Below are 99,617 nucleotides of genomic sequence, written 5' to 3' on the forward strand. Positions count from 1 at the left end.
TCCGGCGCGGCAACCGGGACCAGATCACGGCCGTGTTCGTCGCCGGGCGCCTGCGCGTGTGGCGCGGACTTCCCACCGACTGGGACGGGCCCGCGCTGGTACGGCGGGCGGCCGACCTGGCCCGTGCCACCGTGGGGAGGGCGCCCATCACCCGGGTGCACCCCACCTCCACAGCGGCACGCGAGCTGAGCCGTTCGCGGAGGCCGGGTCCGGCGGGCGAGCGAAGCCCGATGGGCGAGCCGTCAGCCCGGGACGGGATTCCGGCGATCGGGAACCCCTCGGCCCGGGAGCGCCCGGCCCGGGACGGGAGCCCGGCTCAGTGAGTACCGAGACGCTGGCGGTTCTCGCCGTCACGGTGGCCGTCGCCGCGTTCGTCCAGGGCAGCAGTGGGCTCGGGTTCGCCCTGATCGTCGCGCCCGTGGCCGGGATCCTCGATCCCGGCCTGCTCCCGGTCTTCGTCCTCGCGTCGATGATCCCGCTCAACGCGTACGTGGCCTGGCGCGAACGGGCGTCGCTCGACCTCCGCGGCGCGGGCTGGATCACCGGCGCACGGCTCGCGGCCACCCCCGCAGGGCTGGCGCTGCTCTGGCTGGTCCCGGAACGCAGCCTCGGCCTGCTCGTGGGGATCGCCACGGTGCTGGCGGCGGTCGTGAGCCTGGCCGCCCCCGCCTTCACTCCGGGCCGGGCCGCCTATGTCGGTGCCGGTGCGGTGACCGGGCTGACGGAGACCGCGACCGGTGTCGGCGGGCCGCCGCTCGCGCTGGTCTACCAGCACCGGCCGCCGGCCGAACTGCGCTCCACGGTCGCCGTGTGCTTCCTCATAGGCGAAGTGGCCTCGCTCGCCCTGCTGTTCGCGGCGGGCAAGGCGCAGGGCACGGACCTCGGGCAGGCGGCCGCGCTGCTGCCGGCGATCGCCGCCGGTGCGTGGCTGAGCCGCCTGGTGCACCACCGGCTGGACGCGCGCAGGATGCGGCTGTTCGTGCTCGTCTTCGCGCTGGTCTCCGGGCTGGTTCTGATGCTCGGCCTCTGACCGGCGGGCAGGGGGTGCTCCCGGGCCGGTCCCTGCCGTGCGCGGCCCGGGCCGGGGTCAGGCTGTGCGCGGCCGTGGCGGGTCCACGCCGTGTGCGGCCCTGCCGCGTTCATCACGTGCGCGGTTCTGCTGGGCCCCCGCCGTGGGCGGTCCCGGGCCGGTTCTTGCCGTGCGCGGTCCTGGCGGTCGCACGCCGTGCGCGGCCCCCCTGCCGCGTTCACGCCGGGCGTGGGGCCCGCATCGACGACGCCCGCGCGATCACCCGGGGTTCGGGTGACACCGCCACCGCCGCGGTGGCGGTGTCACCGCGCAGCCGTCCCAGCAGCAGTTCCACCGCGTCGGACGCCGCCCGGTCCAGATGCAGGTCGACCGCCGTCAGCGGCGGCTCGCAGGTGCGGGCGCGCAGGCCGTCGTAGCGGGTGACGACCATGACGTCGTCCGGCACGGCACGTCCGCTGTCCCGGATCGCCCGGACCGCGCCCACCGCGAAGGCGTCCACCAGGGCGCAGACCGCGTCCACCTCGGGATGCTCGGCGAGCAGGGCGGCGCACTGCTCGTACCCGGCCTGCTCGCCGCCCGACTCGGGAGCCCTCGCCACGACCGGCGTCCAGCCGCGCTCCTCGGCGACTCGCTCGTACGCGGCGAGCGCGTCCACGGACGAGTGCCGGGAGCCGGAACCGATGATCAGGGCCGGCCGTGCGGCGCCCTGTTCGTGAAGGTGGGTCAGCAGCAGCTCCGCCACACGACCGCCGCGCAGGTCCACGTACGGCGCGTCGTCGTCGGGCGACACCGGCCGGCCGAGCGCCACGTACGGCAGCCCCCGCTCCCGCAGTTGCGCCGCCGCCGCGTCGTCGGCGTCCGGCTCGACGACGATCGCCCCGTCGATGTCGACGGAGTAGAGCGCGGAGCCGGACCGCACCGGCGGTACGAGTACCAGCGCGTAGCCGTGCAGCAGGGCGCTCTCCGCGGCCGCCGCCGCGACCTCCATGTAGAAACCGAGCCGTGACGGGCCGCCCGCCACCGCGAACGGCATCGAGGAGGCGAGCGCGATGGCTTTCGCCTGCCCGCGCCGCAGCCGCTGCGCCCGCAGATTGGGGCGGTAGCCGAGCTCTTGGGCCACCTGCTTGATGCGCTCCCGCGTCCGGGGGTCGACCTTGCCGAGCCCGTTCAGGGCGTGGGAGACCGTCGTGCGCGACACGCCGGCGAGGCGTGCCACGTCGGCGATCGTCGGCGGTCTCGAGCCGGAACCGGAAGTGGGCATCTGCGCTGACGCTCCTCGCATACGGGGACGGGGACACGACCATCTTCGCCGACCTGCCGCACCGTGGTGGCGGCCGGGCCGCCCCGCACAGCGCCGAGAAGGGCGCACAGCGCTTCTGAACCCCCTCATCATGCTTGTTCTTGTTCGGAACGGCGGCCTTATGAACAACTATTGACATGCCTGCGCCGATCCCGCCAGAGTCTTCCCCGCCAGTGATGCCGAATCACGGACCGAGGAGCGTGCCCTCATGCCCGAAATTCCCGCAGTCTCACGCCGATTGCTTCTGGGAGGAGCTGTGGCCACCGGGGCGCTGGCCGCCGGCGCCGGCTTCGCGCAGGCCGCACCCCTCGCCCGGGACACGGCGGCGCCGGCACCGACACCCCGGCGCGGGCCGGGCCAGAAGTCCATGATCGACGTGCCCTACGACGTCCACCGGACCGTCCGCGTCGGCGTGATCGGGCTCGGCAACCGGGGCTCCGGGATGAGCCGGGGCTGGTCCGCCGTCCCCGGCTGCACCGTGACCGCCGTCTGCGACATCCGCGCGGACCGGGCCAGGCGCACCGCCGACCGGCTGGCCGCCGACGGAAAGCCGCGCCCCGCCGAGTACGGCGGCTCCGACGAGTCGTACGCGCAGCTGCTGCGGCGCGACGACATCGACCTCGTCTACATCGCGACGCCCTGGGAGTTCCACTACCACCAGGGCAAGGACGCGCTGCTGGCCGGCAAGCACGTCATCGTGGAACTGCCCGTCGCCACCGAGCTGGACGAGCTGTGGGACCTCGTCGACACCTCCGAGCGCACCCGCCGCCATCTGATGCTCGCGGAGAACTGCTCCTACGGGCGCAACGAGCTGGCGATGCTGAAGATGGCGCACGAGGGCCTGTTCGGCGACGTCACCAACGGCCACGGCGGCTATCTGCACGACCTGCGCGCCCTGCTCTTCTCCGACACGTACTACACCGACGCCTGGCGGCGCCTGTGGCACACCCGCAGCACCGCCTCCTTCTACGCGATGCACGGTCTCGCGCCGGTCGCCGCCGCCATGGACATCAACCGCGGCGACCGTATGACGGTGCTGCGGGCCACCGCGACCGAGCCCAAGGGGCTGGCCGACTACCGCGAGCGGTTCGTCCCGAGGTCCCACCCCTCGTGGAACGAGACCTACATCAACGGCGACCTCGTCACCTGCCTGATCGACACCGCGAAGGGCCGGGTCATCAGGGCCGAGCACGACGTCAGCTCGCCCCGCCCGTACAGCCGGATCAACAGCCTGGCCGGCAGCCGCGGCATCTTCGAGGACTACGCGGGCGTCATGGCGACCGGCGGCGGCCGCATCTACGTCGAGCCCGACCACAGCGGCCACGCGTGGAGGTCGTTCGACGCGTACCGCAAGGAGTTCGACCACTGGCTCTGGAAGAAGATCGGCGACGACGCCGCGAACAACGGCGGCCACGGCGGCATGGACTACGTGCTGCAGTGGCGCACCGTCCAGCTGATGCGGGCCGGACTCGTCCCCGACATCGACGTCTACGACTCCGCCGCCTGGTGCGCGCCGGTGCCGCTGAGCGTCAAGTCCCTCGCGGCGGGCGGCCGTCCCGTCCAGGTCCCCGACTTCACCCGGGGCTCCTGGGTGAATCTGCGCATGGGCCTGGACTCCCGCACCTCCGAGATGCCCCCCGTCGCCTGAGTGCCCCCACCCGCCCCCCGACCGAAGGAGCAGTCAGTGAGACCAGCCGGACTGATCATCTCTCTCAGAGCCATGGCGGTGGCGGCGGCAGCGACGCTGCCAGTCCCCGCGGTCGCCGCCGAACCGGAACCCGTCCCGGCCGCCGCGGCGACCGAGGTGACGATCTCCCCGGTCGACCTGGACGGACCGGCCGTCTCTTCGGTGACGGTGACGGTCAAGAACGCCGGACCCGACCGGATGCGGTCCCTGGAGGTGTCGTTCAAGGGCCCCGCCGGCTGGGCCGTACAGCCGGCGGCGCGCAGCTTCGCCGGTACGTTCGCCGCCGGCGCCACCGCCGCCGCCGAGTTCCGGATCCAGGTGCCGGAGCAGCGGTCCGGATTCACCGTACGGACCTTCACCGCCAGAGCCACTTACCAGGGCGGGGACGGCGCCGGTTCCGCGACGGGCGCCCGCACCCGGACGAGCGGCACCCCGCTGGCGAACCTCGCCGCCGCCTACAACAACGTGGGCGTCACCGACGAGAGCGACACCGCGCCGGGCGACTACGACGGTGACGGCAACAGCTTCTCCGCGCAGAGGCTCGCCGACGTGGGCCTCACGCCGGGTGCCCCGGTGAAGGCACTGGGCGCCGAACTGACCTGGCCCGACGCGGCGCCGGGCACCAAGGGCAACGTGTCCGGCACCGGCCAGGCGATCACCATGACCGGCCAGGGGAGCAAGCTGGTCTTCCTCGGCTCCGGCGTCACCGGCGGAGCGGTGGGCAGCGCCACCGTGTACTACACGGACGGCACCAGCGGCACCGGCTCGTTCGGCTTCCCCAACTGGTCGTTCGACCCCGCGAACGCCCATGGCGCGACCCTGGTCGCCTCGTCCGACGGCCGCAACCGGCCGAACGGGTACGGGAACGCGGGCATCGCGTACCGGATCTTCGCCCACTCGATCCCGCTGGACCCCGCGAAGCAGGTGGAGTTCGTGGTCCTGCCGAGCAACGGGAACATCCACGTCTTCGACATGGCGATCGCTCCCTGACCTGTCCGGGTGTCCCCGCCTCACGGCCGCCGGCGGCCCGTCGCACTCGTGCGGGGGGCCGCCGGCGTCGTCCGCGGTCCGCGCTGACCGTGTCAGACGGCGTGGACCTTGATGCCGGCCTCGGCGAGCCGGGCCGCCATGTCGGCGGACAGCGCCGAGTCGGTCACCAGGACGTCGACGCGGTCCAGCCCGCAGATCCTGGCGAAGGCGCGCCTGCCCATCTTCGACGAGTCGGTGACCACGATGACGCGGCGCGCCCGCTCGGCGAAGAGCCGGCTGATGCTGGCCTCGTCCTCCTGGTGGGTCATCAGGCCCAGCCGGGGGTCGACGCCGTCGACGCCGAGGACGGCGACGTCCAGGACGACCTCGTTCAACACCCCCACGGTCAGGGGGCCGACGAGTTCGTACGTCTGGGGCCGGGCCACACCGCCGGTGACCACGATCTTGATCTGGGGGCGCACGGCGAGCTCGCCCGCGATGTTGAGCGCGTTGGTGACGACGGTGAGCGAGGGGCCGGACGCGTCCGGCGAGTCCCGCCGGCCCGCTCCGGCGCGCAGTGCCAGCGCCCTCGCCACCTCGGTCGTGGTGGTGCCCCCGTTGAGACCCACCACGTCGCCCTCGCCGATGAGCTCGGCGACGGCCGCGGCGATGCGCTGCTTCTCGGAGGCTTGCCGGGAGGACTTGTAGCGCAGGGGCAGTTCGTAGGAGACGCCGTGCGCGACGGCTCCGCCCCGGGTGCGGACCAGCATCTGCTGCTCGGCGAGCTCGTCCAGATCCCGCCGGATGGTCGCGGGCGACACCTCCAGGGCCGTCGCGGCGTCCTCGACGTCCAGCCTGCCCTCGGCGGCCAGCAACTCCAGCAGTCTGCTCCACCGCTCGTGTTTGGACATGTGTCGGACTCCTTCGGGCATCGGTCCCTGCGCTCTCGACACGCTAAGGGACGCGGAGCGAGCAGGTGGAGCGAGGGCATCACGGCAACGTTCGCACAACGCTCCGCCGACGGGACGGGGGCAGGCTGCTCGTAATTGCTCGAAAGGGACGCGTATTGCGCAGCTTCATGCAGATGAGGCATGGTGTCCCTGCCGACAGGCGCGTGTTCGCCTTCACCGAACGCCAGGTGGCGTCCGGGCCCACCGCCGGTTCGGTGCAGTAGACCGGTCCTGGCCCCAGCCGTAGCCGACACCGCCCCGCCCTTCCCCGAAGGAGTACGCCACTGTGTCCGCCCAGACCTCCTCCCGCACCTCGGCCGAGATCGCCACCCAGCCCGCCGTATGGCGGCAGGCCGCCCAGTCGCTGCCCCGGCACACCGCGGCCCTGCCCCGCCGCGGGGAGCGCGTCGCCGTCGTCGGCTGCGGAACCTCCTGGTTCATGGCCCAGTCCTACGCCGCCCTGCGCGAGAGCGGCGGTCACGGCGAGACCGACGCCTTCGCCGCCTCCGAGTTCCCGCACGGCCGCCGCTACGACCGGGTCCTCGCCATCACCAGGTCCGGCACCACCACCGAGGTCCTCGACCTGCTGCACCGGGTGAAGGGCACGGTGCCCACCGGGGCGATCACCGCCGACCCCGCGACCCCCGTCATGCGGGCGGCCGACGCCGTCGCCGTACTGGACTTCGCCGACGAGGAGTCCGTCGTCCAGACCCGGTTCGCCAGCGCCAACCTCGCGCTGCTGCGCGCCCACCTGGAGGCGGAGGACGCCCTGCCCGCCGGCGTACGGACCCTCGACGACGCGATCCGCGACGCCGAACGGGCCGTCGTGGAGCCGCTCGACGCCGCCGTGTGCGGTGCCGAGCAGTTCACCTTCCTCGGTACCGGCTGGACCCACGGCCTGGCACTGGAGGCCGGGCTGAAGATGCGGGAGGCCGCCGGCGCCTGGACCGAGGCGTACCCGGCGATGGAGTACAGGCACGGCCCGATCAGCATCACCGGTCCCGGTCGCGTCGTCTGGGCGTTCGGCCCGCTCCCGCACGGCCTGGCGGACGACGTCGCACGCGTCGGCGGATCCCTCGTCGCCGACTCCACCGGCAGCGGCACCGGCCCGGACCTCGACCCGCTCGCCGACCTCGTCCGCGCCCAGCGGCTCGCGGTCCTCATCGCCGTGTCGCGCGGCCAGGACCCCGACCGGCCCCGCAACCTCACCCGGTCCGTCGTCCTGGAGAACAGCCGTGCCTGACGAGGGCCCTTGTCGCCGCCTTCGTACCGCCGCATTCGTGGAGGAAGCCCATGCCGCTCACGCCCACTGACGACATCGTCCGCTCCGCGACGCGGGACGGCGTGGGCGTCGGCGCGTTCAACGTGGTGCAGCTCGAACACGCCGAGGCCATCGTCCGCGGCGCGGAGGCCGCCGGACGGCCGGTGATCCTGCAGATCAGCGAGAACACCGTCCGCTACCACGGCTCGCTGGCGCCGATCGGGCTCGCGGCGCTCGCCGTCGCCCGCGCGTCGAGCGCCCCCGTCGCCGTCCACCTGGACCACGCCCAGTCCGCGGACCTGGTGCACGACGCCGTCGAACTCGGCTTCACCTCCGTGATGTTCGACGCCTCCAGCCTTCCGTACGCGACGAACGTGGCCCGGACCCGGGAGATCGCGGCGCGCTGCCACGCCGAGCAGGTATGGGTCGAGGCGGAACTCGGCGAGGTCGGGGGCAAGGACGGTGCGCACGCCCCCGGCGTACGCACCGATCCCGGAGAGGCGCGCGACTTCGTCGCCGCCACCGCCGTCGACGCTCTCGCGGTCGCCGTGGGCAGCTCGCACGCCATGCTCACCCGCGACGCCGTCCTCGACTTCGAGCTGATCACCCGGCTGCGGGACGCCGTGAGCGTGCCGCTCGTCCTGCACGGCTCCTCCGGCGTCGGGGACCCGGGCCTCACCAAGGCCGTCGAGGCCGGCATGACCAAGGTGAACATCGCCACCCAGCTGAACAAGGTGTTCACCCGGGCCGCCCGCGACTTCCTCGAAGCCCGTCCCGAGTCCGTCGACCCCCGCAAGTACCTCGGCCCCGCCCGCGACGCCGTCGCCACGGAGGTGGCCCGACTGCTGCGCGTACTGGACGGCGGGCGCGGCCAGGGAGCGGGTCAGTGAGGGAAAAGGGGGAGGGGCAGTGCGGGCCAGGGGGAGGAGCGGCCGGTCAGGGCAGCGGAGTCCCGCCCGTCGCGTTGACGATCTCGGCCGTGATGTAGCTCGCCTGCGGTGACGCGAGGAAGACATAGGCGGGCGCCATCTCCGCGGGCTGCGCGGGCCGGCCGAGCGGCGACTGCTTGCCGAACTCGGCGGTGTCCGGCATGGTCGCGGGAATCAGCGGTGTCCATACGGGCCCGGGCGCCACGGCGTTGACGCGGATCCCGTCCGACGCGACCATCTGCGCCAGCCCCTGGGTGAAGGTGACGATCGCGCCCTTCGTCATGGCGTAGTCGAGCAGATGCGGGCTGGCCTTGTAGGCCTGTACGGACGTGGAGTTGATGATGCAGCCGCCCCGGCGCATGTGCGGCAGCGACATCTTCGACAGCCAGAACATGCCGTACAGATTCGTGCGCATGACCCGGTCGAACTGCTCCGTGGTGATCGCGCTGATCCCGTCCGGCTGCGACATCTGGTAGGCCGCGTTGTTGACCAGGATGTCGATGTGTCCGAACTCGGTCACGGCCCGGTCGACCACCTGCCGGCACTGCTCCTCCTCCCGGATGTCGCAGGCCACGGCGACCGCCTTGCGGCCCGCTTCCTCGACCAGCGCGCGCGTGCGCGCCGCTTCCTTCTCCTCCTCCGGGAGATGCGTGAACAGCACGTCGGCGCCCTCGCGTGCGAAGGCCAGCGCGACCGCACGGCCGATGCCCGAGTCGCCGCCCGTCAGCACCGCCTTGAGGTCGCGGAGGAGACCGCTGCCCCGGTAGCTCTCCTCGCCGTGGTCGGGTGGCGGGTCCATCGGCCCGGTCCAGCCCGGGTGCTGCTGCTCCTGCTGGGGGAAATCCGGCTGCGGGTGCTTCGACACCGGGTTCCTGGCCTCGTCGTTCTGCTCGGGCACGATCGACTCCTCCTCGCTGCGCGTCCCTGCGTCCATGGGCGTCTCCGCCTACCCTCCGGTGCCCGGGAAATGCCCGCAAACGGGGCGGAGGGGGTGGACGGGGAGCCGTCGATCACCGGCAGGGGTTCGCCACAGCCTCCGGGTGTCACTGCGTCGCTGCGTCACTGCGTCGCGGCGGGCGGCTTCGGCCGGACGCCCCGGCCGCCGCGCGACGGCCCTCCGGTACCGGCTTCCGCGCGGCGTGCCGCCCCCGTGCGCCGCTCGTCGGGAACAGCCGCTCCTCGTAGCGGTCCAGCACGACCACCAGTCCCAGGAGCAGCGCCGGGAGCAGCAGAGCGGCCAGCAGAGCGACGGCGCCCGCCGCGCCCGGTATCACGGCTCCGGCTCCGTCCCGGGCAGTGGACACGCCTCCGGCAGGAATCTCGCCGCGTGTCCGGCCCGGCCTTCGGCGCGCACGCCGCACATGTCGGTCCGATGGTGGGGGACGGGCTGCTTCCGCAGCCGGGCAAAGCGCTCCATAGGGCGCGTCTGCCCCCACTTCGCCCACATACGCGGCGCTAGGACAGACCTTCGATCGGCTCCGCCTCCTGGGACCGGGTGCCCGCGCGCATCGAGCGGCCGAGTGCGGGCACCTGAGAGGTCTCGACTGCGGCCGATGGGGAGAACTGATGGGCGTGCGCACCGTGGGTGTGGAAGAGGAACTGCTCCTCGTCGACCCCGACTCCGGGGAGCCGCAGGCGCTGTCCGCGGCGGTGCTCGCCTCGGCCGGCCGCGAGGGGGGCGACGGCCAGGAGGTGTTCGAGGCGGAGCTGCAGCGGGAGCAGCTCGAGTTCGCCACGCACCCGCAGGCCGCGATGGACGCTCTCGCCGACGAGGTCGTCCGCTGGCGCGCGGAGGCCGCCCGCCACGCCGAACGGCTGGGAGCGGCGGTCGCGGCCCTGGCGACGTCGCCGCTGCCCGTCAGCCCGTCGCTGGCGGCCGGTGAGCGGTACGGCTGGATGGCGGAGGAGTTCGGGCTGACCACGCAGGAACAGCTCACCTGCGGCTGTCATGTCCATGTCTCGGTCGGGTCGGACGAGGAGGGCGTCGCGGTCCTCGACCGGATCCGCCCGTGGCTCTCCGTCCTGGTGGCGATCAGCGCGAACTCGCCGTTCTGGCAGGGCAGGGACAGCGGCTACGCGAGCTACCGCAGCAGCGTCTGGGGCCGCTGGCCGTCGGCCGGGCCCACGGAACTCTTCCGCTCGGCGGACCGGTACCACGAGCAGGTGTCCGCGATGGTGAGCACCGGTGCCCTGCGGGACCGGGGGATGATCTACTTCGACGCCCGGCTCTCGGCCACGTACCCGACCGTGGAGATCCGGGTGGCCGACGTCTGCCTGGACCCGGCCGCCACCGTGCTGATCGCCGCGCTCGTCCGCGGCCTGGTCGAGACCGCGGCCCGTGAGTGGCGCGCGGAGGTGCCGCCCGCGCCGCTCGGCGTCGGCCTGCTGCGGCTGGCCTCGTGGCGGGCGGGCCGCTCCGGACTGGAGGAGCGGCTGGTCCATCCGCTCACCATGCGCCCCGAGCCCGCGGCCGACGTGGTCCGGGCGCTGATCGGCCACGTCGGCGAGGCCCTGGAGGACGCGGGCGACGCGCGCCGGGTGCAGGAGGCGGCGGCCGCGCTGCGGGAGACCGGCAACGGGGCCCGCTTCCAGCGCGAGCTGATGAGCCGTACGGGGAATCTGCGGGACGTGGTGGCCGCCTGTGTGCGCAGGACGTCCGGAGGCTGAGCCCGCCTCGCCCGCGGCCGGCCCGCGGAGGGCGGAGTCCCGAGGTGAGCGGCCCTGCGGACGTCGCCGGTACCGCCGCGGGCCCGGATGTGTGCATCGCCGCCATCCGGGCATACGTCCACCGGGCCCCGCCGCGTCTCCCCCGTCGCGGCGGGGTTCCCTCGTCGACGGGGGTCGGGCTCGATCGAGGGTCGACGGGGGTCGGGCTCGATCGAGGGCGCTCACGGGCGCGGGTCGGCCGCGGTCACGCGCTCCGGTGGCCGGTCAGCAGCAGGTACTCCCACTCCATGGTCGAACGCCCCGTGCCGCAGCCGTGCTGCCGGGCGAGTTCCACGAGGGAGCTGTCCAGCTCCGCGATCCGGTCCGGGGAGTCGGCGATGTTCCGGTAGACGGCGATGGTCGGGCCGTAGGCGGTCTTGAAGTAGTCGCGGAAGGCCTCCGGCCGCTCGAAGCGGTCCACCTCCACGGTCGCCCTACGTGTCTCGGCATCGGTCACCCGGTCCCCGAGCAGTGTGCGGACATGGTCCTCGTTCCCCCACAGCGGCGGTGGCTGGGCGCCGGGCGGCGGAGCGGGCGCGTACGGCCGCATCACGGCGAACATCTGGCCGATGAACCCCTCGGCGGTCCAGCTGAGCAGGCCGATGGTGCCGCCGGGGCGGCAGACCCGGACGAGTTCGCCGGCTGCCGCCTCATGGTGCGGGGCGAACATCACCCCGACGCACGACATGACGGTGTCGAACTCGCCGTCGCCGAACGGAAGCGCCTCGGCGTCGGCCTCCTGCCAGACCAGACCGACGCCCTGCTGCTCCGCCAGCCGTCGCCCGGCGTCCAGCAGCTCCGGCGTCAGGTCGCAGGCCACGGCGTCGGCGCCGGCCCGGGCCGCCGGAATCCCCGCGTTGCCCGTACCGGCGGCGACGTCGAGCACGCGGTCGCCCGCCTTCACCCCGCACGCGCGGACCAGGGTGGCGCCCAGGCCGGGGATGAGGTCGCCGGCCACCGCGGGGTAGTCGCCCAGCGCCCACATCTTCCGGTGCTTCTCTTTCAGGGCCTGGTCGGCCTCGGCCGTCTCGATCGCGTCCGCCATGACAGATCTCCTCGGGAGCCCGGTCGAACGGCCTCGGAGGAAGCCCGGTCCGACCCTTGATCACCGCTTGTGCCGATGTGCCCAACAATAGGCGGGTGCAGATCGTTTGCCCCTGCTCAGGCGACTTCGAGCACGATTTTTCCGCGAGTGCGGCCGGCCGCGTTCAGACGGAACGCCTCCGCCGCCTCGGCCAGGGGCAGTGCGGTGTCGATGTGCACGGTGAGAGAGCCCGCGTCGGCGAGGCGCCCCAGTTCCGCCAGATCGGTGCTGCTGGGCCGCACCCAGACATGGTGGCCGCCGCGCTCGGTGACCGAGGCGTCCACGACGGACGCCACCCGGGACGGGTCGGTGAGGAGCTGCTGGGAGACCTCCACCGCGTCCTGGCCGACGTAGTCGACGGCCGCGGTGATGCCGTCGGGCGCCAGGGCGCGTACGCGGTCGGCGAGGCCCTCTCCGTAGACGACCGGCTCCGCGCCGAGCGAGCGCAGGAAGTCGTGGTTGCGTTCGCTCGCCGTGCCGATGACCCGTGCCCCCTGTGCGACGGCGATCTGCACGGCGAAGGCGCCCACACCGCCGGCGGCGGCGTGCACCAGGACCGTGTCGCCGCGTGTGACGCCGATGCGCGCCAGCGACTGGAAGGCCGTGAGGCCGGCGAGCGGGAGGCCGGCGGCCTGCTGCCAGTTCAAGGAGGCCGGCTTGGCCGCCAGCGTGCGGACCGGAGCCGCGACCAACTCGGCGAACGTGCCGTGCTGCACCTCGTCCTTGCGCACATAGCCGCAGACCTCGTCGCCCACGGAGAACTCGGTCGCGTCCAGCCCGACCGCCTCGACGACACCCGACACGTCCCAGCCGGGGATCAGAGGGAAGTGGACGTTCATGATCGGATCGAGATATCCACCGACGATCTTCCAGTCGACGGGGTTCACGCCGGCGGCCCTCACCCGGACGAGGACGGCGTCGGGCGCGACCTTGGGATCGGCGGTCTCGGCGAACTCCAGAACCTCGGGGCCGCCGTAGCGGTTGACTGTGATGGCTCGCATCGCCTCTTTCTACACGTGCGGGTGGCCCGGTCGCGGGAGTGCCGCCGCCCTCGTGTCGGCACGGTCCAGGCGGGTACCCGCGACTTCCGGACGACGCCGCCGACCACGAACCACGCGATGCCGAACGCACGCCGTACCCACGCCACGAGGGAGGCCGCCATGAGCGACGACTACCGCCCGGAGGGTTTCGAGGACAACCACGACCCGCTGCCGCGCGACATGCAGGACCAGCAGGCCGGGGCGCAGAAACAGCCGCAGCGGGAGGAGACCGCGGACCGGCGCGCCGGGCAGGCGGAGGACGTTCCCGAGGTCGACGAGGCGGGGGCCGGGCGCCGCGGGAGCCAGGAAGCCGGCGGTCCCGGAGTGCCGGCACCCGAGGAGTCGCCCGGCTGACCCGGAGACGGCACTGCGACAAGGCACGAGCCCGCCGGCGGCGTCCGGGTGCCGCAGGAGTGCACGGTCGTGGCCTACGGCCGACCGCTCTTCGCAGCACTGATCGATCTGTTGACCTCGTTCCCACCCGTCGCTCAGGATGACCGGTGTCCATGTCGGCCCTGCTCCGCAGCGGTCCGTTCCGACGACACCGCCCAGGAGCGAGATGATCGGCACCGCGGCCGCCCCCGGCCCCGCAGACCGGCGTCCCCGCGCCGCGCTCGCCATGGAGGCCGCCGCGGTGCCCGGCCCCGCCGCCCCGGCCGCCCTCCGGCTGCCCGGCGACGACCGCGCGCGGAGCCCGTACACCGGCTACACCCGCGACCACTGGGAGGCCGCCGCCGACGGGCTGCTGGCCGCCGCCTGGAAGTGGGCCACGCCGCGTGGCGCCCTGCTCCATCTGCCCGGCCGGGCCTCGGTGTCCGGCGTCCGTTCCGACGGCCTCGAGGGGTACGCCCGCACGTTCCTCGCGGCCGCGTTCCGGGTGGCGGGCGCCGGGGGCGAGGACCCGTCCGGCCGGCTCGAGCGGTACGCGGAAGGACTCGCGGCCGGCACCCGCACCCCCGGCCGGGACGACACCGAGTCGTGGCCGCCGGTCCTCGGCCACCACGTCGCGGGCCAGCCGATGGTCGAATCCGCCTCCGTGGCCCTCGGGTTGCGGATGACCCGGCCCTGGCTGTGGGACCGGCTGGACGACGACGCCCGGGACCGGGCGGAGGACTGGCTGCGCGGCGCCCTGCGCCATGTGCCCTCGCCGAACAACTGGTACCTCTTCCCGTACACGGTGGCAGGGTTCCTGGAGTCCGTCGGCCGCGGCGACGCGGAGACCGCCCGTGCCCGGGAACGAGCCCTCGGCCTGCTGGAGAGCTGGTACCGCGGCCAGGGCTGGTACGCCGACGGCGACGGCCGTGCCTTCGACCACTACAACGGCTGGGCCCTGCACCTGTATCCGGTGCTCGACGCCGTGCTCGGCGGCGCCGGGACGGACCCGTACGGGGAGCGGCTGCGCGAACACCTGGAAAGCCTCGGGCTGCTCTTCGGCGGCGACGGCGCACCCGTCCACTTCGGCCGCTCGCTCACCTACCGCTTCGCCGCCGCGTCGGCCGTGGGCCTCGGCGCCCTCACCGGCCACACCCCTTTCCCGCCGGGTGTCTCCCGCAGGCTGATCAGCGGATCGCTGCGGTACTTCCTCGACCGCGGCGCCGTCGGACCGGACGGCCTGCTCGGCCTCGGCTGGCACGGGCCGCACGAGGGGACACTGCAGCGCTACTCCGGCCCGGCTTCGCCCTATTGGGCGTCCAAGGCGTTCGTCTGCCTGCTGGCCCCGGCCGGGCATCCGCTGTGGACCGCCACGGAGGCGGCCGCACCGAGCGAGGGACCCGACCGGGTGCTCGCGCTGCCCGCGCCCGGGCTGCTGATCCAGAGCACCCGCGACGACGGGGTCGTCCGGCTCCACAACCACGGCAGCGACCATGTCCGGCCGCACGAGGGGGAGTCGGCCGACGCCGACGATCCGCTCTACGGCCGCCAGGCGTACTCCACCCGGACCGGCCCGACCGCGACCGCCGACACGGCGGACAACCACCTCGCCGTCGTGGTCGACGACAGGCGCAGCGTCCGCCGCCGTATCCACCCGCTCGGCGCCGGAGGCGGTGACGGCTGGGGCTGGGCGGCCTCGTGGCACCGGCCGGTGTTCCCCGCCGGGCCGCCGATGGTGCCCGGGCTGCGGGTGGAGAGCGTCACCGTCGCACACGGGCGTCTCGAACTGCGCGTCCACCGGGTGATCGGCGCCCCGCCCGGCGCCGGGGTCGAGCAGACGGGCTGGGCGACCGGCCCCGGCGAACCGCTGCACTCGGCGCTGCATCCGCTGCACGGCTGGCGCGCACAGGACGAGGTGCGGGCCCCGCACGGGACGGCGTACACCCCACGGGCGGTGCTGCCCATGCTCACCGCGCCGGCGGAGGGCACGGCGCTCTACGCGGCACTGGCGACGCTCACGACCGCAGGGCCGGACCCCGCGCCGCTCGCCGGTGCCGTCGACGAAGTGACCGTGGACGGCGACCGCGTCGAGGTCCGCTGGGCCGACGACGGCTCACGGACCGGCGTCACGTTCGACCCGGTCACCGTGCACCGCACCGCCGGTCGGGATCCCGCACCCCGCCCTTGACCGCCGGCCGGTTGCCTGACCGCCGGTCGCGCCGGCCGCCCGTGGGCCTGCCTGGGCCGTGAGCGGTCGGCACCGGCGTGTCCTCAGCAGCCGAACTCCGTGGGGGACAGACCCAGCGCGGCGCAGGCCTCCCGGATGACATCCAGCTCCGCCTGCTCGACGTGTCCGTCGGCGCCGGCGATGACGAGGCCCGTCTGGACGACGGCCCTGGCCTCCGTCGGCTTCTTGGCGGCCTTCGCGATCTCCTGCATCACGCCCGCGAGCGCGACGGGACCGCCGCCGGCCCGTTTCGTCGCCAGCACGGCGGTCACCCGGCAGGACGGCACGGAAACGGCCGAACACCCGTACGCCCCAAGACCGTTACGAGGCACACATGGACGACTGGCGTGACGAAGCGGCATGCCGCGACGCGGACCCCGACCTCTTCTTTCCCATCGGCACCAGCGGCCCCGCGCTCATGCAGGAGGCGGAGGCCAAGACGATCTGCGGGCGCTGCCCGGTGCGGGAGCCGTGCCTGCGGTGGGCGATGGAGGCAGGCCAGGACGTCGGCGTGTGGGGAGGCACGAACGAGACCGAACGCCGCAGGCTGAAGCGGCGTGCCATCCGCCGCAGCCGCTGACACACCGGCCGCCGCGGCGCGTGGTCAATGGCGCCCGGTCAGTCGGCGGGCGTGTCCGCGAGGCCGAGCCCGGCGTAGTAGCGGGCCACCTCGGTCAGATAGCCGCTGTCTGTTGTCTGGCTGTCGGTGGTGAACCGGGGAGCGTTCTTGATCTGCTCCTTGGTGGCGATCACGGTGACGCGCCGCTCACTGGCGTTGATCCGCCGGACGAAGCCGGCCGGGACCAGCACGCTCCGCCCGAAGACCCATGCACCGGTGTCGACGACCAGGTGCTGCATCCCCGGCCTGTCGGACCGGCGGTCGACGCGACCCAGCACCCCGTCCGGCGCCTCGACCGTGAAACCCGTCAGATCCCGCGCCGGGGCGTAGCCGCTGTCGGTCGAGTAGACCCACATGTCCTGCACCGTGCAGCCTCCTGATGATCGTCGAGCGCGACCGCGTGCCGGCCGCGACGCTTCCGGACAGGCCCGACCGCCGCGGGGCCGCCCGTCCTGCGGGGACGGCGGCACCGCGCCGGGGCGCGTTCACTCCTGCGGCGCCCAGGCGGGGACCACCGCCCCCGCGCCGTTCCGGACCGCCTGCACCACAGCGTCGTGCAGCGCCCGGCTCGCCTCCTCCGAGGGGCAGGGAGTGGGGCTGCCCGTCATCGTGAACCAGTCGGTCGCGTCGGTGAACTGCAGAGCGACCTGTGCCGTGCCGTCGGCCCACGTGGTGTGCACCGTGAGATTCCCCGTCATGACACCGGTCTCCTCCGTGAGCGCACCGCCACGCCCTGTGTAGACATTGCGAGTTGTCCATGACGCCCAGCTCATGCCTCCAGCGTCACACCACGGCCGCGGAAACGCGACCGACCACCCTGGTGCCTGGTCAGGGGGCCGGCGACGTTTGGGGAGCGTGCCTGCGGACAGTCGAAGAACAAGCCATGACGTCGGATGCAGCTGGGATGTGAGTTTCATGGCCAAGAAGAAGTCCCGCTCGAAGATCGAGCAGGCGAAGGGCAAGGCGAAGGAAGCCGCGGGCCGCACCGTCGGCAACGAGAGGCTCGAGGCCGAGGGACGCACGGAACAGGCGAAGGGCGACGCCCGGCAGGCCAAGGAGAAGGCGAAGGACGTCTTCCGCCACTGACGTGCGTGCATGGCCGGGGCCGGGCCGCCGCGACGACGCGACGGGCCCGGCCCCGCATGCGAGACGGCCCGGGCGCGGTCTTCTGCACGAGGTCGGCGCGGCCGTGCTTCCCTACAGAGGCGGGGCCCAGGGCGCGCCGGCGCCAAGGGAGCGGTCTTTCGGCGGCCGCGCTTCCCTGCCGGGGCGCTCGGTGGCCAGGAGAGGCGCGGTGCTGCGTGCCGGTCAGCGGTCGCGGCGGCCTGCCGCGGCCCGGAAGCGCGGCGCCGCCCAGGAGCGGTTCAGGTGGGCGTCGCCGGCCAGGACAGCACGGCGCGCCCGTCGCGCGCCCGGAGGAGCACGGTCCCGCGACCGATGAACGGCCCCGGCCCCCGAGCCCCGGCCCCCGAGACGGGCCGCGCCGGCCCGGGCGCGGTCTTCTGCTGAGGCCCCGGCCCTCGGGGCGCTCACGGCCCCCGCGCCGCGCCTCGCGCCCCGGGGGCCACAGGCGCCCGTCGCGGGCCCGGCGGCTAGGGGAGCGCCGCGCCCCTGGCGGTGATCCAGAGGCCGTACCACTCCTCGTGGGTGAGTTCGGGTTCGCGCCGGGCGGCGTCGGCGCAGGCGCGAACGCGTTCGGGGCGTGCGCTGCCGATGACCGGCGCGATCCGGGCCGGATGCCGCTGGAGCCACCACAGCAGGATCGTCTCCGGTGTGGTGCCCTTCGCCTCGGCGAGCGCGGCGACCAACTGCGCCGTCGCGTGCTCCGACGCCGTCTCCTGCCGGCCCGTGAAGCGCCCCTGGGCGAGCGCGCCCCACGCCTGCAGCCCGACCCCGTGCGCCCGGCAGTGCTCCAGCGTCCCGAGCGGGAAGCCGTTCGCCGCGGCCTCCGGGATGTTGACCAGGACACCGGCTTCGAGCCAGTCGCGCCGGTGGAGACTCATCTCCAGCTGATTGGCGACCAGGGGCAGATCGAGGCTGCTCTGCAGCAGCGAGATCTGCGCGGCGCTCATGTTGGAGACCCCGAAGCGGCGCACCAGCCCCTGGCGGTGCAGTGACGCCAGGGCCTCCGCGATGTCCTCCGGGTCGGCCAGCGGGTCCGGCCGGTGCAGCAGCAGTACGTCCAGGACGTCGGTGCGCAGACGGCCGAGGCTCTCCTCGACGCGCCGGACGATGCTCGCGCCCCGCAGGTCGTAGATACCCGGGCGCTCGCCGTCGGCGAGCCGGATGCCGCACTTGGTCTGCAGGACGATGCGCTCGCGCAGACCGGGAGCGCGGGTGAGGACCTCACCGAAGACGGCCTCGGCCTTCCCGTGCCGGTAGATGTCGGCATGGTCGAAGACCGTGATCCCGCTGTCGAGGGCCGCCTCGATCGCTGCCTGAGCGGCATCGATGTCCCCGGCGCCGTACGGCGCGGTGTCCCAGCTCCCGCCCAGCCCCATGCAGCCGTAGAGCAGCCGCTCCCCACCAGGTTCCGCGTTCGTCGTCGTCACGCGGTCAGCCTTCCACGGGCGCGCGTGTCCGCCCAAACCCGTATCGCGAGGCGGGCAGGACAGGGCGGCCGTGCGCCGCGCCCTGAGCGGAGTGAGGATGGAAGGGAGGGCGCCGCACGGCAGGCACGTGTTTCCCTGCCGCGCAGAGCGCCCGGGAGGCGGTCATGGAGGATTACCCGGAGACCTACGAACTCATTTTCCAGGCGTCGGCCGTCGACGACGTCGTCGTCGTCCGGCGCACCGACATGTCGGGAGCGGGAGGCAGTCCGATCTACGAGGACGAGACAGGGATCGTGCGCGCGGAGATCAGCGCCCGCGGCGAGGTCCGGATGCTCGCGAGCGGCGGCCACCAGGCGCATGAGCTGCCGGTGACGGCCCGGCGAGCAACGGCCGTCGTCGGCGACGGCATCGACCCCGAGCGTGCGACCGACGGGCGGATGAGCGGGACGTCGCACGCCGGACGCCGTCCTACGCACGCCGGTCGCTGAACCCGCAGATCCAGGCAAGGGCGGAGTGCACGCCCTGGACGTAGCCCCGGGTGGCCGGGTCCGCCACGGCCTCGTCCTCCCGTACGACCGCGGCGTCGATCTCCGCGGTCAGCAGTCCCATGTCCGGCACACCGCCCGTGCCCGCCCCGGTGACGGGCCCGCGGGCGTCGCGCCCCAGGGCCCAGCTGTATCCCGCTGCCACCCCGGCGCGGTACTCGGGCGGCTCGTCACGGTCGGAGAGCAGCGCGGGCAGCTCCCGCTCCGCCGCCTCCGCGTCGGCGTAGGCCCGGACCCCCACGGGTTGTCCTTCGTCCCGCTGTGATCGCGTAGGTGCGGTCACTGATGTCACCTGTCCTTCCGGCCCGCTGCGGGCCGTCTCGGCCGGAGCCACCGGCGGACGGCCGCGGTCGGACGGTTCGTCGGCGGCAGATCACTGCCGAGTACCCGCATCGGGCCCCGAATCCACCGGAATGCCGCGAACCAGGTGTTTCCCCGGCGAAGAACGGCCCGCACGGGACGGCGTACCGCTCACTCGGAGGGCGGTGGCAGGCAGAGAGCGGCCCCGCCTCCGGGGGGACGAGGACGGGGCCGCGACGCCTCGCAGCCGGCCGGGGGGGTGGGCCGGGCGAGCGTTCACCCTTCGGCTGCCCGGTCCGCGACGGGGTATGCGTACGACTTCGCGCGGCGATGCGGGAGCGGTCGTTCCGGTCGTTCCCCAGGACCGGGCTTCGCGCGGCGGACGGGCTGCGCACGGCCGCCGCGCGGCGCATCGTGGAGGCATGCGGCTGCTGCTGACCTCCGACACCCATGTGCCCGCCCGTGCGCGCCGACTGCCCGCGCAGCTGATGGATTCCATGGCCGCGGCCGACGTGGTGATCCATGCCGGCGACTGGATCGACGCCGCGACCCTCGACCTCTTCGAGTCCCGGTCCGCACGCCTCGTCGCGGTGTACGGGAACAACGACGGGTCCGAGCTGCGGACCCGGCTGCCGGAGGTCGCCCGGGCCGAGCTCGGCGGAGTGCGGTTCGGGGTCGTCCACGAGACCGGCCCCGCCCACGGGCGCGAACGCCGCTGCGCGGAGCGGTTTCCCGGCCTCGACGTCCTGGTGTTCGGGCACAGTCACATTCCCTGGGACACGACGGCACCGGCCGGGCTGCGGCTGCTCAACCCGGGCTCGCCGACCGACCGCCGGCGACAGCCCCACTGCACGTACATGACGGCCCGGGTGTCCGACGGCCGGCTGTCGGACGTCGAACTGCACCGCCTGCCCCGCCGCGGCTGACCGGCTCCCTGGCCGACCGCTTCGGTAAGCGCTTTCTCCTGAGCCTGCGGACCTCCCCGGAAAACATGCTCAGGAGCCGTGCACAGGACGCGCCGCCGCGCGACCGGCCGTCACACCGCCGTCAGGCGGCTGTCAGGCAGTCAGCCGCCTCGGCAGCCAGCGCAGCTGGGCGGCCTGCTGGAACGGGCCGCCGCCCTCGTGGTCGTTGAAGTCGTAGACCTCGATCTGCTTGTCCGCGTGGGCGTACGCGTTGAAAGCGGCGAACACCGTCGACGGCGGGCAGGTCTGGTCCTCCAGCGCCACGGAGAACAGCGCCGGCGCACGCCCGCGTGCCGCGAAGTGGACGCCGTCGAAGTAGGCGAGGGTCCGCGCCGTCTGCTCGACCCGCCCCCGGTGGGTCTTGAGGTAGTTGCCCACCTCCCGGTACGGGTCGCGGTCCGTGAGGGCCGTGGCGCGGGGGAAGTCGCACAGGAACGGGACGTCCGGGGCTATGGCGGCGAGGTCCGGTACGAGTCCCGCGGCGGCCAGCGTGATCCCGCCGCCCTGGCTGCCGCCGACCGCGGCGGTGCGGGAGGCGTCGGTCGCGGGGTGGGAGCGGGCGGCCTCGATGGCGCGTACCGCGTCGGTGAACACCCGGCGGTAGTAGAACGCGTACGGGTCCTCGATGCCCCGCGTCAGGAAGCCCGGATACGACGGCGCACTGCCCACGGGGTCGAGTGTGTCCCCGGTCGACCAGCCGCTGCCCTGGCCCCGCGTGTCCATCACGAAGTGCGCGAAGCCGGCCGACGCCCACAGCAGATGCGTGTGCGGCAGGCCGCGGCCGCCGCCGTAGCCGACGAACTCAACGACCAGGGGCAGTGGTTCACGTGCGCCGACGGGGAGTATCAGCCACCCCTTCACCGGGTGGCCACCGAAGCCCGCGAAGGTCACATCGTGCACCTCCACCGAGGTCAGGCCGCACTCCACCCGCTCGAACCGGGCGTCGAGCTCATGGCTGCGCGCCTCGTCGAGGGTCTTCGTCCAGAACGCGTCGAAGTCCTCCGGCTCGGGGGAGAGGCTGCGGTATGCGCGCAGTTCGGCGAGGGGCAGATCGAACAGGGCCATAGGGGGCCGCCTTCCGTACGGGGATCGGTGAGCAGATCAACACGGGCGGCCACGGCGGGGCAAGTGCCGCCCGAAAGGCGGACGCGAGGGCCGGACCCGCTTCCCCCTGCCGCAGCAGGCCCGCCCCACGGTCCTTGCCGCTCTGCGCACCGGAGGACCCGCCCTGGTCGAGCGTCCATCGTGCCCACGGCCGGGAAGGGCGACCGCAGGCGGGTCAGCATCAGATGGTCGCCGGCAGCTCCGGCACCCGGTGGGCTCCCACCGGTGGACTCACGGCGGGTTCAGCCCATGGGCGCAGGGACGAAATTCCTCAGTCTGCCGCTCGCGGCAGCGCCACCCTCGTCACGCGCGATGATGAGCCCACCGCCGGGCGGCGCCGTCACCACGGGCCGCTGCTCGTGGTGGAACGCCCCTTGGCCATCCGTCGTGAGGTCGGCCTTCGTGGTGACAGCGCCCGCGATGAACGACACGACACCGTTCGTCCGCCCGTCTTCTCACCTTCGTTCGGCGGAGTCGGCCGCACGAGACGGGCCGCACGAGACGGGAAGGCCGGGAGGGACGGGACTCTCGGTGCAGCCGACTCGGCGGGGGACGGGCCGGTGTCCGTGGCCGGAAACGGCCACAGCCGTGTCGCCTACAGCGGTGTCAGGTACCAGGACGGTGTCGCGACCAGCGGTGTCACGATGTGCGGTCGAGCCCGTCCGGTGCGGCGGCCGTCGAGCCCTGGGCACTCGAGCCCGGGCCGGCCACTGCGGGGGGCAGGGGCGGCAGGCCCGCGGCGAGGCCCGGCAGCAGGACGGGCTCCAGTCGGACCTGCTCCTGGCGGGCGAGGTACCGAGCCAGCTCCGGCGGCCGGTAGCGGGTGTCCCGGTCGTAGCGCTCCTTGGCCGGTACCGACAGGAATTCGTTCCCGTCGGGCTCGCCCTTGTCGTTCGCGGCCATGCCCAGGGGCCGGTGCAGCGGCTTGGACAGCCGGTACATTCCCGTCCGCGAGGAGTGCGCATCCCCCGAACCGTCCGGCCTCACACGGAAGTCGACGCTCTCCTCCGGCTTCATCACCCTGGGCCCGGCGTCGTTGAGCACGTCGGAGTCGAACTCCAGCCCGTACCTGCGGGCCTGATCGACCATCCACAACAGGGCGATGTCCGACAGTCCCGTCTCCTTGTAGCTGCCGCCGATGTCGCTGTGCACCCCGGCGAACCAGACCTGTTTCAGCTCCTGGCCCTGCTGGGCGGCGCCGGACTGCTGGTGCCACAGCGCCGGTCGGAACGCCGAGCGCTGCTCGTCGATGGCCAGAGCGTGGAAGGCCGCCCTGACCCAGCTGCTCAGCTCGGTGTTGTGGAAGGCCCAGCGGCGGTTGTAGCGGTTCGCCGCCGGCTGGAGCCAGGCGGAGTCCGGGACCGGGATGCCCAGCGCACCGACCGTGTCCCACACTCCGATGAAGTGGATCTCCGTATCGCGCGCGTAGGAGCGGCGGAACAACGTGGTCGCCGCGCCGTTCGGTTGCTCGATCCGGTCGCGGTACAGCGCCCAGGCCTCCGGGATCCGGTCGATGTGGTCCCGGCGCAGGATGCCGCAGTTGCGTACCAGCCCCGCCAGGCTGCGGGCGGTGAACGCGCCCCGGCTGAAACCGAAGAGGAAGAGCTCGTCGTCGGGTTCGTACGTCTCGACGAGAAAGCGGTAGGCATTGACGACGTTCCGGGAGAGGCCCACGCCGAAGGCGCCGCCTCGCAGACGCTCCCGACGGTGGGCGCCGACACCGCTGTGGTAGTAGACGCGCTGCTCCTTCCCGGCAGCGGACCCCGGGCGTACGGAGAGGGCGACTTTGGCGACATTGGTCTTGCTGGGCTGGTCGGCGAAGTTCCACGTGCCGTCGCAGCAGACGACCAGACGCTTGGCCATGACCATCCCTCCTCGCGAGAGAGACCGGGGCGGCGGCAGGCACCACCTCCATGGTGGCACCCCGCACAGGGCCACGCCATGCGGCGGACGTCCGTCGCGCCGCCCTACCGCTACGGTGAAGCGGCCGGCAACTGGCAGGAGGGTCCGGGCGGTCGGGAATGCGGCCGGCGGCGGCCGGGTGCGGCGGAGCCGGCCGGAGTGGGGCCACCCGGGGTGTGGCTCCGCGGCCCGGTCAGGACACCGGGCCGTCCCCCGGCCGGGCTGACCCCCGTCCGATTCCGTCCGAGTCCCGCACCTGTGCGCGTCCACGGCCGGCCGCTGTGCTCCACTTGGACGCGCGGGGGCGCACAGGAACAGGAGCAGCAGTGGCCAGCTATCGGCAGCCGGGAGTCGTCCTCACGGACCACCACTTCACCGTCCCGCTCGACCACGAAGCCCCGGCGGGCGAGCAGATCGAGCTCTACGGCCGCGAGGTCGTCTCCGCGGCGCACGCGGACAAGTTCCGGCCGTGGCTGGTCTACTTGGAAGGCGGGCCCGGCAACGCGGTGCGCCGTTTCGTCGGAAAGCCGGCCTGGCTCGGGCGGGCCGTACAGGACTTCCGCGTACTCCTGCTCGACCAGCGCGGCACCGGACGCTCCACGCCCCAGAGCCGGCAGACGCTTCCGCGGCGGGGCGGACCGGCGGCGCAGGCGGAGCACCTCGCGCTCTTCCGTGCCGACAGCATCGTCCGCGACTGCGAGAGCGTCCGGCAGCGGCTGACCGGTGGAGCGCCGTGGACGGTGCTCGGACAGAGCTTCGGCGGCTTCTGCGCCACGCATTATCTTTCCGTCGCTCCCGAAGGGCTGGACACCGTCCTCATCACCGGCGGCCTGCCCTCCCTCGACGCCCACGCCGACGACGTCTACCGGGCCGTCTACCCCCGTATCCGCCGCAAGGCCCAGGCCCACTACGCCCGCTACCCGCAGGACGTGGAGCGCGCCCGGCGGATCGCCGCCCACCTCGCCGAGCGCCCGGCACGGCTGCCCGGCGGCTACACCCTCACCGTCGAGGCGTTCCAGTCCCTCGGCATCCTGCTCGGCGGCGGGGACGGCAGCCACCAGCTCCACTACCTGCTGGAGAACGCCTTCGTGCGCACGGCATCCGGCCATGAACTCTCCGACGCCTTCCAGGAAGGCGTCCGCCCCGTCCTCTCCTTCGCCGGCCACCCGCTGTACGCGGTGCTCCACGAGGCCATCTACGCCCAGGGCGGCCGGCCGACGAACTGGGCGGCCGAGCGGGTGCGCGCCGAGTTCCCGGAGTTCGACGCGCGTGCGGCGCTCGCGGGCGACGAGCCGCTGCTGTTCACCGGCGAGACCGTCCATCCCTGGCACTTCGAGGTGGACCCGGCCCTGCGTCCGCTGCGCGAGTGCGCGGAACTGCTGGCCGCCCGCACCGACTGGGCGCGGCTCTACGATCCCGCGCGGCTCGCGGCCAACGACGTGCCCGTCGCGGCGGCCGTCTACCACGACGACATGTACGTGGACACCGCCGACTCGCTGCGCACCGCCCGCGCCGTGCGCGGCCTGCGGACCTGGGTCACCGACGAGTACGAGCACGACGGGGTGCGGGCGAGCGGACCGCGAGTGCTGGACCGACTGCTGGGGCTCGCCCGGCAGGAGCTCTGACATGCGGTCAGGGGCTCCGTATCCTGCGGGACATGACTGATCCCAAGACCGAACAGCTGCAGGAGATGCCGGCCGACTGGCGGCGCGCGCTCGCGGTCGTCGCCCACCCCGACGACCTCGAGTACGGCTGCGCGGCCGCCGTCGCGGGATGGACCGACGAGGGGCGTGACGTCGCCTATCTGCTGGCCACGCGCGGCGAGGCCGGGATCGACGGCATCGAACCCGGGGAGTGCGCGCCGCTGCGGGAGGCGGAGCAGCGGGCCAGTGCGGCGGTCGTCGGTGTCTCCACCGTGGAGTTCCTGGACCACCGGGACGGTGTGATCGAGTACGGGACGGCGCTGCGGCGGGACATCGCCGCGGCCGTCCGCCGGCACCGGCCGGAGCTGGTGATCACGCTCAACCACCGCGACACCTGGGGCGGCACCGCCTGGAACACGGCCGATCACCGTGCGGTCGGCCGGGCGACGCTCGACGCGGTCGCCGACGCGGGCAACCGCTGGATCTTTCCCGAGCTGATCTCCGAGCAGGGCCTCGAACCGTGGGGCGGCGTGCGCTGGGTGGCCGTCGCGGGGTCGACGAGCCCCACCCACGCGGTCGACGCGGGCCCCGGCCTCGAGCGGTCCGTGGCCTCGCTGCTGGCGCACCGGCTCTACATCGAGGGGCTGACGGACCAGGACCCCGAGGAGTACTGCCGGACCTTCCTGACCGGCATGGCCGAGATGGCGGCGCCGCGCTTCGGCGGCCGGCCGGCCGTCACGTTCGAACTCTTCCCGCGGTGAGCCCCGGCCGCGCACGTCACGTACTCATTTGACAAAAGGCGTTGCTGTTTCTGCAATGGAAGGATGAGTGACGACCAGCACGACGCACACGACGGACCCGGCCGGCATGACGGACGCGAGGACGCGCGGCTCGACGCCGTGCTGAACGAGGTCGGCCCCCGCCTCCGCCGCATCCGGCGCGAGCGGGGCGCCACCCTCGGCGCGCTTTCCGAGGCGACCGGCATCTCCGTGAGCACCCTCTCCCGCCTGGAGTCCGGCGGCCGGCGGCCCAGCCTGGAACTGCTGCTGCCGATCGCCCGCGCCCACCAGGTCCCACTGGACGAACTGGTCGGCGCGCCGCCGGTCGGCGATCCGCGGGTGCGCGCCAAACCCATCGTCCGCGGCGGCCGGACCATGTACCCGCTCACGGCGCGGCCCGGCGGGCTCCAGGCGTACAAGGTGGTCCACAAGGTCTTCGGCGAGGAGCCGGAGCCCCGCACCCATGAGGGATACGAGTGGATGTACGTCCTCTCCGGCCGGCTGCGGCTGGTGCTCGGCGACCACGACGTGGTGCTCGGCGCGGGGGAGGCGGCCGAGTTCGACACCCGGGTGCCGCACTGGTTCGGCTGCGCCGACGACCAGCCGGTCGAGTTCCTGAGCCTCTTCGGCCCGCAGGGGGAGCGGATGCATGTACGGGCCAGGCCGAAGGGCGCCTGAGGGGGCTTCCCGCCGGGCAAGCGACCGCTTAGTATGCGGGGCACAGCACAGTACTGCCCTACGTGTGGAGGCCCCGAGATGCAGGCATGGCAAGTGCACCGCAACGGCGAGCCGAGTGAGGTGATGCGGCTCGAAGAGGTGGACCGGCCGACGCCCGGCGAAGGACAGCTCCTGCTCAAGGTCCGAGCCGCGAACATCAACTTCCCGGACGCCCTGCTCTGCCGCGGGCAGTACCAGGTGCGGCCGCCGCTGCCGTTCACCCCGGGGGTCGAGGTCTGCGGCGAGACCGAGGACGGCCGCCGCGTCATCGCCAACCCGGTCCTGCCGGGCGGCGGGCTCGCCGAGTACGTGGTCGCCGACGCGGCCGCCGTGCTCCCGGCGCCCGAGTCGCTCGACGACGCCGAGGCCGCCGCGATGCACATCGGCTACCAGACGGGCTGGTTCGGACTGCACCGCAGGGCCGCGCTCAAGGAGGGCGAGACCCTCCTGGTCCACGCCGCCGCCGGCGGGGTCGGCAGCGCCGCCGTACAGCTCGGCAAGGCGGCCGGGGCCCGGGTCATCGGCGTCGCCGGCGGGCCGGAGAAGGCCGCCGTCGCCCGCGAACTGGGCTGCGACGTCGTCATCGACCGCCGCGCCGACGACATCGTCGCCGCCGTGAAGGAGGCGACCGGCGGGCGCGGCGCGGACGTGGTCTACGACCCGGTCGGCGGCGACGCCTACGCCAAGTCCGCCAAGTGCGTGGCCTTCGAGGGCCGTATCGTCGTCGTCGGCTTCGCCAGCGGCGACATCCCGGCCCCCGCGCTCAACCACGCCCTGGTCAAGAACTACTCGATCATGGGCCTGCACTGGGGCCTGTACGCCACCAAGGACCCGGCCTCCATCGGCCGCTGCCACCGGACGCTGACCGAGTACGCGGCCAAGGGCCTGATCAAGCCGCTCATCAGTGAGCGGGTCCCCTTCAAGGACGCCGCAGGCGCCGTGCAGCGTGTCGCCGACGGCACCACCACGGGCCGCCTGGTCGTCGTCCCGGACGGAGCTGCCCGATGACCGACGCCGCCGCACTCCTCGACCTGACCCGGAAGCTGCTGGCCGACCACCCGCCGGCCACCACCGACCGCACCGACTTCCTCAAGGCGCGCTTCGACGCCGGCCTCGCCTGGGTCCACTTCCCGAAGGGCCTCGGCGGGCTCGACGCCCCCCGCGCCCTCCAGGCCGTCGTCGACGCCGAACTCACCGCCGCCGGCGCACCCGACAACGATCCCCGCCGTATCGGCATCGGCCTCGGCATGGCCGCGCCGACGATCCTCAAGTACGGCTCCCAGGAGGTCAAGGAGCGCTTCCTGCGCCCCCTGTGGATCGGCGAGGAGGTGTGGTGCCAGCTGTTCAGCGAGCCCGGCGCCGGCTCCGACCTCGCGGCGCTCGGCACCCGCGCCGTCCGTGACGCGCATGGCGACACCGGCGACTGGATCGTCACCGGCCAGAAGGTGTGGACCTCCAGCGCGCACGTGGCCCGCTGGGCCATCCTCATCGCCCGCACCGACCCCGATCTGCCCAAGCACCGGGGCATCACCTACTTCATCTGCGACATGACCGACCCCGGCGTGGAGGTCCGGCCGCTGCGCCAGATCACCGGCGAGGCCGAGTTCAACGAGGTCTTCCTCACCGAGGTCCGGATCCCCGACGCGCACCGCCTCGGCGAGATCGGCGCGGGCTGGAAGGTCGCCCAGACCACGCTGAACAACGAACGCGTCGCCATCGGCGGCATGCGGCTGCCCCGCGAGGGCGGCATGATCGGCACGATCGCCAGGACCTGGCGCGAACGCCCGGAACTGCGCACCCACGACCTGCACCAGCGGCTGCTCACCCTGTGGGTCGACGCCGAGGTCTCCCGCCTCGCGGGGGAGCGGCTGCGCCAGCAGCTCGTCGCCGGCCAGCCCGGCCCCGAGGGCAGCGCGATGAAACTCGCCTTCGCCCGCCTCAACCAGGAGATCAGCGGCCTGGAGGTAGAACTGCTGGGCGAGGAGGGGCTGCTGTACGACGACTGGACCATGCGCCGGCCCGAGCTGGTGGACTTCACCGGTCGTGACGCCGGGTACCGCTATCTGCGGTCCAAGGGCAACTCGATCGAGGGCGGCACCACCGAGGTGCTGCTGAACATCGTCGCAGAGCGCGTCCTCGGGCTGCCCTCCGAGCCGCGCAACGACAAGGACGTCGCCTGGAAGGACCTCGCGCGATGACGGATCTGCTCTACTCGGAGACCGAGGACGACCTGCGCGCCGCCGTACGGTCCCTCGTCGCCGCCCGCGGCGACACCACCGAACTCGCCGTCCGCGCCGAGGCCGGTACCCCCCACGACCCGCGGCTGTGGACCTCGCTGGCCGCCGAGATGGGCGCCGCCGGTCTGCTGGTGCCCGAGAAGCTCGGCGGCCAGGGCGCGAGCCACCGCGAGGCCGCGGTCGTGCTGGAGGAACTGGGCCGCGGCATCGTCGCCGCGCCGTACCTCACCAGCTCGGTCGTCGCCACCGAGGTGCTGCTGACCCTCGGGACGCGCACGGAGGCGGTGTCCGGACTGCTCGGCGCGCTGGCCGACGGCAGCCGCACGGCCGCCCTCGCGGTGCCGCTCTCCACGGCCCCCGACGGCCCGCTGCCCGACGGCGGCGGCCGCATCACCGGCGTCGCGGACGCGGCGAGCGCCGATGTGCTGCTGGTGCTGCGGGCCGACGGACTGTACGCCGTGGAGGCGGCGGAGGCCGGGATCGAGGCCCTGACCCCGCTCGACCTCACCCGCCCGCTCGCGGCGGTCACCGCGCCGGACGGCGGGACGCTTCTCGCCGACGCGGCGGCGGGCGAGGCGGCGGTGCGCCGCGGTCTGCTCGCCGGTGCCGGACTGCTCGCCTCCGAGCAACTGGGCCTCGCCGAATGGTGCCTTCAGGAGACCGTCCGGCACACCGGCGAACGCCACCAGTTCAACCGTCCGATCGGCTCGTTCCAGGCGCTCAAGCACCGCATGGCGCAGCTGTGGCTCGAGGTGGTCTCCGCCCGGGCGGCGGCCCGCGCCGCCGCGGACGCGCTCGCGACCGGCAGCCCGGACACCCCGCTCCTGGTCGCCGTCGCCCAGGCGTACTGCTCACGGGTCGCGGTCCACGCGGCCGAGGAGTGCGTGCAGTTGCACGGCGGCATCGGCATGACCTGGGAACACCCGGCCCATCTGTACCTCAAGCGCGCCAAGGCCGACGAGGTCGCCCTCGGCTCGCCCGGACGCCACAAGGAGGCGCTCGCCGGGCTCGTGGACCTGCAGGCGCCGTAGGGAGGCCCGTCACCGCGTAACACCCCTGGTTCCGTCGCACCCTTTACATGAGGTTTAATTGCGAGCAGTTTGCAATAACGGGTGATCTTCAACAGGGGTGTACGCGCATGACGGGCCGATCGATACGGACCGCGGCCGCCACGGCCATGGCCGCCGCGCTGACCTTCGGCGCGGCGGCCTGCTCCGCGCCGGGCGGCGGCGCCGGCGGTGCCAGGGCGAAGGACTCGGTGGTCGTCGGCATCGCCTACGAACCCGACAGCCTCAGCCCGCTGCTCGGTTACGGCAAGGACGGCAACTCCAAGATCTTCGACGGCCTGCTCGCCTTCGACCGGCACATGAAGCTGCGGCCCGCGCTCGCCGCCGCACTGCCGAAGGTCAGCGCCGACGGCCTCACCTACACCTACGAACTGCGCCGTGGCGTGAAGTTCAGCGACGGCGAGCCGTTCGGCGCCGAGGACGTCGTCTTCACCTACCGGACCGTCCTCGACGAGAAGACGAACAACCCGTCCCGCACCGAACTCGACGCCGTCAAGGACGTCAGGGCGGTCGGCGACGACACCGTGGTCTTCACCCTCAAGTACCCCTACGCGCCGTTCGCCCAGCGCACCGTCCTGCCCATCGCGCCGAAGCACGTCGCGGGCGGACAGGACGTCAACACCGGCCCGTTCACCACGAAGCCGGTCGGCACCGGCCCGTACGTCCTCACCGGCTGGTCCAGGGGCGAGAAGATCAGCTTCCGGGCCAACCCCGACTACTGGGGCGGCGCCCCGGCGGTCGGGAAGTTCACCATGGCGGTCATCAAGGACGACGACGTCCGCGCCACCCGGCTGCGCGCCGGCGACCTCGACGGCGCCGTCCTGCCGCCCAACCTCGCCCGGGGCTTCAAGAACGAGCAGGGCAGGAAGACGTACCGGGCCACCACCTACGACTACCGCACCGTCACCCTGCCCGCCGGCAACAAGGTCACCGGCGACACCGCGGTGCGCCGCGCGCTCGACATCGCCGTCGACCGCCAAGCCATGGTGGACAGCATCCTCGAAGGCGCGGGCAAGCCCGCCTACGGCCCCGTCCCCACCGGCAGCGACTGGTTCGCCCGGGGCACCGAGCGCCGCCACGACCTCGCCGGGGCGAAGAAGATCCTCGACGAGGCCGGCTGGAAGCCCGGCCAGGACGGCATCCGGGTCAAGAACGGCGTACGCGCCGCCTTCCCGCTCTGGTACCTGACCGGCGACAAGCTCCGCCAGGACCACGCCCTCGCCTACGCCTCCGACGCCAAGAAGGCCGGCATCGACATCACCACCAAGGCAGGCAGCTGGGAGGTCATCGAACCGCGCATGGCGCACGACGCCGTCCTCGCCGGCGGCGGAGCGCCCGGCGACCCCGACTTCGACCAGTACCTGCTGCTCAAGTCCTCCCTGGCCGGCGACGGCTTCAACAACATGGCCCACTACGACAACCCCGCCGTCGACCGGGCCCTCGACGCCGGCCGCCGCAGCGGGAAGAAGGCCGAACGCAAGGCCGCCTACGACACCGTTCAGCGCGAACTGGTCAAGAACCCCGGCTACACCTTCCTCACCCACATCGACCACGTCTACGTCGTCAACGACCGGTGGGACGGCCTCACCACCCAGGTCGAACCGCACGACCACGGCCTCGCCTCCGGGCCCTGGTGGAACGTCGAGGACTGGACGCCGAAGAAGTGAAACGCGCCCTGCCCCTGGGGGCGATGGCGCGGATGACGGGACGGCGGGCCCTGTCCGCCGTCCCCGTGCTCCTCGCCGTGACCTTCGCGGTCTTCGCCGTCGCCGCCGCCTCGCCCTTCGACCCCGTCAAGGCGTACACCGGCACCGCCGGGCTCACCGCCTCGCAGGAGAACCTCGACCAGATCCGGGCCAACCTCGGCGTCGACCAGCCTCTCGTCAGCCGCTGGTGGAACTGGCTGACCGGCGCGCTCACCGGCGACCTCGGCGACTCCAGCCTGATGCGCCGGCCCGTCGCCGACGTCATCACCGAACGCATCGGCTGGTCCGTGCTCCTCGCCGCCACCGCCTTCGCGCCGGCCATCGCGCTCGGCACCGCCCTCGGCGTGCTCGCCGCCCGCCGCCGCGGCGGACACCTCGACCGGTGCGTCAGCTCCCTCGCCTACACCCTGGAGGCGGCGCCCGCCTTCTGGCTCGGACTCCTCGCCATCTGGTTCTTCGCGCTCGAACTCGGCGTGCTGCCGGCCGGCGGCCTCACCGACACCGCGTCCGACACCGTGACCGCCGGACAGGTCGCCACCCACCTGGTGCTCCCCGCCGCCGTCCTCGGCCTCAGCCAACTGCCGTGGTTCTTCCTGTACGTGCGCCAGGGCGTCGGCGACGCCCTCGACGAGGACCCGGTACGCGGCGCCCGCGCCCGCGGCCTGGGCGAGGGCACCGTCCTCGTCGGCCACGCGCTGCGCTCGGGGATGCTGCCGATGCTCACCCTCGTCGGCTCCCGCGTACCCGAACTCATCACCGGAGCACTGCTCGTGGAGACCGTCTTCAGCTGGCCCGGCATCGCCGCCGCCACCGTGCAGGCCGCCACCTCCGTCGACTTCCCGCTGCTCGCCGCGCTCACCGTCCTCGCGACGGCGGCCGTGCTGCTCGGCAACCTGCTGTCCGACCTGCTCTACGGACTGGCCGACCCGAGGGTGGGCTTCGATGGCTGACCTCGCCTGGAAGTCGCACGGCCGCACGCGCCGCTCCACCCGGACCGTACGCGTCACGGTCTCCGCCGCGACCGTGGCCGCGGTGGCGCTGGCGGTGCTGCTCGTACCACCGCTCGCCCAGCTCGACCAGCAGGCCGTCGACCTGTCGATGAAGCTGCGGCCGCCGTCCCTCGCCCACCCGTTCGGCACCGACGACGTCGGCCGCGACCTGCTGCTGCGCTGCGTCTACGGACTGCGCGTCTCGCTGCTCGTGGGGCTGGCCGCGGCCCTGGTGGCCACCGTGATCGGCACGGTGGTGGGCGCGGCGGCCGCCGTCGCCGGCGGCTGGACGGACCGGGTGCTGATGCGGCTGGTCGACGCCTTCTCCTCCGTGCCGCACCTGCTGCTCGGCATCTTCGTCGTGGCCATGTTCCGGCCCGGGGTGTGGCCGGTGATCGCGTCCGTCGCGCTCACGCACTGGCTGTCCACGGCCCGGATCGTCCGCTCCGAAGTGCTGTCGCTGCGCTCACGCCCGTACATCGACGCGGCGATCAGCGGCGGCGCGAGCCGGCGGCGGGTGGCGGTACGGCATCTGCTGCCGGGCGTGCTGCCGCAGGCGGGGCTCGCGGCCGTGCTGATGGTGCCGCACGCCATGTGGCACGAGTCGGCGCTGTCGTTCCTGGGCCTCGGACTGCCCACCCACCAGGCCAGCCTGGGCAATCTCGTGCAGTCCGCGCGGGGTTCGCTGCTCGCGGGCGACTGGTGGCCGACGCTGTTCCCCGGCCTGTTCCTGATCGTCCCCACCCTCGCCGTGGCCGGCCTGGCCGGCGCCTGGCGCGAACGGATCAACCCCCGCCGCCGATCGGAGCTGATGCTGTGAGCCCGCGATCCGACATGAACGGGTTTGCGCCGGCCGGGGCCGCCGGTACGGCGCGCACCGTGCTGGCCGTACGCCGACTGTCGGCGCGCTTCCGGATGCGCGACGGCCGGCATGTGGCCGCCGTCAGCGACGTCTCGTTCGACCTCGCGGCCGGGCAGTGCCTGGCGCTCGTCGGGGAGAGCGGCTGCGGCAAGTCCGTCCTCGCCTCCGCGCTCCTCGGACTGCTGCCCGCCAACGCCCAGACCGCCGGCTCTGCCGTCGTCGGCGGCGTCGAACTGCTCGGCGCCGACGAACGCACCCTCGCCCGCACCGTCCGGGGCCGCCTCGTCGGGCTGGTGCCGCAGAGCCCCGCGGCCCACCTCACCCCTGTGCGCACCGTCGGCGCCCAACTCGCGGAGACCGTACGGGCCCTGACCGGACGGCGCGGCCCAGCGGCACGCGAGGCAGTCGCGGCGGCGGCGGAACGCGCCGCGTTCCCCGCCGACCACCTCGACCGCCACCCGCACGAACTCTCCGGCGGACTCGCACAGCGCGCGGCCACCGCGATCGCGCTCGTCGGCGACGCGCCGCTGCTGCTCGCCGACGAGCCGACCACCGGCCTGGACCGCGCGCTCGTCGACCACACCGCCGACGAACTGCGCCGCCTCGCGGACGAAGGGCGCGCACTGCTGCTGATCACGCACGACCTCGCGGCCGCGGCGCGCGTCGCCGACCGGGTCGCCGTCATGTACGCCGGACGGATCGTCGAACTCACGGCCGCCGGCGACTTCTTCGGCGGTCCCGGCCCGCGCCACCCGTACGCCCGCGGTCTGCTGAACGCCCTGCCGGAGCGGGAGTTCGCCCCGATCCCCGGGCTGCCGCCCGAGCTCGGCGACCTCCCGGACGGCTGTGCCTTCGCGCCGCGCTGCGCGCGGGCCGACGACGCGTGCACCGTGCTTCCCCGCCTCACCGACGGCGCCGCCTGCCATCACGCCGAGGAGCCGCAGCGTGTTCGAACTGTGTGACATCACCGCCGGCTACGACCGCCGCAGGCCCGTCGTACGCGGTGCCTCCCTGACCGTCGCCCCCGGCGAGGCGGTCGGGCTGCTCGGCCCCAGCGGCTGCGGCAAGTCCACCCTCGCCAAGGTCGCGGCCCTGCTGCACCGGCCCGACGCCGGCCGTGTCGTGATGGACGGCGCCCCCGTGGAACCGGGGGACGGCCGGCGTCACCGCGCGCCGCGCGCCCTGCGCACCGCCGTCGGCGTGGTGTTCCAGCAGCCCCGGCTGTCCGCCGACCCGCGGCTCTCGCTGCGCGAGCTGATCGCGGAACCGCTGCGCGCCACGGGCCACCGGCGGTCCGAGGCCGCCGACCGCGCCGAGGGGTCCGCCGCGGCCGTCGGCCTCACCGGCGAACTCCTCGGCCGGCGGCCCCACGAAGTCAGCGACGGCCAGCTCCAACGCGCCTGTCTCGCACGGGCGCTGGTGCTGCGGCCGCGCTGGCTGGTCTGCGACGAGATGACGGCCATGCTCGACGCGTCGACGACCGCCGCGCTGGTGGCCGTCGTCGAGGACTACCGCCGCGAGCACGGCGCCGGGCTCCTCGCCGTCGGCCACGACCACGTCCTGCTGAACCGCTGGTGCGACCGGACCGTCGACTGGTCCGAGATCGCGGAGCGCTGAGCCGCCGCCCTCGCGTACGGCACATGACGGGCGGCCGAAGGCCGTCGCGGATCGGCGTCTACCGGGGCGGGCCGACCGCGCTGTCGTAGACGTTGTGCGGGGTGGCGACCGCTGTGATCGCCCGGGCGAGGAGGGCGGACGGCTCCAGGCCCTGGCTCTGGATGTCCGTGTTGATCATGATGACCAGGTGGCCTTCTGCGAGGGCAGGTAGACGGTCACGGTCTCGTAGCCCGGGATCGAGCCGTTGTGCCCGGTCCAGCCGTTGGTCTCGAGGATGCCGAGGCCGTAGCTGGTACCGGGGAAGCCGGTCGGCAGCGTCCTGAGCCCCTGCGCCTGGGTCTCGGGGCTGAGCAGCCCTCCGGTGGCGACGACCTCGGCCCAGCGGCGCAGGTCGTGCAGGTCCGAGATCATCGCACCGGCGGCCCAGGCCCAACTCGGGTTCCGGTCCGTGGCGTCGGCGACCGAGCCGCTCAGTGTCTGGTCGGTGTAGCCGCGCGGGTGCGGCTCGGGGAACTCGGCTCCCTGCGGGTCGTGGATGAAGTCCGGGTCGGAGGTGTACGGGAACAGGCCGCCGCGCATCCCGGCCGGATGACGCGGCGTGATCCGGTCACCGTTGGGCACGCCGTCGATGTAGGCGGAGATCGGGTCGTCCAGCCCGAGGCGACCGTCGTCCACGAGCTCGAGCAGCGCGGTGACCGTGAAGGTCTTCGTCTCGCTTCCGATCCGGACGTAGGCGTCGGCGGCCATCGGCTCGCGGGTGTCGGCCAGTCGTCCTTGTCGTGCCGGGCGACGCTCCCGGTGTGGACGGCTGTGGCGGGAGCCGCTGCCATCGGTGTGAGAGCAGACGCCACGAGCACTGCTGCGGCGAACAGGCGGCGGTAGGGGGTACGTCTCAGTCGGTCCGGGGTGCACGGGCTCAGGGCGGCAACATCACCACCGGCACCCGTAAGCCAGGTCTCTGTGCAATCCGCGTTCCAGCGAGTCCACCCGTTAGGAGCCGCGCGGGCTGCCTGGGCGGCCAGGACCGGCCCATCGCGGGCCGGGGGACGGACGGCTGCCGCCGGGCCGCCTGCGTACGGACGCCGACCGGAAACGGAAACTTCGCGAGGCACACCCGTTCGGCGGACACGCCAGTCGGCCGTACGAGACCTCCGCTGCGCCAGACTGGCCGCCGAATGCCGCAATTCCGGCGCGGCGAAGGAGGTTGGCGATGGCCATTTCGATCTCGGTGGTGCTGCTCCTGCTGGTGCTCGCAGTGATCTTCCTGCGCAGCGGCGGGCTGAAGCTGAGCCACGCGGTGGTCTGCGCCCTGCTCGGCTTCTTCCTTGCGGGCACCAGCATGGCGCCGACCATCCAGGAGGGCATCGCGGCCACGGCCAACGTCGTGGGCAGCCTCAGGCCCTGATCGGTACGGTGGTGGCGCGGGGGAGCAGCGCGGCCGTGGCCGGTTCCGCGGACGACTTGATGCGACGACGATGGGACGTGTGCGATGCCTCTCGAGGGCGAGTATGAGCCGAGCCCCGAAGCCTGGGTGCGCGAACAGGTGGAGGAGTACGAGAGTTCGGGCGGCCGGCGCGGGACGACGCTGCGCGGGATGCCGGTCGTCGTGCTCACCACCCGCGGGGCCAGGAGCGGCAAGATCCGCAAGACCCCGCTGATGCGGGTCGAGCACGCGGGGGCCTATGCGCTGGTCGCCTCACAGGGGGGTTCGCACCAGCACCCGACCTGGTACCACAACCTGAAGGCCGACCCGCAGATCGAGCTCCAGGACGGCCCGGTCCGCCGGGACATGACGGCGCGTGAGGTGACCGGCGAGGAGAAGGCGCTGTGGTGGGGGCGCGCCGTCGAGGCGTATCCGGACTACGACGACTACCAGAAGAAGACGGACCGGGAGATCCCCGTCTTCGTCGCCGAGGTGCCGGACCGGGACCGCTGAGAGAGCGGGGGACCGGTACGCCGGCGGGCGTACCGGTCCGGATTCGGGGGGCGGGGAACGGGGGTACGGGGAACAGGGGCGGACTAGCGGCCGGGGACCGCGCTGCCGAAGCCGTTGGTGCCGAGCTGTTCGAACCGCTCCTGGACGTTGGCCGCGAACACCCGCTGCTCGGCGGCGGGATAGGACTCGTGGCTGTTCATGGCCACCGTCAGCACTCCGCTGACCGGTGCGCTCGGCGAGGTCCGCACGGGGGTGCAGAGGAAGCTGAAGGCCTGCGGCGAGGGCGAGTCGTAGGTGGTGATCGCCGCGTGGGGGAGGGTGGTGGTCCGGCCGGTGTGGAAGGCCTCGTCCATCGCGTTGAAGACGCCGACGGAATCGAGTCCGGACAGGACCTGCCGCCCCGGGCTGAACTGGGGGACCATGCCGAAGGCCGCGCCCTGCTTGCCGTTGGCGTAGCGCAGCAGATGGTGCGGGCCCTCGGTGAGCATGATGGGGAAGGGCGCGCCGTCGAAGACGGCGAACAGCTCGCTCTGCTGCGCGAGCAGGCTGTCCCGCAGCTTGAACTCGGACAGCAGGGTCTCGGTGAGTTCCTGCATCCCCTCCTTGATCTTGCGGTCCCAGTTGCGGGCCACCACGTCGGCCACGCACACCGTGCCGAGGATCATGCCGGTGTTGTCCCGCAGCGGGGTGCCCAGGTAGGAGCGCACGCCCATGTCGTTGACCAGGGCGTTGCCCCGGAACCGGGGGTAGTCGAAGACGTCGTCCAGGGCCAGTTGCGACCCCTGGGCGACCACGTGGGGGCAGAAGCCGTAGTCGTTCGGGGCCTCACGGGCTATGTCGCTGAGGTCGAAGACGATGCCCCGACTCTCGGTGTCGGTGTCGCCGTCGGGGGAACTCGGCGGCACATACATGCCACGGAACATCTGCCGCTCGTCGTTGATGAAGTTGACCATGGCGAGGGGCGACTGGGTGAAGCTCGCCGCGAGCCGTGCCACTCGGTCGAACGTGGCCTCGGCCTCAACGGTGTTGAGGCCGAGGACCTGCAGCCGGAGCCTGCGCTGCTCGCCAGAGTGCCGGGTCTGATCGGGTGTCAGGGGGTCCATGCGACCAGATGAAACCAGATCAGCGGTACCGCGCACTAACCAAGTTCGTTCTTTTCCGTTTCGCTCGTGATGCGCGCATCGCCGCAGGGGTGGGCGAGGGTCGTCCACAGGGCACTCTTCCCGCAGGCCGAACCGCGCATTTCGCCTGAATCGGGCGAGATTTCGACCTTGATCGATCACTTCCCGCCAATCCATGAGCCGGAATCGGTCGTGGCGGTTTTACATATGACAATCGTGCGGTGGGTATCCATGCGGCGGACAGCGCCGTGGGGCCGCGGGGAGGGGAACAGGCAGTGGGGCAAGTGCGGTTCGGACAGCAGGGACACTGCCGCGGGCACGGGCAGCACAGTCCTGCCGTCGGCCGTGTACCGCCCGATGTCACGCAGGGAAGCCGCTCTGTCCCGGGACCCGAGGTCGCGGTCCCGGCCCCGCTGGGCGGGGCCCGGGATTCCCCCCGTGCCCCCCGTGCGGCCGGCCCGCCGACGCCGCGCACCGTCGTGCGGCGCCCCGCCCGCCGCACGGTGACATCGTTATGGGCAGCACCTCGAGCCGCGGGCCCGGCGCCGTCCCCGCCGTCCGTGAGCAGCGTCAGTGCTGCCTGTCCGTGAGAGTCCGCGACAGGCCGGACACCCATGCCGGCACTGAACCCGGCAGCACGACGCCGGAGTTCGTCCCACCGGGTGAGCCGTGCCGTCCGACCGGACCGGACCGGTGCGGCCCGGCGCGCGGTGCCGACTGCCCCGGGGCACGGGCCGGCCGCCGTTCTGCCCGGCACCCCATGGAGCAGTGAACAGCGCGTTCGTGCATCGGCGTCACGAAGCGAAGCATCTTAAGGAGTGGTCTGATGAACAGGACGGACGACGTCGACGCACGGTCGGTCGCGGTGATCGGCATGGCCTGCAGGCTGCCCGGCGCCGACGGACCCGACGAGCTGTGGGACCTGCTGCGAGGCGGTGTGGACGCCACGAGCGAGACACCACCTGATCGCTACGACGTGGACGCCCTGCATTCCGAACAGCCGGGCCCGGGAATGATCGGCAGCCGACGGGCCGGCTACCTGGACGGCATGGCCGACTTCGACGCGGAGTTCTTCGGGATGTCGCCCACCGAGGCGCTCGAACTCGACCCGCAGCAGCGGCTGCTGCTCATGACGGCCTGGGACGCGCTGGAGGACGCGGGCCGGGTGCCCGACGAACTGGCGGGCACCCGGACCGGCGTCTTCGTCGGCAACGCGCGGGGCGACTACCTCGAGAACCACTTCCGCCAGGGCCTGCACACGGCGACCGCCTCACAGCTCAACAACTACCGCTCCCTGCTGCCCGCCCGCCTGTCCTACGTCCTCGACCTGCGCGGCCCCAGCGTCCTGATCGACACGGCCTGTTCCTCCTCGCTGGCGGCCGTGCACAGCGCGGTGCAGAGCCTGCGCGCCCGGGAAAGCCCCCTGGCCCTCGTCGCCGGAGTGAATCTCATCCTCCGCCCCGACGAGGGCGTCATGATGACCCAGGCCGGGGCGCTCGCCGCCGACGGCCGGAGCAAGTTCGCCGACGCGGGCGCCGACGGCCACACCCCGGGCGACGCGGTGGGCGTCGTCGTCCTCAAGCGCCTCGCCGACGCCCTGGCCGACGGCGACCCGATCCGGGCCGTCATCGAGGGAAGCGCGGTCGGCAACGACGGACGCACCAGCGACTCGGTGCTGAACCCGTCCCTGACCGGCCAGATCGAGGTGCTCCGGTGGGCGTACGAGGACGCCGGCGTGTCACCGGCCGAGGTGGACTACGTGGAGGCGCACGGATCCGGCTCGCCGGTGCTCGACGCCCTGGAGATCAGCGCGCTCGGTGAAGTGCTGGGCGAGGGCCGGCCGTCGGACCGCCCGCTGCTCGTCGGCTCCGTCAAGACCAACATCGGCCACGCGGAGGCCGCGGGCGGCATAGCCGGACTGATCAAGACCGTACTGTGCCTGGAACACGGCCAGGTCCCGGCGAGTCTGCACCTCGACACCGCCACCCCCCGGGTCGCCTGGGACGAACTGCCCGTCCTCGTACCGGAGAAGCTCCAGGACCTGCCCGACCAGGGGCGGCCGCACCGCGCTGGGGTCTCGGGGCAGGGCTCCTCGGCCCTCAACGCGCACGTGGTGATCCGCCAGGCCGACGCGCGGCCCGCCACGGAGGAGCCGGCCGGCGGGCCGTACCTGCTGACGCTCTCCGCCCGTACGCCCGACGCCCTGGCCGCGCTCCGCCGCTCCTGGGCCGCGTACCTCGGACCCGACGGGCCCGGCGCCGCGTTCAGCCTCCGGGACCTCTGCTACAGCGCGGCCACCCGCCGCCGGCACCATGAACACCGGCTGGCCTTCGTCGCGTCGTCGCACGAGGAGCTGGCCGCGGCGCTGGACGGCGCGGCGGACGCGGCCCCGGGCAGGAAGGCGCCGAAGAAGCTGGCCGAGGCCGCGGACCGCTACCGCGACGGCGGCACCGTGGACTGGCCGGCGCTGTCCGGTGAGAGCGGCCGCTACGTCCCGCTGCCCCGCTACCCCTGGCAGACCAAGCGCTACTGGCCCGACGACGAGCGGGAGGAGCGCACCGGCGACCTGGCCGACTGGGTGCTGCGCGAGCACGCGCGCACCTCCTTCGACGACGACTCCACACTCGTCGACGTCGGGATCGACTCGCTGGCCAAACTGCGGATCATCGTCGAGCTGTCCGAGCAGACCGGCCGCGAGGTCGACCCCGAGGAACTGGGCGGGCTGCGCACGGTCGGCGCACTGCGCCAGTGGATCCAGGCGATGGAGGCGCGGACCCCGTGAGCGAACCCCAGAGCGTGTACGGCTGGTTCGACCGTTCGGCCACCGTCCTCGGGGACGACTGCACCGCCCTCGAAGTGGGCGAGGAGCAGCTGACCTACCGCGAACTGCGCGAGTTGGCCGAGCGGATCGCCGCCCGGCTCGTCGCGTTCAACGGCGGCGTGGCCCCGCGCAGGGTCGGCCTGCTCGCGAGCCGCTCGGTGACCGCGTACGCCGGCTACCTCGCCGTGCTGCGGTGCGGCGCTGCCGTCGTCCCCCTCAACCCGGAGCATCCGCCCGCCCGTACGGCCCGGATCGCCGAGACCGCGGGCCTGGACCTGGTGCTCGCGGACCCCTCCGGGGCCGGCACCGACCCCGGGGCGCCGCTGCTCGTGCTGGACGCCGCCGACCTGGGGTCACCGGCGGCCGGTTCCCCCGACGGGCTGCCGGACCCGAAGACCGGTCCGGACGACATCGCCTACATCATCTTCACGTCCGGATCGACCGGAGCACCCAAGGGCGTTCCCGTCTCTCAGGCCAACCTCTGCGCCTACCTGGGCCATGTCGCCTCCCGGTACGACATCGGCCCGGGCAGCCGGCTCTCCCAGACCTTCGAGCTCACCTTCGACGGTTCGGTGCACGACCTGTTCGTCGCCTGGGCGTCCGGCGGCACCCTGGTCGTGCCCAGGCGCGGCCAGCTCCTGTCACCGGTCAGGACGGTCAACGCGCTCCGGCTCACGCACTGGTTCTCCGTGCCGTCGCTGATCACCTTCGCGTCCCGCCTCGGCACCCTGAAGCCGGGCAGCATGCCCACGCTGCGCTGGAGCGTGTTCGGCGGCGAGCCGCTGACCCTGGCCGCGGCGGCGGAATGGCAGACGGCCGCCCCGGACAGCGCCCTGGAGGTGCTGTACGGGCCGACCGAACTGACCATCTCCTGCACCGCCTACCGGCTGCCCCGCCACCGGGCGGACTGGCCCCGCACGGTCAACGGGACGGTGCCGATCGGCACCGGCTACCCGACGCTGGACATCCTGCTGCTGGACGACGACGGCCGGCCGGCCGAGGCCGGTGAGCTGTACGTCCGCGGTCCGCAGCGCTTCCCCGGCTATCTGGACCCGGCGAACAACGCGGGCCGGTTCCTGCCCTCCGACGGCGCCGGCGCGGCCGCGGCCCGCGACGGCGGGGACCTCACGCCGACCGAGAAGCACTGGTACCGCACCGGCGACCGGGCCGCCATGCACGACGGGCACCTGGTCCACCTGGGCCGCACCGACCACCAGGTCAAGATACGCGGCCACCGGATCGAACTCGGCGAGATCGAGGCCATGCTGAGGCAGCAGCCAGGGGTGCGCGACGCGGTCGTGCTCGCGGTGCGGGCGTCCGACGGCGAACCGGAGCTGGAGGCCGCCGTCAGCGGCGCCGGCTGCTCCGACCGGGAGCTGTACTCCGCCCTGAGCGAGCGGCTGCCGCCGTACATGATGCCCCGCCGGATCGTGACCCTGGAGGAGCTGCCGCTCAACGCGAACGGCAAGATCGACCGGCAGGCGCTGCTCGCCCGGCTCCGGAGCGGCCGCTGAATCCCCGCGACGGACGGTGCGCACGCTGCCGGCGTCCGTGCCGTCCCCGTCCCCCTTCCTCCCCACGTCTGTGAGGTACGCACGTCCATGTTCGACGCCATCGTGGTAGGGGCGCGCTGCGCCGGAGCCCCCACAGCCATGCTGCTCGCCCGCGCCGGGCACCGGGTGCTGATGCTCGACCGCGCCGGTTTCCCCTCCGACACCCTCTCCACCCACCTCATCCACCAGCCCGGCGTGGCCGCGCTCGCCCGCTGGGGAGTCCTCGACGCCGTACGCGCCACCGGATGCCCGCCGCTGGACCGCGCGGTCTACGAGGTGGCCGACATCCGTCTCGAGGGCTGCGGCCGGGGAGTCGCGGGACAGCGGGCCGGATACGCCCCCCGCCGGCACGTCCTGGACGCCGTCCTGATCGACGCGGCCGTGGCCGCCGGGGTCGACTTCCGTGAACGGTCCTCCGTGACCCGGCTGCTGCACGACGACACGGGACGCGTCATCGGTGTGGAGGGCACCCACGGGGGCCGCCCCTTCACCGAGCGGGCGCCCCTGGTGATCGGCGCCGACGGTATGCGCTCCACGGTCGGCAGACTCGCCAGAGCCCCCTTCACCACCAGGGACGACCGGCTGACCTGCGCGTATTACGGCTACTGGGAGGACGTGCCGGCCACCCTCGAGCTCTACGAGAGCCCCGGCAGCTGGGTCGCCGCCGTGCCCACCAACAACGGGGCGACGCTCGTCCTGGCGTACTTCCCGCAGTCCCGGTTCGACGAGGTGCGGACCGATCCGCGCGCGGCCCACCTGCGGCAGGTCAGGGCCACCGCCCCGGCCCTGTACGACCGGCTGGACGGCAAACGACGCGTCGAGCGGCTGCGCGGCACCGGCGACCAGCAGAACTTCTTCCGGCAGGCGACCGGACCCGGCTGGGCCCTGGTGGGCGACGCCGGCCACCACAAGGACTCGATCACCGCGCGCGGCATCAGCGACGCGTTCCTCCAGGCGGAGGCGCTGGTGCGGCAGGTGGGGGGTCGGCTCGGCGGTGACCCCGGCACACTCGACGAGGCGCTGCGGAACTACGCGGAGGAGCGCGACGCCTTCCTCGCCGCGGGGTACCAGGCCACGCTGTCGGTGGCACAACTGGCGCCCCACGAGCAGCGGCTCTCGCTGCTGCGGGCGGTCGGCAAGGACCCCGAACTGACGGCGATCTACTTCGACATGGTCGCCGGCATCGGTACCGTCGGGGCCCTCTACACCCCCAAGCTGCTGTCACTGCTGTGACCTGCTCGTCCCGGTCCGTCCCGGCCTTCCCGGCGCCCGCCGGGCGGCAAGATCCATACGGCTGAACGGCGCGGGTGAAGGTACGGCATGATCCTGGTACGGTTCAACCCGCCCCGCCGCCGTGAGTGACGATCCATCAGACTTCCGAGCGTGGGGGGTACTTGGACATTGAATCGTCCCTTACTGCCATGAGTGGTGTGTTTCGCTGCGTATGAGGAATCAGATGCCAGGCACCCGCGCCCAGCGGACAACTCACAGGTCCGCCCCGCGCAGATCTCTCCGCACGTCCTTCGCCGTGCCCTTCGTCGTCCCGGCCCTGTGCCTCACGGGACTGTGGGGCTATACGGCGACCGGGCTCGTCGACGAGCGGATGCAGGTCGGCGCCGACGTGGACCGGCTCGTCTCCGTCGGCAGGCCCGCGCACGGTGTGCTGGCGAGCCTGCAGGACGAACGCCGTCTCACCGCCGTCTGGCAGGCGGACCGCACCCCTGCCTCCCGCGCCGTGCTGGACAGCGCCCGGGGCAGGACCGACGCCGCGATCGACGACTATCGCGGCGCCGCGCCGTCCGCGCTGGACACGGACGCGCTGAAGAGCCGCGCCACGGCACTGGACAAGGCGCTGGGCAAGCTGGCCGAGCGCCGCAAGGCGATCGACGCGCGCAGCCTCTCCGTCACCGACGCCTTCCAGTACTTCACGGACACCGTCACCGACGCGGCGGGCGTGCTCTCCGCCGCCACCCGGACCGGCGACGGGGCCGTCGCGAACAGCGTCGCCGCCGCGGCCTCCCTGGTGCAGGTGACGGAGATGCTGTCGCGTGAGGACGCGATGATCTCCGGGGCTCTGCCGTCCGGCCGGATGGCCGCCGCCGAGCGCGCCCGGTTCGGCCAGTACACGGCGCTGCGCCGGGAGGCCGCGGGCTCCCTGCACGCTCCCGACCTCCCGGCCGGCGGCGCCGCCGCGTACGAGGACCTCACCGACAGCCGGCCGTGGAAAGAGCTGGCGTCGGTCGAGGACGCCGTGGCCGCCGACGGCGACAACGAGCTGCCGGACCGGGCCGGGGCCTGGCCGGACGACGCCGGCAGCGTTGTCAAAGACCTCCAGGAGCTCAACGCGGCCTTCCTCGAGGACCTGGCCGAGGCCGGCTCCGACCGCGCCGACGGCCTGCTGCTGGGCGTCGCCCTCGGGAGCGCCGGCACCGCCGCCGCCCTCGGCCTCGTCGCCGTCCTGGCCCTGCGCGTACGGCGGTCCGTGCTCGGACGCCTCTCGGAGCTGCAGCACAAGGCCGAGGACCTGGCGAACGACCGGCTGCCGGAGGCGCTGGCCAAGCTGGAGCGGGGCGAACCGCTCGACCCGGCCCAACTTCCCGCACAGGGGCAGCGGACGGGCGACGAACTGGGGCGGCTCGACGCGGCCATCGAGCAGCTGGCGCGTGTCGCCGCGGAGACCGCGGTCCGCCAGTCCCTCGGCCGCGAGGGCACGGAGAAGGTCTTCGCCAAGCTCATCCGCCGTACCCAGACGCTGATCCACCGCCTCATCTCGCTCCTGGACGACCTCGAGCGCAAGCACGAGGACTCCGACCTGCTGAAGGACATCTTCAGGGTCGACCACCTCGCCACCCGGGTGCGCCGCCACTCCGAGAACCTGGTGATCCTCGGCGGCTCGCCGCCCACCCGGCGGATGACCGCCCCGGTCTCCATCACCGACGTGATGCGCAGCGCCGTGGCGGAGACAGAGCACTACACCCGGGTCAAGGTGAAGAACCTCCCGCCGGGACGGCGGGTCTCCCTCGCGGGCCGGGCCGTCGCCGACGTCACCCACCTGCTGGCGGAACTCATCGAGAACGGCACCAACTTCTCGCCGCCCGACACCCAGGTGTTCGTCAGCGCGACGAAGGTCGCCAGAGGACTGGCCCTGCACGTCGAGGACCACGGCCTCGGGATGCCGGAGGAGCACCGCGCCCGGGCGAACCGGCTGCTGGTGAACCCGCCCAAGCTCGACATGATGACCCTGGGCGAGGACCCGCGGCTCGGCCACTTCGTGGTGGCCAGGCTCGCGGAGCGGCACAAGATCAAGGTGGAGCTGCGCGAGTCCGTCTACGGCGGGACGCTCGCGATCGTGCTCGTGCCGACAGCGCTGCTCGACGAGCAGGACTCCCCGCTGATGGAGCACCTCAAGTCGGCGGCCGCGGAGTCCGAACCGCAGGCCGCGCCCGCGGCGCCTGCCGCGCCCGAACTCCACGCGGAGGTCCGGGTGCCCGCCATGGCGGGCGGCGGCGCGGCCTCCGCCGTGCAGGACAGGCCCCACGACACCCAGGGGTACCCCGAGTACGGAGGTGCAGGTCTGTTGCCGGCCGTATCCGCCCACCAGCCTCCCGGCCCCGGTCCTGGTCCCGGTCCCGGTCCCGGTCAGGGGACCATGCCAGGGGCGCCCGCTCAGGTCCCGACTCCGGCGCCCGCCCCGCCTCAGTCGCACGCCCCGGCTCCGCCTCCGGCGCCCGCCCCGGCCCCGGCCGCCGAGTGGCTGCCGCCGCAAGGACATCCCGAGCCCGAGGCCGCGCCTCCCGGGCCCGCCGGCCACGGGTACCCCCGGACCGGCTCCTCGCCCCTGACGACACCCCGCGTGCTGCCGCAGCGCACCCGGGGCGCCAGCCTGGCGCAGCAGTTGCGCAAGGAGGCCGCCGAGGCGGAGGGCGAGGCTCCCGACGACGAGAGCGGCGGCCTGTCCCCCGGCGAATCGGCCCGCACGATGATGGCCATCCAGCAGGGAATGAAGCGGGCCCGGAACTCGGACACCGACGAGTCGGCTGGCGCGGACGGTCAGGCTCAGTCGCCCGACCCCAGCGCCAACTAACTGTGAGGGAAAGACAGTAATGACTGAGCAGGTAAGAGCCACTCCTCAGCTGGACTGGCTGCTGGACAGCCTCGTCGAGCAGATCCCCGAGATCCGCTGCGCCATTGTCCTGTCCGGGGACGGCCTTCTTATCGGTAAATCGAAGGGCCTCGCCCGGGACGACGCCGAGCATCTGTCGGCGGTCGGCTCCGGCATGCACAGCCTGGCCCGTGGCGCCGCGCGCCACTTCCACGGCGGCGAGGTCCAGCAGACGGTCATCCAGATGGACAAGGCGTTCCTGTTCGTCACCGCGGCCGGCCGGGGAGCGAGACTGGCCGCGATCGCCTCAGAGGAAGTGGATGTCGGGATGATGGCGTTCGAAATGGGCACGCTCGTCAAGCAGGTGGGCAAGTACCTCAGCGCCGCACCCCGTGTGCAGGCTTCCTTCCACGGTCATATCCAGGATGCCTGAGGCGCCGTGGCACGACGACGAGGGGGCCGGACGCCATGTCCGGCCGTACGCCATCACCGGCGGCCGAACCCGCCACAGCCAGCATGCCTTCGCGCTGATCACGCTGGTGGTCACCAAGTCGCTGGACGACGCGGGACACGAGCCGCTGGAGCCGGAGTCCGCCGAGATCCTGGCGATCTGCCGGGAGCGCGCGGTGGCGGTGGCGGAGATCGCCGCCCACCTGGATCTGCCGGTCAGTGTGGTGAAAGTCCTCTGCGGGGACCTGCTGAACTCCTCGTTGATCCTGGTCCAGTCCCCGCCCGACGAGTCTGAGAAGCCGAGCGTGGAACTCATCGAAAGGGTGATGGATGCTATCCGCCAGCTCTGAGCCGGTCATGCCGACGGCCCTGAAGATCCTCATCGCGGGCGGCTTCGGCGTGGGCAAGACCACCATGGTCGGCTCGGTCAGCGAGGTGCCTCCCCTGGAGACAGAGGAACGCATCACCGAGGCCAGCTACGGGATCGACGACCTGGCGGGTGTGGAGGGCAAGCACTCGACCACCGTCGCGATGGACTTCGGCCGGATCACCGTCTCCCCGCAGCTGGTGCTCTATCTGTTCGGCACCCCCGGCCAGGACCGTTTCTGGTTCATGTGGGACGACCTGGCGCTGGGCGCGCTGGGCGCCGTGGTCCTGGCGGACACCCGGCGGCTGGACGCCTCATTCGCCTCGGTGGACTTCTTCGAGGAGCGCCAGATCCCGTTCGCGGTCGGCGTCAACTGCTTCGACGGCAGACGGGAGTGCACCGCCCAGGAGGTCAGATCCGCGCTGGCGCTCGACCCGGCCACGCCCGTCATGCTGTGCGACGTCCGCGACCGCGGCTCCAGCAAGGCGGTGCTGCTCGCGCTGCTGGAAGCGGCGAGGGCGCAGGCGTACGCCCGGATGACACCGGCCGGACGCTAGTGTCCTGGGCTGTCCCGCACCGGGCCGCCGCCCGCCGACCTTGCGCGGCCGGCGGCCCCGTCACGCGAAGTTGACGAGACGGATGTAGCGCACCCAGTCCCAGAGCGGGCCCGGATCGGTGTGGGTGGCGCCGGGCACCTCGGAGTGGGCGATGATGTGCGCCCGGTCCTTCGGGATGCCGTACCGGTCGCAGATCGACGCGGTCAGCGCCGCCGACCGCTCGTACATGGCATGGGTGAAGTAGGCGGGCCGGTCCACCCAGCCCTCGTGCTCGATGCCGATGCTCCAGGTGTTGTAGTTCCAGTTCCCCGCGTGCCAGGCGACGTCGCGCTCCCGTACGCACTGCGCGACATGCCCGTCCGACGAGCGCACCACATAGTGCGCCGAGACCCTTTTCGCGGGGTCGCGGAAGATGCCCAGGGTGTCGGCGTAGTTCTCCTGCGTGACGTGTACGACGACGTACCGCACCGGGTAGGACGACGGCCTGTTCGAAGCCGTGAAGTTGGCGGAGGAGGCCGGAATCCACTCCGCGGGCGGGTAGTCGGCACTGGCCCGGACGGCGGCCCGCGCACCGGGCACGGCGAGCAGCGCAGGGGCGGACGCCGCGACGGCGGCGCCCCGGAGCACGGTTCTGCGGTCCATGTGGCCTTCTCCTGGTTGGGGGAACAGGGGAGCGCGGCAGGACAAGGCCCGGCAGAGCCTCGCGGCCCTACGGTACTGGCGGCCGAGTGGCCCGCGGAAGGACACGTCGGCCGCCAACTGTCATTGATACGAACGGCAGTTGAGGCTCCGGGTGTGCGATGCGCGGGTCGTCACGCGCTCTGTGTCAGCGCACCCGCCAGCGCCTCGGCGGGATCGGCGGAGGCGGGGCCGGCCGGCGTCCACCCGCCCCGTTCCCTGCGGAACGGCCACCACTGCCCGTCCGGCCCCAGGCGCAGTTGCGTCCCGGCCCCGACCACCGTCCAGCGGGCCGGCCCCGCGGGACGCAGCCGCGGCCGGTCCGCCTCCGCGACCTCCGCCCAGGCGGCCGCGAGCGCGTGCGCCGCCCGCGCCCGCCGTGCCGGGTCGGGAGTGAAGTCCTCCTCCAGCGCCGCCAGTCCGGCGGTCTGGCCCAACTCCCAGGCGCGTACGGCCAGTCCGGCCTCGGCGCGGGTGCGACCCGTCCCGGCGGCGAGCCGGCCGGCGATCACCGGACCGGGCACCGACGCGGTCATCCGCACCGCGTCCTGGTCCCGGGTCAGCGCCGGCTCCACCGGCTGCTCGTCATGGCCGGGCGCGAGCGCCTGCGCCAGCATGAGCCGGGCCCGCGCCGCCGCGTCGGCGACGAGGAACTCCAGCGCCTCGGTGTCGAGTCCGTCCCCCGGAGGCGCCGGCGTGTCGAGGGCCGGTGCGGGTCCGGGCTCGTCGGGCAGCGGGGGCGGAGCGGGCAGCGGCGGCAGTATGCTCCCCGCCCCGAACGCCTCGTCCGCAGGCACCCCGCCCGCGGTCGGCTCCTCCTCGGCCGCCGGCTCCGTCGCCCGCGCCGCGCTCCGCGACTGCAGCTCGTCCAGCAGCCGGCGCTCCCCGCGTCCGCGCATCAGCAGCAGTACGAACGGGTCCTGGTCGAGCAGACGGGCCACCTGGTAGCAGAGCGCCACCGTGTGCGGACAGTGGTCCCACGCCTCGCACGTGCACTCGGGCTCCAGGTCTCCGATCCCCGGGAGGAGGTCCACACCGGCCGCGGCGGCGTCCTCCACCAGATGCGGCGGCATGTCCCGGTCGAGCAGCGCCGCGATGTGCCCCGCCCGGTCCGTGGCCATGTCCAGGAACCGTTCCCACTCCTGCTCGCCGAGCTCCTGGAGCAGCACGTCACTGCGGTACGCCGTGCCGTCGCGGTCCCGTACCACCGCGGTGATCCGTCCGGGCCGGACGGTGACCGCCCCGACCGCGCCCTGCCGGGCGTGCCGGCGGCCCTTCTTCAACTGCTGCCCGTCGAGCGCCGTGTCCTGCAGGGCCTTGATCCAGGCCAGGCCCCACCACGTCTGCGCGAGACCCCGGCCCTGGGCGGCCGGCAGCGCGTCGAAGGTCCGCTCGAGGCGGTCCGGTCCGTCGGATGCGTTCATCGTCCAGCTCCCCGCAGTGCCACCAGCTCGGCCAGTTCGTCGTCGGTCAGTTCGGTGAGGGCGGCCTCGCCGGAGCCGAGGACCGAGTCCGCCAGGTCCTTCTTCCGTTCCAGCATCCGGGCGATCCGGTCCTCGATCGTGCCCTCCGCGATCAGCCGGTGCACCTGCACCGGACGGTCCTGCCCGATCCGGTGGGCGCGGTCGGTGGCCTGCGCCTCGACGGCCGGATTCCACCAGCGGTCGTAATGCACCACATGCTCGGCCCTGGTGAGGTTCAGGCCGGTGCCCGCCGCCTTCAACGACAGCAGGAACACCGGGACCGCACCATCCTGGAAGCGGGCCACCATCGCCTCCCGCTCGGGCACCGGGGTGCCGCCGTGCAGGAACTGCGTCGGCACGCCGCGTTCGGCGAGATGCTCCTCGAGCAGCCGCGCCATCCGCACGTACTGGGTGAAGACGAGCACGCTCGCGTCCTCCGCCAGGATCGTGTCCAGCAACTCGTCGAGCAGCTCCAGCTTTCCGGAGCGTTCCGCGATCCTGGGCCGTTCCTCCTTCAGGTACTGCGCCGGGTGGTTGCAGATCTGCTTGAGCGAGGTCATCAGCTTCACCACCAGACCGCGCCGTTCCATGCCGTCCGCCTCGGAGATCGCGGCCAGGGTCTCGCGCACCACCGCCTCGTACAGCCCGGTCTGCTCCGGTGTCAGCGACACGGCCCGATCGGTCTCGGTCTTGGGCGGCAGCTCGGGCGCGATGCCCGGATCGGACTTGCGCCTGCGCAGCAGGAACGGCCGGACCAGCGCGGCCAGCCGGCGGGCGGCCGCCGGGTCCGCGCCGCCCTCGACCGCCTGCGCGAAACGGCTGCGGAACGTGCCGAGCCGCCCGAGCAGTCCGGGGGTGGTCCAGTCGAGGATCGCCCACAGCTCGGACAGGTTGTTCTCCACCGGTGTGCCGGTGAGGGCGACCCGTGCCTTCGCGCCGATCGTGCGCAGCTGCCGGGCGGTCGCCGAGTACGGGTTCTTGACGTGCTGCGCCTCGTCGGCGACGACCAGGCCCCACGCGGCCCCGGCGAGCCGCTCCGCGTCCAGCCGCATCGTGCCGTACGTCGTCAGGACGAACTCGCCGTCCGCGAGGTTCTCCAGGGAACGGGCGGCGCCGTGGAAGCGCCGTACGGGGGTGCCGGGCGCGAACCTCTCCACCTCGCGCTGCCAGTTGCCCATCAGGGACGTCGGGCAGACGACGAGGGTGGGGCCGGCGGCGGAGGCGTCGGTCTGCCGGTGCAGATGGAGCGCGATGAGCGTGATGGTCTTGCCGAGTCCCATGTCGTCGGCGAGGCAGCCGCCGAGGCCCAGGGACGTCATCCGGTGCAGCCAGTTCAGGCCCCGCAGCTGGTAGTCGCGCAGGGTGGCCGCGAGCGCCGCCGGCTGGGCGACCTCCTGCGGCCCGCCCTCCGGCTCCACCAGCCGCTCGCGCAGCCGCTCCAGCGCACCGGACGCCGCCACTTCGACCGTCCGCCCGTCCACCTCCGCGGACCCGGTCAGTACGGCGCCGAGCGCGTCCACGGGGGAGAGCTTGCGGTCCTGGCTCTCCCGGGCGCGCCGCGCCTCGGCCGGGTCGATCAGCACCCACTCGTCGCGCAGCCGCACCACCGGCCGGCCCGCCTCGGCGAGCCGGTCCAGTTCGGCGCGGGTGAGCTGGTGGCCGCCCAGTGCGAAACGCCAGTCGAAGGAGAGCAGGGCGGCCGCGGACAGGAAGGACGGAAGGCCGGAGGAACGCTCGTCCCGGCCGTCCCCGGCCCCGTCGTCGCCGGGCGGGCCGATCACCGCCCGTGCGGTCAGCTCGCGGGCGAAGTGCCGCGGCCAGTGCACCTGGACGCCGGTGGCCGCCAGCGCGCGTGACGCCTCGCCCAGCAGCTCCGTGATCTCCTCGTCGGCGAGTTCGACGGCGTCGGGCACGGCGGCGTGGAGGAGGGGCGCCAGCGCCGGCCAGGCGTGGGCCGCGCGGCGCAGTGCCAGGAGCGCGTCCAGCCGGGCCCGGGGCCCGAACCCGGCCGCCGCGGCGGTGGCGTTGGCCCACACGTCGGCGGCGTCGGCCACGAGCGCGGGGTCGTTGACGCTGTGGATCTGGAGGACCGCGCGGAACGTGGGCGCCTCGTCCGCCGCTTCGGCGTCCGGGCCCGTCGGTTCGATCCGCAGCGAGAGGCGTACGCCCGCGTCGTATCCGGCGGCGATGTCCGCGGCCCAGGACCGCAGACCGGGCAGGTGCTGCGGCTCCGGGGCGGCGAACGCCGGGCCCCCGGCGGCCAGCGGCGCGGCGGGCGAGCGGGGCAGGCCGTCCGCGACCGCGTCGAGGAACCGGCGCAGCAGGCCCTCCGGTTCGGGCAGCAGCAGCGTCCCCGCCGACGCGTCCAGCGGCACGGAGTGCGCGGCGGGCGGCATGGAGGCCGCCAGCGTCCGCAGCCGCTCCAGGTCCTCGGCCGCCAGGGGGCCCGCCCGCCAGGCGTCCCGGTCGGTGGGGCTCAGGCCGGGCAGCAGCAGTCCGCGTGCGGCCAGTCGGAGCGCCAGCACGGCCGCCGCGCCCCAGAAGGCCGCCGAACCGGACGCACCGGCGGCGGCGCGGGCCCGGGTCAGCACCGGCAGCGCGTCCCGTACGGGCAGGAGCAGCGCGGGTACTTCGGCGGTGCGGACGCCGTCGGTGACGACGGTCAGCGACGCCGGCGTGTCGTCGTCGACGGGCAGCGCGCCGCCGTCCGGGCGCCAGAACGCGACACGGCCGGTGCGGGCGGGGTCGCCGGGGAGGAACACGGCCGAGCAGGGGATGAGTGCGGAGAGCGCGGGCAGGTCGACATGCACAGCGATGATGTGTCCTCAAATTTGACTAGTGCGAAGGTCGAAGCGCCGAGGGTACAGCACCCCGTCCTCTTCAGGTCGTCCGGAACCGGTGACATGGCTCACTCCACGGCCGTGCCCCGTCTGCCGTACCGTCAAGGGTGGAGTCAGCGCCACCCCGGCAGCGGGATTGCCCCCGCAGGACCCGGGTGGTGGCGCCATCGCCCAGAAGGGCCCCCGGTCCATACGTTTGTCAGGCCGGAGCAGTCGGACAGTACGCGCATCCGGCGCACCCCCCGCTTTTCGCGCTCGCGCGTATCCGGCGCACCCGTCATCCACAGACCGGAGACCCACCATGCCCCAGGGCACCGCCCTCCTCGTACCGCCCCCCGCCCCTGCTCCCGCCCGGTCCGCCGGCAGCGAATTCGGACCGCTGCTGCGGACCGTCAAGGAACAAGGGCTGCTGGAGCGCCGCACCGGTTGGTACGCGCGCGGCATCATCGTGAACCTCGCGGCGCTCGCCGCCGTCGTCACCGGCGTGGCGCTGACCGGCGGCTCCTGGTGGGCCCTGCTTCTCGCACCGCTGCTGGCCCTCTTCTCGACCCGCGCCGCCTTCTTCGGCCACGACGCCGGACACGCGCAGATCGCCGCGGAGCGCCGCACCAACCGGTTCGTCCAGCTGATCCACGCGAACCTGTTGCTCGGGATGAGTCAGGAGTGGTGGAACGACAAGCACAACCGGCACCACGCCAACCCGAACCACCTCGACAAGGACCCCGACGTCGCGGCCGACGTCCTGGTCTTCAACGAGAAGCACACCGCCGGCCGCGCCGGACTGAGCGCCTGGCTCACCCGTCACCAGGCGTGGCTGTTCTTCCCGCTCACCACGCTCGAGGGCATCGCGCTCAAGGTCTACGGCTTCCGGGCCGTCTTCTCCAAGAACGCGGGCGGCCGCCAGTCCCGCCGGGAGCGCGTCGTCGAGGCCGCGCTGCTGGTCGCGCACGTCGCCGCCTACGGGACGCTGCTGCTGACCGTCATGCCCGTCGGGCAGGCCGTGCTCTTCGCGCTCGTGCACCAGATGGTCCTCGGCCTCCACCTCGGCATGGCCTTCGCCCCGAACCACAAGGGGATGGAGATGCCCGACGAGGAGACCGGCAAGTCCTGGGGCCATCTGCGCCGCCAGGTCCTCACCTCCCGGAACATCCGCGGCGGCCACGTCACCGACTGGTTCCTGGGCGGTCTGAACTACCAGATCGAGCACCACCTCTTCCCGAGCATGCCCCGCCCGCACCTGAAGCTCGCCCAGCCGCTGGTGCGTGCGCACTGCCGGTCGCTGGGCATCCCCTTCACGGAGACCGGACTCGTGGAGTCGTACCGCCAGGCACTCGCCCACCTGCACGAGGTCGGCGCGCCGCTGCGTACCGCCGCCGCATAGTGCCGCACCGCGGAACTGCCGCATAGTGGAACTCTGGGGCGAGTGCGCACGTTCTTCACAGCAGGAGCGGCCTCGGCCGCGGAGGAGGCGTCGGAAATGACGACACGTACGAAGATCGTGATCGGGGGAGTGGCCGTCGGCCTGCTCCTGATGCCGCTGCTCGGATTCTGGCTGTCGCTGCTGGTGGTGCTCGGTGTGCCGGCGGTGGCGTACCTGATGCTCGACCCGAGCCAGCGCCGCAGGTTGCGGCGTGTGTCCCACAAGGAGATCGGCCGCTGACCGCCGCGCCGGCGACCCGCTGAACCGAAGGCACCCGGGCCCCAGGGCCCGGGTGCCTTCGCGTTCGCCGGCGCACGTGGGCTACGAGGGGTGGACGGCCACCTTCTCCAGCGCCTCCAGCAGCCCCGGCAGCTGCGGTCCGCGCCCCACCGGAACGACCTCGCCCGGCTCCTCGTCCAGCAGCAGGAAGGCGATGTCGTCGGTCCTGGCCACCAGCGACCACCCGGGCCCGTCCGCGCGCAGCGTCCTGGCTCCGCCCGGCGCGAAGGACGAGCGCACCCGTCCCGGCGGCGGGGCGGACTCCACGTACGACCTGGCCTCCTCGAGAACGCGGCGGACGGCCTCACGCGGCGGCGCGGGCTCCGCCGCCCCCGCTCCCGCCCCTGTCGTGCCGGCGGCGGTCCCGGCCTCCGCATCGTCGATCCGGGCCCGCCACTGCCCCCACTGCAGCGCCACCTCGTCCGCGCCGAGCCGGCGCTGGGCAGGGCCCCAGGTGTCCGGGTCGGGCGGGGCGAGCGGCGCCCGGTCGCCCTCCTCGGGGACCGGGTCGTGCGGCGCCGGCACCCCCGGCGCGGCGACCGCGACGGCCAGCGGCCAGCCCGGCAGCGCCGCCACCATGCTGTGCTCGTCGGGGGAGAGGTCGTAGTCCATCCCGCAGTCCCACGAGGCGATGGCGACGGCGACGAGCGACACGTCGTCGACCACGACCGTCCAGCGGGCCCCGTCGGAGCTCTGCCCGAGGACCAGCCCGTACCCCTCGGTGTACGGCTCGAGGCCCAGCGCCTCGCAGGCGGCCGGGTAGTCGTCGCCGAGCACGCTCGGGAACTGCGCGGGTGTGAGCAGCACCGCGGTCAGCACATACAGCGAGTCGTCGTCGACGGTGTCTTCCGCGCCGGCCACGGCCACCTCCCTGCCCATCGTTTCGTCGGCGCACCTTAACCAGTGGGTAACCCGCACGTCGAGAGCGGGCGGCGGCCGGAGTCTTTCGTTGGATCAGGCCGGATCAGTGAGCGGGTCCGGTGCGCGGGGTCTCCCCAGGCCAGCCGGGGCCGGGGCGTGGGATCTCCCCAGGCCAGCTGGGGCCGAGGGGACGTGTCGCAAGGCGGGGACGGGGGTCCCCCCGCCGAAGGCAGGGGGAGGGCCCACGTGGTGGGGGCTCCTCCCGTGCCCGAAGGGCTACGGGGGAGTCGGCGACTGACGACGGCGCGGCGAGGCGCGGTGCCAGGGCACGTGAGCCCGGCAGGATCCGAACGACAGGCCCTAATTCGCTTCCAGTGCCCGCTCGGCACGCTCCGCCCGCGGCAGCCCGAGCAGCTCCCGTGCCACGGCCTCCACCGGCACGTTCCGCTCGCGGGCGAGCGCCGTCACGGCACGGCAGGCGAGTTCGTTGAGACCGAAGACGAGCGCGTCCGGGTCGACCCACCCCGCCGCCTCGCTCATCCGCTCGTCGTCGTCCGCCACGCACGCCGTCACATACGCCGCGGCCGCCTCGAACATGTTGTGCTGCCGGGAGGGCGCCTCCGCCTTCGCCCGGGCGGGGCGAGAGGCCATGTAGCTACGGAGCCGAGCGAGCACGGGGACCACCTTCTCCATGGCGGCAACCGCCGCCGACCTGTGAAGCCTCCTATTTTCGCACCGCGCCCGAACGCTGACGAGAGGGCCTCGAAGCCTTCCTCGGCCATCGGTAGCTATCGGTCCCGCGGCTCCAGCGTGTCGAGGGTCTCCCGGAGCCATGCGAGCTCGGCCGCGGTCGTGGCCCGCGCGACGGTGAGGATGCCGCGCCGGAACGGGTCGTCGAGCTCCTCCGCCCGCAAGGGCCGTCCACCGTCGTAGAAGAAGCTCGCCGGCTCCTCCAGGAAGGCCAGCCGGCGGCGCAGCACACGTGCCTGCGCCGCGCCGTCCGCCAGATGCCGCAGGAACGCGAGCACGGTGAACCAACGGTTCTCGTCCGTGATCTCGGCCTCGGCGGGCTCTGCGAGCCTGCGCAGCAGTTCCCGCCGCCCGCTCTCGGTCGGCGTCAGGACGTGGCGGGGCGCGGCGACGGCGCCGGCCCGGGTCTCCCGGGCCAGCAGCCCTGCCTTCTCCAGCCGCTTGATCGCCGGGTAGAGCGTGCTCTCCGCCACGGGCCGCACATGACCGGTCAGTGCGGCGATGCGTTTCCGCAGCTCGTAGCCGTGCAGCGGTGTCTCGTACAGGAATCCGAGGATGGCTAGCTCGAGCATGCCCGCATTCTGCCGCACCGGATCACCGCGGGTGTATTTCTGTCACGCTGTACATCGGTACCGAGGTATAGTCCCGGATCTCGGAACCACAGGTGGCGGACAGGGGAGTGGCAGTGCGACAGACCGGCTTCGGCGGACAGGGCGGCATGATCCGGTGGACGGAGGCCGCCGGCGGCGGGGTTCCGCGGGTGTACGTGCACGGACTGGGCGCCGCGTCCGCCCCGTACCACGCGCACATCGCCGCACGGCCGGCGCTGGCGGGCCGCCGTTCGCTCTTCGTCGATCTGCCGGGCCACGGGATCAGCGACCGGCCCGCCGGGTTCGGGTACACCCTCGAGGACCACGCGGCGGCACTGGCGGCCGTCCTCGACACGGCGGACACGGGCCCCGCGGAGATCGTCGGCCACAGCATGGGCGGCGCGGTGGCCGTCGTCCTCGCGCATCGCAGGCCGGACCTGGTCGCCGCGCTCACGCTCACCGAGGCCAACCTGGACCCCGATCCACCGAGCACCGCGGGCAGCAGCGGCATCGCGTCGTGCACCGAGGAGGAGTTCGTATACGGCGGCGGTTTCGACCGGGTGCTGGAACGGGTCGGTCCGCTCTGGGCGGCCACCATGCGGCTCGCCGACCCCCTCGCCCTGCACCGCAGCGCCACGGGTCTGGTCCGGGGCACGCGGCCCACCATGCGCCGGATGCTCATGGCGGCCGCGGTCGACCGTACCTACCTCCAGGGGGAGCGCAGCGGTGCACTGCCCGGCCACGACGAGCTGGTGGCCCATGGCGTGCGGGTGGTGACCGTCCCGGGCGCGGGCCACAACGTCATGTTCGACAACCCCGACGCCTTCGCGGCGGCTCTCGCGTCGCGCTGAGCACGCGCGCCCGGCCGTCCCGCGCCGGTCAGTCGTCCGTGGCTCGAGACTCGCGTACCGCCAGGGCGAGGAAGCGGTCGTCCTCGTCGGTGCAGGAGGTGAGCCGCCAGCCCGAGCGGGCGAGGAGAGGGCTCAGGGTGGGCTCGGCGCGGAGGTCGTCCGGGGTGATCTGCCGGCCCTGGCGTGCGGCGAGCGCGGCCCGGCCGATCGGGTGGAACAGCGCCAGCAGGCCGCCCGGCCGCACCACGCGGGCCAGCTCACGCAGGTTCTCCGCCGGCTGTGACAGGTGGGAGATCAGGCCGGCGCCGAAGACAGCGTCCAGCGCACCGGTGCGCAGCGGCAGCCGGGCCACGTCCGCGAGCAGTAGGCGTCCGTAGCGGTCGCGTCCGGCGCGCCGGGCCGCGGACAGCATCCCGGGTGTGAGGTCGCAGCCGAGGACCGTGCCGGACGGACCCACGGCCGACCTCAGCGGTTCGAGGGCGCGGCCCGTGCCGCAGCCCGCGTCGAGTACGCGTTGACCGGCGCGCAGCCCCATCTCGCCGACGGCGGCGGCATAGGCGGGGCCGTCGTCGGGGAAGCGGCTGTCCCAGTCCGCGGCCCGGGCCCCGAAGAACTCCTGCACCCGGGTGTGGTCGTCACTGCGGTCGTCGGCCATGGCCACCATGATCCCCCATGGGCGCCGGAGCCGTCACCGCCGGCCGTAACCCGCCCGCCGCCCTCCGGTACGCGGTCCACTGCGCACACGTTCGAGCACGGCACGATCGTTCAGAAACATCTCTCTGTCATATTCCGCCAGCTTTCGAACTGCGCCCCGAACGCGCTCCCCCTTCAGGGTTACCGTCCCTGACCCATGGGACACCTGGACCACGCCGCCTTCGGCCTGCTGACACCCGCGCTGTCGTACCTGATGGCTGTCGTCGGCGCCGCCCTCGGGCTGCGCTGCACCGTGCGCGCTCTTTCGGCCACCGGCCGATCCCGGCGCAACTGGCTGATCACCGCCGCCTCCGCCATCGGCACCGGCATCTGGACGATGCACTTCGTCGCCATGCTCGGCTTCGCCGTACGCGGCACGGACATCCGCTACAACGTGCCGCTGACCATCGTCAGCCTCGTCGTCGCCGTGCTCGTCGTCGGCGGCGGCGTCTTCTGCGTCGGCCACGGCCGCGACCGGATCGGGCCGCTGCTGATCGGCGGCCTCTCCACCGGGATCGGCGTCGCCAGCATGCACTACCTGGGCATGGCCGCACTGCGGCTGCACGGCACCGTGCACTACGACCCCCTCCTCGTGGCGCTGTCCGTGGTGATCGCGGTGGTCGCCGCGACCGCGGCGCTGTGGGCGGCCCTCAACATCGAGTCGCCCGTCGCGGTGGCCGTCGCGTCGCTCGTCATGGGGGCGGCCGTCAGCACCATGCACTACACGGGAATGCTCGCCGTCAGCGTCGAGGTCGCCCCGGGCGCCGGAGACCTGGCCGGAGCCACCGCGATGCAGTTCATCTTCCCGCTCACCGTCGGCCTCGGCTCTTACCTCTTCGTCACCGCCGCCTTCGTCGCCCTGTCCCCGACGGCCGGCGAACGCGACGCCTACACCCGGGCCGCGTCCGAACCCGCGTCCGATACCGAGGCCCCGGGCCCGGCCACGCCCGCCACGAACACCACCACCGTCTGACGTCCGCCGGCGGCGTCCACGCCCAGGGGCGGACCCGGGCGTGGACACCGCCGGACAGGCCCTGGACCGGTCCGGGCGACGCTGCCGCGCCCAGGACGCCTCCGGAACGAGGAGCTCATGCCCACACCCCGCACGAACCCGGGCGGCCGGACGCCGCTATCGCCCCCACCGCCGGCCGGCCCGGCGGTCCGCGGACGGCGCGCCCACGCCGGCCGGCCGGCCGTCGAGCACACCGGACAGCACACCGGACAGGAACCGCCCGCCGCGCCGGCTCCGTCGCAGGGCTCCCGTCGGCGGCTGCCGAGGCGTCCGCGGACCGTACGGGCGAAGGTCATCTCGCTGCTCATGGTCCCCGTTCTGTCGCTGCTGGCCCTGTGGGGGTTCGCCACCGTGACCACGGCCCAGGACATGGCCCGGCTGCGCCAGACCCAGCGCATCGAGGAGGAGGTGGCGGCCCCCGCCGCCACGGCCGTGACCGCCCTCCAGGCGGAACGGCGGGCCGCCCTGCGGCACCTGGCCGACCCGTCCGACGAGCGGGAGTCCGTCCTCCGGCTCGCGGCCCGCCGCGCCGACGACACGGTCGGCCGTCTCCGCCTCGGCGACGAGCACACCGTCGCCGACGGCGGCGACATGCCCGGCGCCGTCGCACAGCGGCTCGGCCGGTTCGTCGCGCGGGCCGCGGCGGTGCGGGACGCGCGCGCCGCCGTCCTCGACGGCGAGGCCGACTGGGACACGGCGTACGGCATCTACACCGACGCCGTGACCGCCGGGCTGGACGTGACCGGCGCCGTCGCGGGCGTCCAGGACTACGGGCCGGGCTCGGACGCCCGGGTGCTGCTGGAGTTCGCCAGGGCGGGCGAGATGCTGGCGCGCGAGGACGTCCTGGTGACCGCCGCGCAGAGCGCCGGGACCTTCGACGCGACGCGGCTGCGGACGTTCACCGGTGCCGTCGCCACCCGTACTGCACTCGCCGAGGGAGCCGCCGCGGACCTGCGCGGCCCGGAGCGAGCGGCCTGGCGCGAACTCACCGCACGGTCCGGGTACCGGCGACTGCGCGCCGCCGAAGACCGGCTGCTCACCGCACCGCCCGGCCGCAAAGCGGCCACGGCAGTCGCCACCGGCGCCTGGGACCAGGCGTACACGGCGGTCGCCGAGGGGATGCGCGACATCGCCGACCGGGCGCGCCGCAGCGCCGCCGACCGTTCCGACCCGCTCGGCGGGGGAGTCCTCACCGGCGCGGGCGGCGCCGTCCTCCTCGGCCTCGTCGCCGTCGTGGCCTCGCTCGTCATCTCCGTACGCATCGGGCGGGGTCTCGTCGTCGAGCTCGTCGCCCTGCGCAACAGCGCACTGGAGATCGCCCGGCGCAAACTGCCCCACGCCATGCGCCGGCTGCGCACCGGCCGCCGGATCGACATCCACGCGGAGGCCCCGCCCGGTATCCCGGCGGAGGACGAGATCGGCCAGGTCTCGGAGGCGCTGGCCACCGTGCACCGGGCCGCGCTCGGCGCCGCGGTCGAGCGCGCCGAACTCGCCGGCGGCATCTCCGGCGTCTTCGTCAACCTCGCCCGCCGCAGCCAGACCCTCGTCCACCGCCAGCTCACGCTGCTCGACGCCATGGAACGCCGCGCCGACGACCCCGGCGAACTGGGCGACCTCTTCCGGCTCGACCACCTCACCACGCGGATGCGCCGCCACGCGGAGAGCCTGATCATCCTTTCCGGCGCCGCCCCGGGCCGGGCGTGGAGCAGGCCCGTGCCGCTGACCGCCGTCGTCCGGGCCGCGGTCTCGGAGATCGAGGACTACGCACGCGTCGAGGTGCCGCAGCTGCCGGAGACGGCCGTCACCGGCGCCGCCGTCGCCGACATCACCCACCTGCTCGCCGAACTGATCGAGAACGCGGCCCAGTTCTCGCCCCCGCACACCAAGGTGCGGGTCCACGGCGAGCCCGTCGGGAACGGCTACGTCCTGGAGGTCGAGGACCGGGGACTCGGCATGGGCAGGGACGCCCTGGCGGAGGCCAACCGCCGACTGGAGGAGTCCGAGGCCCTCGATCTCTTCGACAGCGACCGGCTCGGCCTGTTCGTCGTCAGCCGGCTCGCCGCCCGCCACAGCATCAAGGTCCACCTGCGCGCCTCGCCGTACGGGGGCAGCACCGCGGTGATCCTGCTGCCGACCGCGCTGCTGCAGAGCGCCCTGCCCGTCGCCGCCGACGACGCCCAGGACGTCCCGGACACGCGAGCCGTCCTCCACGCCGAGGGAGCGCGCGCCCCGGACACCTGGCCGCACGACATGTCCGGGCCCCGCGACGTACCCCGTCCCTACGACGTGTCCCGGAGCCCGGAGCCACGGCACCCCGCACCCACGCCCACCGCCGCGTCACTGCCCCGCTCCGTCCGTCCCGCCATCGGTTCCCCGCCGACGGCGCCTCCCACCCTGCGGGCGCTGCGGCTGCGGGAGTCGGCCGCAGAGGCCGGCGACGGCGAACTCCCCCGGCGGGTGCGGCAGTCCCACCTCGTCCCGCAGCTGCGCGAAGCGCCCCGCCGGGAGGGGCCCCGCAGCGCCGCGCCCGCGGACGACGGCCCCGCGGAGCGCACCCCCGAACTGGTCCGCGACCGGATGACCGCGTACCGCAACGGCTGGACCAGAGGCGGCGGCGGCGTGCCGGGTCCGGCGGCCCCAGGCACCGAAGGAGACCACGCATGACCGAGTACGACACGGCCGCGGCGCACCAGTACCACCACCGGTTCGGCGACCTCGACTGGCTGCTGGACGACCTCGTACAGCGCGCCGGGGAGGTGCGGCACGCGATCGTGCTGTCCAGCGACGGCCTGCCGGTGGGCGCGTCCCACGCGCTGAGCCGTGCGGACGCCGAGCACCTCGCCGCCGTGGCCTCCGGCTTCCACAGCCTGGCCAAGGGCGCCGGCCGGCACTTCCGCGCCGGAGGGGTGCGCCGGACGATGGTCGAGATGGACGACGGCTTCCTGTTCGTGGCCGCCGCCGGTGACGGGTCCTGCCTCGCCGTGCTCACCTCCGCCACGGCCGATATCGGCCTGGTCGCCTACGAGATGGCCCGCCTCGTCACACGGGTCGGCGAACACCTGCGCACCCCACCGCGCGTCGACGCGACATGAGCGGCACGGACACCGGGCCCGGCGGAACCGGGCCCACGGGGAGCCAGTGGTACGACGCGGAGGCCGGCCCGCTGGTCCGCCCGTACGCGATGACCGGCGGGCGCACGACACCGGGGCCGAGCAACGTGCGGTTCGACCTCATCGCCCTGGTCGTCGTCGACCCCGACGGCCCCCGGCCCGGCGAGGGGTCTCCGCTCGGCCCCGAGCACCGGGTGCTGCTGAGGCTGTGCCTCTGCGAGACGCAGTCCGTGGCGGAGCTCGCCGCCGACGCCGATCTGCCGGTCGGCGTCGTGCGGGTGCTCCTCGGCGACCTGCTCGAAGCCGGGTTCGTGAAGGTCAGCCGGCCCGTGCCGCCGGCGCAGCTCCCGGACGAGCGCATCCTCCGGGAGGTGATCGAGGGACTGAGAGCGCTGTGACGCCACGTCGACCGGGGCCCGTACCACTCCCGCCACCTTCACTTCCCGCCACCCCTCGACCCTCGACCCTCGACCCTCGACACGAGAGAAGCGACCGATGGACTCCCAGACCCTCGACCACAGCACCGGTGAGGACACCACCGCCCTCGCACTGAAGATCCTGGTCGCCGGCGGCTTCGGCGTCGGCAAGACCACCCTGGTCGGCGCGGTCAGCGAGATCCGGCCGCTGCGGACGGAGGAACAGCTCAGCAGCGCCGGCCGCACCGTCGACGACACCGACGGCGTCGACCGCAAGACCACGACGACCGTGGCCATGGACTTCGGCCGCATCACCATCCGTGCCGGACTGTCGCTGTACCTGTTCGGGACGCCCGGCCAGGACCGCTTCTGGTTTCTGTGGGACGAGCTGGCGCAGGGCGCCCTCGGCGCGGTGGTGCTCGCCGACACCCGGCGGCTGTACGACTGCTTTCCCGCGGTCGACTACTTCGAGCACCGCCGGATCCCGTTCGTCGTCGCCGTGAACGTCTTCCCCGGCACCCGGACGTTCACCGCCGACCACGTCGCCCGCGCGCTCGACCTCGACGGGGGAACACCCGTCGTCCTCTGCGACGCCAGGGAACGCGACTCCGGCAAGGAGGTCCTCGTACGCCTCGTCGAGTACGCCGGGCGCGTCCACACCGCCCGCATGCTCGACGCCTGCGGGCGGCCGCAGCACTGAGAGGGCCGACCGGGGCACCTTGCCGTGTGCCGCCGCGTGCGAAAGGCTGGCCAGGCGAACGCGAGGCCACGGGGAACGGAACAGCGGGGAGGACGATCGACCATGGCGTTGGACAAGGGACTCGACTGGCTGCTGGACGACCTGACGGAACGGGTCGACCACATCAGGCACGCACTCGTGCTGTCCAACGACGGCCTGGTGACCGGCGCGAGTTCGGGTCTCGCGCGTGAGGACGCCGAACACCTCGCCGCCGTCTCCTCCGGTCTGCACTCCCTCGCGCGGGGATCGGGCCGCCACTTCAGGGCCGGCAGGGCACGCCAGACGATGATCGAGTTCGACGACGCGCTGCTCTTCGTGACGGCCGCGGGCGAGGGCAGCTGCCTGTGTGTGCTCAGCGACGCCGAGGCCGACATAGGCCAGGTCGCGTACGAGATGACGCTCATGGTCAACAGGGTCGGCGAGCATCTGGCGGTCGAGGCGCGGCAGCCGGGCGGCAGTCCCTTCTGACACGTTTGAACAAGGCAGGGGCGAGTTGTCCACAGGCTCCGGCGGGATGTCTCCGTCCCGGGCTACGGTCGTCACCGAGAGTATTCACCGCTCACGGGGGAGACCGACATGACGGTACGGCAGACAGTCACGACCAGCCTCGCGCCCGGCCGGGCCGCCCAGGAACTGGGCCTGCGGCGCGGCGAGTTCGACCTCGCGGTCCAGCTCGGACAGGTGCCCGCGCTGCCGGGCGGGCGGGGCCGGCCACCACGCTTCGACCGGCGGGAGATCGAGCGGCTCCGGGGACGGCAGGGGTTTCCCGACACGCTCCGCGACCGGCTGCGGACCGTCGGCACGGCGGACGGCGCGGCCCTCGCCTCGATCAGCCAGGGCAGGTTCCTCCGGCTCGCCCGCACGGGCCACCTCACCCCGGTCCGTTTCTACGTCAACCGCTACCACGCCGTGGTGTGGCACTACCTCGCAGAAGAGGTCCGGGACTTCGCCCGCGACCACCCGGCGCTGCTGACCGGAGCGACGCCGCCGCAGGTCCGCGCGGCACTGGAGGCGGGGGAGGACCGGCGGCCGCGGAACTGGCGGGGCCGGCGGCTCGGCCAACTGCTGCGCCTCGCCGCCGACCCGTGGCAGCAGGCCGCCGTGATCGCGGCCCTGCTCGATCCGGTGACGATCGCCGAGATGGTCCCCGACCCGTACGAACGCTCCTATCTGCGGGTGCTCCGTCCCGAACTCGCGCCGGCCCGGCCCAAGTCGCCCGCCGGGCAGGAGATCGTGGAACGGCTGCTGCGGGCCGACGACCCCGACGAGATCCTGTGGCACCGGACGAGCCTCGCCGGCGCGTTGCGGCAGGCGCGCGCACACTCCCCCGCCCCACGCCCCGTCCCCGGCCACCGGCCGGAGCCCGCCTCGGTGGCAGTCCACGCCCGGCGCCACCCACCCGGCCATCCACCGGGCCACCCACCCAGCCACGGGCCCGGCCGCCCGGCCGGGCCGGGACACTCGCGGAGGAGCGCCCGGAGCCTGCTCGGGCGGCTGCTGCGCAGACGGCCGGCGCGGGCATGAAGCTGCGCTGTGGGCCCGCTTAAGAAAACCTCGATGGACGTGACGCTCCGAGCTGGGCAGATTGGAGCCCGTCCACTGACCGGGGCCGTATTTTCGATATCCGGTGACCGTGACCGTCCGTCCCCCCATGCCTGGAGCCGCATCGATGAAGGCACTTGTCAAGCAGCATGCCGAGCCCGGCCTGTGGCTCATGGACGTCCCAGAGCCGGAGACCGGCTCCGGTGACGTGCTCATCAGGGTGCTGCGCACCGGCATCTGCGGCACCGATCTGCACATCAGGTCGTGGGACGGCTGGGCCCAGCAGGCCGTCTCCACGCCGAGGGTGCTCGGTCACGAGTTCGTGGGCGAGGTCGCCGCGGTCGGCGCGGACGTGAACGACATCGCGGTCGGCGACATCGTCAGCGGCGAGGGCCATCTGGTCTGCGGCAAGTGCCGCAACTGCCTGGCGGGCCGCCGCCACCTGTGCCGGAGCACCATCGGCCTCGGCGTCGGCCGTGACGGCGCGTTCGCCGAGTACGTGGCACTGCCCGCGTCCAACGTGTGGGTGCACCGCACCCAGGTGGACCTCGACGTCGCCGCCATCTTCGACCCGTTCGGCAACGCGGTGCACACCGCGCTGTCCTTCCCCCTCGTCGGCGAGGACGTCCTCATCACCGGCGCCGGCCCCATCGGGATAATGGCCGCGGCCGTCGCCCGGCACGCCGGCGCGCGCAACGTCGTCATCACCGACGTCAGCGAGTCCCGGCTCGAGCTCGCCCGCAAGGTCGGAGCGACCCTCGCGGTCAACGTCTCGGAGACCGATATCGCGGCGGCACAGCGGCAGCTCGGTCTCAAGGAGGGCTTCGACATCGGTCTGGAGATGTCCGGCCGCCCGGAGGCCGTGCGCGACATGGTCGACAACATGACGCACGGCGGCCGCATCGCGATGCTCGGGCTGCCCGCGCAGGAGTTCGCCGTCGACTGGTCGAAGATCGTCACCTCGATGATCACCATCAAGGGCATCTACGGCCGCGAGATGTTCGAGACCTGGTACGCGATGACGGTCCTGCTCGAAGGCGGCCTCGACCTCAGCCCCGTGATCACCGGGAGCTACGGCTTCCAGGACTTCGACGCGGCCTTCGACGAGGCCGCCACCGCCCGCAGCGGCAAGATCATCCTCGACTGGACCGTCTGACCGTCCCGCGCCCCCCCGCGCTCACGCACCCAGGAGAAGCCTCATGTACGCGTCCGTCCGCGACGACCTGCGCGCCACGATCGACGAGATCCGCGACGCCGGTCTCTACAAGCCCGAGCGGGTCATCGGCACCCCGCAGAGCGCCTCCGTCGCCGTCACCGCCGGCGGCGCCCCCGGCGACGTCCTGAACTTCTGCGCCAACAACTACCTCGGTCTCGCCGACCACCCGGAGGTCGTGGCCGCCGCCAAGGACGCGCTCGACCGCTGGGGCTACGGCATGGCGTCCGTGCGCTTCATCTGCGGCACCCAGGAGATCCACAAGGAGCTCGAGCAGCGGCTGGCCGCCTTCCTCGGCCAGGAGGACACGATCCTCTACTCCTCCTGCTTCGACGCCAACGGCGGCGTGTTCGAGACCCTTCTCGGCCCCGAGGACGCGGTCATCTCCGACGCCCTCAACCACGCCTCCATCATCGACGGCATCCGCCTTTCCAAGGCCCGCCGCCACCGTTACGCCAACCGCGACCTCGCCGACCTCGAGCAGCAGCTCAAGGACACGCAGGACGCCCGCCGCCGGCTGATCGTCACCGACGGCGTCTTCTCCATGGACGGCTACCTCGCCCCGCTCGCCGAGATCTGCGACCTCGCCGACCGCTACGACGCCATGGTCATGGTCGACGACTCGCACGCCGTCGGCTTCGTCGGCCCCGGCGGCCGCGGCACCCCCGAACTGCACGGTGTGATGGACCGCGTCGACATCATCACCGGCACCCTCGGCAAGGCCCTCGGCGGCGCCTCCGGCGGTTACGTCGCAGCCCGCGCGGAGATCGTCGAGCTGCTGCGCCAGCGCTCCCGGCCGTACCTGTTCTCCAACTCCCTCGCCCCGGTGATCGCCGCCGCCTCGCTCAAGGTCCTCGACCTGCTGGAGTCCGCCGGCGACCTGCGGGAGAAGCTCACCGCCAACACCAAGCTGTTCCGCACCGAGATGGCCGCGGCCGGCTTCGAGATCCTGCCCGGCGACCACGCCATCGCCCCCGTCATGATCGGCGACGCCGCCGAGGCCGGCCGCATGGCCGAACTGCTGCTGGAGCGCGGCGTGTACGTGATCGGCTTCTCGTACCCGGTCGTCCCCATGGGCCAGGCGCGGATCCGGGTCCAGCTCTCCGCCGCGCACTCCACCCAGGACGTGAAGCGGGCGGTGGCGGCCTTCGTCGACGCACGCGCGACAATGGCCGGGTGATCGACCCCCGACGGCTGCGTATTCTGCGGGCCGTGGCGGACCACCGTACGGTGACCGCCGCGGCGTCCGCGCTCTATCTGACCCCCTCGGCCGTCTCCCAGCAGCTCAACGCGCTGGAACAGGAGACGGGCCACGCCCTGCTGATCCGCAGCGGCAAGGGCGTGCGGCTGACGGCGGCCGGCGAGATCCTGCTCACCCACACCCACGCCGTGCTGGCGCAGCTGGAGCGGGCGGAGGCGGAGCTCGCCGCGTACGCGGACGGCGCGGCCGGAGAGGTGAGCGTCGCCGCGTTCGCCACCGGGATCGCCGAGGTCGTCGCCCCGGCCATGATCCGGCTGGCGGTGGCACGCCCCGGCATCCGCGTCCGGGTGCGGGACGCGGAGGGCGACGAGAGCCTGCCGCTGGTGCTCGACGGGGAGGCGGACATCGCGGTCGCGGTGGAGTACCGGGGCGCTCCCGGCGCGGACGACCGGCGACTGGCCCGGGTGCCGCTGTACGCGGAGCCGTTCGACGCGGTCCTGCGCGCCGACCACCCGCTCGCCGGGACGGCACGTGTGGAGCTGGCCGAGTTCCACGACAGCGACTGGATCGGCCCCTACCCGGGCAACCCCTGTCACGACATGGTGCTGCTGGCCTGCGAGCTGGCGGGGTTCCAGCCGCGCCTCGTGCACTCCTCCGACGACTTCCGCGCCGTCGTCGCCCTCGCCGGAGCGGGCGCCGGGGTCGCGCTCGTACCCCGCTCCGCCCTGCGCGGCATGGAGCTGCGCGACACGGTGGTGCGCCCCGTCGCGGGCCCGGCCGCCACGCGCCGCGTCTTCGCCGCGGTCCGCCGCGGCGCGGAGAGCCACCCCCTGATCCGACCGGTCCTCGACACCCTGGCCGCCACGGCCCAGGGCCTCACGACCGACTGACCGGACACGCGGCCCGGCCACCGTCTGCACGCCGGGCCCCCTGCGAGCGCCAGAACGTCAGGCGGAGTCCGACTCGATCGCCTGCTTCAGGTTCTCCAGCGTCCTGCGGATGTTGCGGCGCTGGAACTCGGCGAAGGTGTGGCCCCGGGTCGCCGCCTTGTCGAACACGGCGGCGACGAAGTCGGGCCACGCCCGGCGGTCGTCGATCCAGGTCTCCGTCACCCGTGTCCCGCCGCCCGCGGCCGGCTGGAAGCGGTACTCCCAGGTGGCGATCCGGCCCGGCAGCAGCGGCCGCTTCCTGCCGATGGCCCGCACCCGGAACGCGAACCGCTCGCCCGGATCCGCCGCCGTGACCGTGCAGCGCGTGGTCCAGCTGAACGGCCCGCGGGTGTTGCGGCCGTCGAAGACCATCCCGACGTAGGCCCGTTCACGGCCGTCGTGCACGGTCGCGCCGCGGTTCTCAGGGCTCCAGCGCCCCATCAGCGCGGGGTTGCTGACCTGCGCGTAGATCGTCGAGGGCGCGGCGTCGATCACGACGCTGTGCGAGACGCTGAAAATCCGGGCCATCCGTAGGACTCCGATCACCGGTGTTGCCCGACGCTACCGCGCCCCGCCCGGCGGCCGGACCGAGGGGTACGGGGCGCGGCGTGCGGCCCGCCGGACCAGCCCGGAAGGGAGCCTCTTCGCCCGTCCGTGTCGTGGCGCTTTGCGGACCTGCCGTGCGGGCAGTTTCAATACGGCCAAACCTCTCATAAGGCGCGTGATCGGAGAATCGCGATGCTTGTCCATGCAGTCGACCGGGGGGTCCTGGTCGTCACCGTCGGGGTCGACATCGACATCAGCAGCCGGGCCTACGCGGTGCAGGACATCGCGCGCCTCGTCCGTTCCCATCTGCCGCTGCCGGTGGTGCTCGTACTTGCCGCGCCGGTGGTGAGCGCCGCGACGCTCAGCGCGGTGCTGCGGGTCCACCGCATGTGCAGCGGACTGCAGGTGCCGCTGGCGGTGGTCACCGCCAGTGGCGCGGCACGGCGCGTCCTCCGCGCGAGCGCCGAGACCACCCGCTTTCCGCTGGGCGTCTTCGCCGTCGCGGAGAGCGCCGTCGCGGCTTCCGCGCCGGCACAGGACGCGTCGGCGTGAGGTGACAGCGATGGCCCCGGGTGGCAGCCTGGAAGGCGTGGGGCGGCCGCGCCCGGACGGGCCGCCGGTGCCGGCGGGCCGGTCCGCGTGGGCGTGGTGGTCGCGGCTTCGGACGCCACGGGGGCCTGGAGGTACCTGATATGACGACCAGTGAGAACACGGCCCCGGTCTGCGGGCACCTCGACCGGATCAGGGCCGTCAGCCCCGACAGTCCCGACAGCTGTCCCGAGTGCGTCGCCCTGGGTGACGGCTGGGTCCATCTGCGGGAGTGCCAGACCTGTGGCCATGTCGGCTGCTGCGACTCGTCGGAGCACAGGCACGCCTCCGCCCACCACGCCGCCACCGGTCACCCCGTCATCCGTTCCTACGAGCCGGGCGAGGGCTGGTGGTGGTGCTATGCCGACCAGGTGGCCTTCGACGTCGAAGGAGCCCCGCCGGCCCGCGCCGCCTGACCCCCGCCGTACGGCGAGCGGCCGGGGTCGGACGGCGCGGCGGGGAGCCCCGGGCCGCGCGTGCCCTACGCGGAACTGAGCCGAGAGGGGGCCCGTCCGCTCCCTGCGGTCATCGCGTCACCGTCCACTTCTGGTTGGCCGTGCCGCCGCAGGTCCACAGCTGCAGCCGGGTCCCGTTCGCCGCGCTGTCGCCGGTGGCGTCCAGGCACTTGCTGGCCTGAGGGTTCACGATGTCGCGGGCGGCGTTGGCGTCCCAGCGCTGGGCCGCGGTGCCGTTGCACTCCCAGAGCTGGACCGGGGTGCCGTCGGCCGTACCGCCGGACGCGGCGTCGAGGCACTTGCCGAGCGCCCTGATGGTGCCGTCCCCGCCCACGCTCCAGCGCTGCGCGGCCGTGCCGTTGCAGTCGTAGAGCTGCACGGGCGTGCCGTTGGCGGTGTTCGCGCCCGCCACGTCCACGCACTTGCCGCCGATCCCGGTGATCGGGCCGCCCGTCGCCGGGCTGTCGCCGGTGGTGACGCGGACGTGGTCGACGACGAGCTGCTGCGGGAAGGCCGTGCTGCCGTCGGGGTCGCCGGGCCAGTATCCGCCGACCGCCAGGTTCAGGATGAGGAAGAACGGCTTGTCGAACACCCACTGGCGGCCGCCGAGGTCGGCGGGTGTACGGGTCTGGTAGACCTGGCCGTCCACCGACCAGGTCACCTTGTTCGGCGACCAGTCGACGGCGAAGGTGTGGAACGCGTCGGCGAAGGTTTGACCGCCGGGCAGTGTGTAGCCGGCGCCGATGCCGCCGGAGCCCGAGTAGCCGGGTCCGTGCAGGGTGCCGTGGACGGTGGACGGCTCGAAGCCGACGTTCTCCATGACGTCGATCTCGCCGGAGGCCGGCCAGCCGACCTGTCCGATGTCGTTGCCGAGCATCCAGAACGCGGGCCACATGCCCTGCCCGCGCGGCACCTTCATCCTGGCCTCCACGTGGCCGTAGGTCGTGGTGAACCTGCCCGCGGTGTTCAGCCGCGCCGAGGTGTACTCACAACGCCCGTACCAGCACTGGTAGTCGCCCGGGTTCTCGCGGCGGGCGGTGATGACCAGGTGGCCCTGGCCGTCGAGCGCGGCGTTGCGGTTGCCGGCCGTGTAGTACTGCCGCTCGTGGTTGTTGACGTTGTCCCCGGTCTCGATCTGCCACTTGCCGCTGTCGACGGCGGCGCCGGCCGGTCCGTCGAAGTCGTCGGAGAACGTGACGGCGGCCGCCTCGGCGGCGGGTCGCACGGTGTCGGAAGCGGTCTGCTGTGCGGGGGCGCCGTCGGCGACTCCGGTGCCGAGGACGGTGAGGGCCAGGACGGACATGGCCGCCGCGAGGAGGCGGCGGGGGAAGCGGGGGGAGTCCATGACTCTCCCTTCCGAGGGTGGGGGGAGGAAGGGGCTCTGTCAGGGATATGACAGCTTAGTTCACCACGTGATTTAAGAAGTGAACTAACTTGCTGTCAAGAGGCTGGTACGGACCTGCCGGGCACCCGGCTGGGTCGGCGCCCTCCTCGCGGCGGCCGCCCTGGCGCTCGCCGTGCTGTCCGCCGCCCTCGAACGCCGCGCGACCCGGTCGTCCCGCAGTCGCGTCGTCACCGGTTCCGCGTCCGCCGCGACCACGGCGGGCGGCCCCGCCCCAGCGGCCCACCACTGACCGGCCCGCGGCCGCCCGACCCACCCGCACGGGCCACCGCGGCCACCGCCGTCGCAGCAGCGTTCGCCGCCGCGACGGCGGTGGCTCGGCGGGTTACCGCCGCACCACGCCTCAGACCACGGCGCCCGACCGGTCCCGGTCCCGCGCACGCTCCTTCGCAGGCGTCGCCCGTGCCGACCCCCGCCCCTCCGGATGCCGGGACTGGAGCAGCAGCGCGACGGGCATCGCCGTGAACACCGTGGAGGCCATGCCCACCACCACCCCCGCGATCAGGGCGACGGAGAAGTCGGCCAGCGAGTCACCGCCCAGGACGGCCAGCGCGACCAGCACGAACAGCGCCCCCATACCGGTGTTGACCGTACGGGGCAGGGTCTGCGCGACCGCCCGGTCGGCCAGGTCCGGCAGCGGGATCGAGCCGCCGGCCCGGCGCAGCTCGCGCAGCCGGTCGAGGACCACGACCGTGTCGTTGACCGAGTAGCCGACGACGGTCAGCAGCGCGGCGAGGAAGACGCTGTCCACGGGTTTGCCGAGCCAGGCGAACAGGCCCACCACCAGGATCACGTCCTGCGCCACCGCGACGACGGCGGCCGTGGCGAACGTCCACCGGAACCGCACCGACAGATACAGCAGTTGGGCGGCGACGGCGACGGCGACGCCGAGGGCGATCAGGGCGTACTGGCGCAGCTCACTGCCGAGGCTCGGGCCGATGAGGTCGTCCCGCTCGACGGTGACCTTCCCCGCGACGCCGTCGAGCGCGGCACGGATCCGCTCCTGCTGGTCGTCGCCGCTCTCCTTGGTGCGTACGGAGATCCCGTCGCCGTCGGTGGACTGCACGACGGCGTCGGGGAACCCGGCGGAGACGACGGCCCGACGGGCGGTGTCCGCGTCGACGGACCGCTCCGCCGTGTACTGCACGACCCGTCCGCCGGTGAACTCCACCCCGAACTCCGGCCCGCGCACCCCGATCCCGGCGACCGCGAGCAGCAGCAGCCCCGAGCAGACCCCCAGCCAGCGCCGCCGGTGCCGCATCAGTCGCGGCGTCCGCGCCGCGAGGCGCGCCCGCAGCCGCCCCGTCGTCGCCATGCCGGTCACGGCCGGCCGGCGCCGGACGGACGGCATCCGCACCGCCCACTCGGCGAGCAGGCGGGTGATCACCATGGCCGACAGCATCGACGCCAGCACGCCGATGGCCAGGGTCACGCCGAAGCCCTTCACCGGCCCCGTGGCGAACACGAACAGCAGCCCCGCTGCCAGCAGGGTGGTGATGTTCGAGTCGGCCACCGCGCTCCACGCCTTGGCGAAGCCGGCGCGCAACGGACGCCGCAGATCGCGCGGCCGGGAACCGCCCCGGCCCGTCGGCCGGGTGTACTCCTCTCTCGCCCGTTCGAAGACGAGCACGTTGGCGTCCACGGCGATGCCGATCGCCAGCACGAACCCGGCCAGCCCCGGCAGGGTGAGCGTCGCGCCGAGCGCGACGACGGCGGCGTACGAGATCAGCCCGTACAGCGCGAGCGCCACCGTGGCGAGCAGACCGAGCAGCCGGTAGACGACCATGATGAACACGCCGGTGCAGGCCAGTCCGGTGATCGCGGCCAGCGCGCTCGCCCGGATGGCCTCCGCGCCCAGCGTCGGGCCCACCGTGCTCCGCTCGATGGTGGTCACCGGCACGGGCAGCGCGCCGCCCTTCACCAAAGTGGCCAGCTCGCGGGCCTCCTCGGCCGAGAAGCCGCCGGTGATCTGCGCGGAACCACCCGTGATGCCGGCGCCGCAGGCAACGCTGCTCACCATGCCCGGTGCCGACACCACCTGGTCGTCCAGGACGATCGCGACCCTGCGCGCCGCATCCCCCGGCGCCGCGCAGGCGGCCGCGCCGGTGATCTTCGCCCACTGCTTCGCGGCGTCACTCCGGAAGGAGAGGTCGACGGTCCAGCCGCGTCCGGTCCGGGTGTCGAGCACCGCCTCCGCGTCCTCGACGCCGTCGCCGGTGAGGGCGGGCGGGCCGATCCGCAGGAACTGTCCCGGAGCCTCGGGGTCGGGCAGGACCCGGGCGCCGTCCTTCGCGGGGCCGCTCGCCGGCCCTGCGGAGGCTTCGGAGACCGGGTGGAAGGTCAGTTGCGCGGTCCGGCCGATGGCCTCGGCCGCCTTGCGCGGGTCCTGAAGGCCCGGCAGTTCGACGATGATGCGCCGCTCGCCGGAGCGTGCGAGCGAGGGCTCGGTGACGCCGAGTCCGTCGATGCGCCGGCGCAGCACCTCCATCGCCCGGTCGGTGGCGGCCGAATCGGCCTCCACGGTGGGGGAGTCGCGGGTCTCGAGGACGATCCGGGTCCCGCCCCGCAGGTCGAGGCCGAGCCGGGCAGGGGTGGTCAGGGCTACGTACAGGGACACGGCGACCACGGTGAGCGCGAACAGCGCCCGCCAGAACGTGGCACGAGATGACATGGGGTCTCCACGGGCAGCACGCAGGCGCGCCCGGCGCCTGCGGTCGAGGACGCGAGGGAAGAGGCGTCACGCGGGGGGCCGCGAACATGCCGCGGCACCGGCCGGCGGACGCCGGGAAACGTCAGCTGTGCCGGGTGGAGGGAGGCCCGCGGGTGTGCCGCGGGTCGTACGGGCCGGAGGGCGGCGCCCGCTCCTGGCGGGGACCGGCCGTCTCACCGCCGCGCGGCGGCTCGGCGTACCGGACGGCGTCACCGCCGGGCAGGGCCGGCGGAGCACCGGGCGGCCGCACGCTGTTCTCGACGGCGGCCGGCTGCCGGACGGTCTCCGCGGGCCGTGACTGCGGCCCGCCGTCCGTGAGGCGCTGTGTCGACGCGACGGGGTGCGGGACGGCCGCGGGCGCCACCGCGACCGGCGCGGCGGAGACGTGGGCCGCGGCCGGGCCCGTGCCGGTGAGGACGAGGAACACGGACCAGACACCGAGCAGCGCCGCAGGGAGAGCGGTCGCGAGGAAGGTCGCGAGGGCCGTCGCCAGGGAGGTCGCGAGGGCGAGCCGTAGCCGTCCGCCCATGCCGCCCCTCCCGCACCGATCGCCGGTCACCGGGCCGGGCCCGGACGTGTGCCGCGCCCAGCGTAGGCCAGTTGAACGGGCTTGTGGCCGACGGCCGGTGGTTCGCAGGCACGAACCGGTGCGCAACAGGCGGGGAGGCGCTCGGGCCCGGTGTTCCGCTGGTCCAGGACGTGACATTCCTGGTGGTGAGCTCCGCCGCAGCACGTGCCCCGTGGCTTACGATCGCGGCGGGCGGTCGCGGGCTGCGGCCTCCCGTCTCCCCACCCATGGAGGTCACCGTGTTCGGGACGGCCAGCGGCCACCGCACCCCCCGCAGCAGCTTCCGCGTCCGCGCCACCGCCGGCGCGATGGCTGCCGGGATGTTCCTCGCCGTCGGATGCGGCTCCTCCGACGACGGGCCGGGGACGGCGGCGGGCGGTGTCCCCGTGGTGGAGAAGGGCAAGCTGACCACCTGCACCCACCTCCCCTACCCGCCCTTCCAGTTCGAGCGGGACGGCGAGGTCGTCGGCTTCGACGTCGCGCTGGTCGACCTCGTGGCGAAGAACCTCGAGGTGGAGCAGGAGATCAAAGACACCCCCTTCGAGAACTTCAAGACCGGCGCGTTCCTCAACTCCGGCGAATGCGATCTGGCCGCCGCCGGTATGACCATCACGGACGAGCGCAAGAAGAACGTGGACTTCTCCGTCCCCTACTTCGACGCCACCCAGGCGCTGCTGGCCACCAAGGAGAGCGGCGTGACGTCGCTCGCCGACGTCAAGTCCAAGAACAAGAAGCTGGGAGCGCAGGCCGAGACCACCGGCGAGAGCTACGCCACGGGGCAGGGCTTCGACCCGGTCGCCTTCGAGAGCTCGGACGCCGTGCTGAACGGTCTGCGCACCGGCCAGGTCGACGCGATCGTCATCGACTACCCGGTCGTCCAGGGCTGGCTCAAGGACAAGGCCAACGCCGACCGGTTCGTCCTCGGACAGAACATCGAGACCGGTGAGCAGTACGGCTTCTCCGTGAAGAAGGGCAACGACAAGCTGCGGGCCGCCATCGACAAGGCGATCAAGGACGCCCGCGCCGACGGTACGTACGACAAGCTCTACCAGCAGTGGATCGGTCCGTTGCCCCAGGGCCAGTCGTGACCTCACGCCTCACCCGCCGCCAGCGGCGGCGGGTGTCGCAGGCCGTCCAGTACGCGATCTTCGTCGCGGTCCTGATCACGATCGGCCTGCTGGCCGACTGGGACCGGCTGCAGAACCAGTTCGCGCAGAAGGACCTCGCCTCCGAGCTGTTTCCGCACATCATCACCATCGCGCTGCGCAACACCGTGGTCTACACGGTGTCCGGCTTCGTCTTCGGCCTGGTCCTGGGCCTGGTCATCGCGTTGATGAGGCTGTCGTCGGTCGCCCCCTACCGGTGGGTGGCGAGCGTCTACATCGAGATCTTCCGCGGCCTGCCGGCGCTGTTGATCTTCATCTTCGTCGGGGTGGCCGTGCCGCTGGCCTTCCCCGGCACGGAGATCCCCGGCGGTACCTACGGCAAGGTCGCCCTCGGCCTCGGGCTGGTCGCCGCCGCCTACATGGCGGAGACGATCCGCGCCGGCATCCAGGCGGTGCCCAAGGGGCAGATGGAGGCGGCCCGTTCGCTGGGCTTCTCGCACGCCAGGGCCATGGTGTCCGTCGTCATCCCGCAGGCGTTCCGCATCATCATCCCGCCGCTCACCAACGAACTGGTCCTGCTCTTCAAGGACTCCTCTCTGGTGCTGTTCCTGGGAGTCACCCTCCAGGAGCGGGAGCTGACGAAGTTCGGCAGGGACCTGGCGAGTCAGACGGCCAACTCCACACCGATCCTCGTGGCCGGACTCTGCTACCTCCTGGTGACCGTGCCCCTCAGCTTCGTGGTGCGCCGCCTCGAGGCCCGCGCCGACAAGGCCAGGTGACGGCCGGCATGCGGTTCGGGCCACGGTCGTCGGCGAAGGCGGGCGACGGCGGCAGCGGTGACAGCGGAAACGCCGGTGACAGCGGAAACGGCGGCCGCAGCGCCGCGACGGGCATGAGCGGCACGAGCACGCGCGGCACGAGTGGCAGGAGCAGCGGGAGCATGGACAGCACCGACCGCCCGGAGATCGAGATCCGGGGCCTGCACAAGTCGTTCGGCGACAACCAGGTCCTGCGCGGCATCGACCTCGACATCGGCCGGGGCGAGGTGGTCTGCGTGATCGGCCCCTCCGGCTCGGGCAAGTCGACGCTGCTGCGGTGCGTGAACCTGCTGGAGGAGCCGACGGCGGGTCAGGTGTTCGTCGGCGGCACCGAGGTCACGGACCTCGATGTCGACATCGACGCCGTGCGCCGCCGGATCGGCATGGTCTTCCAGCAGTTCAACCTCTTTCCCCATGTCAGCGTCACCGAGAACCTCACCCTGCCGCAGCGCCGGGTGCTGGGCCGGGGCAAGGAGCAGGCCGCCGAGGTGGCGAGGCGGAACCTGGAGCGCGTCGGTCTGTCCGACAAGGCCGACGCCTATCCGTCGCAGCTCTCCGGCGGCCAGCAGCAGCGGGTGGCGATCGCCCGGGCGCTGAGCATGGGCCCGGAGGTGATGCTCTTCGACGAGCCGACCTCCGCGCTCGACCCGGAGCTGGTGGGCGACGTCCTCGCGGTCATGCGGCAACTGGCGGCCGAGGGCATGACCATGATGGTCGTCACCCACGAGATGAGCTTCGCCAGGGAGGTCGCCGACCGGGTGGTGTTCATGGACGGCGGAGTGATCGTCGAGGAGGGGCCGGCCGCGCGGGTCGTCGGCGACCCGCAGCAGCCGCGCACCCGGGACTTCCTGATGCGCATCCTGGACCCGGCCGCGGCAGAGCCGCCGCACGACACGGAGTCCGAAGGCCCGGCCAAGGAGCTGTGACGGCCGGAAGCCCGCGGGGAGGGGCGCCCCGGCCGGGTGGGGGAGTCCCGGCCGGGGCTGTCCGGATCAGCGGCCCGGGCACTCCTTCCAGGCCATGTGGTAGATCGTGCTGATGTCACCGTCGGTCGAGTCCATGGTCATGAAGCTCGTCTTCGCCGGGTCCGACGTGCCCTTGTCGACCCGCAGTTCGGTGTTGATGTTGAAGTTCCGCTGCACACCGCAGGGCGCCCAGACCAGCTGCGCCCAGTCCGTCTGGTCCGTGGCCTGCCAATTGTCGTCGTACGGGCCCTCGAACCTGTGGGACCGGAACGCGGTGCTCGGCGAGCCCTGGAAGTAGTACGAGGCCTTCTCCGTGCTGCTCGCGCCCGGCTGCAGCGAGGCGAAGCCTCTGTAGTCGGCGCTCGCGATCGCGTAGGTGAAGCCCTGGGGCACATGCACGATCAGATTGAGCTGGCAGTTCTTGCGGAACGCCGTGGCGGGGGAGTCGCCGCCGGCCTGGGCGAGGTAGTCGCTGTAGGTCACGGTGAACGCCGTGTTGTCCTGTGAGACGGCGACCGCGGCCGTCCCCGCGGGACATCCGGAGCCGTTGACCGTCGCGACCTCGATCACGATCTTGTCCGGCGGCGGGTCGGTGATGGCGGCGGGGCTGTGGGTGGGGAGCGCGGAGGCGAACAGCGCGGCGAGCGCGCCGCTCACCAGCATTCCACCGGTCATGGGTACTCCGATCCATTGCTGTAGGTGCCGGGCGGCCGGGGCACCTCTGTGCCTGCCGCCGGTTGGGGGGTGCGGCCGCCCGCCGGGGCGACGCGGCCGTCACGGACCAGTCGCTCTGGAGCGAGCTCGTGTTCCGCGGCGCGTATGCCGGAGTTGTTGAACGGTCATGGGCATGACATAAACGCGCCCGTGCTCGCGGCCTGCGGAGACCGGGAGTTGGTCGAATGGTAGGTACCTGTGAAGGGAGCGGCTAGAGCGATGTCAGGCCATTCGGGGGCCGCCGCCGGGCGGCCCGCGGCCCCCGCGGCTCAGTCCAGCAGCCGCAGCGACGCGTCCGCGATTCCCAGGGTCACCGACTGCCCCCAGGTCAGGTTCAGCGAGTCGCTCTCCATCCCGTCGCCGAAGACCACCAGCCGGTCCGACTCCACCGTGATCCGCAGCCGTTGACCCGGCCCCAGGACGCCCGCCACCCTGGTCGTCCCGGTCGTGGGCGACGGCCAGGCCTCTCTGACGAACCATACGAGCCGCGGATCGGTGGGCCCGGGCAGGGTGAGCCGGCTGCCGCGCTCCTGCCACACCGAGCGCAGCCACCCCGTCGCGCCGGTGCCCGTGCCGACCAGCACCCCGGACGACGCCTGGGCCTCCGCGTCCGGCCCGTCGCTCTCGTGGCCGAGACGGTAGCGGGCGGTCTGATGGCCGGGCGGGCCCAGACAGATCTCGTTGAGCGCCGGCAGCCGCTGGGTGTCGTCGGCGACGGCCTCCACCATGGTCAGCTGGTCGGCCGTGCGGCCGGGCAGGACGGCGGAGCGCAGCAACCGCCGCGCGTCCCGCGGCCGGTGGCGTACGAGGACTCCCGGATTGCGGCCCGGCTCCGCGTCGATGCCCACGACCGGCTGGCCCGTGAGGTACTTGGCGGCGTTGGCGACCAGGCCGTCCTGCCCCACCACGACCACCACGTCCTCGGGGCCGAACAGGAACCGGTCGAGGTCCTGCCGCTCCACCCGGGCCTGCCGCCACTGCAGCGGCACCGCGGCGGCCACGTCCGCCAGCGCCTGCCGCGTACGGTGGTGCCGCTCGGCCACCTCGCGGATGCCGCGGCCGCGCGAGGTCAGGAAGAAGTCCGCCTGGCCGTGGGTCCCGTGCCGGGCCAGCAGCTCCTCGTACTCGGTGCCGCGGTGCACCAGGACGGCGCGCGGGGCCAGACTCACGGCCGGCCGCCGCCCTGTCCGGTGGAGGAGCCGCGTCCGCCCGCGCGGTCCTGCCCGTCCGCCCCGCGGTGTCCGCCGAGCCTGGTCAGCAGGCCGGTCACGATGTCGGGGGAGAGGGTGACGCTGTCGATCCGCGGCAGGTTCTCCGCGAGCCGGGTGGCGGCCAGCGCGTGCAGGGTCGCCGGGTCCACCTCGCCGTGCACCCGCAGCCACGCGGCCTGCGCCCCGGCCCGCGCCTCGCCGACCTCCTTCGCCGCTTCGGCCTCCGCCCGGGCCAGGCGCACCGTGCGCTTCGCCTCCGCGTCCGCGCGTACGGCGTCCGCCGCCGCGCTCTCCTCGGCCTGCCGGCGGGCGTTGGTGCCGTTCTGCTCGACCAACTGCTCCTCGCGGCGGGCCAGCTCGATCTTGCTGTCGAGTTCGTTCTCCGCGATGGCGCGTTCCCGTTCCACGGCGACGGCCCGGCGCTCGTACGTCGCGCGGTCCGCCTCCTGCTGGATCTGCTCGCGCGCCGGGGTGCGCAGGGCGCGTTCCACCTCGGGCTCCGGGCGGATCGCCACGACCCGGACCGCCACCACGTCGATGCCGGTGGCCGGCAGCCGCGGCTCCGCGGCCAGCCCGTCCGTGATCCGGGCGCGGACCGCCGCGACGCCGTCGGCGAGCGCCGCCGCGAGCGGCGTGCGGGCCAGTACGTCGAGGGCGTGCTGCTGGGCGGTCTCGGTGAGCAGCGTGGCGATCTGCTCCAGCGGCGCCGCGCGCCACGCCCCGGTGTCGGGGTCGATGGAGAAGTCCAGCCGTGCCGCGGCCGTCGAGGGGTCGCTGATCCGGTACGTCACGGTGGCCTGCACCGAGACGTCCTGGAAGTCGGCGGTGCGGGCGTGGAACGACACGGCGAGCTCGCGGTCGTCGACCGGGACCTCGGACAGCGCGGCGGTCAGCGCGCGGAACCAGAAGCTGAGGCCCGTCCCGTCGTGGGCGAGACGCCCGCGCCGGTGGTGGCGTACATGGGCGGTGGGCGCGGCGCGCAGATGGCGCCAGCCAAGACGTGCGGTGATGTCGGCCATGACAGGACCCCCTCTTTTCGTCTCTCTGACGATATAGGGCCCGTCTACTTATCGTCAATACGACGAAAGTGCGGGTCGGCCTCCGCCGCTCCGTCAGGCGCTACGCTGGGCCGCGATGTTCACCGACCGGGGCCCCACGCTGCGGGAACTCGCCGCGCAGGCGCTCTCCTCGATCGAGCACGGCTACGACCTGCTCGCCCCCAAGTTCGACCGCACCCCCTTCCGGACGTCGGACGCGCTGCTCGACGCCGTGACGGCCGCCCTGCTGCCGCTCGGCCCCTTCCGTGCCGGCCTCGACATCTGCTGCGGCACCGGGGCGGGCATGAGGGTGCTCCGGCAGGTCTGCCGTGAGCGGGCCGTGGGCGTCGACTTCAGCGCCGGGATGCTCGCGGAGGCGTCCGCCACCGCGCCGACGACCGCCGGACCGGCCGTCTCCTGGGTCCGGGCGGACGCGCGGGCCCTGCCGTTCGCGCCCGTCTTCGACCTGGCCGTGAGCTTCGGCGCCTTCGGCCACTTCCTGCCCCGCGAACGCCCGTCGCTCTTCGCCCGGGCCCACGCAGCCCTCCGCCCCGGCGGCTGCTTCGCCTTCCCGGTCGCCGCGCCGCCCGGACCCGGCTCCTCGCTCTACTGGAAGCTGCTCGGCTTCGACGTGGCCATGCGGGTACGCAACGCCCTGTGGCGTCCGACGTTCGTCAGGTACTACCGCACCTTCCCCCTCTCGGAAGTGCTCGCGGACCTCGGTGAGGCCGGATTCGCCGTGGAACTGCGGCCGTTGACCGACCTGGGCCACCTCGCGGACGGCAGCCCGCGACTCCGCCTCGTGGTCGCCAGGAAACCCGCGAACGACTGACCCGCCGCCTCGCCCCCGCGGCTTCACGGACATCAGCAGATGCCGGTACGAGTCGGGCGCTCCCTCGTCCCCCTGAGCCGTACCGGCGTCCGGCACACTGCTGACCAGCGCCCGCTGCCCGGGCCCCAGCAGGTGCAACCGCACCTCCCGCGTCTCGAACGCTATCGGCCGCCACTGACAGCGGCCCGATCCCGAGCTGGCAGGATCGTCGGTCCGACGGGGAAACGGAGCAGCGGGGACATGAACGACGACGTGGCCGGACACGGCAGGGACGGCAGTGGAACGGACGCACCGCGAAGGAGCCTCAGGCTCCCGTCGAAGGGGGCGTGGGGCCCGGACCTCCGCGGGCGCTCCCGTTTCTGTCGCGGACGCGTGATCGCGGTCCTCGCCGGGCTCGTCGCCTGTCTGCTCGCCCTCCACTCCGCCGTGCCGAACGCCGTCGGCAGGCTCGGCAGTCTGCTGGAGACGTTCCTGCCGTGGCTCGGCCTCGCCGTCCCCGTACTGCTGGTCGCCGCCCTGCTGCGCCGTTCCGTCACGGCCCTGATCGCCGTGCTGCTGCCGGCCGCCGCCTGGCTCGGACTGTTCGGCGCGCTGCTGCTGCCCCCGCCGGGCGGACCGGCCGACCTCGTCGCCGTGCAGCACAACGTCAGCGACGTGAACCCCGACCCCGCCGGCACCGCGCGGGCGCTGCTGCGTGAACGCCCCGACATCGTCGCCCTCCAGGAGGTCACGCCGTCCGCGCTGCCCGCCTACGAGAAGGCCCTCGCCCGGGACCTTCCGCACCACGCGGTCGTGGGCACCGTGGGCCTGTGGTCGAAGCACCCGCTGAAGGACGTACGGCCGGTGGACATCAAGCCGCGCGGGATCGGCCCCGGCTGGAACCGCGGGATGCGGGCCACCGTGTCGGCCCCGCGGGCCGAGGTCGCCGTCCACGTCGCCCATCTGCCGTCGGTGCGCCTCGGGTTGAGCGGCGGCTTCAGCTCGGCCTGGCGTGACGAGAGCGCCCGGCTGCTGGCCGCCGCCCTCGCCGCCGAGGAGCCGTCCCGGGTGATCCTGCTGGGCGACCTCAACAGCACCGTCGACGACCGGGGGCTCGACCCGGTGCTCGCTCAGGTGGATGTGGCGGGCCCGGGGTTCGCCTTCAGCTGGCCGGCGTCCTTCCCCGTCGCACGGATCGACCAGATCCTGGCCCGGTCGGCGCAGGTGATCGAGGTCCGGTCGCTGCCCGCGACCGGCAGCGACCATCTGCCGCTCGCCGCCCGCATCACCCTGTGACCCCGCCGGGGCGGGCGTCCTCGAACTGCCCTACGGCGCGGCGGGAGCGGCATCGGCTGGAGCGGCGTCGGCGGCACCCCGGTCGTCGCCCGGTACGAGGCGTGCGGTGAGCAGCGGTGCGAGGAAGTGGCCGAAGACGGTGGCGACGGTGATCGCGCCGAGTGTGATGCCCCAGGCGACGGGCCCGAGCGGGGTGCAGCCGAAGAACCGGCTGACGCCCGGGGTCTGGATGATGGCGACGAGGACGGCCGCGGAGCCCAGCCCGGCCACCAGCACGTTGCGGTCGGCGCCGCCGGTGGTGAGGGTCTGCGCGAGCTGGGTGCCGACGACGGCGGCGAGGGCGACGGTGGCCGCGCGCCGGCCCCGGCCGGTGAGGCGGGCCGCCGTCCAGGCCAGGCCGGCGCCGAGCGCGGTGACGATGCCGCGGCCCAGCATCTCCTGTGTGAGCGCGGTCCCCAGCGAGCGGTGAGGCCCCTCGGCGAGCAGGCGCTCGCCGGTCTGACCGGACGGTTCGCGCACCGCGATGGCGAGGGAGGGCGCGAGGTCGGTGAGGAGGTTCACCAGCATGATCTGACGTGCGTTCAGCGGGGTGGTGCCGGTGAGCGCGGAGGTGAGGACGCTGAAGGTGACCTCGCCGAGGTTCCCGCCGATGAGGATGGCGAGCGCCGCGCGAACGGACGTCCACATGGCGCGGCCTTCCATGAGCGCGGAGACGATGGTCTCCAGCCGGTCGTCCGTGACGACGAGGTCCGCGGCCGCGGTCGCGGCCGGGGTGCCGCGCCGCCCCAGCGCGATGCCGACGTCGGCGAGGCGGATGGCGGCCGCGTCGTTGGCCCCGTCGCCGGTCATGGCCACGACGCGGCCGACGCGCTGGTACGCCTGGACGATGCGCACCTTGTGCGTCGGGCTGCAGCGGGCGATGACGTCGACGGTGGGCAGCAGCTCGTCCAGGGCGTCGTCGTCCAGTGCGTCGAGCTCCGGTCCGGTGCAGACCCTGGGCTGCGTGACGTCGTCGCTGATGCTGGAGGCGATGGCGTCGGCGGTGGCCGGGTGGTCGCCGGTGAGCATGACGGTGTGCACGCCGGCCTCGCGCAGGCGGGCCGTCGCGGGCGCCGCGCTGTCGCGCACGGGATCGGCGAGCGTGAGGAAGCCGAGGAACACCAGCTCCTGCACGGCTTCGTCGGCGAGTTCCTCACCGGCCCTCATGCGCCGTTCGGCCACGGCCAGAACCCGCCGCCCCGCTGCCGCGAGTTCCTCGGCCGCTGCGGCGAGGGCGGTCCTGGCCGCGTCGTCGAGAGCCACGGCGCCGTGCGCCTGCCGGCGCCGGGTGCACCGGCCGACGACGTTCTCCGGCGCGCCCTTCACACTCAGCAGGACATTGCCGCCGGCGTGGCCGACGGTGGCGTGGTACGCCCTGGCCGGTTCGAAGGGCAGGGCGTCCGTGCGCCGCCAACGGGGCGCGCCGGTACGGGTGGTGACGCCCGCCCGGCGGGCGCCGTCCACGGTGGCCCGGTCGGTCCGGTGAGCCATCGGCTCGGCCTGGCGGGCGCGCGGCGTGGCCCGCAGCGCGGCGGCGAGTACGTCCTTGTGGCGGCCGGTGAGCCGGTCGAGGGGCGCGATCTCCTCGCCGTCGCTGACACCGGAGAGCTCCAGCGTCCCCTCGGTCAGGGTGCCGGTCTTGTCGAAGCAGAGGACGTCGGCCCGGCCGAGCGCCTCGATGGTGCGGGGATTGCGTACGAGGGCGCCCCGGTCGGCAAGGCGGCGCGCGGCGGCGAGCTGCGCGGCGTTGACCAGGAAGGGCAGCCCTTCGGGGACGGAGGCGACGGCCAGGTTGACGGCGGAGGAGAGATCGTCGGACAGCGGGCGGCCATGGAGGAGACCGGAGAGGGCGACGGCGGCGGCCGAGCCCAGGGCGATGGGCATACTGGCGCGGGTCAGCGAGGAGAGCCGGGCCTCGACGCCCGTTTCCGGGGCGGCCTGGCGGGCGGTGGCGAGGCTGCGTCCGGCTTCCGTGGCCGGGCCGGTCGCCACGACGACGGCGACGGCGCGTCCGGCGGAGACGGTGGTGCCCTCGTAGAGCATCGAGCTGCGTCCGGTGATGTGTGCGGCGACCACGGGCGCGGGATCCTTGGTCACGGACAGGGACTCTCCGGTGAGCGACGATTCGTCGACCTCCAGCCCTTCCGCCTCGAGCAGACGGCAGTCCGCGGGCACGACGGAATCGGGCCCCAGGGTGACGACGTCGCCGGGAACCAGATCGCCCGAGGTGACCAGACGCTCCCGCCCCTCGCGCCGCACCCGGGCTCCGATGGCCGACTGGGCGAAGAGCTCGGCGAGCGCGTGATCGGTCCGCACCCGCTGGACGCCGCCGACCAGTGCGGAGACGCCGGTGATGGCGGCGACCAGGGCGGCGTCGGTCCGGGACCCCACGGCCGCGGCGAGAGCGGCGCCGGCGGCGAGGATCGGGGTGAGCGGATTGGAGAGTTCCTCGACGAAGGCGTACGGCAGGGTCAGCTTGGCCGGCTCCCCGGGGTGCGCCTTGGGGCTGCGCGCGGTGACCTCCTGTGCGGAAAGGCCCTCCGGGCGGGTGCCGAGCCGCTCCAGGACGCGGTCGGCGGGCATGAGGTGCCACGGGACGTGGGTCACCGGCGGTGTGAGGGGGCGGCTCAGCAGCTGCCGGGCGCGCCACGCGCCGAGGCAGAAGGCCACGGCCCCGGCCGTGTTGCTCACCGCGAGCCCTCGCGCGGTCGCCCGCCAGGCGGGTCCCTGCAGCGCGGCGACGGCGCCGACGCCGCTCCCGCCCGCGGCCAGGTAGCGGCTGTCGCGGTCGACCACCGCGGCCACCCCCACCGAGTCGACGATCAGGCCCGCCGCCTCGAGGTCCGCGCCGACCAGCACGTGCGCGCCCCACGGGGTGTGCTCGTCCTCGCGCTGCACGCCGATCGCGCAGTCGGCCGCGCCCAGCGCCCGGCGATTGCGGGAGATCAGCAGCACGACCGCGCCGTCGGCCTGCAGACCTCGGACCGAGGCCGCCAGGCGGTCGCCCGCGGGCACCACGGCATCCGCGAACGCCAGACCGGGCCTTTCCAGGTCGGACGCCACCACGACCCGTGCGCCCGCTCGCCGGGCCGCCGCGGCGACGGCCTCTGCTCCGGGCGCCGACTGGGTGCCCAGGCCCGCCACCGCCTGCAGCCGACGGCCGCGGGCCAGCCCGATGATCTTCTCGCTGCCGCGCCTGAGCAGCCGCCTCGCCGCCTTGCGGCCGGTCCGCCCTTCCAGCTCCAGCTCGTCCAGCGGGCCCAGCACCCAGTCGCCCGCGCGGACGACGGCCAGCGGCCGGTCGGCGTCGAAGACCGCGAACAGCCGCTCGGTGACCTGTCCGGGATCGGCGCCGCCCAGCAGCTCCAGGTCCACCGGCTCGTACCGGTCGCCCCGCAGGGCCTCTTCCTCCAGGACGATCGTGTCCACCTGCCCCAGGCGCCGCAGCGCGGTGCGGTCCATCGTCACCACTCCGCGCAGCGCCAGATACCGCCCCAGGGCCGTGGCGAAGCCCTCACGTCCCGCGCCGGGCGCCGTCGGCACCGAGGCGACGGCGATCGCGATCGCCTTGCGGACGCCGGCGAACGGCAGGGCGGCCACCCCGGCGACGATGCCGGCCGCCATGGACCGTTCCGCGTACCGGTCGGCGCCGTCCCGCGGTGGCGGGCCCGCCCGGCCGGTCGTCACGGCGCCGGCCGCGGCCTCTTCCGGTCCGCGAACGAGCGCGGGCTCGCGCTCGCTCCACGCCGTGCGCTCCGCGCTCGCCTCCCGCCACACCGCCAGCCGCTGCAGCACGTCCAGGGCGAGCCCTCCGCCGCCGGTGGCCACCCCCTGCACCAGCGCGCCGATCACCGGCAGCAGCGAGTCGGTCTGCTCCTTCGGGCCGATGTCCTCGACCAGGTGCCGGAGGCGGGGATGGTGGCGAACGGCGTCGATGCCGCCGGCGATCTCCGGGGGCAGGTTGAACCAGGGGGCGACCCGCCGGAACGTCACCAGCGCGAGCCCCAGCGTGTCCGCCACCAGGGCCGGCACCGTCGGGAAGGGCAGGCCCTCCGCCGGGTGGGTCGGCTCCGGCTGCCACTCGTCGAACGCTTCCGCGTCCGCGGCATGGTCGCCCTCGGCCTGCTCGACCAGCGCGACGAGCTCCTTCTCGGGGGGAGCGGGTGAGCCGACCGCGATGATCACCCGTTCCATCGGCGCGTTCACCCGCGCCCACAGCACCCCCGGATGCTCCTCCACCGCCCGCACCACACGGCGGGCGACGGCTTCCCCCTTCGGCCCGTGGACACCGCAGACCGCGACGTAGCAGCGATCGGACGACCACGACACCTCACGGCCGGGCCCGTCCACGAGGCTCTGCGCCATGTCCCGGGCGGCCCGGGCGCCGGACGCCGCACAGGCAGCGACGCCGGAGACGATGGAACGCAGGAACGGCGGCGTCCCCAAGGCCGATGCGTGCTCCGGTGGCATGAAGCGTGCCTCCTCGCAGCAGAGCGGTCGGTGCGGATGAACCTGCACCGGCAGTCTCGCCGAAGCTCATGAAAGGGGCGATACGGGATACACCTATTGATAAGAGTTCTATGAGTTCATGATCGAACAGGCGAGGCGATATCCGTGACCTCCACACCCCGAACTCACCCCCCGTCCGGCACCGGAACCGTCGCCCCGGGCCAGCGCCCCGGCGGGCGCGCGTCCGAGGACACCCCATCGTCGTCGGAGGGGAAGCAGCGCACGGCGTCCCTGTCCATGCCCTCGCCGGGCCAGGTCGCGAGCGGCGCGCTCAACGCGGCCATGCTCCCCGTCGCCGTCGCCCGGCAGGTCCTGCCCGCCAGGAAGGGCCTCCCGCTCTATCTGGGCCTGGGCGTCCTCGGAGCCGCGGAAGTACTGGAATGGCCCGTCGCCATCGGCATCGGGGTGGGCTACGCGGTCCTGCGCCGCGACGACGGCGTGCTCGCCGCCCCGCCGGACACCACCCCGGGCGCACCGTCCCGCACCGAGGAGCCCCGCAGCGAGGAGGAGAAGTCCACCATGACGACCGCACGCGAGATCATGACCCCGGACGCCACCTGCGTCGGCGCCAACGAGACCGCCCTGGAGGCGGCGAAGAAGATGACCGAGCTCGGCGTCGGAGCCCTCCCCATCTGCGGCACCGACGAAAGGCTGAAGGGCATGCTCACCGACCGCGACATCGTCGTGAAGGTCCTCGGCGCCGGCAAGGATCCCGCCCAGGTCAAGGCACGTGACCTCGCCCAGGGCGAAGTGGTGACCATCGGCGCGGACGACGAGGCCGAGGAGATCCTGCGGACCATGAGCCGCCACAAGGTACGCCGGCTCCCGGTGATCGACGGCCACACGCTGGTCGGCATCGTCGCCCAGGCCGACGTCGCACGCGCCCTGCCCGAACCCAAGGTCGGCGATCTGCTCGAAGCCATCTCCAGCTGACCTCCGCCCGGCCCCCGCGCCCGCCGCGCTGAACGCCGGCCGCGGCACGGACGTACTCCACGGCAGCCGATCGAGCACCGAGGAGGTCCGAGCCGATGACCGGACGTCGCCGTATCGCAGCCGTCGCACTGCCGGCCGTCACCACCGCGCTGCTCCTGCCGGCGGCCGCCGGCCCCGCCCGCGCGCACGGGGCGCCCACCGACCCGGTCAGCAGGACCGCGGTCTGCGGGCTCGAAGGGGCGCAGCGCGCGCCGGGCGCCTGCCGGGACGCCGTCGCCGCGAACGGCGGAGAGATCGGCGCGTGGGACGACCTGCGGCTGCCCGGCGTCGGCGGCAGGGACCGTGCGGCGGTGCCCGACGGACGACTGTGCAGCGCGGGCCTCGACGCGTACCGCGGCCTCGACGCCGTCCGCGCCGACTGGCCCGCCACGCCGCTGGAGGCGGGCGGCACGTTCACCCTCACCTACCGCTCGACCATCCCGCACCGAGGCACGTTCGAGCTGTATCTCACCCGCCGGGGCTACGACCCGGCCCGGGCGCTGACCTGGGCCGATCTCGACACCCGCCCCTTCGCCACGGCCACCGACCCGGCGCTCGAGGACGGGGCGTACCGGATCGGCGCGCGCCTGCCCAGCGGGCTCACGGGCCGTCATGTGCTCTATGTCGTCTGGCGGAACACCGATACGCCCGACACGTACTACTCGTGCTCGGACCTGGTCCTCACGCCCGACGAGGACGTCCAGCGGAGCGGCGCACAGCCCGGACCGCCCCCGCCGCCCGCACCGGCGGCTCCGCCCGCGTCCCCGCCGCGGTCCGCCCCCGCCCCGCCGGCTCCCGACGCCACCCCCGCCCCGACTCCGTCGTCCGCTCCCTCGTCCGCTCCCTCGTCCGCCCCCGCCCCGGCGGCCGCGGGCGGCGTCGCCGGGGAGCGCTCCACGATCCTGTTCGGCGTCGGAGCCGCCGCTCTCGCGCTCGTCTTCCTCTGCGTCTCCCTGGTGCTCCGGCGCCGTAGGGGGTTCTGACTCCGGACGCGCCCGCCGACGGCCCAATCCCCGGTGGCGAACCGATCTCCACGCCAGCGTGAAGGCAACCGCGGCGTCCCGGCCGCCCTCTTCCTCCGTGCAGCGGGCTGCGGGGAAGCAGTCGGCCCGCCAGAGCGCATGGAGTGAGATGACAACGGTCCATACTTCGGTCGTCGTGCCCTGTTTCAACGAGGAGGACGTCATCGACGCCTTCCACCGGGAACTGACCGGGGCCCTCGAAACGGCCGCCACGGCCTTCGAGGTCTGCTACGTCGACGACGGCAGCGGCGACGGGACCAGGGCGCGCCTCAAGGAACTCGCGGCGGCCGACCCCCGCGTCCGCTACACCTCCTTCAGCCGCAACTTCGGCAAGGAGTCCGCGATGCTCGCCGGGCTGCGCATGGCCCGTGGTGACGCGGTCGTCCTCATGGACGCCGATCTGCAGCACCCGCCGCACCTGCTGCCCCGGATGCTGGAGCTGCACCGCCACGGCTACGACCAGGTCGTCGCCCAGCGGGACCGCACGGGTGAAGGCGTGCTGCGGACGGTGCTGAGCCAGGCGTACTACCGTCTGGTGCGCCGCTCCATGGACGTCGAAGTCGTCGACGGGGCGGGTGACTTCAGACTGCTGTCCCGCCGGGCGGTCGAGGCCCTGCTGACCATGCCGGAGTCCAACCGCTTCTCCAAGGGACTGTTCTCCTGGATCGGCTTCGACACCGTCAGTTTCACGTACACCAACGTGCCGCGGGCCGCGGGCCGCTCCAAGTGGGGCGGGCGGCGGCTGGTCGAGTACGGGGTCGACGGGCTGCTCTCCTTCAACAGCCGCCCGCTGCGGCTGGCGATCCACACCGGACTGTGGCTGTTCCTGTCGGCGTTCGCCTACGCGCTGTGGGTCGTCGGCAATGTGCTCCTCGACGGCGTCGACACCCCCGGGTACGCGACCCTGATCGCCGCCGTCGTGGGGCTCGCCGGGGTCCAGCTGGCCACCCTGGGGATCATCGGCGAGTACGTCGGCCGCATCTATCACGAGGTCAAGGGCCGGCCCCACTACGTGGTCCGGGAGAGCGGCGGCAGCGGCCTCGCGCAGGCGGACGAGCGGGTCAGGGAAGCCGTGTCGAGTAGGTGACCCGGTCCAGGCGGTAGTAGTCGGCGACGCACTGCGCGGGCCACGCCCGGCGCCCGTTCCGGCTGAAGGGCTCCAGCATCCTGCCGACCGACAACGGGGTGTAGGGCAGCTCCGTCGCTCCTCGCGCCGCGCCCTCGCGCAGGAAGCGGTCCTGGCGGTCCCACCGCTCGGCCCGCACCTGCATGTCGTGCCCCAGAGCGGTCAGAGGACCCACGAGCCCCAGGACCGCCGTGGCGCACACGGCGGCGGCCACCGCCTTCGCCGCGCCCGGCCGCCGTCCGGCCAGGCGCGGCCGCAGCGCCCGGCCGGCGAACGCGCCGGCCGCCACCAGCAGCAGGACGTACAGCAGGAGATAGTCGTTCCACGTCCGCTCGGTGGTGACCACCTTCGGGCCGAAGACCGGATAGGTGATGACGGTGCAGAGATAGCCGGACACGAGGAAGGCGAGGGCCCCGAGACCCGCCAGGAAGAGGGGGCGCGGCGGCAGCAGCACCGGCGCCCCGGTCCGCCGGCCGCGTGCCACCAGGCCCAGCAGCACACCGGCCGCGACCGCGCCCGCGTACTGCCAGGTGGTGAGGACCGTCTCGAGGATCTGCGCGTAGCCGCGCAGCGCACCCAGCAGGGAATCCGGGGCGAGCATGGACGTCGTGCTCTCGGCGCCGTACCGCTCGCGCCGGTTGCGCGACCCGGGCGAGGCCACCAGCAGCAGGGTGCCGACCGCGACTCCGGCCGCCCCCGCCAGCGACCACACCCGCGCGAAGCGGCGCGCCCGCTCGGCGAAGATCCGGTGGGCGAAGAGGACCACGCAGGACAGCACCACCAGAGCGACGACCGCGGCCTCCTCCGACAGCGTCCCGACGAACGCACCGGCGACGGCCACCGTCACCAGCGCGGCCGCCCTGCCCCCGCGCCCGCGGGCGCACAGCAGCGGCAGCGCCGCCGCGCACGCCAGCACCGGGGCGAGGGTGTGCGAGACGGACGCGGCCGGCCAGTAGAACGTCTTGTACGTGTTGGGCGTGGCGAACAGGAACACCGCGCAGATCGTCGCGGCCACCAGCAGCGGCACGCCGCGCGGCACCCGCTGACCGGTCCTGCGCAGCACCTGAACGGTGAGCGCCCACAGCAGCGCCAGCATCACCAGAGCGCTGACCGGACCGAACCACTGGTGTCCGCCGACCGGGAACTCGGCGTACAGCCCGACCAGCAGGCCGTTGGCGAGCCGTCCGTTGTCGGTGAACCAGAACTTGCCGATCAGACCGGCGATGCCGTCCTCGCGGACCACGGGCAGGAAGCACCACTCGTCGGCGCTGGGCCGGACATGCCGCCCGTACCAGGACGCCAGCCCGAGCAGCGCCAGCGGCAGCAGGGAGAGGGCCACCGGCCACCGGGACCGCCATCGGGCGAGCGGCCCGGGCCGGCCGTCCCCCGGCGCAAGGGGTTCGTCGTCGCGTGCGACGGTGACGCCCGGTGCGTCGAGGGCCATGCCACCACTGCCTTTCCGGAGAGTTGAGAAACCGACGTCGAAGAGGTGAATCCACGAGGTCGCGTTCCATTCTCCGGCAGGCAAGATCGCGGACCGTGCCGACAGTCCGCGGGCCGCACCCCTTCGGGACCGGCCCGCGGGGCCCGTCATGCCGCTGTGCCGTTATGCCGAGAAGAGCAGCCGTGCGAGCCGGACGGGACCGCGCAGTTCGACATGGACGTCGTACGGACCGCCGCCGGCCGGCGAGAGCCCGCTGCCGGACGTGACGTAGTCGTACACGCCGGCCGTGGCCGGGACGTCGAAGGCCGCCAGGGCCGTCCCGTCCGCCAGCCGCAGTTCGACGGCGCCCCGGCCCGTCGCGGACACCTCGACGGACACCGACGCGGCGCCTTCGAGGTCGCACCGGCGGAAGACCAGCTCGCCGGGGGCGCTCTCGTCGGCCGGTGTCACGCAGTCCCCGGAGGCCCTGGCCCGGTCCACGATCAGCGTGCCGCGCTGCTCGTCGTAGTCGGCCGCCTCCACCGGACGTCCCACCACCGTGCGCGGAGCCGGCGCCTCGCCGTCGATCCCGACGGTGGCCGACAGCCGGATGTCGGCGCTGGACGCGCCGGCCAGGAACTCGTACCGGCCGGCGGTGACCGTCCAGCACCCGCGGGCCACGTCCCAGAAGGCCAGTTCGGCGACCGGGACCGTGAACTCGATCCGCCGGGCCGCGCCCGGGGCCTGTGAGATCCGGCGGTGCGCGGCGAGTTGGCGCGAGGGGCGCGGCACCGGGCAGTCCAGGGCCCGGGTGTAGAGCTGGACGACCTCGTCGGCGGCGACGGCGCCGGTGTTGGTGACGGTCAGGGACACCCGGACGGTGCCGCCCTCGGCGACCGCCGTCAGGTCCTCGTAGCGGAACGACGCGTAGGACAGGCCGTGGCCGAACGGGTAGAGCGGCGTGCCCCGGAAGTAGAGGTAGGTCTGGCCGCCGCCGATGACGTCGTAGTCGAGCAGACCGGGGAGGTCGGCGTCGGCCGCGTACCAGGTCTGCGGCAGCCGGCCGGCGGGGGAGACGTCGCCCGCGAGGACCCGGGCCAGGGCGGCGCCCGCCGCCTGGCCGCCGTGCGCCGTCCACAGCAGGGCGGGCAGCGCGGCGTGCGCGTCGGCGACCGCGTACGGGTACGAGGAGGCCAGCACCAGCGCCGTGCGCGGGTTGGCGGCCAGGGCGGCGCGCCACAGCCGGTCCTGATGCTCCGGCAGGGCGAGCGTGCGGCGGTCCTCGGTCTCCCGGCCGTTGATGTGCGGGTCGTTCCCGGCGACGACGACCACCACGTCGGCGCCGGTGGCGGCCGCGGAGACCGCGTCCTCGCCGCGCTCGGTGACCTCGACGCCGAAAACATCCCCGACGTCGGCAACCTTCAGGCCGTCGGCGGCGACAGAGACGTACCTGCCCGTCCCGATGTGCTCCAGGAGGTGTCCCGCGCCGTGCTTCCGCAGCCGGAACGTCTCCTGGACGACCCAGCCGCCGGGCTGGTCGGCGGAGGCGCGGAGGAACCCGTCCTCGGCGACGGACAGGTACCGCCCGTCGGGGGCGCGGAAGGTGAGCACGCCGTGACCCCAGTCGGCCATGGCCAGCTCGGTCGCCTCGTCGGGGGAGGTGCCGGAGCAGGTCAGCGGCGGCAGATCGGTGCGTCCGGCGAGCAGCGCCGGGTCCAGGGCGCCCTCGGCGCCCCGCGCCTGCTCCGGTTGCGGCTCCGAGGGCTCGGGCACCCGCACCCAGGCGTTCCCGCACTTCAGCCGGACGCGGTCCACACCCTCGGCGAAGACGACGTTCCCCGCGCCGAACCGCTCCCGCAGTCCGTCCAGCGGGGTGGAGCGGTGGATCAGCGTCCCGCTGTACCAGTCGAGCTTGCACTCGTCCGCGAGCAGACCGACGACCGCGATCCGCGCGCCCTCGGCGACCGGCAGCAGCGCGTCGTTCTTGAGCAGCACCACCGCCTGCTCGGCGCATTCCTGGGCGAGTGCCCGGTGCCCGGGGGTGTCGAAGTCCGCCGCGCCGGCGTACGGACCGGCGCCGGGGTCGAACTCGCCGAGGTCGAACCGCATCCGCAGCAGCCGGCGTACGGCCCGGTCGATGTCCTTCTCGTCGATCAGGCCCTGCTCGAGGGCGCCGCGCACCCGGCCGGTCATGACCGAGGAGTCCTGGCCGTGGTCGGTGAAGCTGTCCACCCCGGCGCGCAGCGCGGCGGCGGTGGCCTCCTCGTGGGTGTCGAAGTAGTGCTCCGAGTCGACCAGGTTGGACGGGGCGCCCGCGTCCGAGCAGACCACCAGCGACCGGTCGGTCCAGCTCCGCAGTTCCCCGCCCAGGTGCGGGGAGACGTGGTTGGGCCGCCCGTTGACGAGGTTGTAGGACGGCATCACCCCGGCGACCGCGCCCGCCTCGACGGCCGCACGGAAGGCCCGCAGGTCGTACTCGTGCAGCACGCGCGGCCGGACCGAGGAGGAACAGGTGTCCCGGTCCGTCTCGTTGTTGTGCGCCAGCCAGTGCTTGAGCACGGGGGCGGTGCGCCAGTGGACGGGGTCGTCGCCGCGCAGGCCGCGGGTGTAGGCGACGGCGACGGCGGACGTCAGCAGGGGGTCCTCGGAGTACCCCTCCTCGTTGCGGCCCCACAACGGGTGCCGCAGCAGATTCACCGTCGGGGCCCAGACGTTCAGCCCGACCCGCGGGTCGCGGGCGCGCATGGCGCGCGTCTCGGCGCCGACCGCCTCGCCCACCCGGCGCACCAGTTCCTCGTTCCAGGTCGCGCCCAGCCCGACGGCCTGGGGGAACACGGTGGCGGCGCCCATCCAGGCGACCCCGTGCAGCGCCTCCTGGCCGGTGCGGAAGGCGTCGACGCCCAGGCGTTCGACGGCGGGCGCGAACTGGTGGAGCATCGCGATCCGCTCGTCGAGCGTGAGCCGCCGGAGCAGGTCCTCCACGCGCTCGCGGACGGGCAGCCGGCCGTCACGGAAAGGGGGATGAATGTCGGTCACAGGAGTCCCTCGGGATGGCGGAACCGGAAAGTATTCGAAGCGCTTCGATGCTGGGTCGCCCGATGCGGTGTGTCAAGACGTGCAGGCCAGTATCGTCCCAGCTCCCGCCGAAGCCCGCGCCGTGAACGCCACGGTCCGCAACGGGCCCGTGGTCAATTTCGCTTCGACTCTTGAACGGCTTGCAATCCTCACTTAACCTCGCTGCAGCTTCGAAGCGCTTCGACTGTGATTCGCAGGGAACGCACCGCTCGTCGCCGCCACACATCCGCCGACACACCTACGCGAAGCCGATCACTCATGCGCCGGCTGCCCGCGTGAGGAAAGGGTTGACGCCATGCCCAATGCTCAGAGCCCCAGCCGGAGATCGTTCCTCGCCTCCACCGCGGTCGCCGCGGCGGCCGTCGCCGGCGGCGTGCCGCTGCTCGGCGCCTGCAGCGGTTCCTCCGGCGGCGAAAGCGCCGAAGGAGCCACCACCGGCAAGAAGCTCCAGGACATCCTGCCGACGTTCGTGGGCTCCGACGTCGTGGAGCCCGACGTGCCGAGCAAGAACGGCTCCGCGCTGGGCTTCACCACCGCCCTGCCGGCCGCGCAGCTCGCCGTCTCGGTCCCGAAGAAGCTCGGCCAGGGCGGCACGGTCACGGTCATGGCCCCCCTGTGGGGCACGCCGCCCAAGTCCGGCAACCCGTACTGGACCGCGATGGACGAGGCCATCGGCGTCAAGGTGAACTGGCAGAACCAGGACGGCAACACCTACGGACAGAAGCTCGGCGCCGTCCTCGCCTCCAGCTCCATCCCGGACGCCGTCGTCGTCCCCGGCTGGGAGCTCGGCGGCAAGATACCGAGCGCCATCAACAACAAGTTCGCCGACCTCGGCCCCTACCTCTCGGGCGACAAGGTCAAGGAGTACCCCAACCTGGCGGCGATCCCCACCGGCGCCTGGCAGCGGGCCGTCTTCGGCGGCAAGCTGCGCGGCCTGCCCATGCCGGCCAGCGACATCCCCAACATCGCGCCGTTCTACCGGGTCGACCTCTTCAAGGAGAAGGGGTACGAGGCGCCCACCACCACCCAGGAGTTCTTCGACCTCGCCAAGGAGGTCACCTCGGCCAGGAACAAGGTCTGGGGCTGCGGCGACATGACCTGGACCGCGTACAAGTTCTTCGGCGTGCTCGACGAGAAGCCCACCTGCTGGAAGCTCGTCGGGGACAAACTGGTCCACCGCATCGAGACCGACGAGTACCTCGAAGCCCTCGAGTGGTCCCGCTCCCTGTACTCCGCGGGCCTCGTCCACCCCGACGCCAAGGCCGAGACCGGCGACATCGGCAATCTCTTCGCCGCCGGCAAGGTGTGGATGTACAACGCGGACATCTCCGACTGGTACGGCAAGACCGTCGTCCAGCGCGGCGACAACCCGGACTTCGCCATGGCCGCCATGGACTACTTCCACCACGACGGCGGCAAGCCCCGTCTCTATGCCGGCTCGCCGTCCAACATCTGGGCGTTCATCAACAAGAACGCCGACGAGAAGACGATCCGCGACATCCTCGCCATCGCCAACTTCACCGCCGCTCCCTACGGCACCAAGGAGCAGCGCCTGAAGGCCTACGGCGTCGAGGGCGTCCACCACACCGTCGAGGGCGACGAGATCACCAAGACCGAGACCGGCAACAACCAGGTCTTCGCCACCTACGAATACATCGCGAGCCCCCAGCAGTTCTTCGCCTACCCCAACCACCCGGACGTCGCCGAGGGCATGGTCCGCTGGCAGCAGCGCATGGGCGCCTTCCTCACCAAGCCCCTGTTCTACGGCATGCAGATCCAGGAGCCGAACCGCTGGGCCGAGCTCAGCAGCCAGTTCGAGGACCTGGAGAAGGACATCGTCCGCGGCCGCAAGAAGGTCGCCGACATGCAGCAGGCCGTCTCCGACTGGCGTTCACGCGGCGGCGACCAGCTGCGCGACTGGTACCGGAAGCTGCTCGACGAGTCCGGCGGCCAGGCGTCCTGAGCGACCGGCCGGCGGACGGGGAACGAGGAGAGAGAACGTGTCGCAGAGCAAGGTGGCGGGCCCCGCCCGTACCACCGACGACAGCAGCCAGGCGCCGCCGGGGGACGGCGAGGAGGCGCCCCCGGGGCCGCCGGGGGACGCGCCGGCCGCACGCGCCGCCGTGGGGGGCGGGATCACCTGGCGGATCCGGCTGCGGCGCGACCGCACGCTGATCCTGATGACGCTGCCGGCCGTGCTGCTGGTACTGGTCTTCAACTACATACCGCTGCTCGGCAATGTCGTCGCCTTCCAGCACTACGACCCCTACACAGGCGACAACGCGTGGCAGGCCATGACCCGCAGCCCCTGGGTCGGGGTGGAGCACTTCACGCGGATGGTGGAGGACCGGCTGTTCTGGCAGGCGCTGGGCAACACCCTGGCGATCTTCCTGGTGCAGCTCAGCCTGTTCTTCCCCGTGCCGATCCTGCTGGCGCTGCTCATCAACAGCTTCGTCCGGCCACGGGTGCGCGCCGTCGCCCAGGCGATCCTGTATCTGCCGCACTTCTTCTCCTGGGTTCTGGTCGTCACCGTCTTCCAGCAGATGTTCGGCGGCGCCGGCATGCTCGCCCAGACGCTGCGCGAACACGGCCACGAGGGCATCGACCTGATGACGAACCCGGGACTGTTCAAGTTCCTCGTCACCTTCGAGATGGTCTGGAAGGACGCCGGCTGGGGTGTCATCGTCTTCCTCGCCGCCCTGTCCGCCGTCAGCCCCGATCTGTACGAGGCCGCCGCGATGGACGGCGCCTCGCGATGGCGGCGCATGTGGCACGTGACGCTGCCCGCGCTGCGCCCGGTGGTGGCCCTGCTGCTCGTCCTCCAGGTCGGCAACGCCCTGACCGTGGGCTTCGAGCAGATCCTCCTCCAGCGCACCGCCGTCGGCCCCACCGCCGCGGAGGTCCTCGACACCTACGTCTGGAACGTCGGCATCCAGTACGGCGACTTCAGCTACGCGGCCGCCGTCGGCATCGTCAAGGGAGTCTTCGGCCTCTGCCTGGTGCTGGCGGCCAACAAGGTCGCTCACATGATGGGCGAGCAGGGGGTGTACAAGCGATGAGTCTCGTTCTGGGCGTCAAACGGCGTGCGGGGACCCGCGGCCGGCTGCGGCCGGCCTGGGAGGAGCAGCCGCGCCCCGCGGGCCTCGCGGCCAAGGGCCTGGTCCTCACACTGGCCTGCGCCGCCGTCCTGTTCCCGCTGTGGATCGTCGTCGTGACCAGCGTGTCGTCGGTGAAGACCATCACCGAGGCGGGCGGCCTGGTCGTCGTCCCCCGCGGGGTCACCTTCGTCGCCTACCAGGAGCTGCTCGGCGGCGGCCAGGTCACCAGGGCCGCACTGGTGAGCCTCGGCGTCACGCTCGTCGGCACGCTGTTCAGCATGACGGTGTCGGTGCTGTGCGCCTACGGGCTCTCCCGCACCGGCTCGGTGCTGCACCGGCCGCTGCTGATGATCCTGCTGGCCACGATGTTCTTCGGCGCGGGTCTCATCCCCACCTATCTGCTGGTGCAGGGGCTCGGGCTGACCGACACCTATCTCGCGCTGATCCTGCCCAGCGCGGTGAACGTCTTCAACATCCTCGTCCTGCGCTCCTTCTTCATGAGCGTCGCGCCCGAACTCATCGACAGCGCCCGGATCGACGGCGCGGGCGACGCCCGGATCCTGTGGCAGATCGTCATGCCGCTGTCCCGCGCGGTGCTCGCCGTCATCTCCCTGTTCTACGCGGTCGGTTACTGGAGCGCCTGGTTCAACGCCTCCATCTATCTGAGCGACCAGGACATGATGCCGCTGCAGAACGTGATGATGCAGCTCGTCCTCAGACAGGAACGGCCGACGGGACTCGCGCAGGCCATCAACACCGGCCAGCTCTCGCCCCTGTCCATCCAGATGGCCGTCATGGTGCTCGCCCTGCTGCCGGTCGCCGTGCTGTCGCCGTTCGTCCAGCGGCACTTCAAGAAGGGCATGCTCACCGGCGCGGTCAAGGGCTGACGCCCCGCTCTGCGCCCGCGCGCGCCGGTCTCGGCGCGCCCCACGAACCGCCGCCGTGTCCGGCCGTACCTGACGACAGCCGGACACGGCGGCCCTCACCCCCCGCCCGCCTCTCACGGACAGAGGTACCAGCCATGTCCCTGCCATTGAGCCCCGGCCGGCGCGCCGTCCTCGCCGCCGGCGCCGCCGCCGGACTCACCGCCGTGCCCGTCCTCGGCGGCACCGCCACGGCGGCCGACCGCCAGACCAGGACAGCGACGCGCCCCGCCCCGCGGCGCGGGGCGCCCAGGCGCACCGCTGGCTGGGCGTCGTCATCGGCGGCACCGGCTTCGTCACCGGCGTCCTGTTCCACCGTTCCTGATCAGTGAGCAGGAGCGAGTCTTGGACCCATTCCCGTTCACTGCGGGGACCCCGAACGGTGTTGGGTGTCCTGGTTGCCCGCGTACGCGCCGCGTCCGGCGGCACGGATCGTGTCCGTGGTCCGGGGATGCGGGGGGTGCCTCTATGTCTTTCGTCAAGGCATCTCTGTCGGGTTTGGGGTGGTTCGGGGTTGCTGGTGCTATGCGGCGAGTTCGACGTCCGCGGG

88 protein-coding genes and 4 pseudogenes (1 of these 92 only partly in view) are annotated in these 99,617 nt (G+C 73.2%); 59 read left to right on the plus strand and 33 right to left on the minus strand.

Annotated features, from left to right (window positions below):
- Positions 1-323: the end of an amidohydrolase family protein gene (locus ACFYOP_RS24890; RefSeq protein WP_356893540.1), read on the plus strand. Its footprint begins 1,201 nt before the window's first position; only the last 323 of its 1,524 coding nucleotides appear in the window; its start codon lies beyond the left edge, outside the window; its stop codon occupies positions 321-323.
- Positions 320-1,030, plus strand: a complete 711-nt coding sequence (locus ACFYOP_RS24895) for a sulfite exporter TauE/SafE family protein (protein WP_356893538.1) — start codon at positions 320-322, stop codon at positions 1,028-1,030. Before ACFYOP_RS24890 ends, ACFYOP_RS24895 begins: the two co-directional genes overlap by 4 nt.
- 217 nt (positions 1,031-1,247) lie before the next feature.
- On the opposite strand, the gene ACFYOP_RS24900 is transcribed toward ACFYOP_RS24895, so the two are convergent.
- Positions 1,248-2,291: a substrate-binding domain-containing protein gene (locus ACFYOP_RS24900; RefSeq protein ID WP_356893536.1), complete on the minus strand. Its 1,044-nt coding sequence runs from the start codon at positions 2,289-2,291 to the stop codon at positions 1,248-1,250.
- Positions 2,292-2,538: 247 nt separating this feature from the next.
- Here ACFYOP_RS24900 and ACFYOP_RS24905 point away from each other — a divergent pair, with 247 nt between their 5' ends.
- Both ACFYOP_RS24905 and ACFYOP_RS24910 read left to right on the plus strand, forming a co-directional pair.
- A complete protein-coding gene (locus ACFYOP_RS24905) occupies positions 2,539-3,978 on the plus strand; it encodes a Gfo/Idh/MocA family oxidoreductase (protein ID WP_356893534.1) in 1,440 nt (479 codons plus the stop codon).
- 36 nt (positions 3,979-4,014) lie between these two features.
- Positions 4,015-5,007, plus strand: a complete 993-nt coding sequence (locus tag ACFYOP_RS24910) for an NEW3 domain-containing protein (RefSeq protein WP_356893532.1) — start codon at positions 4,015-4,017, stop codon at positions 5,005-5,007.
- A gap of 92 nt (positions 5,008-5,099) precedes the next feature.
- On the opposite strand, the gene ACFYOP_RS24915 is transcribed toward ACFYOP_RS24910, so the two are convergent.
- Positions 5,100-5,897, minus strand: coding sequence for a DeoR/GlpR family DNA-binding transcription regulator (locus ACFYOP_RS24915; protein WP_356893530.1), 798 nt, complete (start codon positions 5,895-5,897; stop codon positions 5,100-5,102).
- Between the two features lie 325 nt (positions 5,898-6,222).
- Here ACFYOP_RS24915 and ACFYOP_RS24920 point away from each other — a divergent pair, with 325 nt between their 5' ends.
- Complete coding sequence (locus ACFYOP_RS24920; RefSeq protein ID WP_356893528.1) at positions 6,223-7,179, plus strand: SIS domain-containing protein; 957 nt, start codon at positions 6,223-6,225, stop codon at positions 7,177-7,179.
- 50 nt (positions 7,180-7,229) lie between these two features.
- Positions 7,230-8,087: a class II fructose-bisphosphate aldolase gene (locus tag ACFYOP_RS24925; RefSeq protein WP_356893526.1), complete on the plus strand. Its 858-nt coding sequence runs from the start codon at positions 7,230-7,232 to the stop codon at positions 8,085-8,087.
- 46 nt (positions 8,088-8,133) lie between these two features.
- Here the strand turns inward: ACFYOP_RS24925 and ACFYOP_RS24930 are convergent, their stop codons facing one another.
- Both ACFYOP_RS24930 and ACFYOP_RS24935 read right to left on the minus strand, forming a co-directional pair.
- Positions 8,134-9,060: an SDR family oxidoreductase gene (locus ACFYOP_RS24930; RefSeq protein ID WP_356893524.1), complete on the minus strand. Its 927-nt coding sequence runs from the start codon at positions 9,058-9,060 to the stop codon at positions 8,134-8,136.
- 109 nt (positions 9,061-9,169) lie between these two features.
- Positions 9,170-9,430: a hypothetical protein gene (locus ACFYOP_RS24935; protein WP_356893522.1), complete on the minus strand. Its 261-nt coding sequence runs from the start codon at positions 9,428-9,430 to the stop codon at positions 9,170-9,172.
- Positions 9,431-9,692: 262 nt separating this feature from the next.
- Between ACFYOP_RS24935 and ACFYOP_RS24940 the strand changes: the two genes are divergently transcribed.
- Positions 9,693-10,793, plus strand: coding sequence for a glutamate--cysteine ligase (locus tag ACFYOP_RS24940; RefSeq protein ID WP_356893520.1), 1,101 nt, complete (start codon positions 9,693-9,695; stop codon positions 10,791-10,793).
- Positions 10,794-11,037: 244 nt separating this feature from the next.
- Here the strand turns inward: ACFYOP_RS24940 and ACFYOP_RS24945 are convergent, their stop codons facing one another.
- Together ACFYOP_RS24945 and ACFYOP_RS24950 are read right to left on the minus strand one after the other, a co-directional pair.
- Positions 11,038-11,877, minus strand: coding sequence for a class I SAM-dependent methyltransferase (locus ACFYOP_RS24945; protein ID WP_356893518.1), 840 nt, complete (start codon positions 11,875-11,877; stop codon positions 11,038-11,040).
- 116 nt (positions 11,878-11,993) lie between these two features.
- Entirely contained in the window at positions 11,994-12,917 is a 924-nt protein-coding gene (locus tag ACFYOP_RS24950; RefSeq protein WP_356893516.1) for an NADP-dependent oxidoreductase, read from the minus strand.
- Between the two features lie 159 nt (positions 12,918-13,076).
- Here ACFYOP_RS24950 and ACFYOP_RS24955 point away from each other — a divergent pair, with 159 nt between their 5' ends.
- Together ACFYOP_RS24955 and ACFYOP_RS24960 are read left to right on the plus strand one after the other, a co-directional pair.
- The gene (locus ACFYOP_RS24955) at positions 13,077-13,310 is read left to right on the plus strand and encodes a hypothetical protein (protein ID WP_356893514.1); all 234 of its coding nucleotides are present in this window, start codon (positions 13,077-13,079) and stop codon (positions 13,308-13,310) included.
- 265 nt (positions 13,311-13,575) lie between these two features.
- Entirely contained in the window at positions 13,576-15,516 is a 1,941-nt protein-coding gene (locus tag ACFYOP_RS24960; protein WP_356893741.1) for a DUF2264 domain-containing protein, read from the plus strand.
- 83 nt (positions 15,517-15,599) lie between these two features.
- Here ACFYOP_RS24960 and ACFYOP_RS24965 read toward each other — a convergent pair.
- Positions 15,600-15,776: pseudogene (locus ACFYOP_RS24965) on the minus strand (TerB family tellurite resistance protein); the annotation flags it as partial.
- A 113-nt stretch (positions 15,777-15,889) separates the two neighbouring features.
- On the opposite strand from ACFYOP_RS24965, the gene ACFYOP_RS24970 reads away from it, so the two are divergent.
- Positions 15,890-16,135, plus strand: coding sequence for a WhiB family transcriptional regulator (locus ACFYOP_RS24970; protein WP_356893512.1), 246 nt, complete (start codon positions 15,890-15,892; stop codon positions 16,133-16,135).
- Between the two features lie 38 nt (positions 16,136-16,173).
- On the opposite strand, the gene ACFYOP_RS24975 is transcribed toward ACFYOP_RS24970, so the two are convergent.
- Both ACFYOP_RS24975 and ACFYOP_RS24980 read right to left on the minus strand, forming a co-directional pair.
- Positions 16,174-16,530, minus strand: a complete 357-nt coding sequence (locus ACFYOP_RS24975) for a PRC-barrel domain containing protein (RefSeq protein WP_356893739.1) — start codon at positions 16,528-16,530, stop codon at positions 16,174-16,176.
- A gap of 129 nt (positions 16,531-16,659) precedes the next feature.
- Positions 16,660-16,947: a hypothetical protein gene (locus ACFYOP_RS24980; protein ID WP_356893510.1), complete on the minus strand. Its 288-nt coding sequence runs from the start codon at positions 16,945-16,947 to the stop codon at positions 16,660-16,662.
- Positions 16,948-17,089: 142 nt separating this feature from the next.
- Here ACFYOP_RS24980 and ACFYOP_RS24985 point away from each other — a divergent pair, with 142 nt between their 5' ends.
- Positions 17,090-17,260: a CsbD family protein gene (locus ACFYOP_RS24985; RefSeq protein ID WP_356893508.1), complete on the plus strand. Its 171-nt coding sequence runs from the start codon at positions 17,090-17,092 to the stop codon at positions 17,258-17,260.
- A 506-nt stretch (positions 17,261-17,766) separates the two neighbouring features.
- Here ACFYOP_RS24985 and ACFYOP_RS24990 read toward each other — a convergent pair.
- Positions 17,767-18,726 (minus strand): aldo/keto reductase, encoded by a 960-nt coding sequence (locus ACFYOP_RS24990; RefSeq protein ID WP_356893506.1) that lies wholly within the window; start codon positions 18,724-18,726, stop codon positions 17,767-17,769.
- A 164-nt stretch (positions 18,727-18,890) separates the two neighbouring features.
- On the opposite strand from ACFYOP_RS24990, the pseudogene ACFYOP_RS24995 reads away from it, so the two are divergent.
- A pseudogene (locus tag ACFYOP_RS24995) lies at positions 18,891-19,109 on the plus strand (DUF6296 family protein); the annotation flags it as partial.
- A gap of 85 nt (positions 19,110-19,194) precedes the next feature.
- Here the strand turns inward: ACFYOP_RS24995 and ACFYOP_RS25000 are convergent.
- On the minus strand, positions 19,195-19,512 hold the full coding sequence (locus ACFYOP_RS25000; RefSeq protein ID WP_356893504.1) for a hypothetical protein: 318 nt from the start codon (positions 19,510-19,512) through the stop codon (positions 19,195-19,197).
- Positions 19,513-19,993: 481 nt separating this feature from the next.
- Here ACFYOP_RS25000 and ACFYOP_RS25005 point away from each other — a divergent pair, with 481 nt between their 5' ends.
- The gene (locus ACFYOP_RS25005; RefSeq protein WP_356893502.1) at positions 19,994-20,497 is read left to right on the plus strand and encodes a metallophosphoesterase; all 504 of its coding nucleotides are present in this window, start codon (positions 19,994-19,996) and stop codon (positions 20,495-20,497) included.
- 132 nt (positions 20,498-20,629) lie between these two features.
- Here the strand turns inward: ACFYOP_RS25005 and ACFYOP_RS25010 are convergent, their stop codons facing one another.
- Positions 20,630-21,601 (minus strand): acetylxylan esterase, encoded by a 972-nt coding sequence (locus ACFYOP_RS25010; RefSeq protein ID WP_356893500.1) that lies wholly within the window; start codon positions 21,599-21,601, stop codon positions 20,630-20,632.
- A gap of 678 nt (positions 21,602-22,279) precedes the next feature.
- Positions 22,280-23,503: a DUF2235 domain-containing protein gene (locus ACFYOP_RS25015; protein WP_356893498.1), complete on the minus strand. Its 1,224-nt coding sequence runs from the start codon at positions 23,501-23,503 to the stop codon at positions 22,280-22,282.
- Between the two features lie 365 nt (positions 23,504-23,868).
- Here ACFYOP_RS25015 and ACFYOP_RS25020 point away from each other — a divergent pair, with 365 nt between their 5' ends.
- The 11 genes from ACFYOP_RS25020 to ACFYOP_RS25070 all read left to right on the plus strand — a co-directional run bounded on the left by ACFYOP_RS25020 (position 23,869) and on the right by ACFYOP_RS25070 (position 35,159).
- On the plus strand, positions 23,869-25,167 hold the full coding sequence (locus ACFYOP_RS25020) for an alpha/beta fold hydrolase (RefSeq protein ID WP_356893496.1): 1,299 nt from the start codon (positions 23,869-23,871) through the stop codon (positions 25,165-25,167).
- A 32-nt stretch (positions 25,168-25,199) separates the two neighbouring features.
- A complete protein-coding gene (locus ACFYOP_RS25025) occupies positions 25,200-25,946 on the plus strand; it encodes a PIG-L deacetylase family protein (RefSeq protein WP_356893494.1) in 747 nt (248 codons plus the stop codon).
- A 63-nt stretch (positions 25,947-26,009) separates the two neighbouring features.
- Positions 26,010-26,642, plus strand: coding sequence for an XRE family transcriptional regulator (locus ACFYOP_RS25030; protein ID WP_356893492.1), 633 nt, complete (start codon positions 26,010-26,012; stop codon positions 26,640-26,642).
- Between the two features lie 78 nt (positions 26,643-26,720).
- The gene (locus tag ACFYOP_RS25035) at positions 26,721-27,689 is read left to right on the plus strand and encodes an NADPH:quinone oxidoreductase family protein (RefSeq protein WP_356893490.1); all 969 of its coding nucleotides are present in this window, start codon (positions 26,721-26,723) and stop codon (positions 27,687-27,689) included.
- Positions 27,686-28,879 (plus strand): acyl-CoA dehydrogenase family protein, encoded by a 1,194-nt coding sequence (locus ACFYOP_RS25040; protein ID WP_356893488.1) that lies wholly within the window; start codon positions 27,686-27,688, stop codon positions 28,877-28,879. The genes ACFYOP_RS25035 and ACFYOP_RS25040 overlap by 4 nt, the downstream gene beginning before the upstream one ends.
- A complete protein-coding gene (locus ACFYOP_RS25045) occupies positions 28,876-29,949 on the plus strand; it encodes an acyl-CoA dehydrogenase family protein (RefSeq protein ID WP_356893486.1) in 1,074 nt (357 codons plus the stop codon). The genes ACFYOP_RS25040 and ACFYOP_RS25045 overlap by 4 nt, the downstream gene beginning before the upstream one ends.
- Before the next feature lie 107 nt (positions 29,950-30,056).
- Positions 30,057-31,652 (plus strand): ABC transporter substrate-binding protein, encoded by a 1,596-nt coding sequence (locus ACFYOP_RS25050; protein WP_356893484.1) that lies wholly within the window; start codon positions 30,057-30,059, stop codon positions 31,650-31,652.
- A gap of 23 nt (positions 31,653-31,675) precedes the next feature.
- Complete coding sequence (locus ACFYOP_RS25055) at positions 31,676-32,641, plus strand: ABC transporter permease (protein WP_356893737.1); 966 nt, start codon at positions 31,676-31,678, stop codon at positions 32,639-32,641.
- Positions 32,634-33,500, plus strand: a complete 867-nt coding sequence (locus tag ACFYOP_RS25060; RefSeq protein WP_356893482.1) for an ABC transporter permease — start codon at positions 32,634-32,636, stop codon at positions 33,498-33,500. Before ACFYOP_RS25055 ends, ACFYOP_RS25060 begins: the two co-directional genes overlap by 8 nt.
- Positions 33,501-33,514: 14 nt before the next feature.
- Positions 33,515-34,504, plus strand: a complete 990-nt coding sequence (locus ACFYOP_RS25065) for an ABC transporter ATP-binding protein (RefSeq protein ID WP_356893480.1) — start codon at positions 33,515-33,517, stop codon at positions 34,502-34,504.
- Entirely contained in the window at positions 34,488-35,159 is a 672-nt protein-coding gene (locus tag ACFYOP_RS25070; RefSeq protein ID WP_356893478.1) for an ATP-binding cassette domain-containing protein, read from the plus strand. The genes ACFYOP_RS25065 and ACFYOP_RS25070 overlap by 17 nt, the downstream gene beginning before the upstream one ends.
- A gap of 58 nt (positions 35,160-35,217) precedes the next feature.
- On the opposite strand, the pseudogene ACFYOP_RS25075 reads toward ACFYOP_RS25070, so the two are convergent.
- Positions 35,218-36,055 (minus strand): annotated as a pseudogene (locus ACFYOP_RS25075) (serine hydrolase domain-containing protein).
- 314 nt (positions 36,056-36,369) lie between these two features.
- Between ACFYOP_RS25075 and ACFYOP_RS25080 the strand changes: the two are divergent.
- Together ACFYOP_RS25080 and ACFYOP_RS25085 are read left to right on the plus strand one after the other, a co-directional pair.
- The gene (locus tag ACFYOP_RS25080) at positions 36,370-36,564 is read left to right on the plus strand and encodes a hypothetical protein (RefSeq protein ID WP_356893476.1); all 195 of its coding nucleotides are present in this window, start codon (positions 36,370-36,372) and stop codon (positions 36,562-36,564) included.
- An 84-nt stretch (positions 36,565-36,648) separates the two neighbouring features.
- Positions 36,649-37,095, plus strand: a complete 447-nt coding sequence (locus ACFYOP_RS25085) for a nitroreductase family deazaflavin-dependent oxidoreductase (RefSeq protein WP_356893474.1) — start codon at positions 36,649-36,651, stop codon at positions 37,093-37,095.
- 83 nt (positions 37,096-37,178) lie between these two features.
- Here the strand turns inward: ACFYOP_RS25085 and ACFYOP_RS25090 are convergent, their stop codons facing one another.
- The gene (locus tag ACFYOP_RS25090) at positions 37,179-38,198 is read right to left on the minus strand and encodes a GAF domain-containing protein (protein ID WP_356893472.1); all 1,020 of its coding nucleotides are present in this window, start codon (positions 38,196-38,198) and stop codon (positions 37,179-37,181) included.
- An 844-nt stretch (positions 38,199-39,042) separates the two neighbouring features.
- Between ACFYOP_RS25090 and ACFYOP_RS25095 the strand changes: the two genes are divergently transcribed.
- The 7 genes from ACFYOP_RS25095 (at position 39,043) to ACFYOP_RS25125 (ending at position 48,066) form a co-directional block, all read left to right on the plus strand.
- Positions 39,043-40,998, plus strand: coding sequence for a beta-ketoacyl synthase N-terminal-like domain-containing protein (locus ACFYOP_RS25095; protein WP_356893470.1), 1,956 nt, complete (start codon positions 39,043-39,045; stop codon positions 40,996-40,998).
- On the plus strand, positions 40,995-42,551 hold the full coding sequence (locus ACFYOP_RS25100) for an amino acid adenylation domain-containing protein (protein ID WP_356893468.1): 1,557 nt from the start codon (positions 40,995-40,997) through the stop codon (positions 42,549-42,551). Before ACFYOP_RS25095 ends, ACFYOP_RS25100 begins: the two co-directional genes overlap by 4 nt.
- Before the next feature lie 87 nt (positions 42,552-42,638).
- The gene (locus tag ACFYOP_RS25105; RefSeq protein WP_356893466.1) at positions 42,639-43,823 is read left to right on the plus strand and encodes an NAD(P)/FAD-dependent oxidoreductase; all 1,185 of its coding nucleotides are present in this window, start codon (positions 42,639-42,641) and stop codon (positions 43,821-43,823) included.
- A gap of 223 nt (positions 43,824-44,046) precedes the next feature.
- Positions 44,047-46,674: a nitrate- and nitrite sensing domain-containing protein gene (locus ACFYOP_RS25110; RefSeq protein ID WP_356893464.1), complete on the plus strand. Its 2,628-nt coding sequence runs from the start codon at positions 44,047-44,049 to the stop codon at positions 46,672-46,674.
- 19 nt (positions 46,675-46,693) lie between these two features.
- Positions 46,694-47,125 carry a roadblock/LC7 domain-containing protein gene (locus ACFYOP_RS25115; RefSeq protein WP_356893462.1) on the plus strand — a complete coding sequence of 144 codons (432 nt, stop codon included), beginning with the start codon at positions 46,694-46,696 and terminating at the stop codon, positions 47,123-47,125.
- The gene (locus ACFYOP_RS25120) at positions 47,118-47,492 is read left to right on the plus strand and encodes a DUF742 domain-containing protein (protein ID WP_356893460.1); all 375 of its coding nucleotides are present in this window, start codon (positions 47,118-47,120) and stop codon (positions 47,490-47,492) included. The genes ACFYOP_RS25115 and ACFYOP_RS25120 overlap by 8 nt, the downstream gene beginning before the upstream one ends.
- Positions 47,473-48,066: an ATP/GTP-binding protein gene (locus tag ACFYOP_RS25125; RefSeq protein ID WP_356893458.1), complete on the plus strand. Its 594-nt coding sequence runs from the start codon at positions 47,473-47,475 to the stop codon at positions 48,064-48,066. Before ACFYOP_RS25120 ends, ACFYOP_RS25125 begins: the two co-directional genes overlap by 20 nt.
- A 60-nt stretch (positions 48,067-48,126) precedes the next feature.
- Here ACFYOP_RS25125 and ACFYOP_RS25130 read toward each other — a convergent pair whose 3' ends face one another.
- The 3 genes from ACFYOP_RS25130 to ACFYOP_RS25140 all read right to left on the minus strand — a co-directional run bounded on the left by ACFYOP_RS25130 (position 48,127) and on the right by ACFYOP_RS25140 (position 53,017).
- Positions 48,127-48,708 (minus strand): N-acetylmuramoyl-L-alanine amidase, encoded by a 582-nt coding sequence (locus ACFYOP_RS25130; protein ID WP_356893456.1) that lies wholly within the window; start codon positions 48,706-48,708, stop codon positions 48,127-48,129.
- A 170-nt stretch (positions 48,709-48,878) separates the two neighbouring features.
- Positions 48,879-50,168 carry an SWF or SNF family helicase gene (locus ACFYOP_RS25135; RefSeq protein ID WP_356893454.1) on the minus strand — a complete coding sequence of 430 codons (1,290 nt, stop codon included), beginning with the start codon at positions 50,166-50,168 and terminating at the stop codon, positions 48,879-48,881.
- Entirely contained in the window at positions 50,165-53,017 is a 2,853-nt protein-coding gene (locus tag ACFYOP_RS25140) for a DEAD/DEAH box helicase (RefSeq protein ID WP_356893452.1), read from the minus strand. Before ACFYOP_RS25140 ends, ACFYOP_RS25135 begins: the two co-directional genes overlap by 4 nt.
- 331 nt (positions 53,018-53,348) lie before the next feature.
- Between ACFYOP_RS25140 and ACFYOP_RS25145 the strand changes: the two genes are divergently transcribed.
- Complete coding sequence (locus tag ACFYOP_RS25145) at positions 53,349-54,428, plus strand: acyl-CoA desaturase (protein ID WP_356893450.1); 1,080 nt, start codon at positions 53,349-53,351, stop codon at positions 54,426-54,428.
- A 96-nt stretch (positions 54,429-54,524) separates the two neighbouring features.
- Positions 54,525-54,707 (plus strand): hypothetical protein, encoded by a 183-nt coding sequence (locus tag ACFYOP_RS25150; protein ID WP_356893448.1) that lies wholly within the window; start codon positions 54,525-54,527, stop codon positions 54,705-54,707.
- 81 nt (positions 54,708-54,788) lie between these two features.
- Here ACFYOP_RS25150 and ACFYOP_RS25155 read toward each other — a convergent pair whose 3' ends face one another.
- The 3 genes from ACFYOP_RS25155 to ACFYOP_RS25165 form a co-directional block, all read right to left on the minus strand.
- A complete protein-coding gene (locus tag ACFYOP_RS25155) occupies positions 54,789-55,625 on the minus strand; it encodes a hypothetical protein (protein WP_356893446.1) in 837 nt (278 codons plus the stop codon).
- A gap of 342 nt (positions 55,626-55,967) precedes the next feature.
- Positions 55,968-56,258 carry a hypothetical protein gene (locus tag ACFYOP_RS25160; RefSeq protein ID WP_356893444.1) on the minus strand — a complete coding sequence of 97 codons (291 nt, stop codon included), beginning with the start codon at positions 56,256-56,258 and terminating at the stop codon, positions 55,968-55,970.
- A gap of 137 nt (positions 56,259-56,395) precedes the next feature.
- Positions 56,396-56,929, minus strand: a complete 534-nt coding sequence (locus ACFYOP_RS25165) for a PadR family transcriptional regulator (RefSeq protein ID WP_356893442.1) — start codon at positions 56,927-56,929, stop codon at positions 56,396-56,398.
- A 113-nt stretch (positions 56,930-57,042) separates the two neighbouring features.
- Between ACFYOP_RS25165 and ACFYOP_RS25170 the strand changes: the two genes are divergently transcribed.
- Complete coding sequence (locus ACFYOP_RS25170; protein WP_356893440.1) at positions 57,043-57,798, plus strand: alpha/beta hydrolase; 756 nt, start codon at positions 57,043-57,045, stop codon at positions 57,796-57,798.
- Positions 57,799-57,826: 28 nt separating this feature from the next.
- On the opposite strand, the gene ACFYOP_RS25175 is transcribed toward ACFYOP_RS25170, so the two are convergent.
- The gene (locus ACFYOP_RS25175) at positions 57,827-58,453 is read right to left on the minus strand and encodes a class I SAM-dependent methyltransferase (protein WP_356893438.1); all 627 of its coding nucleotides are present in this window, start codon (positions 58,451-58,453) and stop codon (positions 57,827-57,829) included.
- A 195-nt stretch (positions 58,454-58,648) separates the two neighbouring features.
- On the opposite strand from ACFYOP_RS25175, the gene ACFYOP_RS25180 reads away from it, so the two are divergent.
- From ACFYOP_RS25180 to ACFYOP_RS25225, 10 genes are all read left to right on the plus strand, one after another.
- On the plus strand, positions 58,649-59,464 hold the full coding sequence (locus tag ACFYOP_RS25180) for an MHYT domain-containing protein (protein WP_356893436.1): 816 nt from the start codon (positions 58,649-58,651) through the stop codon (positions 59,462-59,464).
- A 117-nt stretch (positions 59,465-59,581) separates the two neighbouring features.
- Positions 59,582-62,167, plus strand: coding sequence for a nitrate- and nitrite sensing domain-containing protein (locus ACFYOP_RS25185; protein ID WP_356893434.1), 2,586 nt, complete (start codon positions 59,582-59,584; stop codon positions 62,165-62,167).
- Complete coding sequence (locus tag ACFYOP_RS25190; RefSeq protein ID WP_356893432.1) at positions 62,164-62,595, plus strand: roadblock/LC7 domain-containing protein; 432 nt, start codon at positions 62,164-62,166, stop codon at positions 62,593-62,595. Before ACFYOP_RS25185 ends, ACFYOP_RS25190 begins: the two co-directional genes overlap by 4 nt.
- Positions 62,592-63,011 carry a DUF742 domain-containing protein gene (locus ACFYOP_RS25195; RefSeq protein WP_356893430.1) on the plus strand — a complete coding sequence of 140 codons (420 nt, stop codon included), beginning with the start codon at positions 62,592-62,594 and terminating at the stop codon, positions 63,009-63,011. The genes ACFYOP_RS25190 and ACFYOP_RS25195 overlap by 4 nt, the downstream gene beginning before the upstream one ends.
- Before the next feature lie 97 nt (positions 63,012-63,108).
- Entirely contained in the window at positions 63,109-63,729 is a 621-nt protein-coding gene (locus ACFYOP_RS25200; protein ID WP_356893428.1) for an ATP/GTP-binding protein, read from the plus strand.
- A gap of 102 nt (positions 63,730-63,831) precedes the next feature.
- Positions 63,832-64,236, plus strand: a complete 405-nt coding sequence (locus ACFYOP_RS25205; RefSeq protein ID WP_356893426.1) for a roadblock/LC7 domain-containing protein — start codon at positions 63,832-63,834, stop codon at positions 64,234-64,236.
- Positions 64,237-64,344: 108 nt separating this feature from the next.
- The gene (locus ACFYOP_RS25210; RefSeq protein ID WP_356893424.1) at positions 64,345-65,292 is read left to right on the plus strand and encodes a DUF6397 family protein; all 948 of its coding nucleotides are present in this window, start codon (positions 64,345-64,347) and stop codon (positions 65,290-65,292) included.
- Between the two features lie 145 nt (positions 65,293-65,437).
- Positions 65,438-66,466, plus strand: coding sequence for an L-threonine 3-dehydrogenase (gene tdh, locus ACFYOP_RS25215; protein ID WP_356893422.1), 1,029 nt, complete (start codon positions 65,438-65,440; stop codon positions 66,464-66,466).
- A 43-nt stretch (positions 66,467-66,509) separates the two neighbouring features.
- Complete coding sequence (locus ACFYOP_RS25220; RefSeq protein ID WP_356893420.1) at positions 66,510-67,703, plus strand: glycine C-acetyltransferase; 1,194 nt, start codon at positions 66,510-66,512, stop codon at positions 67,701-67,703.
- Positions 67,700-68,614: a LysR substrate-binding domain-containing protein gene (locus tag ACFYOP_RS25225; RefSeq protein ID WP_356893418.1), complete on the plus strand. Its 915-nt coding sequence runs from the start codon at positions 67,700-67,702 to the stop codon at positions 68,612-68,614. The genes ACFYOP_RS25220 and ACFYOP_RS25225 overlap by 4 nt, the downstream gene beginning before the upstream one ends.
- Before the next feature lie 57 nt (positions 68,615-68,671).
- On the opposite strand, the gene ACFYOP_RS25230 is transcribed toward ACFYOP_RS25225, so the two are convergent.
- Positions 68,672-69,181 (minus strand): SRPBCC family protein, encoded by a 510-nt coding sequence (locus ACFYOP_RS25230; protein ID WP_356893416.1) that lies wholly within the window; start codon positions 69,179-69,181, stop codon positions 68,672-68,674.
- Between the two features lie 210 nt (positions 69,182-69,391).
- On the opposite strand from ACFYOP_RS25230, the gene ACFYOP_RS25235 reads away from it, so the two are divergent.
- Both ACFYOP_RS25235 and ACFYOP_RS25240 read left to right on the plus strand, forming a co-directional pair.
- Entirely contained in the window at positions 69,392-69,751 is a 360-nt protein-coding gene (locus tag ACFYOP_RS25235) for a hypothetical protein (protein ID WP_356893414.1), read from the plus strand.
- Between the two features lie 140 nt (positions 69,752-69,891).
- Positions 69,892-70,203, plus strand: coding sequence for a UBP-type zinc finger domain-containing protein (locus ACFYOP_RS25240; RefSeq protein ID WP_356893412.1), 312 nt, complete (start codon positions 69,892-69,894; stop codon positions 70,201-70,203).
- Positions 70,204-70,312: 109 nt separating this feature from the next.
- Here the strand turns inward: ACFYOP_RS25240 and ACFYOP_RS25245 are convergent, their stop codons facing one another.
- The 3 genes from ACFYOP_RS25245 to ACFYOP_RS25255 form a co-directional block, all read right to left on the minus strand.
- Complete coding sequence (locus ACFYOP_RS25245) at positions 70,313-71,587, minus strand: ricin-type beta-trefoil lectin domain protein (RefSeq protein WP_356893410.1); 1,275 nt, start codon at positions 71,585-71,587, stop codon at positions 70,313-70,315.
- Positions 71,588-71,987: 400 nt separating this feature from the next.
- Positions 71,988-74,315: a protein translocase subunit SecD gene (gene secD, locus ACFYOP_RS25250; protein ID WP_356893408.1), complete on the minus strand. Its 2,328-nt coding sequence runs from the start codon at positions 74,313-74,315 to the stop codon at positions 71,988-71,990.
- A 121-nt stretch (positions 74,316-74,436) separates the two neighbouring features.
- On the minus strand, positions 74,437-74,883 hold the full coding sequence (locus ACFYOP_RS25255) for a hypothetical protein (protein WP_356893406.1): 447 nt from the start codon (positions 74,881-74,883) through the stop codon (positions 74,437-74,439).
- Between the two features lie 266 nt (positions 74,884-75,149).
- Between ACFYOP_RS25255 and ACFYOP_RS25260 the strand changes: the two genes are divergently transcribed.
- The 3 genes from ACFYOP_RS25260 (at position 75,150) to ACFYOP_RS25270 (ending at position 77,772) form a co-directional block, all read left to right on the plus strand.
- Positions 75,150-76,010, plus strand: a complete 861-nt coding sequence (locus ACFYOP_RS25260) for an ABC transporter substrate-binding protein (RefSeq protein ID WP_388452848.1) — start codon at positions 75,150-75,152, stop codon at positions 76,008-76,010.
- Entirely contained in the window at positions 75,977-76,807 is an 831-nt protein-coding gene (locus ACFYOP_RS25265) for an amino acid ABC transporter permease (RefSeq protein ID WP_388452851.1), read from the plus strand. The genes ACFYOP_RS25260 and ACFYOP_RS25265 overlap by 34 nt, the downstream gene beginning before the upstream one ends.
- Before the next feature lie 161 nt (positions 76,808-76,968).
- Positions 76,969-77,772, plus strand: a complete 804-nt coding sequence (locus ACFYOP_RS25270; protein ID WP_356893402.1) for an amino acid ABC transporter ATP-binding protein — start codon at positions 76,969-76,971, stop codon at positions 77,770-77,772.
- A 66-nt stretch (positions 77,773-77,838) separates the two neighbouring features.
- Here the strand turns inward: ACFYOP_RS25270 and ACFYOP_RS25275 are convergent, their stop codons facing one another.
- The 3 genes from ACFYOP_RS25275 to ACFYOP_RS25285 all read right to left on the minus strand — a co-directional run bounded on the left by ACFYOP_RS25275 (position 77,839) and on the right by ACFYOP_RS25285 (position 80,755).
- Positions 77,839-78,486: a DUF4360 domain-containing protein gene (locus ACFYOP_RS25275; RefSeq protein WP_356893401.1), complete on the minus strand. Its 648-nt coding sequence runs from the start codon at positions 78,484-78,486 to the stop codon at positions 77,839-77,841.
- A gap of 308 nt (positions 78,487-78,794) precedes the next feature.
- Positions 78,795-79,694 (minus strand): hypothetical protein, encoded by a 900-nt coding sequence (locus tag ACFYOP_RS25280; RefSeq protein ID WP_356893399.1) that lies wholly within the window; start codon positions 79,692-79,694, stop codon positions 78,795-78,797.
- The gene (locus tag ACFYOP_RS25285) at positions 79,691-80,755 is read right to left on the minus strand and encodes an SPFH domain-containing protein (RefSeq protein ID WP_356893397.1); all 1,065 of its coding nucleotides are present in this window, start codon (positions 80,753-80,755) and stop codon (positions 79,691-79,693) included. The genes ACFYOP_RS25280 and ACFYOP_RS25285 overlap by 4 nt, the downstream gene beginning before the upstream one ends.
- 115 nt (positions 80,756-80,870) lie before the next feature.
- Between ACFYOP_RS25285 and ACFYOP_RS25290 the strand changes: the two genes are divergently transcribed.
- Positions 80,871-81,605, plus strand: a complete 735-nt coding sequence (locus ACFYOP_RS25290) for a class I SAM-dependent methyltransferase (protein ID WP_356893395.1) — start codon at positions 80,871-80,873, stop codon at positions 81,603-81,605.
- Positions 81,606-81,845: 240 nt separating this feature from the next.
- Positions 81,846-82,880 carry an endonuclease/exonuclease/phosphatase family protein gene (locus ACFYOP_RS25295; protein WP_356893393.1) on the plus strand — a complete coding sequence of 345 codons (1,035 nt, stop codon included), beginning with the start codon at positions 81,846-81,848 and terminating at the stop codon, positions 82,878-82,880.
- A 30-nt stretch (positions 82,881-82,910) separates the two neighbouring features.
- Here the strand turns inward: ACFYOP_RS25295 and ACFYOP_RS25300 are convergent, their stop codons facing one another.
- Positions 82,911-87,389 carry a cation-translocating P-type ATPase gene (locus ACFYOP_RS25300; RefSeq protein ID WP_356893391.1) on the minus strand — a complete coding sequence of 1,493 codons (4,479 nt, stop codon included), beginning with the start codon at positions 87,387-87,389 and terminating at the stop codon, positions 82,911-82,913.
- Between the two features lie 558 nt (positions 87,390-87,947).
- Between ACFYOP_RS25300 and ACFYOP_RS25305 the strand changes: the two genes are divergently transcribed.
- The 3 genes from ACFYOP_RS25305 (at position 87,948) to ACFYOP_RS25315 (ending at position 90,509) form a co-directional block, all read left to right on the plus strand.
- Positions 87,948-88,361: a CBS domain-containing protein gene (locus ACFYOP_RS25305; protein WP_356893733.1), complete on the plus strand. Its 414-nt coding sequence runs from the start codon at positions 87,948-87,950 to the stop codon at positions 88,359-88,361.
- A gap of 95 nt (positions 88,362-88,456) precedes the next feature.
- Entirely contained in the window at positions 88,457-89,383 is a 927-nt protein-coding gene (locus tag ACFYOP_RS25310) for a lytic polysaccharide monooxygenase (RefSeq protein ID WP_356893389.1), read from the plus strand.
- Between the two features lie 148 nt (positions 89,384-89,531).
- On the plus strand, positions 89,532-90,509 hold the full coding sequence (locus ACFYOP_RS25315) for a glycosyltransferase family 2 protein (protein ID WP_356893387.1): 978 nt from the start codon (positions 89,532-89,534) through the stop codon (positions 90,507-90,509).
- On the opposite strand, the gene ACFYOP_RS25320 is transcribed toward ACFYOP_RS25315, so the two are convergent.
- Both ACFYOP_RS25320 and ACFYOP_RS25325 read right to left on the minus strand, forming a co-directional pair.
- Positions 90,484-91,992, minus strand: a complete 1,509-nt coding sequence (locus ACFYOP_RS25320; protein ID WP_356893385.1) for a DUF6056 family protein — start codon at positions 91,990-91,992, stop codon at positions 90,484-90,486. The two genes, ACFYOP_RS25315 and ACFYOP_RS25320, sit on opposite strands and share 26 nt — an antisense overlap.
- Before the next feature lie 162 nt (positions 91,993-92,154).
- On the minus strand, positions 92,155-95,007 hold the full coding sequence (locus ACFYOP_RS25325) for a glycoside hydrolase family 3 C-terminal domain-containing protein (protein WP_356893383.1): 2,853 nt from the start codon (positions 95,005-95,007) through the stop codon (positions 92,155-92,157).
- Positions 95,008-95,341: 334 nt separating this feature from the next.
- Here ACFYOP_RS25325 and ACFYOP_RS25330 point away from each other — a divergent pair, with 334 nt between their 5' ends.
- The 3 genes from ACFYOP_RS25330 to ACFYOP_RS25340 are packed head-to-tail and all read left to right on the plus strand — an operon-like array spanning position 95,342 to position 99,031.
- Positions 95,342-97,009, plus strand: a complete 1,668-nt coding sequence (locus ACFYOP_RS25330; RefSeq protein ID WP_356893381.1) for an extracellular solute-binding protein — start codon at positions 95,342-95,344, stop codon at positions 97,007-97,009.
- A gap of 37 nt (positions 97,010-97,046) precedes the next feature.
- Positions 97,047-98,105 carry an ABC transporter permease subunit gene (locus ACFYOP_RS25335; protein ID WP_356893379.1) on the plus strand — a complete coding sequence of 353 codons (1,059 nt, stop codon included), beginning with the start codon at positions 97,047-97,049 and terminating at the stop codon, positions 98,103-98,105.
- Positions 98,102-99,031, plus strand: coding sequence for a carbohydrate ABC transporter permease (locus ACFYOP_RS25340; protein ID WP_356893377.1), 930 nt, complete (start codon positions 98,102-98,104; stop codon positions 99,029-99,031). Before ACFYOP_RS25335 ends, ACFYOP_RS25340 begins: the two co-directional genes overlap by 4 nt.
- 360 nt (positions 99,032-99,391) lie before the next feature.
- Here ACFYOP_RS25340 and ACFYOP_RS25345 read toward each other — a convergent pair.
- Positions 99,392-99,617 (minus strand): annotated as a pseudogene (locus ACFYOP_RS25345) (IS200/IS605 family accessory protein TnpB-related protein); the annotation flags it as partial.

The sequence above is a fragment of the Streptomyces sp. NPDC006294 genome (assembly GCF_042870895.1).
Lineage (GTDB): Bacteria > Actinomycetota > Actinomycetes > Streptomycetales > Streptomycetaceae > Streptomyces.

Bases quoted from the DNA above. Each gene is read 5' to 3' on its own strand.
- ACFYOP_RS24900 (WP_356893536.1), bottom strand. From the start codon at position 2,291: ATGCCCACTTCCGGTTCCGGCTCGAGACCGCCGACGATCGCCGACGTG.
- ACFYOP_RS24905 (WP_356893534.1), top strand. From the start codon at position 2,539: ATGCCCGAAATTCCCGCAGTCTCACGCCGATTGCTTCTGGGAGGAGCT.
- ACFYOP_RS24915 (WP_356893530.1), bottom strand. From the start codon at position 5,897: ATGTCCAAACACGAGCGGTGGAGCAGACTGCTGGAGTTGCTGGCCGCC.
- ACFYOP_RS24925 (WP_356893526.1), top strand. From the start codon at position 7,230: ATGCCGCTCACGCCCACTGACGACATCGTCCGCTCCGCGACGCGGGAC.
- ACFYOP_RS24930 (WP_356893524.1), bottom strand. From the start codon at position 9,060: ATGGACGCAGGGACGCGCAGCGAGGAGGAGTCGATCGTGCCCGAGCAG.
- ACFYOP_RS24940 (WP_356893520.1), top strand. From the start codon at position 9,693: ATGGGCGTGCGCACCGTGGGTGTGGAAGAGGAACTGCTCCTCGTCGAC.
- ACFYOP_RS24945 (WP_356893518.1), bottom strand. From the start codon at position 11,877: ATGGCGGACGCGATCGAGACGGCCGAGGCCGACCAGGCCCTGAAAGAG.
- ACFYOP_RS24950 (WP_356893516.1), bottom strand. From the start codon at position 12,917: ATGCGAGCCATCACAGTCAACCGCTACGGCGGCCCCGAGGTTCTGGAG.
- ACFYOP_RS24955 (WP_356893514.1), top strand. From the start codon at position 13,077: ATGAGCGACGACTACCGCCCGGAGGGTTTCGAGGACAACCACGACCCG.
- ACFYOP_RS24960 (WP_356893741.1), top strand. From the start codon at position 13,576: ATGGAGGCCGCCGCGGTGCCCGGCCCCGCCGCCCCGGCCGCCCTCCGG.
- ACFYOP_RS24970 (WP_356893512.1), top strand. From the start codon at position 15,890: ATGGACGACTGGCGTGACGAAGCGGCATGCCGCGACGCGGACCCCGAC.
- ACFYOP_RS24975 (WP_356893739.1), bottom strand. From the start codon at position 16,530: ATGTGGGTCTACTCGACCGACAGCGGCTACGCCCCGGCGCGGGATCTG.
- ACFYOP_RS24980 (WP_356893510.1), bottom strand. From the start codon at position 16,947: ATGAGCTGGGCGTCATGGACAACTCGCAATGTCTACACAGGGCGTGGC.
- ACFYOP_RS24985 (WP_356893508.1), top strand. From the start codon at position 17,090: ATGGCCAAGAAGAAGTCCCGCTCGAAGATCGAGCAGGCGAAGGGCAAG.
- ACFYOP_RS25005 (WP_356893502.1), top strand. From the start codon at position 19,994: ATGCGGCTGCTGCTGACCTCCGACACCCATGTGCCCGCCCGTGCGCGC.
- ACFYOP_RS25010 (WP_356893500.1), bottom strand. From the start codon at position 21,601: ATGGCCCTGTTCGATCTGCCCCTCGCCGAACTGCGCGCATACCGCAGC.
- ACFYOP_RS25015 (WP_356893498.1), bottom strand. From the start codon at position 23,503: ATGGCCAAGCGTCTGGTCGTCTGCTGCGACGGCACGTGGAACTTCGCC.
- ACFYOP_RS25025 (WP_356893494.1), top strand. From the start codon at position 25,200: ATGACTGATCCCAAGACCGAACAGCTGCAGGAGATGCCGGCCGACTGG.
- ACFYOP_RS25030 (WP_356893492.1), top strand. From the start codon at position 26,010: ATGAGTGACGACCAGCACGACGCACACGACGGACCCGGCCGGCATGAC.
- ACFYOP_RS25035 (WP_356893490.1), top strand. From the start codon at position 26,721: ATGCAGGCATGGCAAGTGCACCGCAACGGCGAGCCGAGTGAGGTGATG.
- ACFYOP_RS25040 (WP_356893488.1), top strand. From the start codon at position 27,686: ATGACCGACGCCGCCGCACTCCTCGACCTGACCCGGAAGCTGCTGGCC.
- ACFYOP_RS25045 (WP_356893486.1), top strand. From the start codon at position 28,876: ATGACGGATCTGCTCTACTCGGAGACCGAGGACGACCTGCGCGCCGCC.
- ACFYOP_RS25050 (WP_356893484.1), top strand. From the start codon at position 30,057: ATGACGGGCCGATCGATACGGACCGCGGCCGCCACGGCCATGGCCGCC.
- ACFYOP_RS25055 (WP_356893737.1), top strand. From the start codon at position 31,676: ATGGCGCGGATGACGGGACGGCGGGCCCTGTCCGCCGTCCCCGTGCTC.
- ACFYOP_RS25060 (WP_356893482.1), top strand. From the start codon at position 32,634: ATGGCTGACCTCGCCTGGAAGTCGCACGGCCGCACGCGCCGCTCCACC.
- ACFYOP_RS25065 (WP_356893480.1), top strand. From the start codon at position 33,515: ATGAACGGGTTTGCGCCGGCCGGGGCCGCCGGTACGGCGCGCACCGTG.
- ACFYOP_RS25080 (WP_356893476.1), top strand. From the start codon at position 36,370: ATGGCCATTTCGATCTCGGTGGTGCTGCTCCTGCTGGTGCTCGCAGTG.
- ACFYOP_RS25085 (WP_356893474.1), top strand. From the start codon at position 36,649: ATGCCTCTCGAGGGCGAGTATGAGCCGAGCCCCGAAGCCTGGGTGCGC.
- ACFYOP_RS25090 (WP_356893472.1), bottom strand. From the start codon at position 38,198: ATGGACCCCCTGACACCCGATCAGACCCGGCACTCTGGCGAGCAGCGC.
- ACFYOP_RS25095 (WP_356893470.1), top strand. From the start codon at position 39,043: ATGAACAGGACGGACGACGTCGACGCACGGTCGGTCGCGGTGATCGGC.
- ACFYOP_RS25105 (WP_356893466.1), top strand. From the start codon at position 42,639: ATGTTCGACGCCATCGTGGTAGGGGCGCGCTGCGCCGGAGCCCCCACA.
- ACFYOP_RS25110 (WP_356893464.1), top strand. From the start codon at position 44,047: ATGCCAGGCACCCGCGCCCAGCGGACAACTCACAGGTCCGCCCCGCGC.
- ACFYOP_RS25115 (WP_356893462.1), top strand. From the start codon at position 46,694: ATGACTGAGCAGGTAAGAGCCACTCCTCAGCTGGACTGGCTGCTGGAC.
- ACFYOP_RS25120 (WP_356893460.1), top strand. From the start codon at position 47,118: ATGCCTGAGGCGCCGTGGCACGACGACGAGGGGGCCGGACGCCATGTC.
- ACFYOP_RS25125 (WP_356893458.1), top strand. From the start codon at position 47,473: ATGCTATCCGCCAGCTCTGAGCCGGTCATGCCGACGGCCCTGAAGATC.
- ACFYOP_RS25130 (WP_356893456.1), bottom strand. From the start codon at position 48,708: ATGGACCGCAGAACCGTGCTCCGGGGCGCCGCCGTCGCGGCGTCCGCC.
- ACFYOP_RS25135 (WP_356893454.1), bottom strand. From the start codon at position 50,168: ATGAACGCATCCGACGGACCGGACCGCCTCGAGCGGACCTTCGACGCG.
- ACFYOP_RS25145 (WP_356893450.1), top strand. From the start codon at position 53,349: ATGCCCCAGGGCACCGCCCTCCTCGTACCGCCCCCCGCCCCTGCTCCC.
- ACFYOP_RS25150 (WP_356893448.1), top strand. From the start codon at position 54,525: ATGACGACACGTACGAAGATCGTGATCGGGGGAGTGGCCGTCGGCCTG.
- ACFYOP_RS25155 (WP_356893446.1), bottom strand. From the start codon at position 55,625: ATGGGCAGGGAGGTGGCCGTGGCCGGCGCGGAAGACACCGTCGACGAC.
- ACFYOP_RS25160 (WP_356893444.1), bottom strand. From the start codon at position 56,258: ATGGCCTCTCGCCCCGCCCGGGCGAAGGCGGAGGCGCCCTCCCGGCAG.
- ACFYOP_RS25165 (WP_356893442.1), bottom strand. From the start codon at position 56,929: ATGCTCGAGCTAGCCATCCTCGGATTCCTGTACGAGACACCGCTGCAC.
- ACFYOP_RS25175 (WP_356893438.1), bottom strand. From the start codon at position 58,453: ATGGCCGACGACCGCAGTGACGACCACACCCGGGTGCAGGAGTTCTTC.
- ACFYOP_RS25180 (WP_356893436.1), top strand. From the start codon at position 58,649: ATGGGACACCTGGACCACGCCGCCTTCGGCCTGCTGACACCCGCGCTG.
- ACFYOP_RS25185 (WP_356893434.1), top strand. From the start codon at position 59,582: ATGCCCACACCCCGCACGAACCCGGGCGGCCGGACGCCGCTATCGCCC.
- ACFYOP_RS25190 (WP_356893432.1), top strand. From the start codon at position 62,164: ATGACCGAGTACGACACGGCCGCGGCGCACCAGTACCACCACCGGTTC.
- ACFYOP_RS25195 (WP_356893430.1), top strand. From the start codon at position 62,592: ATGAGCGGCACGGACACCGGGCCCGGCGGAACCGGGCCCACGGGGAGC.
- ACFYOP_RS25200 (WP_356893428.1), top strand. From the start codon at position 63,109: ATGGACTCCCAGACCCTCGACCACAGCACCGGTGAGGACACCACCGCC.
- ACFYOP_RS25205 (WP_356893426.1), top strand. From the start codon at position 63,832: ATGGCGTTGGACAAGGGACTCGACTGGCTGCTGGACGACCTGACGGAA.
- ACFYOP_RS25210 (WP_356893424.1), top strand. From the start codon at position 64,345: ATGACGGTACGGCAGACAGTCACGACCAGCCTCGCGCCCGGCCGGGCC.
- tdh (WP_356893422.1), top strand. From the start codon at position 65,438: ATGAAGGCACTTGTCAAGCAGCATGCCGAGCCCGGCCTGTGGCTCATG.
- ACFYOP_RS25220 (WP_356893420.1), top strand. From the start codon at position 66,510: ATGTACGCGTCCGTCCGCGACGACCTGCGCGCCACGATCGACGAGATC.
- ACFYOP_RS25230 (WP_356893416.1), bottom strand. From the start codon at position 69,181: ATGGCCCGGATTTTCAGCGTCTCGCACAGCGTCGTGATCGACGCCGCG.
- ACFYOP_RS25235 (WP_356893414.1), top strand. From the start codon at position 69,392: ATGCTTGTCCATGCAGTCGACCGGGGGGTCCTGGTCGTCACCGTCGGG.
- ACFYOP_RS25240 (WP_356893412.1), top strand. From the start codon at position 69,892: ATGACGACCAGTGAGAACACGGCCCCGGTCTGCGGGCACCTCGACCGG.
- ACFYOP_RS25245 (WP_356893410.1), bottom strand. From the start codon at position 71,587: ATGGACTCCCCCCGCTTCCCCCGCCGCCTCCTCGCGGCGGCCATGTCC.
- secD (WP_356893408.1), bottom strand. From the start codon at position 74,315: ATGTCATCTCGTGCCACGTTCTGGCGGGCGCTGTTCGCGCTCACCGTG.
- ACFYOP_RS25255 (WP_356893406.1), bottom strand. From the start codon at position 74,883: ATGGGCGGACGGCTACGGCTCGCCCTCGCGACCTCCCTGGCGACGGCC.
- ACFYOP_RS25260 (WP_388452848.1), top strand. From the start codon at position 75,150: ATGGAGGTCACCGTGTTCGGGACGGCCAGCGGCCACCGCACCCCCCGC.
- ACFYOP_RS25270 (WP_356893402.1), top strand. From the start codon at position 76,969: ATGGACAGCACCGACCGCCCGGAGATCGAGATCCGGGGCCTGCACAAG.
- ACFYOP_RS25275 (WP_356893401.1), bottom strand. From the start codon at position 78,486: ATGACCGGTGGAATGCTGGTGAGCGGCGCGCTCGCCGCGCTGTTCGCC.
- ACFYOP_RS25285 (WP_356893397.1), bottom strand. From the start codon at position 80,755: ATGGCCGACATCACCGCACGTCTTGGCTGGCGCCATCTGCGCGCCGCG.
- ACFYOP_RS25290 (WP_356893395.1), top strand. From the start codon at position 80,871: ATGTTCACCGACCGGGGCCCCACGCTGCGGGAACTCGCCGCGCAGGCG.
- ACFYOP_RS25295 (WP_356893393.1), top strand. From the start codon at position 81,846: ATGAACGACGACGTGGCCGGACACGGCAGGGACGGCAGTGGAACGGAC.
- ACFYOP_RS25300 (WP_356893391.1), bottom strand. From the start codon at position 87,389: ATGCCACCGGAGCACGCATCGGCCTTGGGGACGCCGCCGTTCCTGCGT.
- ACFYOP_RS25305 (WP_356893733.1), top strand. From the start codon at position 87,948: ATGACGACCGCACGCGAGATCATGACCCCGGACGCCACCTGCGTCGGC.
- ACFYOP_RS25310 (WP_356893389.1), top strand. From the start codon at position 88,457: ATGACCGGACGTCGCCGTATCGCAGCCGTCGCACTGCCGGCCGTCACC.
- ACFYOP_RS25315 (WP_356893387.1), top strand. From the start codon at position 89,532: ATGACAACGGTCCATACTTCGGTCGTCGTGCCCTGTTTCAACGAGGAG.
- ACFYOP_RS25320 (WP_356893385.1), bottom strand. From the start codon at position 91,992: ATGGCCCTCGACGCACCGGGCGTCACCGTCGCACGCGACGACGAACCC.
- ACFYOP_RS25330 (WP_356893381.1), top strand. From the start codon at position 95,342: ATGCCCAATGCTCAGAGCCCCAGCCGGAGATCGTTCCTCGCCTCCACC.
- ACFYOP_RS25340 (WP_356893377.1), top strand. From the start codon at position 98,102: ATGAGTCTCGTTCTGGGCGTCAAACGGCGTGCGGGGACCCGCGGCCGG.